This is a genomic window from Mycobacterium aquaticum, assembly GCF_002086485.1.
GTDB lineage: Bacteria > Actinomycetota > Actinomycetes > Mycobacteriales > Mycobacteriaceae > Mycobacterium > Mycobacterium aquaticum.
On sequence record NZ_MVHF01000021.1, the window covers coordinates 1 to 112645 of the forward strand.

At 67.2% G+C, this 112645-nt stretch carries 118 protein-coding genes (1 of these 118 cut by a window edge); 53 read left to right on the forward strand and 65 right to left on the reverse strand.

Translation table 11 applies throughout. The features are described from left to right. Positions 1–145 precede the first annotated feature (145 nt). The 3 genes from BST13_RS19915 to BST13_RS40210 form a co-directional block, all read right to left on the reverse strand. A complete protein-coding gene (locus BST13_RS19915; RefSeq protein ID WP_083165856.1) occupies positions 146–817 on the reverse strand; it encodes an AmiS/UreI family transporter in 672 nt (223 codons plus the stop codon). Beyond that, positions 817–1575 (reverse strand): cysteine hydrolase family protein, encoded by a 759-nt coding sequence (locus tag BST13_RS19920; RefSeq protein WP_083165755.1) that lies wholly within the window; start codon positions 1573–1575, stop codon positions 817–819. Before BST13_RS19920 ends, BST13_RS19915 begins: the two co-directional genes overlap by 1 nt. A 64-nt stretch (positions 1576–1639) precedes the next feature. Continuing rightward, a complete protein-coding gene (locus tag BST13_RS40210) occupies positions 1640–1768 on the reverse strand; it encodes a hypothetical protein (protein WP_281254761.1) in 129 nt (42 codons plus the stop codon). Between the two features lie 293 nt (positions 1769–2061). On the opposite strand from BST13_RS40210, the gene BST13_RS19935 reads away from it, so the two are divergent. From BST13_RS19935 to BST13_RS19955, 5 genes are read left to right on the forward strand one after another with little or no spacing between them, the layout of a single operon-like run. Further along, a complete protein-coding gene (locus BST13_RS19935; protein WP_158087172.1) occupies positions 2062–3363 on the forward strand; it encodes an SWIM zinc finger family protein in 1302 nt (433 codons plus the stop codon). Continuing rightward, on the forward strand, positions 3360–4808 hold the full coding sequence (locus BST13_RS19940) for a DUF5691 domain-containing protein (protein WP_083165757.1): 1449 nt from the start codon (positions 3360–3362) through the stop codon (positions 4806–4808). The genes BST13_RS19935 and BST13_RS19940 overlap by 4 nt, the downstream gene beginning before the upstream one ends. Next, positions 4805–5893 carry an ATP-binding protein gene (locus BST13_RS19945; protein WP_083165758.1) on the forward strand — a complete coding sequence of 363 codons (1089 nt, stop codon included), beginning with the start codon at positions 4805–4807 and terminating at the stop codon, positions 5891–5893. Before BST13_RS19940 ends, BST13_RS19945 begins: the two co-directional genes overlap by 4 nt. Next, positions 5890–8070: a DUF5682 family protein gene (locus tag BST13_RS19950; protein WP_245839749.1), complete on the forward strand. Its 2181-nt coding sequence runs from the start codon at positions 5890–5892 to the stop codon at positions 8068–8070. Before BST13_RS19945 ends, BST13_RS19950 begins: the two co-directional genes overlap by 4 nt. After that, positions 8063–9217 carry a VWA domain-containing protein gene (locus tag BST13_RS19955; RefSeq protein WP_083165759.1) on the forward strand — a complete coding sequence of 385 codons (1155 nt, stop codon included), beginning with the start codon at positions 8063–8065 and terminating at the stop codon, positions 9215–9217. Before BST13_RS19950 ends, BST13_RS19955 begins: the two co-directional genes overlap by 8 nt. A gap of 97 nt (positions 9218–9314) precedes the next feature. Here the strand turns inward: BST13_RS19955 and ipdF are convergent, their stop codons facing one another. Both ipdF and ipdE1 read right to left on the reverse strand, forming a co-directional pair. Continuing rightward, positions 9315–10106: a (5R,7aS)-5-hydroxy-7a-methyl-1-oxo-2,3,5,6,7,7a-hexahydro-1H-indene-carboxyl-CoA reductase gene (gene ipdF / locus BST13_RS19960; RefSeq protein ID WP_083165760.1), complete on the reverse strand. Its 792-nt coding sequence runs from the start codon at positions 10104–10106 to the stop codon at positions 9315–9317. 30 nt (positions 10107–10136) lie between these two features. Beyond that, positions 10137–11285: an acyl-CoA dehydrogenase IpdE1 gene (gene ipdE1, locus BST13_RS19965; RefSeq protein ID WP_083165761.1), complete on the reverse strand. Its 1149-nt coding sequence runs from the start codon at positions 11283–11285 to the stop codon at positions 10137–10139. Positions 11286–11332: 47 nt separating this feature from the next. Here ipdE1 and fadD3 point away from each other — a divergent pair, with 47 nt between their 5' ends. The 4 genes from fadD3 to ipdE2 are packed head-to-tail and all read left to right on the forward strand — an operon-like array spanning position 11333 to position 15883. Then, the gene (gene fadD3 / locus BST13_RS19970; RefSeq protein WP_083165762.1) at positions 11333–12880 is read left to right on the forward strand and encodes a 3-((3aS,4S,7aS)-7a-methyl-1,5-dioxo-octahydro-1H-inden-4-yl)propanoate--CoA ligase FadD3; all 1548 of its coding nucleotides are present in this window, start codon (positions 11333–11335) and stop codon (positions 12878–12880) included. Then, on the forward strand, positions 12871–14001 hold the full coding sequence (locus tag BST13_RS19975) for an acyl-CoA dehydrogenase family protein (RefSeq protein ID WP_083165763.1): 1131 nt from the start codon (positions 12871–12873) through the stop codon (positions 13999–14001). The genes fadD3 and BST13_RS19975 overlap by 10 nt, the downstream gene beginning before the upstream one ends. After that, positions 13998–14951, forward strand: a complete 954-nt coding sequence (locus BST13_RS19980; RefSeq protein WP_083165764.1) for an acyl-CoA dehydrogenase family protein — start codon at positions 13998–14000, stop codon at positions 14949–14951. The genes BST13_RS19975 and BST13_RS19980 overlap by 4 nt, the downstream gene beginning before the upstream one ends. Continuing rightward, positions 14948–15883: an acyl-CoA dehydrogenase IpdE2 gene (gene ipdE2, locus BST13_RS19985; protein ID WP_083165765.1), complete on the forward strand. Its 936-nt coding sequence runs from the start codon at positions 14948–14950 to the stop codon at positions 15881–15883. The genes BST13_RS19980 and ipdE2 overlap by 4 nt, the downstream gene beginning before the upstream one ends. Here the strand turns inward: ipdE2 and BST13_RS19990 are convergent. From BST13_RS19990 to BST13_RS20010, 5 genes are read right to left on the reverse strand one after another with little or no spacing between them, the layout of a single operon-like run. Beyond that, on the reverse strand, positions 15880–16803 hold the full coding sequence (locus BST13_RS19990; protein WP_083165766.1) for an ABC transporter substrate-binding protein: 924 nt from the start codon (positions 16801–16803) through the stop codon (positions 15880–15882). The two genes, ipdE2 and BST13_RS19990, sit on opposite strands and share 4 nt — an antisense overlap. A gap of 1 nt (position 16804) precedes the next feature. Further along, positions 16805–17524 (reverse strand): ABC transporter permease, encoded by a 720-nt coding sequence (locus BST13_RS19995; protein ID WP_245839750.1) that lies wholly within the window; start codon positions 17522–17524, stop codon positions 16805–16807. After that, entirely contained in the window at positions 17521–18165 is a 645-nt protein-coding gene (locus BST13_RS20000; RefSeq protein WP_083165767.1) for an ABC transporter permease, read from the reverse strand. Before BST13_RS20000 ends, BST13_RS19995 begins: the two co-directional genes overlap by 4 nt. Beyond that, positions 18162–19262 carry an ATP-binding cassette domain-containing protein gene (locus BST13_RS20005; protein ID WP_083165768.1) on the reverse strand — a complete coding sequence of 367 codons (1101 nt, stop codon included), beginning with the start codon at positions 19260–19262 and terminating at the stop codon, positions 18162–18164. Before BST13_RS20005 ends, BST13_RS20000 begins: the two co-directional genes overlap by 4 nt. Next, positions 19259–19939: an IclR family transcriptional regulator gene (locus BST13_RS20010; protein WP_083165769.1), complete on the reverse strand. Its 681-nt coding sequence runs from the start codon at positions 19937–19939 to the stop codon at positions 19259–19261. Before BST13_RS20010 ends, BST13_RS20005 begins: the two co-directional genes overlap by 4 nt. Positions 19940–20064: 125 nt before the next feature. On the opposite strand from BST13_RS20010, the gene BST13_RS20015 reads away from it, so the two are divergent. Then, positions 20065–21516 carry an aromatic amino acid lyase gene (locus BST13_RS20015; protein WP_083165770.1) on the forward strand — a complete coding sequence of 484 codons (1452 nt, stop codon included), beginning with the start codon at positions 20065–20067 and terminating at the stop codon, positions 21514–21516. Here BST13_RS20015 and BST13_RS20020 read toward each other — a convergent pair. After that, the gene (locus BST13_RS20020; protein WP_029369435.1) at positions 21513–22166 is read right to left on the reverse strand and encodes a TetR/AcrR family transcriptional regulator C-terminal domain-containing protein; all 654 of its coding nucleotides are present in this window, start codon (positions 22164–22166) and stop codon (positions 21513–21515) included. The two genes, BST13_RS20015 and BST13_RS20020, sit on opposite strands and share 4 nt — an antisense overlap. A 130-nt stretch (positions 22167–22296) precedes the next feature. Here BST13_RS20020 and BST13_RS20025 point away from each other — a divergent pair, with 130 nt between their 5' ends. From BST13_RS20025 to BST13_RS20060, 8 genes are read left to right on the forward strand one after another with little or no spacing between them, the layout of a single operon-like run. Further along, entirely contained in the window at positions 22297–23925 is a 1629-nt protein-coding gene (locus BST13_RS20025; RefSeq protein WP_083165771.1) for an ABC transporter substrate-binding protein, read from the forward strand. A gap of 14 nt (positions 23926–23939) precedes the next feature. Continuing rightward, a complete protein-coding gene (locus tag BST13_RS20030; protein ID WP_211296129.1) occupies positions 23940–24884 on the forward strand; it encodes an ABC transporter permease in 945 nt (314 codons plus the stop codon). Further along, complete coding sequence (locus tag BST13_RS20035) at positions 24881–25735, forward strand: ABC transporter permease (RefSeq protein WP_083165773.1); 855 nt, start codon at positions 24881–24883, stop codon at positions 25733–25735. Before BST13_RS20030 ends, BST13_RS20035 begins: the two co-directional genes overlap by 4 nt. Beyond that, the gene (locus BST13_RS20040) at positions 25728–26720 is read left to right on the forward strand and encodes an ABC transporter ATP-binding protein (RefSeq protein ID WP_083165774.1); all 993 of its coding nucleotides are present in this window, start codon (positions 25728–25730) and stop codon (positions 26718–26720) included. Before BST13_RS20035 ends, BST13_RS20040 begins: the two co-directional genes overlap by 8 nt. Continuing rightward, positions 26710–27519 (forward strand): ABC transporter ATP-binding protein, encoded by an 810-nt coding sequence (locus BST13_RS20045; RefSeq protein ID WP_083165775.1) that lies wholly within the window; start codon positions 26710–26712, stop codon positions 27517–27519. The genes BST13_RS20040 and BST13_RS20045 overlap by 11 nt, the downstream gene beginning before the upstream one ends. Beyond that, the gene (locus BST13_RS20050; protein ID WP_083165776.1) at positions 27516–28862 is read left to right on the forward strand and encodes a serine hydrolase domain-containing protein; all 1347 of its coding nucleotides are present in this window, start codon (positions 27516–27518) and stop codon (positions 28860–28862) included. The genes BST13_RS20045 and BST13_RS20050 overlap by 4 nt, the downstream gene beginning before the upstream one ends. A 6-nt stretch (positions 28863–28868) precedes the next feature. Continuing rightward, positions 28869–30476: an amidohydrolase gene (locus tag BST13_RS20055; RefSeq protein ID WP_083165777.1), complete on the forward strand. Its 1608-nt coding sequence runs from the start codon at positions 28869–28871 to the stop codon at positions 30474–30476. 14 nt (positions 30477–30490) lie between these two features. After that, complete coding sequence (locus tag BST13_RS20060) at positions 30491–31645, forward strand: pyridoxal phosphate-dependent aminotransferase (RefSeq protein ID WP_083165778.1); 1155 nt, start codon at positions 30491–30493, stop codon at positions 31643–31645. 71 nt (positions 31646–31716) lie between these two features. Here BST13_RS20060 and BST13_RS20065 read toward each other — a convergent pair whose 3' ends face one another. Genes BST13_RS20065 through BST13_RS20075 form a run of 3 tightly spaced genes read right to left on the reverse strand, consistent with a single transcriptional unit; the run spans position 31717 to position 35746 of the window. Next, positions 31717–33648, reverse strand: a complete 1932-nt coding sequence (locus BST13_RS20065) for an acetoacetate--CoA ligase (protein WP_083165859.1) — start codon at positions 33646–33648, stop codon at positions 31717–31719. A 26-nt stretch (positions 33649–33674) separates the two neighbouring features. Further along, positions 33675–34421 (reverse strand): 3-hydroxybutyrate dehydrogenase, encoded by a 747-nt coding sequence (locus BST13_RS20070; protein ID WP_083165779.1) that lies wholly within the window; start codon positions 34419–34421, stop codon positions 33675–33677. Next, a complete protein-coding gene (locus BST13_RS20075) occupies positions 34418–35746 on the reverse strand; it encodes an MFS transporter (RefSeq protein ID WP_083165780.1) in 1329 nt (442 codons plus the stop codon). The genes BST13_RS20070 and BST13_RS20075 overlap by 4 nt, the downstream gene beginning before the upstream one ends. Before the next feature lie 144 nt (positions 35747–35890). On the opposite strand from BST13_RS20075, the gene BST13_RS20080 reads away from it, so the two are divergent. Beyond that, positions 35891–36655, forward strand: a complete 765-nt coding sequence (locus tag BST13_RS20080; protein ID WP_083165781.1) for an alpha/beta fold hydrolase — start codon at positions 35891–35893, stop codon at positions 36653–36655. Here BST13_RS20080 and BST13_RS20085 read toward each other — a convergent pair. Continuing rightward, positions 36636–37208, reverse strand: a complete 573-nt coding sequence (locus tag BST13_RS20085) for a TetR/AcrR family transcriptional regulator (RefSeq protein ID WP_083165782.1) — start codon at positions 37206–37208, stop codon at positions 36636–36638. The two genes, BST13_RS20080 and BST13_RS20085, sit on opposite strands and share 20 nt — an antisense overlap. 82 nt (positions 37209–37290) lie before the next feature. Between BST13_RS20085 and BST13_RS20090 the strand changes: the two genes are divergently transcribed. The 3 genes from BST13_RS20090 to BST13_RS20100 are packed head-to-tail and all read left to right on the forward strand — an operon-like array spanning position 37291 to position 39703. Next, a complete protein-coding gene (locus BST13_RS20090) occupies positions 37291–38121 on the forward strand; it encodes a mycofactocin-coupled SDR family oxidoreductase (protein ID WP_083165783.1) in 831 nt (276 codons plus the stop codon). Next, positions 38118–38921 (forward strand): mycofactocin-coupled SDR family oxidoreductase, encoded by an 804-nt coding sequence (locus BST13_RS20095; RefSeq protein ID WP_083165784.1) that lies wholly within the window; start codon positions 38118–38120, stop codon positions 38919–38921. Before BST13_RS20090 ends, BST13_RS20095 begins: the two co-directional genes overlap by 4 nt. After that, positions 38918–39703, forward strand: coding sequence for a carboxymuconolactone decarboxylase family protein (locus BST13_RS20100; protein ID WP_083165785.1), 786 nt, complete (start codon positions 38918–38920; stop codon positions 39701–39703). The genes BST13_RS20095 and BST13_RS20100 overlap by 4 nt, the downstream gene beginning before the upstream one ends. Here BST13_RS20100 and BST13_RS20105 read toward each other — a convergent pair whose 3' ends face one another. Next, positions 39704–40246, reverse strand: coding sequence for a MarR family winged helix-turn-helix transcriptional regulator (locus BST13_RS20105; RefSeq protein ID WP_083165786.1), 543 nt, complete (start codon positions 40244–40246; stop codon positions 39704–39706). A 155-nt stretch (positions 40247–40401) separates the two neighbouring features. Between BST13_RS20105 and BST13_RS20110 the strand changes: the two genes are divergently transcribed. Then, complete coding sequence (locus BST13_RS20110) at positions 40402–41094, forward strand: dienelactone hydrolase family protein (RefSeq protein ID WP_083165787.1); 693 nt, start codon at positions 40402–40404, stop codon at positions 41092–41094. Continuing rightward, positions 41094–42260 carry a helix-turn-helix domain-containing protein gene (locus BST13_RS20115; protein WP_158087173.1) on the forward strand — a complete coding sequence of 389 codons (1167 nt, stop codon included), beginning with the start codon at positions 41094–41096 and terminating at the stop codon, positions 42258–42260. The genes BST13_RS20110 and BST13_RS20115 overlap by 1 nt, the downstream gene beginning before the upstream one ends. Positions 42261–42272: 12 nt before the next feature. On the opposite strand, the gene BST13_RS20120 is transcribed toward BST13_RS20115, so the two are convergent. The 3 genes from BST13_RS20120 to BST13_RS20130 all read right to left on the reverse strand — a co-directional run bounded on the left by BST13_RS20120 (position 42273) and on the right by BST13_RS20130 (position 45402). Then, positions 42273–42671, reverse strand: a complete 399-nt coding sequence (locus BST13_RS20120; RefSeq protein WP_083165789.1) for a tautomerase family protein — start codon at positions 42669–42671, stop codon at positions 42273–42275. Positions 42672–42685: 14 nt separating this feature from the next. Beyond that, positions 42686–44305 (reverse strand): benzoylformate decarboxylase, encoded by a 1620-nt coding sequence (gene mdlC, locus BST13_RS20125; RefSeq protein WP_083165790.1) that lies wholly within the window; start codon positions 44303–44305, stop codon positions 42686–42688. A gap of 122 nt (positions 44306–44427) precedes the next feature. Then, positions 44428–45402 (reverse strand): quinone oxidoreductase family protein, encoded by a 975-nt coding sequence (locus BST13_RS20130; RefSeq protein ID WP_083165791.1) that lies wholly within the window; start codon positions 45400–45402, stop codon positions 44428–44430. A gap of 188 nt (positions 45403–45590) precedes the next feature. Here BST13_RS20130 and BST13_RS20135 point away from each other — a divergent pair, with 188 nt between their 5' ends. The 5 genes from BST13_RS20135 (at position 45591) to BST13_RS20155 (ending at position 51977) form a co-directional block, all read left to right on the forward strand. Then, entirely contained in the window at positions 45591–46367 is a 777-nt protein-coding gene (locus tag BST13_RS20135; protein ID WP_083165792.1) for a DeoR/GlpR family DNA-binding transcription regulator, read from the forward strand. An 84-nt stretch (positions 46368–46451) separates the two neighbouring features. After that, positions 46452–47939 (forward strand): amino acid permease, encoded by a 1488-nt coding sequence (locus BST13_RS20140; RefSeq protein WP_083165793.1) that lies wholly within the window; start codon positions 46452–46454, stop codon positions 47937–47939. Further along, on the forward strand, positions 47939–49363 hold the full coding sequence (locus BST13_RS20145) for an FGGY family carbohydrate kinase (RefSeq protein WP_083165794.1): 1425 nt from the start codon (positions 47939–47941) through the stop codon (positions 49361–49363). Before BST13_RS20140 ends, BST13_RS20145 begins: the two co-directional genes overlap by 1 nt. Then, positions 49360–50745: an NAD(P)/FAD-dependent oxidoreductase gene (locus BST13_RS20150; protein WP_083165795.1), complete on the forward strand. Its 1386-nt coding sequence runs from the start codon at positions 49360–49362 to the stop codon at positions 50743–50745. Before BST13_RS20145 ends, BST13_RS20150 begins: the two co-directional genes overlap by 4 nt. Further along, positions 50742–51977: an NAD(P)/FAD-dependent oxidoreductase gene (locus BST13_RS20155; protein WP_083165796.1), complete on the forward strand. Its 1236-nt coding sequence runs from the start codon at positions 50742–50744 to the stop codon at positions 51975–51977. Before BST13_RS20150 ends, BST13_RS20155 begins: the two co-directional genes overlap by 4 nt. Here BST13_RS20155 and BST13_RS20160 read toward each other — a convergent pair. Further along, complete coding sequence (locus BST13_RS20160; RefSeq protein ID WP_083165797.1) at positions 51961–53241, reverse strand: cytochrome P450; 1281 nt, start codon at positions 53239–53241, stop codon at positions 51961–51963. The two genes, BST13_RS20155 and BST13_RS20160, sit on opposite strands and share 17 nt — an antisense overlap. 1 nt (position 53242) lies before the next feature. After that, on the reverse strand, positions 53243–53470 hold the full coding sequence (locus BST13_RS20165; protein ID WP_425437029.1) for a ferredoxin: 228 nt from the start codon (positions 53468–53470) through the stop codon (positions 53243–53245). Positions 53471–53519: 49 nt separating this feature from the next. Here BST13_RS20165 and BST13_RS20170 point away from each other — a divergent pair, with 49 nt between their 5' ends. After that, positions 53520–54104, forward strand: coding sequence for a TetR/AcrR family transcriptional regulator (locus tag BST13_RS20170; protein WP_083165798.1), 585 nt, complete (start codon positions 53520–53522; stop codon positions 54102–54104). On the opposite strand, the gene BST13_RS20175 is transcribed toward BST13_RS20170, so the two are convergent. Further along, positions 54097–54936: a mycofactocin-coupled SDR family oxidoreductase gene (locus BST13_RS20175; RefSeq protein WP_083165799.1), complete on the reverse strand. Its 840-nt coding sequence runs from the start codon at positions 54934–54936 to the stop codon at positions 54097–54099. The two genes, BST13_RS20170 and BST13_RS20175, sit on opposite strands and share 8 nt — an antisense overlap. Before the next feature lie 294 nt (positions 54937–55230). Between BST13_RS20175 and BST13_RS20180 the strand changes: the two genes are divergently transcribed. Continuing rightward, positions 55231–56619, forward strand: coding sequence for a hypothetical protein (locus tag BST13_RS20180; protein WP_083165800.1), 1389 nt, complete (start codon positions 55231–55233; stop codon positions 56617–56619). 50 nt (positions 56620–56669) lie between these two features. On the opposite strand, the gene hsaB is transcribed toward BST13_RS20180, so the two are convergent. The 4 genes from hsaB to hsaA are packed head-to-tail and all read right to left on the reverse strand — an operon-like array spanning position 56670 to position 60209. Then, the gene (hsaB, locus tag BST13_RS20185; RefSeq protein WP_083165801.1) at positions 56670–57236 is read right to left on the reverse strand and encodes a 3-hydroxy-9,10-secoandrosta-1,3,5(10)-triene-9,17-dione monooxygenase reductase subunit; all 567 of its coding nucleotides are present in this window, start codon (positions 57234–57236) and stop codon (positions 56670–56672) included. Positions 57237–57238: 2 nt separating this feature from the next. Further along, positions 57239–58138 (reverse strand): iron-dependent extradiol dioxygenase HsaC, encoded by a 900-nt coding sequence (gene hsaC, locus BST13_RS20190; protein ID WP_083165802.1) that lies wholly within the window; start codon positions 58136–58138, stop codon positions 57239–57241. A gap of 3 nt (positions 58139–58141) precedes the next feature. Further along, entirely contained in the window at positions 58142–59017 is an 876-nt protein-coding gene (gene hsaD / locus BST13_RS20195; protein WP_083165803.1) for a 4,5:9,10-diseco-3-hydroxy-5,9,17-trioxoandrosta-1(10),2-diene-4-oate hydrolase, read from the reverse strand. 1 nt (position 59018) lies between these two features. Continuing rightward, positions 59019–60209 (reverse strand): 3-hydroxy-9,10-secoandrosta-1,3,5(10)-triene-9,17-dione monooxygenase oxygenase subunit, encoded by a 1191-nt coding sequence (gene hsaA, locus BST13_RS20200; protein WP_083165861.1) that lies wholly within the window; start codon positions 60207–60209, stop codon positions 59019–59021. A 150-nt stretch (positions 60210–60359) separates the two neighbouring features. On the opposite strand from hsaA, the gene BST13_RS20205 reads away from it, so the two are divergent. Next, positions 60360–61418 (forward strand): ferredoxin--NADP reductase, encoded by a 1059-nt coding sequence (locus BST13_RS20205; protein WP_083165862.1) that lies wholly within the window; start codon positions 60360–60362, stop codon positions 61416–61418. Between the two features lie 22 nt (positions 61419–61440). Then, on the forward strand, positions 61441–62016 hold the full coding sequence (locus BST13_RS20210) for a hypothetical protein (protein ID WP_083165804.1): 576 nt from the start codon (positions 61441–61443) through the stop codon (positions 62014–62016). 79 nt (positions 62017–62095) lie between these two features. Here the strand turns inward: BST13_RS20210 and BST13_RS20215 are convergent, their stop codons facing one another. Beyond that, complete coding sequence (locus BST13_RS20215; protein WP_083165805.1) at positions 62096–64198, reverse strand: acyl-CoA dehydrogenase family protein; 2103 nt, start codon at positions 64196–64198, stop codon at positions 62096–62098. Positions 64199–64471: 273 nt separating this feature from the next. Here BST13_RS20215 and kstR point away from each other — a divergent pair, with 273 nt between their 5' ends. Both kstR and otsB read left to right on the forward strand, forming a co-directional pair. Next, entirely contained in the window at positions 64472–65077 is a 606-nt protein-coding gene (kstR, locus tag BST13_RS20220) for a cholesterol catabolism transcriptional regulator KstR (RefSeq protein ID WP_170064307.1), read from the forward strand. A 3-nt stretch (positions 65078–65080) separates the two neighbouring features. Beyond that, the gene (otsB, locus tag BST13_RS20225) at positions 65081–65830 is read left to right on the forward strand and encodes a trehalose-phosphatase (RefSeq protein WP_083165806.1); all 750 of its coding nucleotides are present in this window, start codon (positions 65081–65083) and stop codon (positions 65828–65830) included. Here otsB and BST13_RS20230 read toward each other — a convergent pair. From BST13_RS20230 to BST13_RS20245, 4 genes are read right to left on the reverse strand one after another with little or no spacing between them, the layout of a single operon-like run. Further along, entirely contained in the window at positions 65827–66927 is a 1101-nt protein-coding gene (locus BST13_RS20230; RefSeq protein ID WP_083165807.1) for an Rv3575c family transcriptional regulator, read from the reverse strand. The genes otsB and BST13_RS20230 overlap by 4 nt on opposite strands. An 11-nt stretch (positions 66928–66938) precedes the next feature. Next, complete coding sequence (locus BST13_RS20235; RefSeq protein WP_083165808.1) at positions 66939–67778, reverse strand: metal ABC transporter permease; 840 nt, start codon at positions 67776–67778, stop codon at positions 66939–66941. A 14-nt stretch (positions 67779–67792) separates the two neighbouring features. Further along, positions 67793–68569: a metal ABC transporter ATP-binding protein gene (locus BST13_RS20240; protein WP_083165809.1), complete on the reverse strand. Its 777-nt coding sequence runs from the start codon at positions 68567–68569 to the stop codon at positions 67793–67795. After that, entirely contained in the window at positions 68556–69521 is a 966-nt protein-coding gene (locus tag BST13_RS20245; protein WP_083165810.1) for a metal ABC transporter solute-binding protein, Zn/Mn family, read from the reverse strand. Before BST13_RS20245 ends, BST13_RS20240 begins: the two co-directional genes overlap by 14 nt. 163 nt (positions 69522–69684) lie before the next feature. On the opposite strand from BST13_RS20245, the gene bluB reads away from it, so the two are divergent. Both bluB and BST13_RS20255 read left to right on the forward strand, forming a co-directional pair. Continuing rightward, positions 69685–70332, forward strand: coding sequence for a 5,6-dimethylbenzimidazole synthase (bluB, locus tag BST13_RS20250; protein WP_083165811.1), 648 nt, complete (start codon positions 69685–69687; stop codon positions 70330–70332). Further along, positions 70332–71093 (forward strand): LamB/YcsF family protein, encoded by a 762-nt coding sequence (locus BST13_RS20255; RefSeq protein ID WP_083165812.1) that lies wholly within the window; start codon positions 70332–70334, stop codon positions 71091–71093. Before bluB ends, BST13_RS20255 begins: the two co-directional genes overlap by 1 nt. Here BST13_RS20255 and BST13_RS20260 read toward each other — a convergent pair. Both BST13_RS20260 and BST13_RS20265 read right to left on the reverse strand, forming a co-directional pair. Further along, the gene (locus tag BST13_RS20260; protein ID WP_083165863.1) at positions 71086–73188 is read right to left on the reverse strand and encodes a heavy metal translocating P-type ATPase; all 2103 of its coding nucleotides are present in this window, start codon (positions 73186–73188) and stop codon (positions 71086–71088) included. The two genes, BST13_RS20255 and BST13_RS20260, sit on opposite strands and share 8 nt — an antisense overlap. A gap of 43 nt (positions 73189–73231) precedes the next feature. Continuing rightward, positions 73232–73516 (reverse strand): DUF1490 family protein, encoded by a 285-nt coding sequence (locus BST13_RS20265; RefSeq protein WP_083165864.1) that lies wholly within the window; start codon positions 73514–73516, stop codon positions 73232–73234. Between the two features lie 144 nt (positions 73517–73660). On the opposite strand from BST13_RS20265, the gene BST13_RS20270 reads away from it, so the two are divergent. Next, positions 73661–74608, forward strand: a complete 948-nt coding sequence (locus BST13_RS20270; RefSeq protein WP_083165865.1) for a permease — start codon at positions 73661–73663, stop codon at positions 74606–74608. Beyond that, positions 74605–75309, forward strand: a complete 705-nt coding sequence (locus BST13_RS20275; RefSeq protein ID WP_083165813.1) for a TIGR03943 family putative permease subunit — start codon at positions 74605–74607, stop codon at positions 75307–75309. The genes BST13_RS20270 and BST13_RS20275 overlap by 4 nt, the downstream gene beginning before the upstream one ends. Here BST13_RS20275 and BST13_RS20280 read toward each other — a convergent pair. From BST13_RS20280 to rpmB, 5 genes are read right to left on the reverse strand one after another with little or no spacing between them, the layout of a single operon-like run. Next, positions 75303–75953, reverse strand: a complete 651-nt coding sequence (locus BST13_RS20280; protein ID WP_083165814.1) for a (2Fe-2S)-binding protein — start codon at positions 75951–75953, stop codon at positions 75303–75305. The genes BST13_RS20275 and BST13_RS20280 overlap by 7 nt on opposite strands. A gap of 19 nt (positions 75954–75972) precedes the next feature. Then, a complete protein-coding gene (rpsR, locus tag BST13_RS20285; protein ID WP_083165815.1) occupies positions 75973–76242 on the reverse strand; it encodes a 30S ribosomal protein S18 in 270 nt (89 codons plus the stop codon). Then, on the reverse strand, positions 76242–76547 hold the full coding sequence (gene rpsN, locus BST13_RS20290) for a 30S ribosomal protein S14 (RefSeq protein WP_083165816.1): 306 nt from the start codon (positions 76545–76547) through the stop codon (positions 76242–76244). The genes rpsR and rpsN overlap by 1 nt, the downstream gene beginning before the upstream one ends. Continuing rightward, positions 76547–76711, reverse strand: coding sequence for a 50S ribosomal protein L33 (rpmG, locus tag BST13_RS20295; protein ID WP_018603652.1), 165 nt, complete (start codon positions 76709–76711; stop codon positions 76547–76549). The genes rpsN and rpmG overlap by 1 nt, the downstream gene beginning before the upstream one ends. Next, positions 76711–76947 carry a 50S ribosomal protein L28 gene (gene rpmB / locus BST13_RS20300; protein WP_083165817.1) on the reverse strand — a complete coding sequence of 79 codons (237 nt, stop codon included), beginning with the start codon at positions 76945–76947 and terminating at the stop codon, positions 76711–76713. The genes rpmG and rpmB overlap by 1 nt, the downstream gene beginning before the upstream one ends. A gap of 73 nt (positions 76948–77020) precedes the next feature. Here rpmB and mrf point away from each other — a divergent pair, with 73 nt between their 5' ends. From mrf to BST13_RS20325, 5 genes are read left to right on the forward strand one after another with little or no spacing between them, the layout of a single operon-like run. Beyond that, on the forward strand, positions 77021–78199 hold the full coding sequence (gene mrf / locus BST13_RS20305) for a ribosome hibernation factor-recruiting GTPase MRF (RefSeq protein WP_083165818.1): 1179 nt from the start codon (positions 77021–77023) through the stop codon (positions 78197–78199). After that, positions 78196–78444: a type B 50S ribosomal protein L31 gene (locus BST13_RS20310; RefSeq protein WP_083165819.1), complete on the forward strand. Its 249-nt coding sequence runs from the start codon at positions 78196–78198 to the stop codon at positions 78442–78444. Before mrf ends, BST13_RS20310 begins: the two co-directional genes overlap by 4 nt. Positions 78445–78466: 22 nt before the next feature. Next, on the forward strand, positions 78467–79387 hold the full coding sequence (locus tag BST13_RS20315; RefSeq protein ID WP_083165820.1) for an MBL fold metallo-hydrolase: 921 nt from the start codon (positions 78467–78469) through the stop codon (positions 79385–79387). Continuing rightward, complete coding sequence (locus BST13_RS20320) at positions 79378–80613, forward strand: SLC13 family permease (protein WP_083165821.1); 1236 nt, start codon at positions 79378–79380, stop codon at positions 80611–80613. The genes BST13_RS20315 and BST13_RS20320 overlap by 10 nt, the downstream gene beginning before the upstream one ends. 59 nt (positions 80614–80672) lie before the next feature. Continuing rightward, positions 80673–82205 carry a purple acid phosphatase family protein gene (locus BST13_RS20325; RefSeq protein WP_083165822.1) on the forward strand — a complete coding sequence of 511 codons (1533 nt, stop codon included), beginning with the start codon at positions 80673–80675 and terminating at the stop codon, positions 82203–82205. A 5-nt stretch (positions 82206–82210) separates the two neighbouring features. On the opposite strand, the gene rlmB is transcribed toward BST13_RS20325, so the two are convergent. Genes rlmB through carD form a run of 5 tightly spaced genes read right to left on the reverse strand, consistent with a single transcriptional unit; the run spans position 82211 to position 86249 of the window. After that, a complete protein-coding gene (gene rlmB / locus BST13_RS20330) occupies positions 82211–83152 on the reverse strand; it encodes a 23S rRNA (guanosine(2251)-2'-O)-methyltransferase RlmB (RefSeq protein ID WP_083165823.1) in 942 nt (313 codons plus the stop codon). Between the two features lie 31 nt (positions 83153–83183). After that, positions 83184–84590 (reverse strand): cysteine--tRNA ligase, encoded by a 1407-nt coding sequence (gene cysS / locus BST13_RS20335; RefSeq protein ID WP_083165824.1) that lies wholly within the window; start codon positions 84588–84590, stop codon positions 83184–83186. A gap of 19 nt (positions 84591–84609) precedes the next feature. Continuing rightward, a complete protein-coding gene (gene ispF, locus BST13_RS20340; RefSeq protein ID WP_083165825.1) occupies positions 84610–85086 on the reverse strand; it encodes a 2-C-methyl-D-erythritol 2,4-cyclodiphosphate synthase in 477 nt (158 codons plus the stop codon). After that, positions 85083–85754 (reverse strand): 2-C-methyl-D-erythritol 4-phosphate cytidylyltransferase, encoded by a 672-nt coding sequence (gene ispD, locus BST13_RS20345; RefSeq protein WP_083165826.1) that lies wholly within the window; start codon positions 85752–85754, stop codon positions 85083–85085. The genes ispF and ispD overlap by 4 nt, the downstream gene beginning before the upstream one ends. A gap of 6 nt (positions 85755–85760) precedes the next feature. Then, positions 85761–86249 carry an RNA polymerase-binding transcription factor CarD gene (gene carD / locus BST13_RS20350; protein ID WP_029369378.1) on the reverse strand — a complete coding sequence of 163 codons (489 nt, stop codon included), beginning with the start codon at positions 86247–86249 and terminating at the stop codon, positions 85761–85763. A 239-nt stretch (positions 86250–86488) separates the two neighbouring features. Here carD and BST13_RS20355 point away from each other — a divergent pair, with 239 nt between their 5' ends. The 3 genes from BST13_RS20355 to disA are packed head-to-tail and all read left to right on the forward strand — an operon-like array spanning position 86489 to position 89646. Continuing rightward, positions 86489–87070 carry a copper chaperone PCu(A)C domain-containing protein gene (locus BST13_RS20355; RefSeq protein ID WP_083165827.1) on the forward strand — a complete coding sequence of 194 codons (582 nt, stop codon included), beginning with the start codon at positions 86489–86491 and terminating at the stop codon, positions 87068–87070. A gap of 54 nt (positions 87071–87124) precedes the next feature. Beyond that, a complete protein-coding gene (gene radA, locus BST13_RS20360) occupies positions 87125–88519 on the forward strand; it encodes a DNA repair protein RadA (protein WP_083165828.1) in 1395 nt (464 codons plus the stop codon). Between the two features lie 47 nt (positions 88520–88566). Then, positions 88567–89646: a DNA integrity scanning diadenylate cyclase DisA gene (disA, locus tag BST13_RS20365; protein ID WP_211296135.1), complete on the forward strand. Its 1080-nt coding sequence runs from the start codon at positions 88567–88569 to the stop codon at positions 89644–89646. A 5-nt stretch (positions 89647–89651) separates the two neighbouring features. Here disA and BST13_RS20370 read toward each other — a convergent pair whose 3' ends face one another. Both BST13_RS20370 and BST13_RS20375 read right to left on the reverse strand, forming a co-directional pair. Then, the gene (locus tag BST13_RS20370; protein WP_211296131.1) at positions 89652–90425 is read right to left on the reverse strand and encodes a hypothetical protein; all 774 of its coding nucleotides are present in this window, start codon (positions 90423–90425) and stop codon (positions 89652–89654) included. A gap of 59 nt (positions 90426–90484) precedes the next feature. Further along, positions 90485–91105, reverse strand: coding sequence for a carbonic anhydrase (locus tag BST13_RS20375; protein WP_083165831.1), 621 nt, complete (start codon positions 91103–91105; stop codon positions 90485–90487). 37 nt (positions 91106–91142) lie between these two features. On the opposite strand from BST13_RS20375, the gene BST13_RS20380 reads away from it, so the two are divergent. Both BST13_RS20380 and BST13_RS20385 read left to right on the forward strand, forming a co-directional pair. Then, positions 91143–92018, forward strand: coding sequence for an HhH-GPD family protein (locus BST13_RS20380; RefSeq protein ID WP_083165866.1), 876 nt, complete (start codon positions 91143–91145; stop codon positions 92016–92018). 61 nt (positions 92019–92079) lie between these two features. Next, positions 92080–92373 carry a hypothetical protein gene (locus BST13_RS20385; protein ID WP_083165832.1) on the forward strand — a complete coding sequence of 98 codons (294 nt, stop codon included), beginning with the start codon at positions 92080–92082 and terminating at the stop codon, positions 92371–92373. On the opposite strand, the gene BST13_RS20390 is transcribed toward BST13_RS20385, so the two are convergent. Continuing rightward, positions 92370–93362 (reverse strand): GlxA family transcriptional regulator, encoded by a 993-nt coding sequence (locus BST13_RS20390; RefSeq protein ID WP_083165833.1) that lies wholly within the window; start codon positions 93360–93362, stop codon positions 92370–92372. The genes BST13_RS20385 and BST13_RS20390 overlap by 4 nt on opposite strands. 72 nt (positions 93363–93434) lie before the next feature. On the opposite strand from BST13_RS20390, the gene BST13_RS20395 reads away from it, so the two are divergent. After that, a complete protein-coding gene (locus BST13_RS20395) occupies positions 93435–93683 on the forward strand; it encodes a hypothetical protein (RefSeq protein WP_029369368.1) in 249 nt (82 codons plus the stop codon). Here the strand turns inward: BST13_RS20395 and BST13_RS20400 are convergent. Next, on the reverse strand, positions 93666–94427 hold the full coding sequence (locus tag BST13_RS20400; protein ID WP_083165834.1) for an alpha/beta fold hydrolase: 762 nt from the start codon (positions 94425–94427) through the stop codon (positions 93666–93668). The two genes, BST13_RS20395 and BST13_RS20400, sit on opposite strands and share 18 nt — an antisense overlap. A gap of 39 nt (positions 94428–94466) precedes the next feature. Here BST13_RS20400 and mhuD point away from each other — a divergent pair, with 39 nt between their 5' ends. Beyond that, a complete protein-coding gene (mhuD, locus tag BST13_RS20405; protein WP_083165835.1) occupies positions 94467–94784 on the forward strand; it encodes a mycobilin-forming heme oxygenase MhuD in 318 nt (105 codons plus the stop codon). Beyond that, complete coding sequence (locus BST13_RS20410; RefSeq protein WP_425437030.1) at positions 94759–96123, forward strand: serine hydrolase; 1365 nt, start codon at positions 94759–94761, stop codon at positions 96121–96123. The genes mhuD and BST13_RS20410 overlap by 26 nt, the downstream gene beginning before the upstream one ends. 1 nt (position 96124) lies before the next feature. Here BST13_RS20410 and BST13_RS20415 read toward each other — a convergent pair whose 3' ends face one another. From BST13_RS20415 to BST13_RS20430, 4 genes are all read right to left on the reverse strand, one after another. Continuing rightward, on the reverse strand, positions 96125–96673 hold the full coding sequence (locus BST13_RS20415; RefSeq protein WP_083165837.1) for a histidine phosphatase family protein: 549 nt from the start codon (positions 96671–96673) through the stop codon (positions 96125–96127). Further along, on the reverse strand, positions 96670–97440 hold the full coding sequence (locus BST13_RS20420; RefSeq protein ID WP_083165838.1) for a CbtA family protein: 771 nt from the start codon (positions 97438–97440) through the stop codon (positions 96670–96672). The genes BST13_RS20415 and BST13_RS20420 overlap by 4 nt, the downstream gene beginning before the upstream one ends. 22 nt (positions 97441–97462) lie before the next feature. Next, positions 97463–97678 carry a CbtB domain-containing protein gene (locus BST13_RS20425; RefSeq protein ID WP_029369362.1) on the reverse strand — a complete coding sequence of 72 codons (216 nt, stop codon included), beginning with the start codon at positions 97676–97678 and terminating at the stop codon, positions 97463–97465. A gap of 150 nt (positions 97679–97828) precedes the next feature. Further along, complete coding sequence (locus tag BST13_RS20430; protein ID WP_083165839.1) at positions 97829–98194, reverse strand: YbjQ family protein; 366 nt, start codon at positions 98192–98194, stop codon at positions 97829–97831. A gap of 135 nt (positions 98195–98329) precedes the next feature. Here BST13_RS20430 and BST13_RS20435 point away from each other — a divergent pair, with 135 nt between their 5' ends. After that, complete coding sequence (locus BST13_RS20435; protein WP_142282815.1) at positions 98330–99292, forward strand: alpha/beta hydrolase; 963 nt, start codon at positions 98330–98332, stop codon at positions 99290–99292. A gap of 51 nt (positions 99293–99343) precedes the next feature. Here the strand turns inward: BST13_RS20435 and clpC1 are convergent, their stop codons facing one another. From clpC1 to ftsH, 14 genes are all read right to left on the reverse strand, one after another. Next, a complete protein-coding gene (clpC1, locus tag BST13_RS20440; RefSeq protein WP_083165841.1) occupies positions 99344–101872 on the reverse strand; it encodes an ATP-dependent protease ATP-binding subunit ClpC in 2529 nt (842 codons plus the stop codon). Positions 101873–102125: 253 nt separating this feature from the next. Further along, a complete protein-coding gene (lsr2, locus tag BST13_RS20445; protein WP_029369358.1) occupies positions 102126–102470 on the reverse strand; it encodes a histone-like nucleoid-structuring protein Lsr2 in 345 nt (114 codons plus the stop codon). 116 nt (positions 102471–102586) lie between these two features. Further along, a complete protein-coding gene (gene lysS, locus BST13_RS20450) occupies positions 102587–104110 on the reverse strand; it encodes a lysine--tRNA ligase (protein ID WP_083165842.1) in 1524 nt (507 codons plus the stop codon). 15 nt (positions 104111–104125) lie between these two features. Further along, entirely contained in the window at positions 104126–104941 is an 816-nt protein-coding gene (locus tag BST13_RS20455) for a type III pantothenate kinase (protein WP_083165843.1), read from the reverse strand. Further along, positions 104941–105357, reverse strand: coding sequence for an aspartate 1-decarboxylase (gene panD / locus BST13_RS20460; RefSeq protein ID WP_083165844.1), 417 nt, complete (start codon positions 105355–105357; stop codon positions 104941–104943). Before panD ends, BST13_RS20455 begins: the two co-directional genes overlap by 1 nt. After that, positions 105357–106295, reverse strand: coding sequence for a pantoate--beta-alanine ligase (gene panC / locus BST13_RS20465; RefSeq protein WP_083165845.1), 939 nt, complete (start codon positions 106293–106295; stop codon positions 105357–105359). Before panC ends, panD begins: the two co-directional genes overlap by 1 nt. Further along, on the reverse strand, positions 106292–107215 hold the full coding sequence (locus BST13_RS20470) for a Rossmann-like and DUF2520 domain-containing protein (protein ID WP_083165846.1): 924 nt from the start codon (positions 107213–107215) through the stop codon (positions 106292–106294). The genes panC and BST13_RS20470 overlap by 4 nt, the downstream gene beginning before the upstream one ends. A gap of 81 nt (positions 107216–107296) precedes the next feature. After that, a complete protein-coding gene (locus BST13_RS20475; RefSeq protein WP_211296132.1) occupies positions 107297–108643 on the reverse strand; it encodes a DUF6779 domain-containing protein in 1347 nt (448 codons plus the stop codon). Between the two features lie 77 nt (positions 108644–108720). Further along, positions 108721–109197, reverse strand: coding sequence for a DUF3180 domain-containing protein (locus BST13_RS20480; protein ID WP_083165848.1), 477 nt, complete (start codon positions 109195–109197; stop codon positions 108721–108723). Positions 109198–109200: 3 nt separating this feature from the next. Continuing rightward, positions 109201–109737 carry a 2-amino-4-hydroxy-6-hydroxymethyldihydropteridine diphosphokinase gene (gene folK / locus BST13_RS20485; protein ID WP_083165849.1) on the reverse strand — a complete coding sequence of 179 codons (537 nt, stop codon included), beginning with the start codon at positions 109735–109737 and terminating at the stop codon, positions 109201–109203. Between the two features lie 48 nt (positions 109738–109785). Beyond that, entirely contained in the window at positions 109786–110166 is a 381-nt protein-coding gene (gene folB, locus BST13_RS20490; RefSeq protein ID WP_083165850.1) for a dihydroneopterin aldolase, read from the reverse strand. Beyond that, positions 110159–110992, reverse strand: coding sequence for a dihydropteroate synthase (gene folP / locus BST13_RS20495; RefSeq protein ID WP_211296133.1), 834 nt, complete (start codon positions 110990–110992; stop codon positions 110159–110161). The genes folB and folP overlap by 8 nt, the downstream gene beginning before the upstream one ends. Further along, positions 110989–111603, reverse strand: coding sequence for a GTP cyclohydrolase I FolE (gene folE / locus BST13_RS20500; protein ID WP_029369347.1), 615 nt, complete (start codon positions 111601–111603; stop codon positions 110989–110991). The genes folP and folE overlap by 4 nt, the downstream gene beginning before the upstream one ends. Before the next feature lie 22 nt (positions 111604–111625). After that, a protein-coding gene (gene ftsH / locus BST13_RS20505; protein WP_083165851.1) for an ATP-dependent zinc metalloprotease FtsH crosses the window boundary here: on the reverse strand, positions 111626–112645 show its final stretch. Its footprint extends 1278 nt past the window's final position; only the last 1020 of its 2298 coding nucleotides appear in the window; its start codon lies off the right edge, out of view; the stop codon is at positions 111626–111628.

A 112645-nucleotide genomic window follows, 5' to 3' on the forward strand; every position in this document is an offset into this window, starting at 1 on the left:
CCGACCTCGGGCCCGGCCACCCGCCACCACTGACGAGATCCGTTGCACTGACCCCCACACGATTCCGCAACAGCCCGCAAACCCGTCAAATCCGTGCACAACTGGCCACTCGGCGACAAGGAGCCCGCGGTCACATCTCAAAGGGTCAGACTCGCTGTGGCACGCCTTCACTCACCGGTGCGTCGACGGACGCAACCGTGACCGCATCCTCGTCACGTGGCGCAGTGCGGCGCGACAGCGTCACGGAGAGCACGGTGGCCACCAGCAGGGTCGCCAACGCTGCCGAACCGGCCGCCGCCGAGGTGGGCCACAGCCCGTTGAGCAACAGGATCGCAGGCACGGTGCAGGTCGGGACGCCGAGCAGCACGAGGAACCATCCCGTGAAGTGGCCCAGATCGATCCGGCCGGCCTTGGCGACCCCGAGCCCCAGCAGCACGAAGAACAACGACCACATGATGGCCCACGTCGCCCAGATGACCGCGAACACCGGATCGGTGCCGACGCTCTTGATCGCGTAGTACACCGCGACGGCCGCGACGAACGAGCTGTACCAACCGAATCCGCGCGGGTCGATGTCGAAGATCTGGATGAACCCGAACCACAGGTAGGTAAACCCGAACAGATAGCTCGGCCAGGTCGCGTTCACGATGCCGGGGTCACCTTCGGACTGGAAGAGCACGAGCGTCGGCAGCACGACCTGAGCGGCCCCCACGAACAGGTTCAGCGGCGCGGCCCCACGGGCGTCGACAACCCCGACCGACACCAGCCCGTTGACGAACAGCGCCACGCCGACGAGTAACAGTCCGACGTTTCCCATCAGCGCGCCACCCATTCCACAAATTGCTCAGAGGTGATGACGGGCGCGAAGAAGTTGTTGATCCTTTCGAACGCCGCTCGCTCCTGATCCGGGTGGGCGGCGCCCGTCGCGTCACCGATGACGATGGGCAGCAGGCCGTGATCGCGGGCCGCGCGAGCATTGCCTTCGACGCACCAGTCGAGGTGTATCCCGGTGAGCACCAACACCTCTACCCGCTGCCGGCTCAGCGCCAGCGGCAGATCGGTGCCGACGAACGCCGTCTGTAGTGCCTTTTCATAGAGCTCGTTGTCGCCGGGCCGGACCAGCTCGCGCAGTTCGCCGACAAGTTCGTTGTCCCAGGCGATCTGCTCGGCGGTGGCGTCGATGTGGCCGGTCCATCCGTCGTACTGCGCCTTGTCGAAATCCGTCTGCGGATAGTCGCCGCGGAACACCGAGAACCCGATCCAGTTGAACGACACGAAGTTCGGCGCCGAGCGTGCCGCCTTGGCCACCTTTACGGTCGCCTCCAGGCTGCCGCGGAACGCATGCCCTTCGGCGTACTGCACCCCGCCCGGTTTGTACAGGGAGTTTGACTGGCTGATCGACAGGAAAGCGGCAGGCCGCGAAAGGATCTCGCGGAAGTCGAGCTGCTCCCACTGTTTGGCCAGCGGTGGGATGGCGGCTCGATTGTCGGCCGGATATCCCAGTGCCTCGGGGTCCAGCGCAACCGGAGGGAGCGGGGTGGTTTGAGATGAGCCGTTGACGGCGAGTGCGGTCACACCCCCACCTTCGGTCGCGGTAGGACAGGTTCACAGTCTTTGAATCGACGCGATTCTGGCCGGCTTACCGGTAGTCGTACGACCAGTACGGCGAGCAGTAGTCCGGCAGGTCGGTCACCACCGGGTCGTCGGCGAGCGACCGCGACAGGTTGAACAGGTACCGCGGGTCGGAATGCGGCCCGTGAGAGCGCACACAGCCGCGGATGTCCGCGGGCAAGCGGTGCAGGGCCGGATTGCTGTCGCGGTTGCTACCGCCGACGGTCCGTCGACGGCTGTCTCGACCTCGAACGCCTCGGCGCGCAGCCTGGTGGCCACCGCGGACAAGATGGTCGGCTCGTCGTCGACCACCAGGATTCGCTTCACGGATCTGACTCTAGGTGCAGGTTGTGGTGGCCACGGGCAGCGATTGTGAAGATCCTGTGGAGACCATGTCGGCCGTTCTGGTTACGCTGGCCTGGGTCAGGACGTGTCAGGAGGGACATCGGGGTGGACCAGAACACGGCATGGTCCACCGACGAGGTGCGGCAGTTTGCCGGGAAGGCCTATGCCGCGGGCCAGAAGCTGGCAGGGGCTGCCGGCTGGTCCAACACGGGCGCCACCCAGACCTTGTTGTGGGGCGACTTCCAGGGCAGCGGGCGCACGCCCTATCGCGTGCAGGTCAACCTGGTAGGGCCTACGTACAAATGCTCGTGCCCGTCGCGGCAGTTCCCCTGCAAACACGTGGTCGGTCTGGTGCTGCGCTGGTGCGGCGGCAGCGTCGACGCTGCATCGGAATCGCCGGCAAGCACGCTGACGACGCCGGCCGCCCCGAAGGCGCCGCGGGAAATCAGCGAGAAAGCCATCGCAGCGCGGCAGCGCAGCGTCGCCGAGGGGTTGGAGCAGCTCGACCGGTGGATCCATGATCAGATCCGCAACGGCATCGCCGGGATCAGCACCGACCCGTACGCGGGGTGGAGCGAGCCGATCGCCAAGCGCATGGTCGACGCCAAGGCACCCGGCCTGGCGGGCTGGTTACGCAACCTCCCCGGCTATCTCACACACGACGAGTGGCCGCAGATGATCATCGAGGATCTCGGGTTGATGCAGCTGCTCATCGACGCTTACCGCAGCATCGACACCTTGTCCGAGGAGACCGCTGCGGCGGCGCGCCGCCACATCGGGTTCACGGTGGCGCGGGCCGAGGTGCTGGCGACGGATCCGGTGACCGACACCTGGCAGGTGCTCGGCTACGCGGAGACCTTGGAGGACCGCTACACCACCCGGCGAATGTGGTTGAGCGGCAATACCACCGGGTTGCTCGTCAACGTGCAGTCCACCGCGCCGAGCGGCGCCAGCTTCGACAACCGGCTCACCCCCGGCCGCGAATTCACCGGCGGGGTGTATCTGTATCCCGGCGGGCCGTCGAGCTTCCGTGTCGCGATCCCCGACGGCGATGTGCCGACGACGCCCATCGAGCAGCTCGCCGTCACCGGCACCGGGATCGACACAGCGCTGGCCGGACGGGCCCGCGCTCTGGCCACCGACCCGTGGCTGCTGCGCTACCCCGCGATCGTCATCGCCCGGCCCGTTCAACACGGCAAGCCCAAGCGCCGCCATCTCGTCGACGCCGATGGCAATGCGCTACCGGCGATCTGCGACGACGACCGCTGGGCACGGCTGCAGGCGGCAACCGGCGGCCGGCTGCACCCGATCCTGGCCGAGATCACCACGGACGGCATCGATCCGCTGTCGATGCTCAGCGATGCGCAACCGTCGCGCTTGTCCGGACCGGCGGTGACGGCACTATGAGCGACTACCAGCGGATGATCTCCGCCGCGACGGTGGGATTCGGCGCGAAACCCTTTCCGGCAGGCACATTCGATCCTCCCGTCGACGGCCGCGTCGCCGCGGTGTGCGACGCAGACGATTCCGTCGGATCGGTGCTGCGGGTGGCGGGCCTGTACGCCATCGCCCGTCGAGCGGGCCAACTTCCCGAACGCGTCGAGCCGGCCACCCCGCCCGCGCCGGCTGAAACCCGGCGGCTGATCACCGCTGCACATGCGTTCCTGATCGAACGGGCGCTCACCGTCAGGCCCATCCTCGACGGCGTACTCGAAGACATCGCCGCGGCCGGCCTGCGCTTGCCACCGCGGCTCATCCCTGAGCTGTTGCGGCTGCAGCAGAGCGGTGTTGTGACGCAGGCACTCTGGGACGCGATCGGCAATGCCGGCCGGTGGTATGCCGTCGAGCGCTACGGCCGCGGCCACCGCGCGCTGCGCACCGTGCTGCGGGCGGACACCACGGACTGGCCCAAGGAAACCGACTACACCCACGGCGACATCACCAAACGCCTCGAGTGGCTCGCCGTCGCGCGCAGGCTCGACCCGGACCGGGCCCGCGACGTCGTGGCGTCGCACTGGGCTTCCGAGGATGCCGAGTCGCGGGCCACGCTCTTGGCGGCGTTCGCGCACCCCGAGCACGACGCCGACGAGCCGTTCCTGGAAGCCGCGCTCGATGATCGCGCCGTCACCGTCCGCGCTGCCGCTGTCGCCGTGCTCGACCGGCGGTCGCAGAGCGGCTACCTCGATCGCATGAAAGCGCGTGCCGCTCAGATCTTCTCGGTGAAGAAGTCGATGCTCGGGGTGAAGATCACCGTCCATCCCCTGCCCGGAGCCGACGCTGCCGCCGTTCGCGACGGGCTGAGCACCACCAAACCGGAGGCCGTCATCGCGCGCACCCCCATCGCCTTCTGGAGCGAGGTCTTCGGTGGGGCGGCACCCGAGAAGGTGGCCCGCGCGCTGCCAGACACCGTGCTCGCGGCGCTGACGCTCAGCGCGCTACGCGGCAACGACCCGAGATGGGCGGTTCCGCTGTTACGGCATTGTCTGCCAACCGATTACGGCACCTCCTACAATGCGGTCACCGCTCACCCGGCGATCTCCGCGGAGATGATCCGCGCGCTCACCAACACCGCGGAGTCAGCGCCCCTGGTACGTCTCGCGGCGGGGCTGCCGCGCCCGTTCTCCCGGGAGGTGGCCGAGGCGCTGTTCGGGTCGTTGGCCGGAGCCGGCTGGGGCACAGCGCGCCAGCGTCGAGAGGCCGCCGCCCATCTGGCTGCCGGGTATCCCCTGGACTGGCTGCCGCGCTTCGCCGCATTGGTCGACCGCACGACCGACGAAGAATTGCACAAGTTCTACGCCACCGTGTTCGAACTGCTCACCCTGCGCTCCGACATCACAAAGGAACTGCCATGAATCCGACCCTGCTGCGCCCGCACGCCGAGCAGTTGTTCGCCGGAGAACTCGCCGCACTGCGCGCCGCGGACACGTTGCCGGTACCGCCGAGCTGGTCGATGTCGCCGAATGCCGTCGTCCGGTATCTGCTCGGCGGAGAAACCGTTGAGGGCGTGGAGATCACGCCGAAGTACATCGGCCCGCGCCGCCTCATGGAGGTAGCGGTGGCGACACTGGCCACCGACCGGGCGCTGCTGCTGCTCGGAGTTCCCGGCACCGCCAAGACCTGGGTTTCGGAGCATCTGGCCGCGGCCGTCACCGGGGATTCGACACTGTTGGTGCAGGGCACCGCGGGCACCGTCGAGGAAGCCGTGCGGTATGGCTGGAACTATGCCCGGCTGATCGCCGAAGGGCCGTCCGAGCAGGCCCTGGTCCCGTCACCGATCATGACCGCGATGCGCGACGGCAAGATCGCCCGCCTCGAGGAGCTCACGCGCATCCCGTCGGAGGTGCAGGACGCGCTCATCACGGTGCTCTCCGAAAAGACCCTGCCGATACCAGAACTCGGCACGGAGGTGCAGGCCACGCAGGGCTTCAACGTGATCGCGACCGCCAACGACCGCGACCGCGGCGTCAACGACCTGTCATCGGCACTGCGGCGCCGGTTCAACACCGTCGTGCTGCCGCTGCCCGCGAGTCTCGATGACGAGGTCGAGATCGTGACGCGGCGGGTCGCCGACATCAGCGGATCGCTGCAACTACCCGAGGTGCCGACCTCGGCCGACGAGATCCGCCGCGTCGTCACGGTTTTCCGCGAGCTGCGCTCCGGGTTGACCGCCGACGGCCGCAACAAGCTCAAGCAGCCGTCGGGCACGCTGTCCACCGCAGAGGCGATCTCCGTTGTGACGCAAGGGATCGCGATGTCAGCGCACTTCGGTGACGGTGTGCTGCGACCTGCTGACACCGCGGCGGGCATTGTCGGTGCGGTCGTGAAGGATCCGGTCAACGACGGCGTGGTGTGGCTGGAGTACCTCGAGGCCGTGGTGCGGGAACGGGACGGCTGGGCCGACTTCTACCGGGCATCGCGGGACGTGCTGAACTCGTGACCACCCACGTCCTGGGTATTCGGCACCACGGTCCCGGTTCAGCGCGGGCCGTGGTGTCCGAGCTGGACCGCATCCAGCCGGACATCGTGGTGATCGAAGGGCCGGCCGATGCCGACCGGCTCGCCACCGACGTCGACCACATCGACATGGTGCCTCCCGTCGCGATCATGGCGTATGCGGTCGACGATCCCGCGGTGTCGGCGTTCTGGCCGTTCGGCGGCTTCTCCCCGGAATGGCAGGCGCTGCTGTGGGCCGCGCACCACCGGGTGCCGGTGCGGTTCTGCGATCTGCCCGCGGCCACCGTGCTGGCGCAGCGTGACCAGCGGCACGAGAATGCATCGTTCGTGCGCGTCGATCCGATCGGGGCGCTCGCCGAGGCTGCGGGCTACGACGACCCGGAACGCTGGTGGGATGACGTTGTCGAATCGCGAACCGACGGAACCGGATTCGACGCGATCACCGAGGCCATGCGGACCGTGCGGGAGCTCGAGCCCGCCGAGGACGATCCGATCGAGCATCAGCGTGAAGCACACATGCGTCAGGTGATCCGGAAGGCAACCAGGGAATTCGCGACCGTGGTTGTGGTGTGCGGTGCCTGGCACGCGCCGGCCTTGGCCGGAAAACTCCCCGCCGCGAGCGCTGATTCGGCGCTGCTGCGCGGCCTGCCCAAGATCAAGTGCGCGACGGTCTGGGTGCCGTGGACACATTCACGACTGGCCGCGGCGTCGGGTTACGGTGCGGGCATCCGCTCACCGGGCTGGTACCAACACGCGTACCTCGAACGGGACCGCCCGGTGGAAACCTGGCTCACCCTGGCGGCCAGGGCGTTACGCGAGCACGACGTCTTCGTCTCCTCGGCACACGTGATCGAAGGGGTCCGGCTGGCGAACGCGCTCGCGGCGATGCGCGGCCGAGCCCATCCCGGTTTGAGTGAGGTCAACGAGGCCACCGAAGCCGTGCTGTGCGAGGGTTCCGACACCCGGTTCGGGCTGATCGTGCGCGAACTGGTGATCGGTGAACGGCTGGGCAGCATTCCCGAACACCTTCCCATGGTGCCGCTGCTCGCCGACATCACCAAGCAGCAGAAATCGCTGCGGCTCAAACCTGACCCGACCGCCAAGCAGGTCATCCTCGACCTGCGCAAGCCCAACGACCTTGCCAAATCTCATCTGTTGCATCGGCTCGCCGTTCTCGGCATTCCGTGGGGCGAGCCCGAGATGACCAGCGGGCAGGGCACATTCAAAGAAGCCTGGACGCTGCAGTGGCTGCCGGAGTTCGCTGTGAAAGTCGTGGTGTCGTCGGTGTGGGGCAACACCGTGTACCGCGCGTGCAAGGCCAAGCTGGCCGACGCCGCCGAGAACGCGACACATCTGGGTGAGGTGACCGCCGCGATCGAGGCTGCCCTGCTCGGCGGTGTCGACGAAGCCGTCGCACCACTGCTGACCATCCTGGAGAACAAGGCCGCGGTCGACCGCGACCTGACCGAACTCATGGCGGCCCTGCCTGCGCTGGCCCGGTCGCTGCGTTACGGCGATGTGCGCCGCACCGACGCAGGCGCGCTCGGCGAGGTCACCACGTCATTGCTGCGCCGGGTCAACGTCGGGCTGCCCGCGACGCTCACCGGACTGGGTCCCGACGCAGCCGCCGAGATGCTCGTGCACGTCAACGCCGTCACCGAGACCGTAGATCTGCTGGATGCCGAGGTTCGCGGCGAATGGCTGACCACCATCGCGCGACTGGCCGACCGCGACGATCTGCACGGCAGCCTGGTCGGCCGCTTCGTGCGAATCGGTGTCGACGGCGCGGTGTTCACCACCACCGAAGCGGCCCGACGCATGCGCCGTGCCCTGAGCATCGGTGCGCCTGCCGACGAGAAGTCCGCCTGGATCGAGGGCTTCCTGTCCGGCAGCGGACTGCTGCTCGTGCACGACACCGAGCTGCTCTCCGTGATCGACGAATGGCTGATCGGTTTGACGGCAGCCGAATTCACCGATGTCCTGCCGCTCGTGCGGCGTACCTTCAGCACGTTCGATGCCGGCATCAAACGCAATATCGGACACGCGGTCGCCACGGCAGGCGCCGCCGTCCACGCCGAATTCGCCATCGACGCCGACCGCGCCCGCCCCGCGGTGATCGCGGCGGCGGCCATCTTCGCACGAGGTATCGCCCATGCCTGACGAGGTTCTGCCCGACGAACGCGACCGCCGCTGGCGACTGGTGCTGGGCTCTGACGCGGAGTCCCTGCCGAGCCTGCAGGGCGGTGACGTCGAGATGGACAAAGCGCTCTCGGCGCTCTACGACCGCAAGGGCGGGCTCGGCGGATCGGCCCCCAGGGTGGCGCGCTGGTTGGGCGACATCCGAAAGTACTTCCCCAGCACAGTGGTTCAGGTGATGCAGCAGGACGCCATCGAGCGACTGAATCTGCGTATGCTGCTGCTCGAACCGGAGATGATGGAGAGCGTCGTCCCGGACCTGTCGTTGGCCACCACGTTGATCACCCTCGGCGAGGCCATTCCCGACGAGTCGAAGGCCTCGGCCCGAGCCCTGGTGCGCAAGGTGGTCGAGGACATCGAGCGTCGCATCGCCGATGGCACCCGGGCCACGCTGCGCGGTGCCCTGTCGCGCAGCGCGCGGACCAACCGACCGTTGGCCTCCGACATCGACTGGAACCGCACCATCGCGCGGAACCTGAAAACCTTTCAGCCTGAGCTGAACACGATCATCCCCGAACGGCTCGTCGGGTTCCGCCGCGCCGGACGCTCGGTCACCAAGGACATCGTGCTGGCCATCGACCAGTCCGGCTCGATGGCCGAATCGATCGTGTACTCAGCGGTTTTCGGAGCGGTGATCGCGTCGATGCGCTCGCTGCGCACGTCACTCGTGGTGTTCGACACCGAAGTCGTCGACCTCACCGATCTGCTCGACGATCCTGTCGACGTGTTGTTCGGCACCCAACTCGGCGGCGGCACCGACATCAACCGGGCCATCGCGTATTGCCAGACGCTGATCACTCGACCGGCCGACAGCATCTTCGTGTTGATCTCCGACCTCTACGAGGGCGGCGTGCGCGACGAGATGCTGGCCCGGGTCAAACAACTCGTCGACGCGGGCGTCCAGGTCGTGGTGCTGCTTGCCCTGTCCGATTCGGGCGCACCATCATTCGACCGCGAGATCGCCGCCGACCTGGCCGCGATGGAGATCCCCGCATTCGCCTGCACGCCCGACGCGTTTCCCGAACTGCTGGCGCTGGCCATCACCAAGGGCGACATCCGCGGCTGGGCCGACCGGACCGGCCTGGCGCAGCGCGGGATGGAGCAGGCCTAGTCGCACGCAACCGATTTTGACATCAGGGCTGTTGTGATCAACGAAGCGCAGCCCTGATGTCGAAATCCGCAATTCGCATGCCGCGGGGCAACGTATCTCAGGCCCGCTGGCTCGACACCGAGATGACCTCGCCGGTCAGGTAACTGGAGTAGTCGCTGGCCAGGAAGGCGATGGTCGACGCGACTTCCCACGGCTCGGCGGCTCTGCCGAACGCCTCGTCGGAGGAGAGCCGATCCAGCAGGTCGGCAGACGCTGACTTCTCCAGGAACTTGTGCCGTGCGATGCTCGGTGAGACCGCGTTGATCCGCACTCCGAATTCGACGGCTTCGATTGCGCTGCAACGGGTCAGCGCCATGACGCCGGCCTTGGCCGCGGCGTAGTGCGACTGGGAGTGCTGCGCGCGCCAGCCGAGAACGCTGGCGTTGTTGACGATGACGCCGCCGTGTTCGACCCCGCGGAAGTAACGCAGGGCGGCGCGAGTCGCCCGCATCACCGAGTTCAGCGTGACGTTCAGAACACGGTCCCACTCGTCGTCGGTCATGTCGACCAGCGGTGTCTCACCGCCGAGGCCGGCGTTGTTGACCAAAACATCCAAGCGGCCCATCTTTTCGACCGTCGAGGCAATCAAAGCGTCGACAGCTTCGGTGGAGGTGACGTCGCACACCACATCCTCGACCCGGCCCAAGCCCAGTGAGGCCAACTGCTCGCGGGTCTCCTTCAAGCGCCGTTCGTGGTAGTCGGACACCACGACGTCGGCACCCTCCAGCAGCGCGCGCCGCGCAGTGGACGAGCCGATGCCGGTGCCTGCGGCAGCGGTCACCAGGACCACCTTGCCTTTCAGCAGGCCGTGACCCTCAACCTCTTTGGGGGCTACTGAGAGATTACTCATGCTTCTTCCTTCTGGGCTTCGCGCAAGCGCTCAGCCCTTTGCCTCTCGGGGTAGGCCGAGCACCCGCTCGGCGATGATGTTGCGCTGAATCTCGTTGGATCCGCCGTAGATGGTGTCCGAACGTGAAAACAGGTAGAGCCGCTGCCACTCGTCGAATTCGCCGTCGGGCAGGGTCAGCCCGGCCATGCCCTGCACGTCCATGGCGATCTCGCCGAGTTCACGGTGCCAGTTGGCCCACAACAGCTTCGACACTGAGTCTTGCCCGGGCTGCTCCACATCCATCGTCGCCAACGCGTAGGACCGCATGGCCTGCAGCCCGGTCCAGGAGCGGGTCAGCCGTTCCCGGATCAGCGGATCGTCAGCCGCACCGGTGCGCTTGGCCAGCTCGACCAGGTTGGAATGCTCACGGGCATAACGGATCTGCTGCCCCAGGGTCGACACCCCACGCTCGAAGGTCAGGGTGCCCATCGCCACGCGCCAGCCGTCGCCGGGTGCTCCGACGACCAGTGACGCGTCGGTGCGGGCGTCGTCGAAGAACACCTCGTTGAACTCGGAGTCGCCGGTGAGCTGGATGATCGGGCGGATCTCGACGCCAGGCTGGTCCAGCGGCACCAACAGATAGGACAGCCCGGCATGCCGCTTGGAGCCCTTCTCTGTGCGCGCCACGACGAAGCACCACTGGGCCCAGTGGGCGAGCGAGGTCCACACCTTCTGCCCGTTGATCACCCATTCGTCGCCGACCAGCTCGGCCGTCGTCGCCACGTTGGCGAGGTCGCTGCCCGCGTTGGGCTCGGAGTAGCCCTGGCTCCACAGCTCGGTGACATTGCGGATGCTGGGCAGGAACCGTTGCTGTTGTTCGGGGGTGCCGTACTCGATGAGCGTCGGTCCGAGCAGTTCCTCGCCCAGGTGGTTGACCTTGTCGGGCGCATTGGCGCGGGCGTACTCCTCGTAGAACGCGACCCGGTGCGCAACCGAGAGCCCGCGTCCACCGTGCTCGACGGGCCACCCCAGGCAGGTCAGCCCGGCAGCGGCGAGGTGTTGATTCCACGCTCGCCGCTCTTCGAATGCTTCGTGCTCACGACCCGGTCCGCCCAGGCCCTTGAGCGCGGCATATTCACCGACCAGATTGTCTGCGAGCCACTGCCGGACCTCGGCCCGGAACTCCTGGACCTCTATCACCCCTGTAGGCTAACCTACCAAGCACTTGCTTTGTTAGAGGAGCATCAATGACCACCGACCCGAGGACCGTCCCGGGGGTCCTGGACCGGATTGCCGTGCAGTTTTCCGACCATGAGGCCCTGGTCACGCCCGATAAGAGGCTGACGTACTCGGAGCTGCGCGACGAGGTACGCCAGGCCGCGGCTGCGATGATCGACCTCGGTGTCCAGGCCGGAGACCGCGTTGCCATCTGGTCGCCGAACACCTGGCACTGGGTGGTCGCGTGCCTGGCCACCCATTACGCCGGCGCCGTCATGGTGCCGCTGAACACGCGCTACACCGCCAGTGAGGCCACCGACATCCTGGCGCGCACCGATGCGCCGCTACTGATCGCCGCGGGCCGGTTCCTCGGGTCTGATCGGGCCTCGGAACTGGACCGCGATACCCTGCCGGCGCTGCGCCACATCGTGCGGGTGCCCATCGAGACCGACGACGGAACCTGGGATGAGTTCGTGACCAGAGGCACGGACCTCGACGCTGTCGACGCTCGCGCCGCCGCGGTACAACCCGACGACGTCTCCGACATCCTGTTCACCTCCGGGACGACGGGACGCAGCAAGGGCGTGCTGTGCGCACACCGGCAGTCTCTGGACGGATCTGCAGCATGGGCTGCGTGCGGTGAGGTCACCAGCGCCGACCGCTACCTGTGCATCAACCCGTTCTTCCACAACTTCGGCTACAAAGCCGGCATCCTGGCCTGCCTGCAGACCGGCGCGACGCTCGTTCCGCTGTTGACGTTCAATCCCGAGCAGGCCATGAAAACAGTTGCCGAGCAGCGCATCACAGTGCTTCCCGGCCCGCCGACCATCTATCAGACCCTTCTGGACCACCCGAAGCGCGACGACTACGACCTGAGCTCGCTGCGATTTGCCGTCACCGGTGCCGCCACTGTTCCGGTCGTACTCATCGAACGCATGCAGAACGAGCTGGACATCGACATCGTGCTCACCGCATACGGGCTCACCGAGGGCGCCGGGTTCGGCACCATGTGCCGCCCGACCGACGATGCCGTCACGGTCGCCACCACTTGCGGCCGGCCCATCGCCGATTTCGAACTGCGCATCGACGAGCCCACCGGCGAGGTGCTGCTGCGCGGCCCCAACGTCATGCTCGGCTATCTCGACGATCCCGAGGCCACCGCGGCGGCCATCGACGCCGACGGCTGGCTGCACACCGGCGATATCGGAAAGCTCGACGCCGCAGGAAATCTGACCATCACCGACCGGCTCAAGGACATGTACATCAGCGGCGGGTTCAACGTGTACCCGGCCGAGGTCGAACAGGTGCTCGCCCGGCTCGACGGCGTGGCCGAGTCCGCGGTGATCGGTGTTCCCGACGAACGCCTCGGCGAGGTCGGCAAGGCGTATGTGGTGCGCAAGCCGAGCGCTTCGCTCGACGAGGCCACGGTGATCGCCTACGCGCGTGAGCATCTGGCGAACTTCAAGGTGCCGCGGTCAGTGGAGTTTCTCGACGTGTTGCCGCGAAATCCGGGCGGCAAGGTGATCAAACCCGTGCTACGCAGCAGAGGGACCCGAGAAGGGGTGCAATGGACCTGAATTTCGACGACGAGACCGAGGCCTTTCGGGCCGAGGTGCGCGAGTTCCTCGCGGCCAACCGCGATTCGTTCCCGACGAAGTCCTACGACACGCTCGAAGGTTTCGAACAGCACCGCCGCTGGGACAAGGTGCTCTTCGACGCCGGGTTGTCGGTGATCGCCTGGCCCAAGAAGTACGGCGGTCGCGACGCCACGCTGCTGCAGTGGGTGGTGTTCGAAGAGGAGTACTTCCGGGCCGGTGCGCCGGGGCGGGCCAGCGCCAACGGCACCTCGATGCTGGCGCCGACGCTGTTCGCGCACGGTACCGAGGAGCAGTTGGACCGCGTCCTGCCGAAAATGGCCAGTGGCGAGGAAATCTGGGCTCAAGCGTGGTCCGAGCCCGAGTCGGGCAGCGACCTCGCCTCGCTGCGCTCGACGGCGACGCGCACCGACGGCGGCTGGAAACTCAACGGACAGAAGATCTGGAGCTCGCGGGCGCCGTTCGGTGAGCGCGGGTTCGGATTGTTCCGCTCCGATCCGGAAGCCCAGCGGCACAAGGGCCTGACGTACTTCATGTTCGACCTCAAGGCACCCGGCATCACCGTGCGGCCCATCGCCCAGCTCGGCGGTGACACCGGTTTCGGCGAGATCTTCCTCGACGACGTGTTCGTGCCGGATCACGACGTCATCGGTGGCGTGAACGACGGCTGGCGCGCGGCGATGAGCACGTCGAGCAACGAGCGCGGCATGTCACTGCGCAGCCCGGCCCGTTTCCTGGCTCCGGCGGAACGGCTTGTCCAGCAGTGGAAATCCCACCCTGACCCGGCGTTCACCGACCGCGTGGCCGATGCATGGATCAAGGCCCAGGCCTACCGGCTACACACGTTCGGGACCGTGACTCGGCTCGCCAATGGTGGCGAGTTGGGCGCCGAGTCGTCCGTGACCAAGGTGTTCTGGTCGGATCTCGACGTCGCATTGCACCAAACCGCGCTGGACTTGCAGGGGGCGGACGCCGAGCTCGTTGACTCCTGGACAGAAGGCCTGCTGTTCGCATTGGGTGGTCCGATCTACGCCGGTACCAACGAGATTCAACGCAACATCATTGCCGAGCGCCTTCTTGGCCTGCCCCGGGAGCCGAAGTGAATTTCGAGATTGACGAACAGCAGCGGGACTTCGCGGCCAGCATCGATGCGGCGCTGAGCGCCGCCGATGTCCCGGCTGCGGTACGAGCCTGGGCTGCCGGTGACACCGCACCCGGCCGCAAAGTGTGGACACAGCTCGCCGACCTCGGCGTGACGGCGCTGCTGGTACCCGAGAAGTTCGACGGTATCGACGCGCATCCGGTGGATCTCATCGTCGCGCTGGAGCGCTTGGGCTACTGGGCGGTGCCGGGCCCGATCACCGAATCCCTCGCCGTCGCACCGGTATTGCTGGCGAGCGACGAGCGCTCGGGCGCGCTGGCCTCCGGCGAACTCGTCGCCACTGTCGCGATGCCGCCGCAGGTGCCGCGCGCCGTCAACGCCGACGTCGCCGGACTCGTCCTGGTGGCTGCCGACGGCCACGTGGCAGACGCCACCGCAGGCACGGCGCATGATTCCGTCGATCCGGTGCGGAAACTGTTCGATGTCGACGTAACCGGTGCTCCCCAGAAGGCCGACACCGCGCGGGCCTACGAGTTCGGTGTGCTGGCCACCGCCGCACAACTGGTCGGCGCCGGGCAGGCCATGCTGGACCATTCGGTGGCATACGCCAAGCAGCGCACCCAATTCGGCCGGGTGATCGGCTCCTACCAGGCCATCAAGCACAAGCTGGCCGATGTGCACATCGCTGTCGAACTGGCGCGTCCACTGGTCTACGGGGCGGCACTGTCACTCGCAGACGGATCTGCCGACACAGCACGCGATGTCAGTGCCGCCAAGGTGGCCGCCGCCGACGCGGCTCTGCTGGCCGCGCGCTCGTCACTGCAAACCCACGGTGCCATCGGCTTCACGCAGGAGCACGATCTGTCCCTGCTGTTGCTACGGGTGCAGGCCTTGCGCTCGGCCTGGGGCGATCCCACGCTGCACCGTCGTCGGCTCCTGGAGGCCTTGTGAGTGAAGAGCGCGAGCTGCTGCGCGAAACCGTTGCAGCCCTGGTCGACAAGCACGCCTCGCCGGAAGCTGTACGCGCGGCGATGCAATCAGAACGCGGCTACGACGAAAAGCTGTGGAGCCTGCTGTGCGAGCAGGTCGGCGCCGCGGCTCTGGTGGTGCCAGAGGAACTCGGTGGTGCCGGCGGCGAACTTGGCGATGCTGCAGTAGTTCTCGAAGAGCTGGGCAAGGCCCTCGTGCCCACACCCCTGCTGGGTACAACACTCGCGGAGCTTGCCCTGCTCGCCGGAGGTGACCACGAGCCGCTTGAGGCACTGGCCGAGGGTTCATCCATCGGCACCGTGGTGTTCGATCCCGAGTACGTCATCAACGGCGACGTCGCCGACGTCGTCATCGCCGCCGACGGTGAGAACCTCACCCGCTGGACCACTTTCACCGCAGCGGCCAAGACCACCATGGATCTGACCCGACGCCTGGCGGCTGTCACGCCCGGTGAGACGTCGGTGCTCGGCGCCGATCCGGGCATCGCCGCCACCGCAGCTCTGCTGATGGCGGCCGAGCAGGTCGGTGCGGCGGCGCGCTGCCTCGACCTCACTGTCGCCTACACGAAGGACCGGGTGCAGTTCGGCAGGCCCATCGGCAGCTTTCAAGCGCTCAAGCATCGGATGGCCGATCTGTACGTCAAGGTGTCCTCGACACGTGCCGTGGTCAACCATGCCATCGCCGCTCCGACACCGACCTCGGCGGCACTCGCCCGATTCATGGCCAGCGAGACGCTGTCCGCGGTGACCGCCGAAGCCATCCAACTGCACGGTGGCATCGCGATCACCTGGGAGAGCGACATCCAGCTGTATTTCAAACGCGCGCACGGCAGTGCACAGCTGCTCGGGCCACCGCGCGAGCAGCTGCGCCGGCTCGAAGCCGAAGTGTTCTAGCGGCTGATCAAACCCGAATCCGCGAGCCACTTCTTGGCGATGTCGGAGAGGTTGGTGCCCTTGGCGGCTTCGGCATTCATGTCGATGAGGTCGTTGGTGGTCAGCTTCGCAGACACGTCATTGAGGGCCTTGGTGAGCGCCTCGGTCTGTTTGGCCGATTTGACCAGCGGGATGACGTTCTCGGCGGCGAACAGGTTCTTGTCATCCTCAAGGGCGACAAGGTTGTTGGCCTTGAGTCCGGGATCGGTGCTGAACAGGTCGCCGGCCTGAATCTGGCCGTTGGTCAGCGCCGTCATCGTCAAGGTGCCGCCGGCGTCGAGGCTGACGAAGTCCTTGAAGTTGAGCCCGTACACGTCGTGCAGGCCGACGACGCCCTGCACCCGGGTCTTCCACTCCGGCGGCCCGCCGAGCACCATCTCGCCTGCGACCGGCGCGAGGTCGGAGATCTTGTGCAGCTTGTACTTGTCGGCGGTGGCCTGCGTGACGGCGACGACGTCCTTGTCCTGGGCGGGTGACGGGGCAAGCAACGTGATGCCGGCGGGCATCCTGCTGACCAGGCCGGTGACGACTGCTTCGGTGGTCGATGCGGTCGATTCCGGGTTGAGATAGCTGAGCAGGGCGCCGGAGTACTCGGGGACCAGGTCTATGGAGCCGTCCTTCAACGCCGCCATGTACACCTCGCGGCTGCCGATGTTGAACTGCTCCTTGACCGGTATTCCTTTGGCCTGCAAGGCCTGCGAATAGATGCTGGCGATCAGCTGGCTCTCGGTGAAGTCGGCGGACCCGATGATGACCTGCGATCCTGCCGAGCCGCCGGCATTGTCGGAGGCCAGCGGGTCACTGTTGAGGCCGCAGGCCGACAGTGTCAACGTCGCGGCTGCGGCGGTGGCCAAGGCGGACAGGAATTTTCGTCTGATCATTTCAGACCTCCATCGGTACGGCGGTGTCAAGAGGGGAGGTTTTGGCGGCGACCCGGCGCAGACCGGGAGATACCACCACTCGGCCCAACCAGGCGAAGCCGAGTTCCAAGGCGATGGCGACGAGGGCGACAAGGATTGCACCGCCGGCCATTTCGCTGTAGTTCGCTTGCGCTCGGCCGTCCAGGATGAACCGGCCCAAGCCCTGCAGGCCCAGATAGGCGGCGATGGTCGCGGTCGAGACGATCTGCAGTGTCGAGCTGCGGATGCCCGATATCAGCAGCGGTAGCGCACAGGGCAGCTGAACGTGCAGCAAGATCTGTCGTTTGGTGAACCCGATGCCGCGGGCGGCGCCCACCGCGTCGGGATCGGCGTTCTGGATCCCGGCGTACGTGCCGGTGAGGATCGGCGGCACCGCCAACAGGACAAGCACCACGATGGTCGGCAGCACGTAGACCAGCTTGCCTGCGACGACGGGCGCGAAAAGCAGGAACAGCAGCACGAGCAGGCCCAGGCTCGGCAGCGCACGCAGTGCATTGGCGAGCCCGGCGACCAGGGTCTCGCCGCGGCCCGTGTAGCCGATCAGGATTCCGAGCGGCACGCCGATGGCCAAGGCGACCAGCAGCGCGATGGCCGAATACAGCAGGTGATAGCCCACTTGCATGGGGATGCTGCCCGATCCGCTCCAATGCGCCGGATCGGTGAACCAGCCGATGATGTTCATGAGGTGACCGTCCGTTGCCGCCATGGGGTGAGTAGTTTGTTCGCCACGATGATCAGTCCGTCGAGGATCACCGCGAGTACGACGCACATCACCACGCCGGTGACGAGCGGTACGAACAGCCGCAGCTGAAAGCCCTGGGTGAAGAGTGATCCGAGCTGCGGAATGCCCAGGAGCGCAGCCATTGTCACGATGCTGACGTTGGACACCACCGCCACCCGCAGGCCGGCGGCGATCACCGGTACCGCGACCGGCAGTTCCACCAGCAGCAGTCGCTGCCAGCCGCGGTAGCCCATGGCCTCCGCGGCGGCAACGGTGTCGTGCGGCACCGAGCTCAGCCCGTCGGCGACGACGCGCACCAGCAGCGCCAAGGTGTAACAGGTAAGCGCCACAATGATGTTGATCGGATCCAAGATCTTGGTCCCGAGCAACACCGGCAGCAGGATGAACAGGGCCAGCGACGGGATGGTGTAGAGCAGGCCGGCCACACCGACGATGGCCGCGTAGCCCCGCTTCGACCGGTGCGCCCACCACCCCAGCGGCAGCGCCAGCAGCAGACCGAGCAGCGTGGGAATCACGGTCAGCCAGGTGTGGCTGATGGTGAGGCTCAGGACGCGGTCAAGGTTCGACGAGATCCAGTTCACGATCGGGAGTCCTTCGCGCGTCGGATGGCCTCCACGATGTCGTGATCGGTGACGGTGCCGAGCAACTTTCCAGCGTCGTCGGTGACCACGCACCGTCCGCTCGGGCTGGACAGCGCGGAGTTGAGCAGCTCCCGCAGCGGGTCCGAGCGTCGGGCGGTGGTGCCGCACAGGTTCACGTCGCGGTCGGTGACCGTGGCGCCGGACAGGTTCGCGGTGTCTACCCAGCCGACCGGCGCATGGTTGGCATCGACCGCCAGGATCCACTTGCCCTCGACCACCGGAATGTCCGAAACCGGTTGCCCTACCGTCACTGTCGGCTCATCGTTCAGACGCAGCCGGTCGTCGGCGGTGTGGAATCCGAGCGCCTGGTAGCCGCGGGCGGAGCCGACGAAGTCGGCGACGAAGGAGTCGTTCGGGGCGGCCAGCAGTTCGGCGGGAGTCGCGGCCTGCGCCAGGGTTCCGCCCTCGCGCAGCACCACGACTTGATCGCCCAGCTTGAGGGCCTCGTCGATGTCATGGGTGACCATGACGATGGTCTTGGAGATGTCGGCCTGCAATCGCAGGAAGCCGTCCTGCAACTGACTGCGCACGATCGGGTCGACCGCACTGAATGGCTCGTCCATCAACAGGAAAGGCGGATCGGTCGCCAGCGCGCGGGCCACCCCTACTCGCTGTTGCTGACCGCCGGAGAGCTGCCAGGGGTAACGGCGGGCGAACTTGGCGTCGAGTCCGACGCGTTCCAGCAGTTCCATTGCCTTGGAACGGGTTTCCTTCTTGCCGCCGCCGAGCAACCGCGGCAGCGCGGCCACGTTGTCGACGACCGTGCGATGAGGGAACAGGCCCGCGTTCTGGATGACGTAGCCGATTCGGCGTCGCAGCGACACCCGGTCCAGCGACTGGGTATCGACTCCGTCGAGTTCGATTGTGCCCGAGCTGGGTTCGATGAGCCGGTTGATCATCCGCATCGAGGTCGTCTTGCCGCACCCTGACGGGCCGACCAGCGTGGTGATCTTTCCGTTGGGTGCGGTCAACGTCAGGCTGTCCACGGCGACCGTGCCGTCCGGGTACACCTTGGAGACGTTGTCGAATGTGATCATGACTGTCTTTCTTCGGAGTCTGGCTTGGGGGAACGGCTCAGTTGGGCGGACAACTCCGCCGCAGCCGAGACCAGCAGCTCGCCGCACCGGGACGCCTCGGATTCGGTGACCCGGTAACTCGGGATCACGAAACTCAGCGCTGCGACGATGCGTGCTTCGGAGTACACCGGGCACGCGATCGCGGTCACGTCGGGTTCGACACCGCGTTCGACAACGACGTACCCGTCGCTGTTGACGTCACCGCGAAGGGCATGCCCCGCGGCGGAGATGTCCAGTGGAATGGTCCGGCCCACCCAACTGGTGTGGCGCACAGAGTGTGTGCCCTGCATGATGCCGATGTAGATGGCGACGTCGCTGTGCCATTCGACCGACAGATAGACGGACTCACCGGTCTGTGCGACGAGTTTCTCCATGACCGGCTTGGCCAGGTCGGTCAATGACTCGCTGCTGAGCGCAGCGGCGCCCAGTTGGATCATCCGCCCGCCCGGACGGTAGATGCCTGCCTCGTCTTTCGCGACGAAACCCGTGGCCTCCAACGTTCGCAACAGCCGCAGCGCGGTACTCGGCGCCAGATCACAATCCCTGGCGCTGTCAGCAAGATTCACGCTGCCTCGCTCGCAGATCGTGGCAAGCAGGGCGAGGGCCCGTTCCACGGTCCTGGTGGATGCCTCAGCCAACTCGCTATTCCTCTCACTCGCGCCATTTCTAGTGGCTGGAATTCGATTGCCATCTAGCGGAATTTTTAGGTTGGAGCGATGATAGGTCGTGTCACGCGCCAGCGGTAGAGATTGAGGAGAATTACATGGTTGTGCTGAACGGGACGGCCACGATTGCAGACGTCGTGACGCTCGCCGACCGCCGTGAACAGGTGTCGATCTCCGCGGAAGTCCTCGCCGGCGTCGAGCAGGCGTACCACCGAGCAGCCGATCTGAGCACACGCTTTCCCACCTACGGGCGCACCACCGGAGTCGGCGCGAATCGGACCACCCAGGTTCTCGCCGATGACAAGGACTACGGGATGCGCCTGCTCCGCAGTCACGCTGTCGATGCCGGCGACCCGCTCGCCGACAGAACCGTCCGGGCGATGCTCGCCGTTCGATTGATTCAGTTGTGCGCACCCGGGGCCGGGCTCGATCCGAAGATCCTGTCCGCACTGGCGCGGATGCTCAACGACGACGCGCTGCCCGAACTCCTCCAGTACGCGTCGATCGGCACCGGAGACCTCGCCGCACTGGCAGGCACCGCCCTGACGCTGATCGGCGAACGGCCCGCGAAAACGCCCCTGCCGCCGATGCCACCGTGGGGTGCCGACAGCGCCCTGCCGTTCATGAGCAGCAGCGCCCTCACGGTCGGACGCACGTGCCTCGCCCTGGACGAGCTGCAGCGGCTGGAGCGGGCGTCCAGCGTCATCTACATGCTCAGTTTCCTTGCCCTGGACGGTAACCCGTCCACCTTCTCGGTCCCCGCCGCCCGCGCCGCGGCGGCCCCGCACGTCGACACGGTCGCCGCACGGCTGCGGTGGCTCTCGACCGGCGACGGTCGAGACGATCACGAGCCGCGCCGCATCCAGGATCCGTACGGTCTGCGGGTCTACCCGGTCGCGCACGCCAGCGTCGTCGCATCGCTGGATTCGCTTGGGCGGCAACTAGAGCGGACCCTCAATGCCGCCCAGGAGAACCCCCTGTTCGACATCGAGGGCGGCATGGTCGTCCACCATGGCGCGTTCTATCAGGCGTCGTTGTCGCTCGAGCTCGACGGAGCCACTCTGGCGTTGGCGCTCACCGCACCCATCACGCATTCCCGCATCCGGATGCTCAACGATCCGGAAACCAACGGCCGCAACGCGTTCCTCGCCACCAGTGAAGACGGGTCGTCGGGTCTGATGATGGTCGAATACGTCGCCGCGGGTGCGATCGCCGAGATCCGGGCAGCGGCGCAACCCGCATCGGTCGGCACTCTCGTACTGTCCCGCGGCGCCGAGGAGGACGCCACGTTCGCGTCTCAGGGCACGCAGCAACTCGAACGGTCGGTCGCCGCGTACCGGGTGCTGCTGGGCTGCGAGTTGGTCGGCGCGCTACGACTGCTCCGTCAGCGTGGGCTGCACGAACGGTTCACCGGAGTGCTCGGCGAGGCGCTCGACCTCGCATCGGAGCTGCCGTGGAACGACCAGGATCGCGACCTGCGCGGCGACCTGGCAGCGGCCGAAGAGCTGCTGGACCACCTGGGTCGGCTGGTTTCGGATTCCGGTGACTAGCCTGCTTTCAAGCCGGCCAGGGTGAGCCGCAGGCCCGCGATGAGCGCCTCGAGCCCGACCTCGAAGGCAGCGTCGGCCATGACCGTCGCGCTGTCCCGTGAGGCCGCCAGCGCGGCGGCGAAAGCGGGCACACGCTCCTCGTCGCCGACGGGATCAAGGTTGCCGGGCGCAGCGAGTACGTCGAGTGATGAACCGATGATGAAGGATTCGAGCGCAACGATCACCGGCACTATCGACGCTTCGGGCCAGCCACCCCGCAGCATGCACCGCGTGATGGTCTCGTACCCCTGAATCGAGGCTTCCGTCCCGTCGATCGGAACCACCGCGAGTTGAGCGATCAGTTGCGGGCTCGTGGCGAACGCCGTGCGATATGACCGTGCCCACGGCACGATCGCCGCGTCCCACTCGTGGTCGGCGAACGAGCTGGTGTCGATGCGCGCGGCAACCTCGGTACGAACGAGATTGACCAGTGCCCGCCGGTCCCGCACGTGGTTGTACAGGGCCGGCGGGCGCACACCTAGCTTCTCGGCCAACTGGGCCATGGTGAAGTCCTCGCCGTCCGAGAACAACTCGAAGGCCGCGGCCGTGATCTTCTCACGGTCAAGCAGTTTGGTTCGTGGCCTACCAGCCGGGCGCTTCGCCTCTCGCATGCCGGACCTGCGCCTCCAACCCAAGTTTGATCCTTGACAGAGTCTACTGACTCTCCTAAAAATTACTGTCATTAATTTTAGCGCGGTTGTCGCAGACCGCACGCCTCAACTACCCACCTGGGATGGACAGATGCACAAGCGAATTCTCACCACGCTCGCCGGTGTCACCACCGTGGCGCTGTTGGCCGGTTGTTCGAGTGGCCAGCGCCCCCAGGCAGGTGCAGGGCAGATCGATTACACGACGACAAGTCCGGCGGCGACCGGCCACCTCGACAAGGTCACCTGGAATCTGCAATACGAGCCGTCCAGTCTCGACCCGGTGCACTCCGGCAACTACGCCGAAAATCAAGTCATCGCCAACTTGTGCGACACCTTGCTTCGGGTGCCTCCGACCGACGCGTCGAAGATCGACCCGGCGTTGGCCACCAAGGCAAGCAACCCGACGCCGACAGAATGGGTTTACGACCTCAATCCCGCGGCGAAGTTTTGGGACGGTACGGCGGTGACGCCCGAAGACGTGATCTTCAGCCTCATGCGGAACAAGGACACATCGCTCAACTCGTACTACGCGGAGGCCTTCACGCAGGTGAAGTCCATCGACAAGACCGGCGATCACCAGATCACGGTGCACCTGAACACCCCCAACGCAGAATTCAATCGTGCGATGGCCAGTCCCGCGGGCACAGTCGTGAAGCAGGCCTATGTCCAGGCGCAGGGTGACAAGTACGGCAGCCCCACGGGCGGCGCAATGTGTTCGGGACCGTTCAGGTTCGGCAGTTGGACGCCCGGCAAGGACTTGACGATCCAACGCAATCCGAACTACTGGGACAACTCGTTGGCACCCAAGGTCGACAATGTCACGTTTACTTTCATCGGCGACGGGGCCACGCTGGCCAATGCCCTGCTCAGCGGTCAGGTGGACGGCAGCTACCAGTTGCCGTGGGACGGCTTGGGCCGGCTCTCCAGCTCGTCGGTAGGGTCTGTCTACTACGCGCGCAGCCCGATCGTGTTCTCGCTGATCATCTCGGCCGAGTCCGGGCCTCTCAAGGACCCGAAAATCCGTCGCGCATTGGCACTTTCGCTCGATCGGGACGGGATCATCTCCAACGCGTTCGCGGGCGCGGCCCTACCGGTCAAGGCATTGGCAACACCTCAGACCTGGACCTACGCCAAAGACGTCTATTCGAAGGCATACGACGATCTGCCGGCCTTGACGCAGAACCTCGATGAGGCCAAGAAGCTGGTCAGCGAGGCCGGCTCCCCGAAAGACGAGATCGTGCTTGCGTACGCGGGAGGCGCATCGCAGTATGTCGCAACGATCTTCGACTCCATTCAGCAGACCGGCAAGCAGATCGGGCTCAATATCACCCTCAAGCCCATCCCGGTGAAGACGTACAACTCGATCTTCGGGGATGCCAGTCTGCAGAAGGGCGTCGATGCGTTCGAGACCGACTGGTACCCCGACCTGAACGATCCGCTTTCCTGGTACGGAATGTTCGTCAAGGGTGCGAGCAGCCTGACCTTCGGGTACGACAACCCGACCGTGAACTCGTCGCTCACCGAGGCCAGGGCCACCTCCGATGACACCGCCCGCGCGCAACTCGTCACAAAGGGACAGCAGCAGATCATGGCGGATCTGCCGTGGATACCGGTTGCCGAGGAAGCCAACACTCTCTTCATGAACAAGCGGGTGACCGGTGCGCCTGTATCTTTCGTGCAGCTGTCCTACCCGTGGGCAGCCTTGTTGGGCGCGCGCTGAATCCGATGAGATACGTGGGGTTCGTCCTAAAGCGCCTCGCGTTCGCGGCGGTGACAGCAGCGGTGGCGAGTTTCCTGGTGTATGCGGCGATGTACTTTTCGCCGACGAGCTCGCTGTCGCTGCTGCTCGGCGGACGCAACGTCTCACCCGAGCAGATCGCTCGCGTGCGCCAGCAGTACCACCTCGACGAGGGACTGCTGGGACAGTACTGGCACTGGCTGAGCAGCTCCCTGCGTGGCGATTTCGGCACCTCCTTTCTCTACCGCGACAGTGTCAGCAGCTTGTTGGGCAATCACCTGACCACGACGGCATTCCTCGTCGTGTATGCGGGGATCCTCATTCTGACAATCGGGGTCAGCACTGGCGCGCTCGCGGCGCTGCGGTCCGGATGGCTGGACGGAGTACTCAGGTTCTGCTATTCGGCAGGGATCGCGATCCCGGCCTTCGTCGCTGCAACGGTGTTGATCTCGACCTTCGCCGTGCAGTTCCCGATCTTCCCCGCGTACGGCTCTGGCAGTGACTTCGGCTCGCGGCTGTACTCTCTGACACTGCCCGCGATCGCATTGGCGTTGTCGAATGTCGCCTACATCGGGAAGGTCACCAGAGCTTCGATCAATCAGACCAAGTCACTCGATTTCGTCTGGGCTGCCAGCGCCCGGGGCATCCGGCGCCGAACCGTGACGATGCGGCACACGATTCGCAATGGGCTGTTGCCGGTCGTCACCGTCGGCGGGCTGAGTATCGCAGGCCTCATCGCCGGAACGGTTGTCGTGGAGACCGCATTCGGCCTCGATGGGATCGGATCACTTCTGGTGCAGGCGATCTCACAGAACGACTTCGCTCTGGCCCAGGCCATCGTGCTGATCCTGATCGTCGTGTTCATTCTGCTCAGTACGGTCATCGACATCATCTACGGCCTGCTCGATCCTCGGATAACCGAAGGACTGGTCGCATCATGACTGCCGCCGTGACCGCGGGACGTTACAGCTTCTTGCGTAACACTGCCGCACGATTCTCGTCGCCCTGGACCGTCCGCCTGGCATCCGGTTTTCTCCTGCTGGTCGTGCTGATGGCCGTGGCGGCCCCGGTGATCGCACCGCACGACCCCGATGCAGGCTCGTTGGGCGGAGCTTATCTCGGGTCCAGTCTCGACCACCTGCTCGGCACCGACGCCTCCGGCAGAGACATCTTCTCGCGGCTCGTGTTCGGCGCCCGCACAACGATGTTCGGTGCAGCGCTGATCGTCGGGCTCGCAGCGGTCATCGGCGTCGCGCTGGCGCTGACGGGCGCGTGGCAGCGACGCGCGGACGGCATCGTCTCGCGCGTTTTCGACACGATCCTGGTGCTGCCTGCGCTGCTGCTCGCGCTCGCCGCGACCGCGCTGTTCGGAGCTGGGCTCACCGCGGCGGCAATCGCCCTGGCCATCGCGTATGTTCCCTACGTCGGGCGCATCACACGCTCGGCGGCGCTACAGCAAGTTGCGCAACCCTATATCTCCGCGTTACGCCTGCAGGGTTTCCGGTCTTCCCGCGTGATCGGTCTGCATCTGCTGCCGAATCTCGCCGGTCTGATCACGGCGCAGGTCACGGTGCTGTTCGGGTACGCCATCATCGACATGGCCGCCGTGTCCTATCTCGGGCTCGGCGTGCAACCGCCGCAATCAGACTGGGGCACAATGATTTCTGCCGGACAATCGAGCATCGTCCGCGGCTTCCCGCAGGAGTCGCTGTACGCGGGGCTGGCGATCTTCCTCACGGTCTTCGCCTTCAACATCATCGGCGACCATCTCGGAAAGCGCTTCCATGTCTGAATCACTCCTGACCGTCGACGGCCTCACGGTCCACCTGCCGTCGGCGGCACGTCCCGTCATCGCTGACGTGTCGTTCGCGCTCGCCCCCGGTGAGTGTCTGGGCGTGGTCGGCGAGTCCGGCAGCGGCAAGTCCGTCACGGCGAGATCCATCCTCGGCATACCACCCGCCGGCATGTCCGCCAGCGGCACGATCCAATTCGGTTCCCACACTTATGACGTCACCGATGCCGAGACCATGCGGCGCTGGCGATCCAAGCACGTCGGAGTGATCTTCCAGGACCCTGCCTCGGTCATGGATCCGACCCGCACCGTCGGCGACTACCTCACCGAGGTGCTGGTATATGAGCGCCGGATGCGTCGCACCGAAGCGTTGCTGAAGGCCGCGGAGATGCTCACCTCGATGGGCCTGAGCGATCCGCGTGCATTGCTCGACCGGTACCCGCACGAGTTCTCCGGCGGACAACTTCAGCGCATCTGTATCGCTGCCGCGCTGTTGCCCGACCCGGACCTGCTGATCGCCGATGAGCCGACCACCGCGCTCGACAACACCACCCAGGCACTGGTGATCGACCTCCTGGACCGGGCACGTCGAGAGCGGCAGGTGTCGACGGTGTTCATCACCCATAACCTCGAACTGGCACTTGCCTTTTGCGACCGCATCGCCGTAGCCTACGCGGGCCGCATCGTCGAGATCGGCGATACCCGCACCGTGGCGCGCGGCGGTCACCATCCATACACCGACGCGTTGCTACGGTGCCAGCCCGATGTTTCACGGCGTCACGAAACCCTACCGGTGATCGCAGGACAGCCACCCACCCTCGCCCAGCCGCTCACCGGATGCGTATTCCGCGAGCGCTGCCCACGCGCCACCGACGCATGTGTCGAGTTGCCCGCGTGGACAGCCGAAGATGAACGACTCGGGTACGCCTGCGTCCATCCGATGACCCCGGGGACGACGCCGAGCGGAGTTCACGATGCGGCATAGCGTATCGCTGGAGGTCCGGGAGTTGACCAAGACGTTCCGTGCCCGCCGCGGCGCGGCATCGGTACAGGCATTGCGCGGCGTGTCGCTCGACGTCCACACCGGCGACGCCGTAGCACTCGTCGGTGAATCCGGCTCGGGCAAATCGACTCTTGCCCGCATCGTGATGGGACTCGAAACTGCCACGAGTGGTTCCGTGCTGCTCGACGGCCAGCCGGTCCGTAAAGGCCGCAGCCACGTTGCGCGACGCGCCCGCCGGATACAGATGGTGTTCCAGAATCCATATTCATCGCTGGATCCCATGCAGACGGTCGGATCTGCGCTGCACGAGGTCATCCGTTTCCACCTCGGCCTGCCCGAGAAAGAACGTAAGGACCGAATCGCCGACCTGTTGACCTCAGTGGGGCTGCAAACCAATATGTCCGAACGCAAACCAGGTTCACTGTCGGGCGGCCAGCGGCAGCGGGTCGCGATCGCGCGCGCACTCGCCGCCGACCCCGATTTGCTCGTGCTCGACGAGGCCGTGTCCGCGCTGGACGTATCAGTGCAGGCACAGATCCTCAACCTGCTCAACACGATTCGCGCCGAGCGTGGACTGGCATTTCTGTTCATCACTCACGATTTGGGCGTCGTCCGGCAGGTGTGCGATCACGTGCATGTGATGAGCCGCGGCGAAGTCGTCGAGAGTGGTTCAGTCGACGACGTTCTGACGTGCCCGACACATCCGTATACCCAAGTACTGCTCGCCTCGGTACCGCGCCCCGGATGGCGACCTGAAGCGGTCGCTGCGCTCAACCGATGACCAGCAACCGACCTGTCACGCTGTCGCAGCTGCGTGACGTCATAGCGGATGTCGTCGCGGGAGACGCAGGCCGTGCAGTGCCGGGTATCGCCGTGGGTATCAGCCTGCGCGGGGACAGCACGTTCCTCGGATACGGGGTGACGAGCCTGGAGGATCCCCTACCGGTCACCGAGCACACGGTCTTTCAGATCGGTTCCATTTCAAAGACTTTCGTGGCACTGCTCATCGCTCGGCTGGTCGACGCCAGGCGATTGACACTCGACCGGCCCGTCACCGATGTCCTCGATGCGGTCACCGTCGACCCGAGAATCACCGTCAGACATCTGCTCACTCATTCTTCGGGCGTGTCCGGGGACCCGATGATCGCGAACGCTCCGCGGTTGCTCGCCGGCAATGCCGACGATACTCTCGCCGTCGCGCTGTGCGAGCTCAGCGAGCGTCCCCTCGACTTCGCCCCGGGTACGACGTGGTCGTACAGCAACGCGGGAATCATGCTGGCAGCAGCCATAATCGAACGGCTCGAAGGCCGCGCCTACCCGGATCTGCTGGCCGAGCGAATCCTGCACCCCTTGGGCATGTACCACTCGTTCACAACCGCGGATGAAGCCATCACCCACCGCGTGGCCGCCCCGCACGCCGACGCTCGGGTGTTACGCGATGCGGGGTGGCAACGACACTGGCAGCTGCCCGGCTGGGATGTGCCCGGTGGTGGAATCGTAAGTACCGCAAGCGACATGGTCACCTACGGTGACTACCTGCTGTCCGGTAAGGAACCCGCAATCCTGCTGAGTCCCCAGTTCAACCGGGGCAACCCAGGACAGCACTTTGCGCTCGCGTGGTATCTGGATGACATTGGCGGACAACGTATCGCATGGCATGACGGCCTCACCACCGGCTACTGCGCGCGCATGACGATGCTCCTCGACGAGCGGTTGTGCATGGTGGTGCTGACCAACTCTGCCGATGGGGAACGCCTGCACCGAGCACTGGACCGTGCTGTCGTACAGGCGGTGACCGGTGTTGACCCCTGGCCACAACCAACGCGTCTGCCAATCGACCCAGCCGATTTCGAAGGTGATTACGACGGGGGAATCTACGGCACCATCCGGGTGACCAGGGCCGCCGACGACGAACTTCAGATCGAGGCGCACATGCGTCCCATCGAGAACGGCCAGTACCGGCTCGCCCCGCTCACGGCTCAACGGGTGGTGAGGATCTCGGACAACGCACTGATGGTCGTGGCTCCGGAGGCCGAAGCTGGTGGCGTCATCGAATATCGGCGCGGACCCACGGGCCGCGTCACGCATCTGCGCATTGCCGACCGGCTGGCCACGAAGGGATGACAACTGATGTCGAAAACTGAGCGGACGCTGTTCGTCGACGCCGAACTGCCTCTCACCGGCGCCACGGACCGCTGGGGCATTCTGGTCGAGGACCACCACATTTCCGCGGTCGTACCGATGGCCGACGTGCCGTCGACTCTCGGCGTACACGTCATCGATGTCGCTGGTGCCGCCGTCCTGCCTGGGATGACCGACGCGCACGTGCATGCCGTCGAATCCGGGGTCGAGCTGATGCGATGCGATCTGTCCGACACAGTCAGCCGTGATGACGCTCTGGCGACCATCGCCCGGTACGTCACCGACAACCCGGACGCGGACTGGATCGTGGGTCGTGGCTGGTCGCTGAGCCACTTCCGGCACACGGGCACGATGCTCGAGAGCCTCGACAGCATCACAGGAGCGCGGCCGGCGTACCTCTCCAACCGCGACGGTCACAGCGCCTGGGTCAATTCGGCGGCGCTGCGACTCGCCGGCATCACAGCCGACATGGCCGACCCGCCCGGCGGCCGCATCGAACGGCTCCCCGACGGTTCACCGGCCGGGCTGCTGCATGAATCCGCCATGCAATTGGTCTCCGACCTTCTGCCGCAACTGGATGACCGGGCCCGGATGGCAGGGCTTCTCGCCGCGCAGAGTCGGCTGCTGTCCCTCGGGGTGACCGGATGGCAGGAGGCGATCGTCGGCGACTTCGTGCCGACCACCGATGTGCTCAGTGTGTATCGCCGTGCGGCCGACACCGGTGAACTGCTGACCCGGGTGACCGGGAACCTCTGGGTGCCACGTACCGAATTCTCCGGCTGCGTCGAGACTTTCGTCGGACTGCGGGCCGAGGTTCCCGCGACATCGCGGTTTCAGCTCACTGGTGCCAAGATCATGTACGACGGCGTGTGCGAGACATTCACCGCCGCAGTCAGCGTGCCGTATCGCACCGGCACCGAGTATCCGACCGGTCTGACGTTCTTCGACAAGTCCGAACTGCAGCCCATCGTCATCGCGCTCGACCGCGCGGGGTTCGACCTGCACTTCCACGCCATCGGTGATCGCGCCGTCGCCGATACCGTCGAAATGCTCGAGGCGACCGACGGCACCGGGCGCCGCCACCAGATCGCACACCTTCAGTTGACGAATCCCGGCCTCATACAGCGGATGGCCGCCAAAGGCATCATCGCCAACATTCAGCCTTTCTGGGCTCAGAACGACGACCAGATGACCGACATGGCGCTCCCGTACCTGCCGGCGGAACTCTTTGAGCACCAGTACGAATTCGCGACCATGGCACATTGCGGCGTGCAGTTGGCCAACGGGAGCGATTGGCCGGTTTCGAGCCCGAACCCGTTCGACCAGATCCACGTCGCGGTGAATCGCAGCTATCCCGGCTCGGGTGACACGTTCTTTCCCGCGGAACGGTTGACAAGGCGGGACGCCCTGGTCGCCGGCACAGCCGGCAGCGCCTACGCATCACGTCAGGAGTCCGTACGCGGGTCTCTCTCGCCTGGGCTCGAAGCCGACCTCGTCGTGCTGGAACGGCCGCTCAGCAACGTCGCTGACGACGATCTGCACACAGTGCGGGTCGCACAGACCTACGTCAACGGTCAACTCGCCTTCGAGAGGTGACTAGCCTGGCTGAGATGGACGTCTCGTTGCGCGCAGGTATCCCACCGTTCCACGTCATGGATGTGTGGCTGGCCGCCGCTGAACGTCAGCGCACCCACGGTGACCTGGTGAATCTGTCGGCGGGCCAGCCCAGCGCCGGGCCGCCGACCGCGGTGCGCGAGGCCGCCGTCGCGGCGATCCACGGCAACCAACTCGGCTACACCGTCGCACTGGGCATCCCGGAGCTGCGCGCGCAGATCGCGGCGTCGTACCGCAAGTACGACATCGAGGTCGGCGTCGACGACGTCGTGCTCACCACCGGATCGTCCGGCGGATTCCTGCTGACCTTCCTGGCCTGTTTCGACGTCGGCGACCGGGTGGCGATCGCCAGCCCCGGCTACCCGTGTTATCGCAACATCCTCACGGCGTTGGGCTGCGAGGTCGTGGAGATCCCATGCGGCCCGCAGACCCGGTTCCAACCCACGCTCAGCATGCTCGAAGAGCTGGATCCGCCGGTGGCCGGCGTGATCGTGGCCAGCCCGGCGAACCCGACCGGGACCGTCATCGCGCCCGACGAGCTCGCCGCGATCGCCTCGTGGTGTGAGGCGTCGGGCGTGCGCCTCGTCAGCGACGAGGTGTACCACGGCCTGGTCTACGAGGGTGCGCCCGCGACCAGCTGCGCGTGGGAGACCTCGCGGGATGCCGTGGTGGTCAACAGTTTTTCGAAATACTTCGCGATGACGGGCTGGCGGCTCGGCTGGCTGCTGGTGCCGGAGGAACTGCGCCGCGCGGTGGACTGCCTCACCGGCAACTTCACGATATGCCCGCCCGCGCTCGCGCAGCATGCCGCGGTGGCCGCGTTCACCCCGGAATCGTTGGCCGAGGCCGACGGGTTGCTGGCCCACTACGCGGACAATCGCAGGCTGCTGCTCGACGGGTTGAGCGATATCGGGATCGACCGGCTCGCTCCGACCGACGGCGCGTTCTACGTGTACGCCGATGTCAGCGACCAGACCGACGACTCACTGTCCTTCTGCTCGAAGTTGTTGGCCGACACCGGTGTTGCCATAGCGCCCGGGATCGACTTCGACACGGTCCGGGGCGGTTCATACGTCCGGCTGTCGTTCGCGGGGCCGACGAGCGACATCGAGGAGGCGCTGCGCCGGATCGGACCGTGGCTGCACGGCTGAGCCTGCGCCGAAACTACGCTTTTTGACGGGAAATCAGCGATTTCGCGGCAAAACCCGTAGTCTCGGCGGGTCTATCGCTTGATACCCGCATACCAATCCAGCAGATCCGGGTTGTCCACGGCGCTGCGCTCGACCACCTTGGCCGGGTCGGCGCCCTGGAAGAGCTTCTTGATCGGCACCTCGAGCTTCTTGCCGGTCCGGGTGTGTGGAACCCCCGGCGCGACGATGATCTCGTCGGGAACGTGGCGCGGGGACACCTCGGTGCGGATGGTCTGCTTGATGCGCTCACGTAGGTCGTCGGTGAGCTCGACACCGTCAGCCAGCACGATGAACAAGGGCATCCAGTAGCCGCCGTCGGGCTGCTCGGCCCCGATCACGAGGGACTCGACGATCTCCGGCAGCCGCTCCACCGACTGGTAGATGTCGGCGCTGCCCATGCGGATGCCGTGCCGGTTCAGGGTCGAGTCGGAGCGGCCGTGCACGACGACGCTGCCGTGGTCGGTGATGGTGATCCAGTCGCCGTGCCGCCACACCCCGGGAAACATCTCGAAATAGGCGTCCCGATAACGTGTTCCGTCGGCGTCGTTCCAGAAGTAGATCGGCATCGATGGCATCGGTTTGGTGATCACCAATTCGCCCACCTCGCCGCGCACGGGATTGCCTGCCTCGTCCCAGGCATCGAGTGCCACTCCGAGGAACGGCGCGGAGAGCTCACCCGGCCACACCGGCACGGTCGGGACGCCGCCGATGAACGCCGAAACCACATCGGTGCCGCCGCTGATCGAGTTCACCTGCACCCGCTCGCCGACGTTGTCCCGCAACCACAGTGCCGAGGACGGCGGCAAGGATGATCCCGTGATCCCGACGCTGCGCAGCGCGGACAGGTCATGCTGCTTACGCGGTACCGCACCGGCTTTCGCGCAGGCCAGCACGTAGCCGGGGCTGGTGCCGAGCACGGTGGCACCGACCGTGGCCGCGATGCTCCACAGCGCGTCGGCGTGCGGGTAGGTGGGGCTGCCGTCGTAGCAGACGATGGTGGCGCCGACCAGCAGCCCGGCCACCTGGAAGTTCCACATCATCCAGCTGGGGCTGGTGTACCAGAAGAACGTATCGTCGCGACCGATATCGCTCTGCAGGGCAACGGCTTTGAGGTGTTCGACGAGTACCCCGCCATGACCGTGCACGATACCCTTGGGCAGTCCGGTGGTCCCGGACGAGTACAGGATCCACAGCGGGTGGTCGAAATCGACTGCGGTGGTGGTCAGTTCAGCATCGCCGGGTGCGCTCGCCGACTCCCAATCGACCCAGTCGCTGCGCGCGGAACCCAGGCGCGACACCAGCACAGCCGCCTTGAGCGTCGGCAACCCGGCACGCAGCGTGGCGATGTCCTCGCTCTTGTCGTGGTCCTTCCCGGCGAACCGGTAGCCGTCCGCAGTCACCAGCACCGTCGGCTCCAGTTGACCGAGCCGGTCCAGCGCGGCCTTCGCGGAGTAGTCCTGCCCACAGGCGCTCCAGATCGCCCCGATGCTCGCGGTGGCGAGGAACGCGATGACGGCCTCGGCGATGTTCGGCAGGTAGCCGACCACCCGGTCCCCCGGCTGCACCCCCAGTGAGCGCAGGGTTTCCGCGAAAGTCGCAGTGCGCGCCAGTAACTCGGACCAGGCCACCTCGGTGACGGCGCCACCCTCGGCAACCGTCAGGATCGCCGGACGGTCGGTGCGGGCGTTGCGCAGAATCCGGTCGACGTAGTTGAGCCGGGCCCCGGGAAACCAGCGCGCCCCCGGCATCGACTCGTCTGCGAGGACCTCGGCGGGCCGCTCACCGAGTTCGAAATAGTCCCAGAGGGCAGCCCAGAACTCGGCGGGATCGTCGACCGACCACTGCCACAGGTCGTGGTAGTCGGCCAGTTCACGGCGGGCCCGCGCCGCCACGAACCGGGCGAAGTCCGTGACCTGCGCGTTGTCGATGTCGGCCTGCGTCGGCTCCCACTGAGCAGACGGCATCATTTCGTGCTCCTCGCGTGCGCGCCTCATCGCGCGGTCCATCCACCATCCATCGTGTACGACGCGCCGGTCACCATCCTGGCGTCCGGCGACGCGAGCCAACCTACCAGCGAGCCAACCTCTTCGGGCTCCACCAGTTCCTTGATGGCACTCTCCTTCAGCAGAACCTTGGCCACCACGTCGTCCTCGGGAATGCCGTGGATGCGCGCCTGGTCGGCGATCTGCTTGGCCACCAGCGGCGTCCGCACATAGCCGGGGTTGACGCAGTTGCTGGTAACGCCGTGTGGACCGCCTTCGAGCGCGGTCACCTTCGACAGGCCCTCCAAGGCGTGCTTGGCGGTGACGTAGCCGGCCTTGAACTCCGATGCACGCAGCCCGTGCACCGAGGAGATGTTGATGATCCGGCCGAATCCGCCTGCGTACATGTGCGGCAACGCGGCACGGATGAGCAGAAACGGCGCCTCGACCATCAGGGCCAGCAGCATCCGGAACTTCTCCGGCGGAAACGCGTCGATCGGGTTGATGCTCTGCACCCCGGCGTTGTTGACCAGAATGTCGCAGTCCAACCGCAGGCCTTCGAGCGTCCGAACGTTGAGAAGATCTATCGCCCAGGACTTCCCGCCGACCTTGGCCGCCACGGCGGAGGCTCCCGCGGCGTCGATGTCGGCGACCGTCACGGTCGCACCGCGCGCGGCCAGCGCGCGCACGCACGCAGCGCCGATCCCGCTAGCGGCTCCGGTGACCAGCGCCGTGCGCCCCCGCAGATCGCTCATGTCATCGCCCTTTCCGCGTCGGCTGCGTCGATGTCGACCAGGTCGATTCCCTTGGTCTCCCGAGCGAACACCACCGAGACCAGGGTGACGAGCGCGGCCCCCGCCAGGTACCCGGCGATCGGTACCCAGGAGTCGTATTGCCGCAGCAGCCACACCGCGATGATGGGCGCCAACGACCCGGCCACGATGGCGGTCACCTGATAGCCAAGGGACACACCGGAATACCTCATCCGGGTCGGGAACATCTCGGCCATGATCGCCGGCTGAGGCGCGTACATGAAGGCGTGGATCACCAACCCGAGCGTCACCGCAGCGACGATCGGCAGGTACTTGCCGGTGTCCATCATGGGGTAGGCGACGAAGCCCCAGCACACCGCCGCGGCAGCCCCCACGAAGTACACGGGCCGCCGCCCGTACCGATCGGAGAGCCGACCGACCGTCGGGATCGCCACCAGATGGGCCGTGTGGGCGATGAGCAGCCACCACAGGATGTCGCTGGTGTCGGAGTGCACCTGTTCCTTGAGATACGTGATGGAGAAGGTGACCACCAGGTAGTACATGATGTTCTCGCCGAAGCGCAGTCCCATCGCGGTCAGCACCCCGCGCGGGTACCGCTTGAGTACTTCGACGGCACTGAACGAGCTCTCCTTGATCTGCTCGGCTTCCTGTTGCGCCGCAAGGAAGATCGGGGCGTCGGAAACCTTGGTGCGGATGTAGTAACCGATCAGCACCACGACCGCGGAGAGCCAGAACGCGACGCGCCAACCCCACGACAGGAAGTCGGCGTGGGAGAGCCCGCCGTAGAGCACCAGCAGCACGACGGTGGCCAGGATGTTGCCGACCGGCACGCCGGCCTGCGGCCAGCTGGCCCAGAATCCGCGGGTGCGGTTGGGACTGTGCTCGGCGACCAGCAGCACCGCGCCGCCCCATTCCCCGCCGACCGCGAAGCCCTGCAGGAACCGCAGGATCACCAGCAGGGTCGGGGCGAGATAGCCGATCTGGCCGAACGTGGGCAGGCAGCCCATCAGGAAGGTGGACACACCCACGAGCAGCAGGCTGAACTGCAGTAGCTTCTTGCGGCCGTATTTGTCGCCGTAGTGACCGAACACGACGCCGCCCAGCGGGCGGGCGATGAAGCCGACGGCATAGGTGACGAACGCGGCCAGGATGGCGTCGAGATCATTGCCGCCCTGAGCGAAGAACACCTTGTTGAAGACGAGCGTGGCCGCAGTCCCGTAGAGGAAGAACTCGTACCACTCCACCACCGTGCCTGCCATCGATGCGACGACGACGCGTCGCAGTCCAGCGGGAATGGGCGCGCTCATCGGCGACTCCTCATGACGTGGTTCGTTACCTGTACCCAGTGTGACGGGTCTTACAGCTCCCGGTGTACTGCTCGGCGGCAATGCTTACCCGGCAGGCTGATTCGAACGCTTGCGGCAGGCGGTAGATGTTGATGCAGTAGTGGCATGCCTTTCATCGAGCATGGTCGCGGACGCGCCTACTACCGTCACTGGGCCGCGGCCGACCCGCGCGCGGCCGTCATCTTCCTGCACGGCTTCGGGGAGCACACCGCGCTGTATCACCGGTACGGCTTCGCGCTGAACGCCGCGGGGATCGACCTGTGGGCGGTCGATCAGTTCGGCCACGGCCTGACGCCGGGTACGCGCGGCGATTTCGGATCGGTCGACGAGAGTTCGGCACTGGCCGAGTCGCTCACCGAGCTCGCCGAAGCCGCGCACCCCGGCTTGCCGCTTGTGGCGCAAGGGCATTCGTTCGGCTCTGTGGTCACGTTGTTCCGCTTGCTCGGCCAGCCCGACCGCTACCGGGCGGGCATCGTCTCCGGGGCTCCGCTGACCCCGATCCCGGAGTTGGGCTCCGACAGCGCATTCGAGCTCGACCCCAGCTGGCTCTCGTCTGACCCGTTCTATCTCGACTCGCTGGAGAACGATCCGCTGGCCTTCGTCGACGCCGACGGGGCACCCCTGGCGCGCGAACTCGACAAGGCGTGGGACCGGTTCGGCAGCGAACTGCCCCGGCTTGCCGTGCCGACGCTGGCCCTGCACGGTTCGGCGGATCCGATCGCTCCGGTCGCCGGCGTGCGCTCCTATGCCGATCAGCTAGAACACCTGCAGCTCAAAGAGTTTCCCGATGCCCGCCACGATCTGCTCAACGAGTCGGTGCACCGAGAGGTGGCGAGCGCGGTGGTGAGCTTCATCGCTGCGGCGCTGTGATGCGCGACGCCTCATAGCCCGCGGTCAGCCACCGCACCGTGCGATCGAGGCTCGGCACGATGTCGGTGATGGCGATCTCGCCGGCCGCGAACCGTCCGGTCAGGCCGAAGACCAGGCTGGACAGGATGCTGTCGAGGTCGGCGATGAACGCCTCGTCGACACCGGCGAGGATCTCCATCCCGGCGGGCACGACGGCATCGAGTCCGCGGCGCACGAGGCGCTCGCCGCCCGGGGCCGACCGGGCCCGCGAATACGCCATGAGCATGGCCGGATGCTTCTCCCACGGCTCGAAGATGGTGCGCAGCATGCGCATCAGCCCGTCGTAGAGGGATTCGCCTGCGTCGGGGGTCTGGTTGGCCAGCGGGGAGTACCGGTTCTCCGTCATCCAGGCATCGAGCGCGGCCAGGATCAACTCGTCGCGGTTGGCGTAGTGCTTGTAGATGGTGGCCAGCGACGTCCGTGCGCGCCTGGCGACCTCCCGCAGTTGCACCGCGTCGTAGCCGTCGGTTTCGAGCAGCTCGACGACGATGTCGAGGACCCGGTCGGTAGCCATGTGCACCCCCTTGCCGTCCGCCTGTAACCCGGTTACCGTACCCGGTGTAACAAGGTTACTCACCGCGACGAAGCGAGGACGAATGGGTTCTTTGGACGGAAAGGTCGCGTTCATCACCGGCGTGGCCCGCGGCCAGGGGCGCAGCCACGCGCTGCGACTTGCCGCCGACGGCGCCGCCATCATCGGCGTGGACATCTGTGCCGACATCGCGTCCAACGGATACCCGATGGCAGGCCGCGACGAGCTCGACGAGACCGTCGCCCTCGTCGAGGCCATCGGCGGCAAGATGATCGGCGCGGTCGCCGACGTCCGTGATTTCGCCGCGCTCAAGGCGGCACTCGATGCGGGAGTCGACCACTTCGGCCGGCTCGACATCGTATGCGCCAACGCGGGTATCGCCGCCATGGCGTTTCGCGAGCTGAGCATCGAGGAAGACCTGCAGATGTGGACCGACGTCCTCGACGTGAATCTGGTCGGGTCGTTCCACACCGCCAAGGCCGCCATCGGCCACCTCATCGCCGGCGGACGCGGCGGATCGATCGTGTTCACCAGCTCGACGGCCGGACTTCGCGGCTTCGGCGGACTGCAGGGCGGTGGCCTCGGCTACGCCGCATCCAAGCACGGCATCGTCGGTCTCATGCGCACCCTGGCCAATGCGCTTGCACCACACAGCATCCGGGTCAACACCGTGCATCCCACCGCGGTCAACACCATGATGGCGGTCAACCCCGCGATGACGGCGTTCCTGGAGAACTATCCCGACGGTGGTCCCCATCTCCAGAACCCGATGCCCGTCTCGCTGCTGGAACCCGAGGACATCAGCGCGGCCATCGCATACCTGGTCTCCGACGCCGCCCGCTACGTCACCGGGGTCACCTTCCCCGTCGACGCCGGATTCACCAACAAATTATGAGCGGACGCGTCGCAGGCAAGCGGGTACTGATCACCGGGGCGGCCCGCGGTATGGGCCGCAGCCACGCGGTGCGCCTCGCCGAAGAGGGCGCCGACCTGATCCTCGTCGACATCTGCGCATCGCTCCCCGACGTCGAGTATCCGCTCGCCACACCGGAGGATCTGGACGAAACCGCGCGACTGGTGGACGAATTCGGCAGCAAGGCCGTCACCGCGGTGGTGGACGTGCGCGACGCCGCAGCGCTCGCGGCGGCAGTCGACGACGGCGTGGCACAACTCGGCGGGCTCGACGCCGCGGTCGCCAACGCCGGGGTAATCACCGCCGGAACCTGGGACACCACCACGGCCGAGCAGTGGCGCACGGTGGTCGACGTCAACCTGATCGGGACATGGAACACCTGTGCGGCGGCGCTGCCCCATCTCGTCGAGCGCGGCGGCAGTCTGGTCAACATCAGTTCCGCCGCAGGCATCAAAGGCACACCGCTGCACACCCCATACACCGCGTCCAAGCACGGCGTCGTCGGCATGAGCAGGGCACTGGCCAACGAGCTTGCGGCACACCATGTCCGGGTCAACACCGTGCACCCCACCGGCGTCGAGACCGGGATGCGGCCCGACTCCCTGCACAGCCTGCTCATCGAGCAACGGCCCGATCTGTCCCCGCTGTTCGGCAACGCCCTGCCGATCGTGATGGCCGAGGCCATCGACATCAGCAATGCGGTGTTGTTCCTGGTGTCCGACGAATCCCGCTACGTCACCGGCCTCGAATTCAAGGTCGATGCGGGCGTGACCATCCGATGAACCGCACCGAACGCGGCCGCCGCGAGTTCACGGAGGTGATGACGTTCGCGCCGCCGCCGGACAGCACCGCTGCCGCATCCGCATTGATCGACTTCGTCTTCGGCGAGGTGTGGCCGCGGCCTGCGTTGAGCCGTCGCGACCGCCGATTCGTCACGCTGCCGTGCGTTGCCGCCGCGGATGCCGAAGGCCCGCTGCGGGACCACGTCTACGCGGCATTGAACAGCGGTGACCTCACCATCACCGAAATGCGGGAAACCGTCTTGCATTTCGCGGTGTACGGCGGCTGGCCGAAGGCGTCGCGGTTCAACATCACCGTCGACGAGCAGTGGGACCGCATCCACCGCGAGCGGGGTCAACAGCCGCCGCCACCCGAACCGCTGCTGCCATTGCCGACCGCGAGCGATCCGGAACGTCGGCTCGCCGGTGGGGAGCAGTCCTTCAAGGACATCAATTGCATGCCGCACGCGCCGATCCGCGACAACCCGTATTCCGGCGCAGGCATTCTCAACTTCGTCTTCGGCGAGATGTGGTTGCGCCCCGGGCTCGGCATGAAGGAACGGCGGCTGGTCACGGTGGCGTGCGTGGCCTTCCAGGACGCGCCGGTGCCCATTCTCAGCCACGTCTACGCCGCGTTGAAGAGCCGTGATGTGTCGTTCGACGAAATGGACGAGGTTGCACTGCATTTCGCGGCGTACTACGGCTGGCCCAAGGCGTCGCATCTGAATCAGGTCATCGGCGAGCAGAAGCAGCGGGTGCTCGACGAGTGGCGAGCCGAAGCATGATCATCGGCGGCGACCGGCGCGTACCGGCCGGTTGTTGCGCATCAGAATTCTCTCCGGATCGACAGGCTCTTCGGCAGTCGGGTTGGCGTGTTCGGCCAGTTGGCGTCGGAATGAGTCAGTCAGTGTATGGGTGATGGCGAGTAGCCGTACCTGATCGTCATCGGAGAGGCCGGCGAATGCGACCGAGATCGTGCGTTGGTGCTGTTGCCACACCCGGCGCAGATGCGCCAGGCCGGTTTCGGTGATCTCGATGATGGTGCTGCGGCCGTCGGTGGGATGTGCGTACCGCGCCACCAGTCCGTCCTCGGCCAGTGCGTCCACAAGCACGGTGACCCGCCGTCCCGTCACCCCCAGCGCCGCGGCTATCCCCGACATGGGCAGTCCGTCCGGGCTGGCTTCCAGCGCCGCGAGCACTCGCAGTCGCGCGTAGCTCACCGCGTCATCAGGAACGCTGGCATGCACCCAGCGGATCCACGCCTGCCCCATTGCAGTGAAGCCCTCGGCCAGTGCAATCTGCCGGGCGTTCCGCTCAGCTCTTGACATGCGATACTCCGCCGCTAGATCATGTACAAGTACAGTAATTGATGTACAGATCTAGTTTACAGCGAGAGGCCGCGTGACGACAGCCTCTCTTCGACAGACGCCGAAGCAGACTGCCTCACTTTGGGATTCGACACCAAGGCTCGAAAGTGGGAACGATGCCCGAATTCAGTATCGAGACTCCCCGCGGGAGCATCGACGCGGTGCTCGAAATTCCCGACGGGGCGGGCCCATGGCCCGGTGTCGTCGTTCTGCATGACGCATTCGGCCTGCGCAAGCCGCACCGTGAGATCACCCGCCAGATCGCCGATCACGGGTTCTTGGCAGTGGCCCCCAACCTGTTCGCCCGTGGCGGGATGCTGCGTTGCATGCCACGACTTTTCAAGGATCTCATGGCCTACGAGGGCGAGACTTTCGACGACATCGCGGCGGCCCGCGAACTGTTGTCGAGCCGCCCCGATTGCACCGGTGCGGTCGGTATCGCGGGCTTCTGTATCAGCGGCGGCTTCGCGCTGGTGGCCTCGACAAAAGGCTTCCGCGCATCCGCACCGTTCTATCCACCACCGTTGCACAGCAGGTACGCCGAGATCGTCGACGGTGGCTGTCCCGTCGTCGCCAGCTTCGGCCAGCGCGATCTGATCAACCGGGGCAGCGGGAGAATCTTAGAAGAAGTGTTGGCCCAGAAGGAGATCCCCCACGACGTCAAGACGTACCCGCATGCGGGGCACAGTTTCGCCGACCGCGCACCCCTGCAGCCATTGATGCGTATCACCGGTTTCGGTGAGAACAAGGAAGCCGCCGCCGACGCATGGCAACGGGTCTACACCTTTTTCGACCAACACCTCCGCTGATGACCCTGGCACGTGATCCCGGCAAACAGCAGGTTGCGATGGTGGCTTCCAGCTTGGCCGAACGGGCGAACGACGTAACGCTCAGCTTGGGCGATACGTCTGGCGGATTCCACACGCGGCTCGCCGAATTGTGCACCGCGAGCGTCCGATCCGTTCTGCAGTCGCTGACGGTGGACGATGAGTTCGACCCCACTCCAGCCGCCGCTGTCGGCGCCGCACGTGCGCAGGCCGGGCAGCCGTTGGCCGCGGCGATCGGCATCGACCGGGTGGGCTTCCGCCGGCTGTGGGATCTGATCGTCACCGAAGGCCAGTTCACCACAGAGACCGGTCGAGATGCGTTGAGCAGCCTGACGGTGCAATTGCACGGCATAGAGGACCTCTACACCCGCGCAATGGTCTCCGGCTACCGCGAGGAGCAGACCCGCAAACTGCTCAGCGAACCGGCACATCGCGCCGTGCTCCTGGATGAACTGCTGGGTGGGCTGGTGCACGACCGATGGGCGGTGCGTACGACCGCGAATCAACTTCGACTACCGGTGACGGGACCCTACATCGTGGTGGCGGCAGAGACTCTCGACGTCGGCTTCGTCGGCCTGGCTGAGGTCGAAAGCAAACTGCGCAGCCTCGACGTGTACTCGGCGTGGCAGGAATTGCCCGACTTGCAGATCGGCATCGTGCACGTACCGTCCGACCTTCTGCTCCGGCGGGTGCTGGCTTTGATATCGCGCCTGGCGGCCGGCCAGGTGCGGGTGGGGGTCAGCGATCGATTCGACGATCTGCGCCATTGTGCACACGCCCTGCACGTCGCCAAGATCACCATGCAGGGCCGGTCGCAGCCCTCGGCTCCGGTCGCGGTGTTCGACGGCTCGTTGCTGGCGACCGCCGCCGTGAACGAGCCGGACGTGATGGTCAGATCAGTGCGGCCCGTCATCGACCGGTTCAGTGATCTTTCCGACGACGAGCGGGACACCTTGTTCCGCACGTTTCAGGTTTGGCAGCAGACCGAGGCCTCGGTACGCGAGACTGCCGAGCTGCTCGCGTGTCACCCGAATACCGTGCGTCAGAGGCTGCGTCGGATCGAACGCCGTACCGAGCGGTCACTGTCCCGTCCGCGCGACATCGCCGAACTGTGCTTGGTGTTCGAGGTGTATCACCGCCTGATGTGACCGGTCGAAGGACTATCCGCTCGCGTCCATCCACGCCTGCTCCTGGCCGGGCTCCGGTAGCACGCGGCCACCTTCCACGGCACCACTGGCCGGGCTGCTCTGCATGACCACGAGCACCCGCGATGATGGGACACCAGTGATCCGGCTGACCGCAGTGGCGATTTCGGTGGCGAGGCGCGTGGTGTCCGCGGCGGAGTGGCCCTCGCGCACCCAGCCGTTGACCAGCACCGGGCTGGCCGGCCGCCCATCCGTATACAGCGAATCGGGCGCCAGCTCGTGGAAGACGACGTTCACATAGGTGCTGGGCACGTGGTTGATCTCGGCGTGGATGCGGGCGATCTCGGTGGCGAGTGCGGCCTTCGTATCCGTCGCCAGGGTGGATTGCGTTGTGGTGCAGGTATAGACCGGCATGTCGACGGGATCTCTCAGCCCAGACGGGCGATCTCGGGGCGGGTGGGCACCACGATGACCGTCGGTCCGTCGGCACCCAAAGCCGCGGTGAACTCTGTGGCGAGCTTCTCCGTGCTGTCGACATCGACTGTGCGGCAACCGAAACCGGTTGCCAGTGAGCCGATATCAAGCCCCGGCAGATCCAGGCCAGGGACACCCGGCGTCTTCTCCAGCAGCGCGAACGATTTCAGGATCGAATACTCTCCGTTGCGCATGACCACGAAGACGATCGGCAGTCGATGCTGCACCGCCGTCCACAGTGCCTGCACCGAATACTGGAACGAACCGTCCCCGATCGTGGCGAGCACGGTGCGCCTGACGCCGCGGGCGCGGTCACCCAACGCCACGCCCACCGCCGCGGGCAGCCCCCAACCGATCCCACCGCTGGCCGTCGCGAAGAACGATCCGGGACGGGTGGTGGGGAGCCATCGAAGTTGCTGTGCCATGGTCGATGTGGACTCGGTGACCAGGACCGCATCAGCGGGTTTGACGGCATTGAGTGCGGCATACACCGCGTCGGGAGCCAATGGAGCCGATGCCGTGGTCTCTGTGGCGGGCTGTTGCCTGGCGGGCAATGGTGGCACGGTCCGGTCGCTGCGTTCGCCGATCAACGAAAGCAATTGCTGAAGAACCAATTTGGCGTCGCCAAGGAGGCTGTTGCCGGTCGGCGCCGCGCCCGCCAGCCAGGGGTCCGAGGTGATCTGCAGGAGATCGGTGCCCTCCGGGAGATACTCGCCGGCCACGTACGGGTAGTAGCGGAACGCCTGGCCGCCGACCACCACGGCGAGATCGTGTTCGCGCAGGACTTCGGTGACACCGGCGATGGTCATGGCGAGCTGTCCCCGGAACAGCCGGTGATCCTCCGGGAACGATGCGCGGTCCGGTAACGGACTGCCGTAGACCGCGGCCCCGACCTTGTCGGCAAAGGCAACTCCGTCGTCCCACGCCCCTGCCCGGTCCACCTCCGGCCCGAACACCAGCACGGGGTTGCTCGCGGCATTGATTCGTTCGGCGAACTCCCGCAGCCGATCCGGATCCGGCGCCAAGCGCTCACTCACCGTCCGCACGACCGCGGGTCCCAGTGCCGGTTTCTCCCAGTCATCGAGCGGGATCGACAGGAAGACCGGCCCGGCCGGCGGTTGCAGCGCCATCGCGTAGGCCCGCATGAACGCGGCGGGCACATCTTCTGCGCGCGCGGGTTGATACGCCCACTTGACCCACGGCAACGGCAGCAAAGTCTCATCGCGATTGGCCAGATAGGGGTCGCACAGCACCATTTCGCGGGTCTGCTGGCCGGCTGTCACGATCAACGGGGTATTGGCCTTATACGCGGCGACCAGGCTGCCCATGCCGTTGCCGGTGCCTGCGCCGGTATGCAGATTCACCAGTGCGGGCCGCCTCGTCGACTGGGCGAATCCGTCGGCGATGGCCACCACCGAGGCTTCCTGCAGCGCCAGGACATAGGTGAAATCATCGGGAAAGTTCGCCAAGAACGTCTGTTCCGTCGATCCAGGATTGCCGAACACGGTGGTCAGCCCGAGCGAGCGGAGCAGGTCGTACGTCACGTCGTGCACCGTTGGTGCTCCGGTTGTCATGGCAGTCCTCCCGTCAATGGCTGCGCGTCGAGCGACGCCTTATCACCCTCGCGCTGTCCCGGGCCGGAGTCGATGTCGCTCACCACACCGTCGGAGCCGAAATCGTGTTCCCGGGTACAGCGTCACGGGGTCAGCACCACCGAGCCCACCGTCCTGCGGGCCTCCAGATCCATGTGGGCCTGGGCTGCGTCAGCCAGACGGTACCGGGCGCTCACGGTGATCGATATCGCCCCCGACGCCACCAACTCGAACAATTGCCCTATCCGCCAAACGAATTCGTCGTGCGTGCGCATGAAGTCAGGCCGCGACGGTCTGGTGAGGTACACCGAGCCGGCAGCGTTGAGACGCTGGGGATCTACTGGCGGCACCGGTCCGCTCGCCGCACCGAACAGTGCCAGCGTCCCGCGTACGGCCAGACTGGCCAGGCTGCTGTCGAAGGTGGTCCGGCCGACCCCGTCGTAGACCGCGGCTACTCCGCGCCCGCCCGTGAGCTCACGGACCTTGGCTCCGAACGCGGCCGCGTCATCCGCATAGTCGAGCACGGCCACCGCACCCGCCTGCCGTGACATCTCGGCCTTGCGGGGCGTCGACGTCGTGGAGATGACGCGACCGCCGATGCTGGTGACCCATTGCGTCATGATCAGTCCGAAGCCGCCTGCGCCGGCATGGATCAGCACGGTGTCCTCGGGTTGCACGGGATAAACCGACTTGATCAACAGGTGAGCGGTCATCCCCTTGAGCAGTGCGGCCGCCGCGACGTCGGCAGCCACGCCGGCGGGGACGGGCGCCACGATGCCAGCCGCTGCCAGGCAATACTCGGCGTACGCGCCGACCGCGTCGGCGGTGGCGACGCGCTGCCCGACGCTGAAGCCCGTCACGCCGGCGCCGATATCCGCAACCGTGCCGCAGACTTCGGCGCCGAGGACGAACGGCAATTGATGTGGGTACTGACCCGACCGGAAGTAGGTGTCTACGAAGTTCACCCCGATCGCCTCGGCCTTGATCAACAGCTGACCGGCACCGGGTGCCGGACGCGGCATCTCGATGTACTTCAGGACTTCGGGGCCACCGTTCTCGGCGATGTCGATGGCGTACATACCTTCGTATTCGACCGTCCCGGTGACGCGGTGTCGATGTCGCGGCGTCCACTGATGCGCGCAGGATCGTGTGCACGGACACAACCACGGTCCCGTTGCTCACCTCGTGGCGACAGGGTTGACGTGAGCCACACAACACTCCACAATTGTCGTCATGAACGGTCAGAAACCCACAGAAGTGGTCGGCCGTGCTTCCTGTTGAGCGGCACGAGGCGATCATCGACGCGGTGGGCAACGCCCAGGCCGTAAGCACCGACGAGCTGGTCCGCCGGCTGGGCGTGTCCGCCGAGACCATCCGCCGTGACCTGGCCTATCTGGAGGAACGCGGGGCCGTGCGCCGCGTGCACGGCGGGGCCGCCGCCGTCACCGAGCGCCGCGGCATCGAACCGTCGTTCACCGAGCGGTCGATCATCCGGCACGAGGCCAAGGCGCAACTGGCACGCACTGCCGTCGGGCTGCTCAAGAACGGGCAGACCGTCATCCTCGACATCGGCACCACCGCTGTCGCCGTCGCCCACGCCATCCCCCGCGGTTTCACCGGAACCGTGATCACCCCGTCGCTGCCGGTCGCCGTCGAACTGGCCGACCGGCCCGGAATCGAGGTACTGCTGGCCGGCGGTCGGGTCCGCGCAGGTGATCTGGCCTGCTCGAATGCCCACACCAAGGCCTTCTTCGCCGACGTCTATGCCGACATCGCACTGCTCGGTTCCGGAGGGGTCGACGCGACGGCCGGGCTGACCGACTTCCATCTCGACGAAATCGATGTCCGCCGGACCATCATCGCCAACAGCGCGTCGAGCTACATCCTCGCCGACTCGTCCAAGCTCGGGCTGGTCGCGCCGTACCGGGTGTGCGAGCTCGCCGCCGTCGACGGCCTCATCACCGACCAGAACACCGCACCGGCTGTTGCAGCAGCCATCGAGGAGACGGGGGGTGTCGTACTCACCGCAGGCCCCAGCGCCTGAAACGGGTGCGGGCGGCGTTGCAGCGCCGCCCGCGGACCGAACCCCTGCCCCGAAACAGTCATTCCAGTCAGAAAGCCCGATCCGATGACAGATTCTTCCACATCACCCGGCGACGGCCGGGTCTCCGAATTCGGTTACACCGAGTCGCTCGAACGGTCGACGGGACGCTTCGCATCCTTCGCCGTGGCGTTCGCCTTCGTCTCGATCGCGACCGGCATCTTCACCACCTACGGCAGCGTTCTCACCAGCTCCGGGCCCATGGGGATCTGGACCTGGCCCATCGTGATCGTCGGCCAGCTGGCCGTCGCGCTGCTGATCGGCTCACTGGCCGCGCGCATCCCCGTCACCGGCTACGCCTACCAGTGGGTATCCCGGCTGGCCAACCCGGTACTGGGCTGGATCACCGGTTGGATCTCGTTCACCTTCCTGGCCATCGTCGTGGTGGCCGTCGACTACACCGTGGCGGCCACCGTGGTGCCCGCCCTGTTCGATTTCACCGGCACACCCGCAACCGCGTTCCTGATCACCGCGGGGATCCTCGTGTTGCAGGGTCTGCTGGTGGGCCTGTCGACGAAATGGACCGAGCGGGTCAACAACTTCGCCGTCACCGCCGAGCTCATCGGCATGGTGGCGCTCGTGGTGCTGCTGTTCATCGTCGGCGTCATCGCCCACAAGCTCTCCGTCGGAAACCTCTTCTCCCACAGTGATATTCCGGATGCCGGCTACTGGAGCTTCGGCACCGCGACCTCTGCCGGGCCGTGGATGCTCGGCTTCCTGCTCGGCGCGTTCACCATCGTCGGCTTCGAATCCGCTGCCAATCTCGCCGAGGAGACCAAGAAGCCCGAAATCGTCGTGCCCCGGGCCATGTGGCAAGCGGTGCTGGCGTCGGGCGTGCTGGGGTTCCTGTTCCTGCTCGTGGTCACCGCAGCGGTCAACGATCCGAAAGCGCTGGCCCAGTCCGGCACCCCCATCGCCGACATCATCCGCGACATCCTCGGATCGTTCGTGGGCACCGCGCTGCTGGTGCTGGTGGCCATCGCGATCTTCGCGTGCGGCCTGGTCATCCTGATGAGCGGAGTCCGGCTGGTGTGGGCGATGTCGCGGGATCAGCGGTTCCCGGGTTGGCAGGCGCTGCACAAGATCTCGCCGCGGTTCAAGACGCCGCTCAACGCCACCGTCACGATGACGGTGATCTCGGCGGTCATCCTCGGCCTGTTCTCCACCAGCACCGACGCCCTGTTCAAGCTGTTCTCGGCGGCCACCCTGCTGCCCGCGATCATCTACGCCATCACGGTGACGCTCTACATCGCGACCCGGCGCAAGCTGCCGCCGAGCAAGGGGTTCACGCTGGGCCGCTGGGAGACGCCGGTGCTGGTGGTCGCGGTGCTGTGGCTGGTTTTCGTGCTTTCCCTCTTCCGTGATGCCTCGTTCCGGGATCCTTGGCTGTATGCGGTGGTCATGGTGGCGCTCGGCGCGGTCTACCTGTGCTACCTGCTGGTCACCCGTGGCCGACACGGTCTGAAGATGCCCGAGATGTCCTCGATCGACGCCGAATTCGAGGATGCGGCGTAATGACCGTCCTGGCAATCGACCAAGGCACGTCGGGCACCAAGGCGATCGTCGTGGACCCGGTCGATGGAGTCGTCGGACTGGCCGAGGTTGCGGTGCACCCGCGCTACCTCGACGGGGGCGGCGTCGAGCAGGACCCGGGCGAGCTCCTCGAATCCGTCCTGACTGCCGGCCGCGCCGCGACCGCGCAGGCAGGACGGCCCATCGAGGCGGTGTCGCTGGCCAACCAGGGCGAAACCGTCCTGGCGTGGGACCCTGACACCGGGCGCCCGCTCACCGCAGCGATCGTGTGGCAGGACCGCCGCGCCGAGCCGCTGTGCTCGGCGTTGGGCGAGCACCGCGAGTTGTTCGCGGCGCGTACCGGTTTGGTGCTCGACTCCTACTTCTCGGCACCGAAGATGGCGTGGCTGCGCCGCAACGTCGAAACCGGCGGCGTGGTCACCACATCGGACACCTGGCTGCTACATCAGCTCACCGGCGCCTTCGTCACCGACGCCACCACCGCCAGCCGGTCGCTGGCCGTCGAACTCGGCGCGCAGGATTGGAGCGACGAGCTGCTCGCACTGTTCGGCCTCGACGGCGAACGCCTGCCTGCCATAGTCGGCAACGACGAGATCATCGGGACCACAACGGCATTCGGAGCCGACATGCCGGTGGGCGGCATCGTCGTCGACCAGCAGGCGGCCCTGCTCGCCGAAGGCTGCCTCGACCCGGGAATGGCCAAGTGCACCTTCGGAACCGGCGCCTTCCTGCTCGCCAACACCGGCGACACCCCGGTGCGCTCGACGGCCGGACTGACCTCGTCGGTGGCCTGGCGCACCGGCGGCAAGGACACCTTCTGCGTCGACGGGCAGGTCTACACCGCAGCGTCGGCCGTCAAATGGCTGTCCTCGCTTGGCATCATCAGCGGTGCCGCGGAGATGGATTCGATCGCCGCCGCCGACGCCAGAGGGGTGCTGTGTGTCCCGGCCCTGGCCGGCCTGGCCGCACCATGGTGGAAATCCCAAGCCACCGCCACGATCTCGGGGATGTCGCTGTCCACCGGCCGGGGCCACATCGTGCTGGCGGTGCTGCAGGGCATCGCCGCACAGGTCGCCGAACTCGCCACGGCGATCGACACCGACGCCACCGGTCTGACCCGGCTGCGCGCCGACGGCGGGCTGACCCAGTCCAAGGTGCTGATGCAGGCGGTCGCCGACATCCTGCAGGTGCCCGTCGACGTGTACCCGTCGGCCCATGCCACCGCGCTGGGCGCCGCGGCACTGGCGACGCTGAGCCTGCAGCCCGGCCGGTCGGTGCGTGACGTCGTCGCGCAGTGGACCCCTTCGGCGACCTACGAGCCCAGCTGGCAGCCCGCCCGTGCCGACGAATTCCGTTCCGCGTGGCGTGCATTGGCGGCCACCACCTATTCCCAGGAGACTTCATGAACACCGACTACGACATCGTGGTCATCGGCGGCGGCATCGTCGGAGCGGCGATCGCCCGGGAGCTGTCCGGATACCGGTTGTCGGTCGCCCTGCTCGAAGCCCGCGACGACGTCGGTGACGGCACCAGCAAGGCCAACACCGCGATCCTGCACACCGGTTTCGACGCCAAACCCGGCACGCTGGAATCGGCGATGGTCAGCCGGGGCTACCAGTTGCTCTCCGAATACGCCAAGCACACCGGCATCCCCGTCGAGCACACCGGCGCCATCCTGGTGGCCTGGGATTCCGAGCAACTCGACGCGCTCCCCGGCCTGCGCGACAAGGCCGTCGCCAACGGTTACGACCGGTGCGAAATCGTCGATGCGGCAGCAGTATACGCAGCAGTTCCCAACCTGGGACCGGGTGCGTTGGGCGGTCTGACAGTGCCCGACGAATCCATCATCTGCACCTGGACCGTCAACCTCGCACTGGCGACCGACGCCGTCAACCGGGGTACCGCCCTGCTGCGCGGCCATCGCGTGGAACGTGTGGACGTCACGCCCGACGGCACCACCCTGCACACCACCGCCGGGCCGGTCAGCGCCCGCTGGGTGATCAACGCCGCCGGGCTCGGTGCCGACGTGATCGACGGCCTCTTCGGCCATGAGCGCTTCACCGTCACGCCGCGGCGCGGCGAACTGATCGTCTACGACAAGCTGGCCCGCCCGCTCGTCGACAAGATCGTGCTGCCGGTCCCCACGGCCCGCGGCAAGGGTGTTCTGGTCAGCCCCACCATCTACGGCAACGTCATGCTCGGCCCCACCTCGGAGGACCTGCAGGACCGCACCGCGACCGGAACCTCCGAGGGCGGTTTCGAATTCCTGCTCGAAAAGGGCCGTGCCCTGATGCCCCGCCTGCTCGACGAGGAGGTCACCGCGACCTACGCCGGACTGCGCGCAGCCATCGACCACGGCGACTACCTCATCGAGACCGACCCGCAGCAGCACTACCTGCTGGTCGGCGGCATCCGCTCCACCGGCCTGACCGCGGGCATGGCCATCGCCGAACATGTTCGCGACCAACTGATCTCGGCCGGGCTCGAGCTGACCCCGCGGAGCCCGCTGCCGGATCCTCCGGAAATGCCCAACCTGGGTGAGGCCTTCCCCCGCCCCTATCAGCAGACCGAGAGAATCGCGGCCGACCCGGCATACGGCCGGATCGTGTGCTTCTGCGAACGCGTCACCGAGGGCGAACTGCGCGACGCCTGCCACGCGGTCGTCCCGCCCGCAGGCCTGGACGGACTGCGCCGCCGCACCCGCGCCATGAACGGACGCTGCCAGGCGTTCTTCTGCGGCGCCGAAGTGAAGACCATTTTCGAGCAGCAACTGGAGCAGAACTCATGAGCAGCACCGACGTCGCGATCATCGGCGGGGGCCCCGCCGGACTGACCGCGGCCGCCGCCCTGGCCGGCGATTCATCGCTCAATGTCGTGGTGTTGGAACGGGAATCGGCCGCAGGCGGCATACCGCGGCACAGCGACCATCCCGGCTACGGCATGCGCGACATGAAGACATTCATCAGCGGGCCGGCCTACGCGCGTCGACTGGTGGCCAACGCCACCGCCGCGGGAGCCACCATCCGCACCAACACCATGGTGACCGGCTGGGCCGGTGACCGGTCGCTGGACCTCACGTCCCCGTCCGGCCGGGAACGCCTCGACGCGGGAGCGGTCATCCTGGCCACCGGAGCCCGGGAACGCCCGCGGCCCGCGCGGATGATCCCGGGCGACCGGCCTGCCGGCGTGTACACCACCGGTCACCTGCAGAACGTCGTCCACCTCAAGCACGGCAAGGTCGGACGCCGCGCAGTGGTGGTCGGCGCCGAACTGGTCAGCTACTCCGCGGTGCTCACCCTCAAACACGCCGGATGCCAGACCGTGCTGATGACCACCGAATACCCCACCCCCGAGTCGTATGCGGTGTTCAACCTCGCAGGCCGCACTCCCCTGCTCGGTGTCGACATCGCCACCCGCACACGAGTCACCCGCATCATCGGCAAGCCCGTGCTCGAAGGCGTCGAGATCGAGAACATCGACACCGGCGAACGTCGGGTGATCGATTGCGACACCGTGGTTTTCACCGGGGACTGGATCCCCGATCACGAGCTCGCGCGATCCGGTGGCCTGGACATCGACCCGGGCACGCTGGGTCCCGTCGTCGACACCGCGCTGCGCACCAGCCGCGACGGTGTCTTCGCGATCGGCAACCTGCTGCATCCGGTCGACACCGCCGACATCGCTGCCCTCGACGGGCGCCACGTGGCCGCCCAGGTGCCCCGCTACCTCAACGGTCACCGGCCGGCGCAGGACGGCATCCGCATCGAGGCCGACGCCCCGCTGCGGTGGGTGGCCCCCACCGTGCTTCGCCCCGGGGATCCGGCACCGGCGCGTGGCCGGCTACTGCTGTGGACCGACGCACTGGTCCGCGTCCCCAAAGTGGTTGCCCGCCAGAATGGCCGGGTGATCGGGCAGAAGACGCTGCCGTGGCCGGCGTCCCCGGGGCGCGTATTCCGGGTCCCGTCGAGCATTCTGCGGGCCGCCGATCCTCACGGCGGCACGGTCACCCTGTCGTTGTGAACTCGATGCGCAGTTCGGTGAGGCCGCGCAGCAGGAACGTCGGTTCGTAGCGGTAGATCCGGTTGCCTGCCGGGCCGTGCGCGGCTTCACTGATGGCGATGTCGCGCATGCGGTCCAGCAGACGACGGACGGTGATCTGGCCCTCCACCCGGGCCAGCGGCGCGCCCGCACAGGTATGGATCCCCCGGCCGAAGGCGATGTGCTCGCGGACATTCGGCCGGTCGATGCGGAACTGGTCGGGGTCGGAGAACTTTCGCGGATCCCGGTTTGCCGCGCCGAGGCACAGCATCAGCACCGTGCCTGCCTTGATCGGAACCCCGCCGAGCGTGGTGGTCTTGCGGGCCAGCCGGAAGTCGATCTTGGTGGGACTCTGGATACGCAGCGCCTCTTCGATGAAAGCCGGGATCTCGGCGGGGTTTTCGCGCAGCCGCTGCTGAAACTCGGGGCGGTCGCCCAGCGTCTGCACCGCAGCGCTGAGCAGCTTGGTCACGGTCTCCTGGCCTGCCGCGAACAGGAACGTCGCCGGGCGCACCACCTCGAGCAGTTCCGGCACCGAACCGTCCGGATACGTCGCAGATGCCATGCCGCCCAACACGTCTGCGCGAGGCTGCCGACGCCGTTCGGCGATGTAACCGCTGAACTTGTCGTCGAGGTACTGCAACGGGTTGAGCCCCACGGGCTCACCGTCGAGGGCGCCGACGCGGCTGCCCGGCTGCTTGCCCGCGCCCAGCGCGAGCCGGAACTCGGCGCGGTCCTCCTCGGGGACGCCGAGCAGGTCGGTGATGGCCAGTGTCGCGAAGGGCTTGGCGTATTCACCGAGGAATTCGCAACGCCCGTTGGCGATGAACTCGTCGAGCTGGTGGTCGGCCAGCTGCCACATGTAGTCCTCGTTCTCCTTGAGCCGCCGCGGGGTCAGCAGCTTGGAGAGCAGTGAGCGGGCTCGCTCGTGCTGCGGCGGGTCCATCACCACCATGTGCTCGAAGATCGGGAATTCGTGCCGGTGCGCCTCGATCTGCTCGGTGATGTCGTCGCCCTCCGGCTCGAACGGCAGCGGCGGAAACGGGCCACCGATCGCGTTGACCGCCGAGAACGCGTCGGTGTCCTTGAACGCCGCCATCACCTCCTGATATCCGGTGACGGCCACGACCCCGTGGTGCGGCTCGGTGAACACCGGGCCCCGGCTGCGCAGGTACTCGTAGTACTCGTAAGGATCCTGTGCGACAACCGGATCCGAGAAGTAGTCGACGGCGGCGAGGTCGGTCATGTCAATGGCCTTTCGTGGGAAGGGGTTCGAGCGAGATGGCCTGCCGGGGGCATGCGTCGACGGCGGCTTTCACCTTGTCCTGCAACGTGTCCGGAATGGTCGCCGCACAGGTGGCGACGTCGTCGTCGCCGAGGGCGAACACCTCGGCCGCCAGCTCGATGCACAGCGCATGCCCTTCGCAGAGGTCCGGGTCGACCCGCACCCTGATACTTCTCGATTCCTCCGACATCGGATCAACTCCATAATTTAATCGACCGATCAAACTGCTAGGGTGGCTCATGCCTCGTGAGGCCAGAGACTCCGATGCCGGTACTCGTCAGCGTTTGATCGAGGCGACCGCCCAGATCATGCGCGACGACGGGTATGCCGCGGCGACATCCCGGCACGTGGCCGCCAAGGTCGGCGTGAAGTCCGCGCTGGTGTACTACTACTTCGCCACCATGGACGACCTGTATCTCGCGGTGCTGCGCAGCGGGGCCGACGCCGCACTGGCCCGCATGCGCGAGGCGCTCACCGACACCGACCCGCTGCGGGCACTGTGGTTGATCAACACCGACTCCCGGCTGACCGGGCTCAATCTGGAGTTCATGGCGCTTGCCAACCACCGCAAGGTGATCGGCGCCGAGCTCAAGACCTTCTCCGAACGGGTCCGCGACATCGAAACCGCCGCCATGGCCATGGTTTTGCGCGCGCACGGCATCGACATGCAGGAGTATCCGCCCGTGGTGATGTCGATGCTGCTGACCCAGACCGCGCGCGGCATCTGCTACGAGGACGCGGTCGGGGTGACGCAGGGGCACGACGAGTTCCGGGCTTTCGTCGAACGGATGCTGCACCGGTTCGGCTCGGCCGCAACTACTTGAGCATGCTGCCGGCATCGACGGTCACCGGTAGGCCTGTGACGTAACGCGACTCGTCGGAGGCCAGGAAGAGCACGGCATTGCTGATGTCGACGGGTTCCACCCAGCCGACCGGCAGCACGTGCATCAGCTTGGCGACCACGGCCATGTCGTCGGGGCCCGGGTTCTCCAGGTCCGGGCGGAACAGCTTCATGGTCCCGTCGTTCATGAACATCGGGGTGTTGACGTTGGTGGGATGCACCGAGTTGACCCGAATAGAGTGCTCCCCCAGTTCGATTGCGAAGGTTCGCATCAAGCCGACCACGCCGTGCTTTGCCGCGATGTAGTGGCCGGTGTGCGGATAGGCCTTGAGCCCGCCGACCGAGCTGGTCAGAATGATCGACCCACCGCGCCCTCCCGAAATCAGATGCGGTACGGCGGCTTTCACTGTCTTCCAGACTCCGGACAGGTTGACCCCGATCATGTCGTCCCAGTCCTGCTCGCTGGTCTTGTCCAGCGTCTCACCGCCGTTGCCGATACCCGCGTTGGCCACGATGATGTCGAGGCCGCCAAGCTGCTCGACCCCGTGATCCACCGCAGCCTTGAGGGCGTCGAAGTCTCGTACGTCGACCTCGGCGGTGACGATCCGACGGTCGAGGCCCTTCACCAGGTCCGCCGTTTGCGCCAGGTCGTCGGGCGTCGACGCCGGGATCACGCTGTTGCTGCTGACCGGCCGACACACGTCGACAGCGATGATGTCAGCGCCCTCCTGCGCCAGGCGCACCGCGTGGCTGCGGCCCTGGCCCCGTGCCGCGCCCGTGATGAAGGCGACCTTGCCCTCGACCCGTCCCGCCATCGTCAGCCTTTCGTCGATTTGATCACTCGATCAGACCTTTACATCTGTGAGATGCACTGTCAAGAGCTGTTTTGATCGACCGATCAGGGACTAGCAGGCCTCGCGGACGCCCGCCATACCACGGCACGGCGTGAAACGGGGGGCTACCTAGAACACCTAAGTTAGGTTAGACATACCTATTGTCTCTCAGGTAAATCTCAGCTAGCGTCCGTCATCGCCGCCGATGAGCGGCATGACAACCAACAAGGAGCTCCTGTGCAACTCGCAGTTCATCCGGCACCATCGGCTGGCCGCATGAAGAACAAATTCCTGATGGGCAGCGTCGCGGTACTGGGTGCCGGTGCCATCGCGGTGAATCCGGTGGCGACGAGCCCGACATTGCTCGAGGCTCAGCACCGGGCGGTGCAGCTCGTGGCCGACGTCACGGGGTCACCGGCCGAGGTGTACCAGGGCATCCTCACCGACACGGTCTCGAATCTCACTGCGCTGGGCGAGAACTGGATGGCAAACCCGTTCCCGCTGCTGAGCCAGATCGCCGCAAACCAGACCGGCTACGCCCAGCAGATCGGCGCCGCCATCCAGTCCATCCCCACCGTGCTGCAGAACTGGTACGAGAACGGCAAGGGCGAGTCGAAGCCCGGCGCCGAATACCTGGCCAACGCTGCGGCCGCGATCGAAGCCGGTGATTTCAACACCGCCTACGACAACATCAACCGGTTCATGCTGTTCGGCCTGCAGAACCTGGCGGCACCGCTCACGGGCCTCTTCCTGTCCTCGACCGACAGGACGACCGGCGAATACAAGCCCGGGATCCCCGAGCAGATGGCCCAGAACTTCGCCGACGCGGTGGCTGTGGTGTTCAGCTCGAGCACCATGCTGACGGGTGTTTTCCAGTCCGTCTTCGCTCCGCTCAGCGGCGCAGCGTGGGAAGCGTCGCGGGCCGGCGAAGCGATCTCGACCGCGCTGGCCTCGGGTGACGCGCAAGGCGCCGTCACCGCCCTGGTGAACACGCCTGGCGTCATCCTGAACGCGATCGTCAACGGATTCGACTACCAGGACGGCGACACCACCGCGCCCTGGGCGGGCCTGCTTACCGGCTGCATCGGCAAGACCGGCCGGTGCGGTTCGGGTGCTCTCGAACAGCTGCTGATCACCATCCCGACCAAGATCGCCACGGCCATCGCCAATCCCAGCACGACGGGCAGCCTGACGACCGCAAACCTGCTCTCGACGACCAGCCTGGCTACCGCCGCCGACACGATCGACACGGCTGCCACCACCGAGGCCACCGAGGTCGAGACGCCCGCCCTGGCGGCCGCGCCGAGCACCGCCGCTACGGCCGGCACCGCCAAGGCCGCGGTGGCAGCCACCACCACGACCGACGCGAGCACCGACGCCGAAAGCGATGCCACCACCACGAAGCCGGCCACGGGCACCAAGTCCAAGCTGACCGGCAAGACCGCCAGTGACCGGCTGAACGCGACCGTCAAGAACCTGACCGACAAGGTCAAGGGCGCGACGAGCAAGGCCACCAAGTCCGACACCGGCGCCGCCGCATCGTCGAGCACCTCGTCCACTGCGTCATCGACCGCTGCGGACAAGACGACCAAGAGCGACAGCTCGACAGGCAAACACGCCAAGAAGGAGTCGAAGAAGGACTCGGGCGGCAAGTCCGATTCCTGAGTCGCACAACACCAATCGGGCCCCGACATGTCGGGGCCCGATTACGTTGGCTAAAGCCAGGTGTCGTTGGTCGTGGCGGTGAGGAACGCCTCCAGATCGTTACGCCACGTGGCCGGAGTGTTCTTGTCCGGCTCTATCCCGGTGTATTCACCGCGGTAGAACAGCAGCGGCCGAGGCTTGCGTTTGGGCACCTCCGACATGCCGTGCACCGCACCGAACACCACGAAATGGTCGCCGCCGTCATGCACCGACGCCACCGAGCAGTCGATGTGGGCCAGCGAGCCCTCGATGATGGGAGAGCCGAGTTCCGAAGGCCGCCACTCGATTCCGGCGAACTTGTCGGGCTCCTTGGAACCGAAGCGCGCCGAGACGTGCTGCTGATCCTCGTGCAGCATGTTGACACAGAACCGGCCGCTGGCCTCGATGGACTGCCACGACCGGGACACCTTGGTCGGGCAGAACAGCACCAGCGGCGGGTCCAACGACAACGCCGCGAACGACTGGCAGGCGAACCCGATCGGGACGTCCTCGTGCACGGTGGTGATGATGGTGATGCCTGTGCAGAACTGCCCGAGCACATTGCGGAATGTGCGGGGATCGATCGCAGGAGCGCTCATCGCTACTTGAAGCCGACGGAAAAGTCGTGCCCCCACAGGCTGACCGCCGTCGATTCCCGGGCCACCCAGTCGTTGTCGTCGACTTCGAGCCCCTCACAACCGAACTCGATGTCGAAACCGCCTGGTGTCTTCATGTAGAAGGACAGCATCTTGTCGTTCACGTGGCGGCCCAGGGTCGCCGACATCTTCACCTTGCGGCGCAGTGCACGGTCCAGGCACAGGCCCACGTCGTCGGCCTCGCCCACCTCGACCATCAGATGCACGATGCCGCTGGGGGTCTGGCCAGGCATGAAGGCCAGGCTGTGGTGGCGCGGGTTGACCCCGAGGAAGCGCAGCCAGGCCGGCTCCCCGTCGGCGGGGCGCCCCACCAACTGCGGCGGCAGCCGCATCGAGTCCCGCAGGTGGAAGCCCAGCACGTCGCGGTAGAACCGCAGGGTTTCGGCGTCGTCCTTGGTGGTCAGCACCACGTGGCCGAGCCCCTGCTCCTCGGTGACGAACTTGTGCCCGTACGGGCTGACCACGCGGCGGTGCTCGAGCGCGACACCGTGGAACACCTCAAGGCTGTTACCGGAGGGGTCGTCGAACACGATCATCTCGTCGACGCGGCGATCGGCCAGTTCGGTGGCGGTGGCCTCCTTGTAGGGGACGCCATTGGCCTCCAGCCGATTGCGGATGTCCTGCAGCTCAGCGGCATTCGCGGTTTCCCAGCCGGACTCAAGCAGCCGGTCATGGTTCCCGGGGACGATGATCAGCCGGGCGGGAAATTCGTCCATCCGTAAGTAGAGCGCGCCCTCGGTCTGACCCTTGCCCTCGACCATGCCGAGCACCTTGAGGCCGTACTCCCGCCAGGCCGCGATGTCGGTGGCCTCGATGCGCAGGTACCCCAGCGATTTGATGCTCATGGGCTAGCCTCCCAGGAAATCGATGGTGAGCTTGTTGAACTCGTCGAACTTCTCCACCTGTGCCCAGTGTCCACACTGCCCGAAAACGTGCAATTGCACTCGCGGAATCTGCTTGACCGCGACGAGTGCACCGTCGAGCGGGTTGACCCGGTCTTCGCGACCCCAGATGAGCAGCACCGGCTGGCGCAGCTTGTAGACCTCGCGCCACATCATGCCGAGCTCGAAATCCGGCCCGGCGAACGACTTCCCCATCGCGCGAGCCGCGGCCAGCGACTCGGGTTGGCTCGCGATCGCGAACCGCTCGTCGATCAGTTCAGGCGTGACGAGCTTCTGGTCGAAGACCATGATGCGCAGGAAGCGCTCCATGTTCTCGCGCGTCGGGTCGGCCGTGAACTTGCCGAGCAGCTTGACGCCCTCGGTGGGATCGGGCGCGAACAGGTTGACCGAAAGGCCACCGGGGCCCATCAGCACGAGCTTGCCCGCTCGGTCCGGGTAGTCGAGTGCGAACCGCACCGCGGTGCCGCCGCCGAGAGAGTTGCCCAGCAGCGGAATCCGGCCCTGCAGACCGAGGTGGTCGAACAGCCCGAGCAGCGCCTTGGCGCTGTAGCGGTTGTACTGCTCGTGCTCGGTGAGCTTGTCCGAGTGTCCGTAGCCGGGCTGATCGACCGCGAGCACGTGGAAGTGCTCGGCGAGCACCGCGATGTTGCGGCCGAAGTTCGACCAACTCGACGCGCCGGGCCCACCACCGTGCAACAGCACGATGGTCTGAGCCGACGGATCACCGGCCTCGTGGTAGTGCAGCCGCAGGTCCAGATCACCGGCCTTGACCTGGGCGTAGCGCGACGTCGATTCGAAGGTGAGCTCTTGTGTGGCAGTCATGTCAGACCATCGTGTCCGCGGGCGGAAGGCCGAACTCGTTGTTGCCGAAGATCATGTACGCGCGCTCCGGATCGTTGGCGGCGTGCACCCGGCCCGCGTGCGCATCACGCCAGAAGCGTTGCAGCGGAGCGGTGTTGGCCAGGGCGGTGGCGCCCGCCGATTCGAAGAGCCGGTCGATCGATGCGATGGCCCGGCCAGTGGCCCGCACCTGATCGCGGCGGGCGCGGGTCCGCAGCTCGAACGGGATCTCCTTGCCTGCCTGCAGCAGGGCGTACTCGTCGCCCACGTTGCCGATCAACTGGCGCCACGCGGCGTCGATGTCGCTGGCGGCCTCGGCGATACGAACCTTCGCGAACGGGTCGTCCTTGCCCTTCTCGCCGGCGAACGCCGCGCGTACGCGCTTGCCCTGGTGCTCGACGTGGGCGGCGTACGCGCCGTAGGCCATCCCGACGATCGGAGCCGAGATGGTGGTGGGATGCACTGTGCCCCAAGGCATCTTGTACACCGCTGCGGTGTTGGTCCGATACCCGCCCGCGGTGCCGTCGTTCATCGCCTTGTAGGACAGGAACCGGTGCTTGGGCACGAACACGTCCTTGACGACGATCGTGTTGCTGCCGGTGCCGCGCAGACCGACCACGTGCCAGACGTCGTCGATCCGGTAGTCACTGATCGGGATGAGGAAGCTGCCGAAGTCGACGGGACGGCCGTCCTTGATCACCGGGCCACCCAGGAAGGCCCAGGTGGCGTGGTCACAGCCCGACGACCAGTTCCACGAACCGTTGACCAAATAGCCGTCGCCGGCCTCGGTCACCACGCCCGCACCCATCGGCGCGTACGAGGAGGACACCCGGACCGACGTGTCCTCGCCCCACACTTCTTCCTGGGCCCGCTGGTCGAACAGGGCCAGGTGCCAGTTGTGCACGCCGATGATCGAGCTGACCCAGCCGGTGGATCCGCAGGCGCTGGCCAGGCGGCGTACCGCCTCGTAGAACACCGTCGGATCGCACTGCAGGCCACCCCATTGCTCAGGCTGGAGCAGCTTGAAGAACCCGATCTCTTCGAGCGCGTCGATCGACTCCTGCGGGATCTTCCGCAGGTCCTCTGTGGCCTGCGCCCGCTCCCGCAGCGCGGGCAGCAGGTCATCGATGCCGGCGAGGACCGCCTGCACGTCGCGCTGTTCAATGGACGTCACTGAATTGCCTCCTGGATCGAGATCCACAACTAGACAGAGATTAGAACACGTTTTAATTTGTGTCGAGCAGCGCCGAGCTGCAGACGCTGGACCAGGGCACCGATATTTTTGTAACCTGTTCTAGTTATGAACGAAGGAAGAGAGACACCGGTGACGGATGAGCCACTGGGCAGCCATGTGCTCGAATTGCAGGTGGCCGCCGTCATCGAGGAGACCGCCGACGCGCGCTCCCTGGTGTTCGCGGTGCCTCCCGGGTCCGACGTGGCCGCCGACCGGCTGCAGTACTCTCCCGGCCAGTTCCTGACACTGCGTGTCCCCAGCGATCGCACCGGTTCGGTGGCCCGGTGCTACTCGCTGTCCAGCTCGCCGACCACCGACGATCAGCTGACGGTCACCGTCAAGCGCACCGTCGACGGGTACGCCTCGAACTGGCTCTGTGACAACGCCCATGCCGGCATGCGGATGCACGTGCTGGCGCCGTCGGGCACCTTCGTCCCGAAAGATCTGGGCGCCGATCTGCTGTTGCTCGCGGCAGGCAGCGGCATCACCCCGATGATGGCGATCTGCAAGTCGGCGCTGGCCGAGGGCACCGGCAAGGTGGTGCTGATCTATGCCAACCGGGACGAGAACTCGGTCATCTTCGCCGCCACCTTGCGGGAGCTGGCCGCCAAGTACCCGGACCGGCTGACGGTCGTGCACTGGCTGGAATCCGTGCAGGGCCTGCCGAGCGCGGCCGCGATTGCCGGGCTGGCAGCCCCATTCACCGCAAGCGACGCCTTCATCTGCGGGCCGGGACCGTTCATGTCCGCCGCCGAGGAGGCCCTGCGCCAGGCCGGAACCCCCGACGAGCGCATCCACATCGAGGTGTTCAAATCGCTGGACTCCGATCCGTTCGCGCGCGTGGTGATCGCCGAGGACGACAGCGACCAGGGTCCGGCCACCGCGATCGTGACCCTTGACGGCACGACACACGAAATCCGTTGGCCGCGTTCGGCAAAACTGCTCGACGTGCTGCTGGACAAGGGCCTCGACGCGCCGTTCTCCTGTCGTGAGGGGCACTGCGGTGCGTGCGCGGTGCTCAAGAAGTCCGGCGATGTCGAGATGGCGGTCAACGATGTGCTGGAGCCATCCGACCTCGAAGAGGGCCTGATCCTCGGATGCCAGGCCACGCCGGCGTCCGATTCGGTCGAAGTCACATACGACGAGTAGCGAACGGATACCTTTCTTGACGATGACCACGAACAGGCTCACCGCAGCGAGTGCGGCCGCCGTGCTGACCGCGGCGGCCCTGGCATTTCCGGCATCGGCCACGGCGGCGTCGAACTCGGCCGTCACCTCCATCCCCAGTCCACAGGGCGACATCGAGATGCACGTCACCGCCAACTGCGCGGGCACGGTGTGCACGTTCAGCACGCAGGCCAACCTGCTGACGCCGGACGGGCCCATCGGCTTCCCCGGCGACGCGTGGGCACGCCAGACCATCACGCTGCGCAGCACGGACCGCAACGTCTGGCAGGAGGCGTCGTACAGCGCACCGGCCGGCGCACCGCGAGTGGTCAAGGGCGCCAACAACGACAACGTGCTGTCCAAGCAGCTCAAGTCGATCAACAACGCCGAGATCTCGGTGACCACCTTCGGCGGCGGCCCGATCGAGCGCTTCCAGGTCGACGGCGAGTCGACACCGACCGACTGGGCCACCGGCCAGCCGAACACCAAGGCGTCCTTCATCGCGTGCTCGGACATCCAGGTGGTGTTCGGCGGCGTCAACCTCTCGACCCCGACCGCCTGCGCGCAGACCGGGTTCTGACCTCTCTGCGCGAGCAGACCGTCAGGTACCGGACGAGCGGCGTGTCGCGGACCTTGACGTCTGCTCGCGCGAAGAAGTCCTAGCGCGGCAGACCCAGCAGCCGCTCACCGGCCAGGGTCAGCAGGATCTGTTCGGTACCACCGGCAATGGTCAGGCAGCGGGTGTTGAGGAAGTCGTGCACCTCGCGGTTGACCACCGCGCCGCCGCCGTCGGACAGTTCCATCCGGAACTCGGCCAGCGCCTGCCGGTAGCGCACCCCGATGAGCTTGCGGGCACTGGCCTGCGGGCCCGGGTCCTGCCCGCCGACGGCCAGCACGGCGATGCGCTGATCCAGCAGGGAACCCACCTGGGCCGCCACGATCAGCCCGCCGAGGCGGTCCTCGTCGGCCGGGTCGACGTCCACGCTGTCGAGTGCCCGCAGCAGCTCCTCCATCGGATTGCCCAGCGCCGTACCGCCTGCCATGGCGACACGCTCGTTGGCCAGCGTCGTACGGGCCAGCCGCCAGCCGTCGTTGACGGTCCCGACCACCATCTCGTCGGGTACGAACACGTCGTCGAAGAACACCTCGTTGAACAGTTCGTCGCCGGTGATCTCCCGCAGCGGCCGGATCACGATGCCGGGCGAGCGCATGTCGACCAGGAAGTAGGTGATGCCTTTGTGTTTCGGAGCGTCGGCGTCCGTTCTGGCCAGGCAGACACCCCAGTGCGCCTTCTGCGCGGCCGAGGTCCACACCTTCTGCCCGGTCAGCTTCCAGCCACCTTCTGCGCGAACGGCTTTGGTGCGCAGTGCCGCCAGATCCGAACCGGCGCCCGGCTCGGAGAACAACTGGCACCACGTCAGCTCCCCGCGCAGCGTCGGCGGAACGAACTGCTCGATCTGCGCGGGACTGCCGTGCTCGAGGATCGTGGGCACGGCCCACCACCCGATCACCAGGTCGGGGCGGTCCACCGACGCCGCCGCCAGCTCCTGGTCGATCAGCAGCTGCTCGGCCGGAGATGCGCTGCGGCCGTATGGACGTGGCCAATGCGGCGCGAGCAGCCCGGAGTCGGCCAGCGCAGCCTGCCGCTGTTCGACGGGCAGCGCCGCCACCTCGGCGACAGCGGCCGCGATCTCCGGACGCAGACCGGCCACCGATTCCAGATCGATGCGCAGCTCACGCCGAACCCCCTGCCGCGTCAGCGCGCCGACCCGACGCAGCCACCGGCGGTAGCCGCCCAGAGCGTGCGATATGCCGTAGGCGCGCCGCAGATACAGGTGCGCGTCGTGTTCCCAGGTGATGCCGATGCCGCCCAGCACCTGGATGCAGTCCTTGGCGTTGGCCACCGCGGCGTCGATGCCCGCGGTCGCGGCGACGGCGGCCGCGATCGACAGCTGCCCCTCATCGCTCTCGGCGGCTGCCGTGGCGGCGTCGGCGGCAGCCACGGCCGCTTGCTCGGAGCGCAACAGCATCTCGGCGCACATGTGCTTGATGGCCTGGAAGCTGCCGATCGGCTTTCCGAACTGCTCACGCACCTTGGCGTATTCGGTCGCGGTCTGCAGCGCCCAGCGGGCCAACCCGGCCGCCTCCGCGGCCAGCACGGTCGCGGCGAGGTCCTCGAACCGCTGCCGCGTCACCGCCAGCACCTCGGCGGGCGCGGAGTCCAGCACCACGCGCGCCAGCGGGATCGAGAAGTCGGTGGCCGGCACCGGTTCGACCGTCACACCCGCGGCGGCGGCATCGATGAGCACCACCTGCTCGCCCGAGGACAGCACCAGCAGCCCGGCGTTGTCGGCGCCCAGCACATAGTCGGCCGTACCGGACACGTGATCCCCGTCGACACGTACGTCGGCCGTCAGTGCGACGCCCGCGGTGCGCTCACCGGACATCAGGGCCTCAAGGACCGACTCGTCGGCGACGAGCAGGGTTACCAGCGCCGTGGTTGCTACGGGCCCGGGCACGAGCGCCGCGGCGGCCTCGTCGAGCATCGCGCACAGGTCCTCGACGCTGCCGCCGGCGCCGCCGTACTCTTCTCCGACGGCGACGCCGAAGATCCCTAGTTCGGCGAACCTCCGATACGGCGCACGCCACGCGCTCGGATCGTGTTCGCCGTCACGTACAGCGGCGATCGAGCCGGACGCCGCGGCCCAGCTTCGAACCAGGTCGCGGGCGGCAAACTGCTCGTCGGTGACAGTGGCTGACACGGTCGGCTCCTACCGGTAGTGCGAGAAGTCCACGCTTCTCACTAGAACGTGTTCTAATAGTGACAGTGTTCGACCGTCAAGTCGACCGGCATTGCAGCAGGACACGTCGATGTCCAACCGACAAAGACGTGAGAAAAAGGAGACCGGCGTGCGTATCGTTTCCGATGGAGTACGCGGTACGAAGGAGTCGCCAACAACATGTCCGGCTTATCTCAGCCAGCACGCAACGAGCAGTCCGCCGGGGCGGACTCGCGCCCGCGTGAGGTCATGACCGTGGCGGTCCTCGCCGAGTCCGAACTTGGCTCCGAAGCTCAAAGGGAGCGTCGCAAGCGCATCCTCGACGCCACGCTGGCCATCGCGTCCAAGGGTGGGTACGAGGCCGTCCAGATGCGGGCGGTCGCCGAACGCGCAGACGTCGCGGTCGGCACGCTGTACCGCTACTTCCCGTCGAAGGTCCACCTGCTCGTCTCCGCGCTGGGTCGCGAGTTCGAGCGCATCGACGCCAAGACCGACCGCGCCGCGCTTTCGGGCGGCACTCCATATCAGCGGCTGAACTTCATGGTCGGCAAGCTGAACCGGGCCATGCAGCGCAATCCACTGCTCACCGAGGCCATGACCAGGGCATTCGTCTTCGCCGACGCATCGGCCGCAGGCGAGGTGGACCACGTGGGCAAGCTCATGGACTCGATGTTCGCGCGCGCGATGAGCGACGGCGAACCGACCGAGGACCAGTACCACATCGCCCGGGTGATCTCCGATGTGTGGCTGTCCAACTTGCTGGCCTGGCTGACCCGGCGGGCCTCGGCAACCGACGTCGGCAAGCGACTGGACCTCGCGGTGCGACTGCTGATCGGTGACGGGGACCAACCTAAGATCTGACGGGTGAGCGCGTTACCGGCCGACCTGGAGCAAGCACTCGCGGCCGCGGCTCGCGCCGACCGGCTGCTCGTCACATCCGATTTCGACGGCACGCTCTCACCCATCGTCAACAACCCGGCCGACGCGCGCCCACTGCCCGACGCCGCGGGCACGCTCGTCGCGCTCGCCGAACTGCCCGGCACCGCTGCGGCACTGATCTCCGGCAGGGCGCTGAGTGTGCTGCGCGAGCTGTCGGGGCTGCCCGCGACGGTGCACATGATCGGCAGCCACGGCGCCGAATTCGACACCGGATTCGCCCACAGGATCGACACGGCCCTGCTGGCCACCATCACCGCCGAGCTGGAAGCCATCGCGGCCGACCGGCCCGGGGTCGCCGTGGAGACCAAGCCCGCAAGCGTCGCCCTGCACGTCCGCAACGCCGGGCCCGCCGACGCCGAAGCCGCGCTGGCCCAGGCTCGTACGGCGGCGAAGGCGTGGGCGGCCGAGCTGACCGAAGGCAAGGCGGTGCTCGAATTCGCGGTGATCTCGACGGACAAGGGCGAGGCGATCGACATCCTGCGCAAGGAGTTCGACGCGTCAGCGGTGGTGTACTTCGGCGACGACGTCACCGACGAGAAGGCGTTCCGCCGCCTCGGCACCGGCGACATCGGGGTCAAGGTGGGCCCCGGCGACACCCTGGCCGGCTACCGCGTGCAGAAGCCGGAAGACGTTGCCGCAGCGCTGAAATATCTGCTCGACGCGCGTCGCGCCTAGGCAGGCGGCCCCGAGGTACGGCCCCGCACCACCTCGGTGTCGAGCACCTCGATCACCGGAAGCCCCGAGCGCGGCGGGGTGTGCAGCAACTGGCCGGCGCGACGCCCCTTCTCCACGCTGGACTGCACGACCGTCGTCAGGCCGCGACGTACCGCGTCGGGAATCCCGTCGAACCCGGTGACCGTCATCTGCCCCGGCACGTAAATGCCATGCGAGCGTAGGTAATCCATCGCCGACAGGGCGAGCACGTCGGCCGTGCACATCAGCGCGGTGATCAACGGATTGGCAGCAAGGGCAACCTCCGCCGCCAAGCCCCCCGAGGTCGGCAGATGCTCATAGCTCTCCACGACCGTCAACGATTCTGGGTTCAGCCCGGCCGCGCTCATCGCGTCGTACACGCCGTGGATACGCTCGCGCTGCACATGAAAATGCGGGCTCTGCACCCGATCCGGCTGCGCCACCGCCGGTTTGCCACTCGGGTGCGGCCAGTCGCGCCCCAACCGCATGGTGAGCAGACCGATGTCGCGATGCCCGAGCTCGAGGACCTGCTCGGCCAGCAGCCGCATGGAACCACGATCGTCGATGCCGACGCGGGACACTCCGGGCACATCCTTGGGCTGGTCTACCACCACCATCGGCAGGTGCCGCTGTTCCACCACGGGCAGATACGGGTCGTCGTCGGAGGCGGAGTACACCACGAAGCCGTCGACACCCGCGGAAAGCACCGCGGCCGAACCCTCTTCGAAGCTGCGATTCGGCCCCACCGCGACCAACAACAGGCCCTGGCCGACCGCCTCACACGACTCGGCCAGTCCTGCAACGAAATCGAGCGCAGCCGGATCTCTGAACGAGTAATTGAGCGGTTCGGTGATCACCAGGCCCACCGCCCCGGCCTTGCGGGTGCGCAGCGACCGGGCCACAGGGTCGGGCCCGGCGTAACCGAGCCGCTTGGCCGCATCGAAGATGCGCTCCCGCAGATCCGCCGACAACTGGTCGGGCCGGTTGTAGGCGTTGGAGATCGTGGTGCGAGAGACGTTGAGCTCCGCGGCCAGTGAGGCCAGGGTCGCCCGCCGCGGCGGATGGGGGCTCCTTGGCATGCTTTCTGAGGCTAGCCGATCAATGCGCCAGTCTCGCGTGCGGCACGCGCCGCCAGCCATACCGCCAGCCAGAAGACGCATGCGATGGTGACGATCAGGAAGCTCGGCGGCATGTTGAACACCGCCGACACCGCCAATCCGACCCACACCGACACCAAGCTGATGCCGGTCGAGATCGCCATGGCCAGTAGCGGCCTCGCAGTGAGCATGATGGCCGTTGCCGCCGGGGTGACGACGAGCGCGAACAACAGCAAGGTACCGACGGCTTGCACCGCCATGGTGACCGCGACACCCAGCAGCGCCATGAACACGATCGACAACGCTTTCACCGGAACCCCTTTGGCCTCGGCGACCGGCGCGTTGACCGACGCGAACAGCAGCGGCCGGTAGATGAACCCCATCGTGGCGGCCAGCACCGCGAGCAACGCGGTGAAGGTCGAGAGCTGATCACCGGTGATCGCCAGCAGATTGCCGAACAGCACATTGGTCATTGTCGACGAGTTCTTGGTGGCCAGTGAGTTGAAGAAGAGCCCGAAACCGGTCGCCAGGGCCAGCACTGTGCCGGTCGCGACCTCTCGGTCGCCCGCGCGTTTCCCGAGCGCGCCGATGACCAGCGCCCCGCCGACACAGAACACCCCTAGCCCGAAGCCGACCGGCAGCCCCAGCAGGAACGCCCCGGTGGCTCCGGGCAACCCGATGTGGGCCAGTGCGTGCGCGGCGAACGCGGTGTTGCGCACGATGATGAAGTAGCCGATCAGCCCGGCGGCCAACGCCACCAGGGTGCCGCCGATCAGGGCATTGCGCATGAACGCCGACGTGAGGATCTGCCACCAGTTCTGCTGGTAGCCCATCGCGACAATGGTCACTACCCGCTCCTCATGTACATCTTGCCCTGCAGCGTGTTGGCCACCTGAACCTTCGTGCCGTAGAGGTGGGTCAGCAGATCGGCGTCGACCACCTCGTCGATCGCAGCGTAGTGAGCATGCCCGTCGAGCAGGTAGATGGCACTGCTGAGAACCTCCAACAGCGGGTTGAGGTCATGGGCGACGACGAGAATCGTGACACCGAGCTCGGCGTTCAACCGGGCCAGCAGGCGCACGATCTCATGCTGGTTGCGCAGGTCGAGCGCGGCCAGCGGTTCGTCGAGAATCAGCATCTTCGGATGGCCCACGAGGGCGTTGGCCAGCGCGATGCGCTGGCGCTGCCCACCGGAGAGCTGCGACAAGCGCCGGTCGCCGAACTCGGTCGCCTCGACCCAGTCGAGCGCCTCGTCGACCCGGGCTCTGTCGGCCCGGGTGGTACGACGCAGTCCCCAGCGCCGACCGGCGAGTCCCAGCGTCACCGCATCGCGGGCACGGACCGCCTGACCTGCCCCGGCGACGTAGTCCTGCGGCACGTACCCGATCAGATCGTTGTTCTGCCCGGGTCTGCCGCCAAGGACCCGCACCGATCCGGATGCCGTCGGCAGCAGGCCCAGCACGACCTGCAGCATGGTCGACTTGCCGGAGCCGTTGGATCCGATCAGCGCGACGATGCCGCCGGCCGGGATCGTGAAGGTGCCTTCCGACCAGATCAGCCGTCCGCCGCGCACCACGCTGACATCGTCGAAGACCAGTGCGGGTTCATCGTTATGACTGGACACCAAGTGCCTTGGCCAGTGCGGTGAGTTGGTCCACCTGCCAAGCCTCGAACGTCTTCGCTCCCGGCGCCACCGTTTCGGTGACTTCGACCACCGGAACCCCGGCTTTCTCCGCGGCGGCACGGATCTGCTCCGGGACCGAACCCTCGGTCTGGGTGTTGTAGATGAGCACATCCACACCCTTACCACCGAGCAGCCGCAGGAACGCGTCCAGATCGGCCGGCGAGGGGTCACTCTCGTTCGACGTCGCCGCCTGGTAGCCCGCGGGAGTGCGGTCGCTCAAGCCCACCGCGGCCGCCATGTCGTCGAAGACGGTTTCGGTGGCCGCGTAGGTCTTGCCCGCAGCCTTGGCCTTGATGGTGTCGATGAGCTGGTTGTATGGCTTCATCTCGTCGGTGAACGCCGCGCGCCTGCCTGCGAAGTAGTCCTTGGCCTGCGGCGCGAGATCACCGAGCTTGGCGGTGACGGCGTCTGCCAGGGCGGTCACCGTGGCCGGCCGGTACCAGGCGTGCGGGTTGGCGCCGCCGCCCTGGGCTTTGTCGAGATCCAGCGCGTTGATGACGGGCGCGCCAGATGCCGAGTTCGCGGCGAGCTTGGCCGCCCACTCGTCGTAGTGGCCGCCGTTGATGACCACCAGTTGGGCGCCTGCGAACTTGGCCGCGTCCGACGGGGACGGCTCGTAGTCGTGCGGGTCGACCGACGAGCTGGCCAGCACCGTGGTGACCTTCGCGCATGCCCCACCCAGGTCGGAGACGATGTCGCCCCACTGGTCGACGCTGACCACGACGTTGATCGGCGTGGCCGGGCAGTCCCCCGCGGCGTGGTCGTTCGGAGCGGCCTTCTCCGAGCCGCACGCGGCGAGGGCGAAGGGGACGGCGAGCACCAGGCCGACGGCGAGGGTGCGGAGCTTGAGGTTCACGGACCGAGTCACGGCGATAACGATAACCGTTTGCATTAAACGATGCACACTCGGGATGATAGTTATTGAAAATCATTTCCAATAAGGAGTCCGATGCCCGACGACGAGCTGGCCTCCGGAGAACAGGCATGGCTGCGGTACCCCCGATCCGCTGCCGGAGTGGAGCGTCACGCACATGCATGCCCCTTAGGCTCGATGCGTGCCAGACCACGCGTTCAGCCCGCCCGAACGGAACGCGGTCTACCGCGCCATCGCCGAGCGGCGCGACATGCGCCGGTTCACGCCGGACAGCGCGGTGACCGACGACGTCCTCGCCAGGCTGCTGCAGGCCGCACACGCCGCACCCAGCGTCGGCCTCATGCAGCCGTGGCGGTTCATCCGGATCACCGAGAACGCGTTGCGGCACAAGATCCACGCGCTGGTCGACGAGGAACGCGTACGGACCGCCGACGCGCTCGGGCCCCGCGCCGCGGAGTTCCTCGCGCTCAAGGTCGAAGGCATCCTGGACTGCGCCGAACTGTTCGTGATCGCCCTGGCCGACGACCGCGAGCGGCACGTCTTCGGACGGCGCACCATGCCGCACATGGACCTGGCCTCGGTGTCATGCGCCATCCAGAACATGTGGCTGGCCGCACGCGCCGAAGGGCTCGGCATGGGCTGGGTGTCGATCTTCGAACCGACACCGCTGGCGCGATTGCTCGGCATGCCCGACGGCGCCGAACCCATCGCGATCCTGTGCCTCGGACCGGTGCCGGACTTCCCGGACCGGCCGATGCTGGAGATCGAGCACTGGACGACGGGCCGCCCGCTACCGGAATTCGTCTCGGAGAACGGCTGGCCGCTCTGATGCCGCCGACCGTCGACCTCAACGCCGATCTCGGCGAGGGCTTTGCGGTGTGGCAGCTCGGCGACGACGACGCCATGCTGCAGGTCGTCACGAGCGCCAACCTGGCCTGCGGCTTCCACGCCGGGGATCCGGCGCTGCTGCTGCGCACCTGCCGCGCGGCCGCCGCCGCAGGCGTGCGGGTCGGAGCGCAGGTCAGCTACCGCGACCTGGCCGGATTCGGCAGACGGTTCATCGACGTCACCGCCGAGGACCTGACGGCCGACGTGATCTATCAGATCGGTGCGCTACAGGCCATCGCGCACGCCGCGGGTACCACGGTGAGCTACGTCAAACCCCATGGCGCGCTGTACAACACGATCGTGCACCACACCGATCAGGCGGCGGCCGTCGCGGCAGCCGTGCACGCCGTCGACCCCACGCTGCCGGTGCTCGGCCTGTCAGGATCGGAGTTCTTCGCGGCGTCGACGCGTCTCGGCCTGCGGACCGTCCCCGAGGCGTTCGCCGACCGGGCGTATCAGCCTGACGGCACGCTGGTGTCACGTCGCGAGCCCGGCGCGGTGCTGCACGACCCCGCGGAGATCGCCGAGCGCGTGCTCACGATGGTCAGCGCCGGTGAGGTGCGGGCCGTGGACGGGGCGACCATCCCCGTCACCGTGGAATCTGTTTGCGTCCATGGTGATTCGCCGGGTGCCGTGCAGATCGCCCATGCCGTGCGGGACCGACTGGCGACCGCGGGCGTGGGACTCCGCGCGTTCAGCTAGTCAACTCGTAGCGGATCAGCCGGGCGCTGTTGGCCACCACCGCCACCGACGATGCGTTGTGCAGCACCGCGGCGAGCACCGGGGAGAGCGCGCCGCCTGCCCCGATCAACAGACCGATCGCGTTGACCGCGATGGACATCGCGTAGTTCTGCTGGATCACGTCCACCGCACGGCCGCCAAGCGCCCGCACATCGAGCAACCGGCGTAGGTCATCACTTGCCAACGCGACATCGGCCGTTTCGACGGCGACATCGGTGCCGCCGAGCCCCATCGCGATCCCGATGTCGGCGGCCGCCAGCGCAGGCGCGTCGTTCACCCCGTCGCCGACCATCGCGACGGTGTGCCCGCACTCGCGCAGCTCCCGGACCAGATTGAGCTTGTCCTCCGGCATGACCTCCGCCCGCCATTCGGTGATGCCGAGTTCAGCGGCGACCGCCGCTGCGGCAGCCGGGTGATCGCCGGTGATCATCACCACGCGACGCACACCGGCGGCCCGCAGCGCGTCGAGTACCGCCGTGGCCTCAGGGCGAACCTCGTCGCGCAGGCCGATCAGCCCGACGAGCTCGCCATCGACCGCGAGCAACAGCGGCGTCTCGGCACGAGCGCGCAGCTCATCGACCCACTCCGAAGCCCGTTTGGTGATCCGCACCTTGTCCTGGCGCAACAGCGACGGACTGCCCAGCAGGATGGTCCGCCCGTCGGCGCGGGTGCGCATGCCCAGACCGACGAGCACCTCGCACTGCTCGTGTGGCGGGATCTCGATCCGTCGTTCCCTGGTCGACCGGATCACAGCCTCGGCCAGCGGATGACGCGCGTGAATCTCTGAACTGGCCGCGTAGGCGAGCACCCGTTCGGGTTCCCAGTCCTTGGCGAAGGCGACGACGTTGGTGACGATCGGTCGTCCCACCGTCAAGGTTCCGGTCTTGTCGAACACCACGGCGTCGACCCGGCCCGCCAGCTCGAGGTGAGAACCGCCCTTGATCAGGATTCCGCGGCGGGCCCCGTTGCCGATCGCGGCGCTGATCGCGGTCGGTGTCGCCAGCCCCACCGCGCACGGGCACGCGACGAGCAGCATCGTCATCGCCCGGCGCACATCCCGGGTCACCACGAGCGTGGCAGCCGAGAGAAGGAACGACGCCGGGACGAACCGCCGGGAGAAGTTCTCCCCGACCGTCTGGATGGGCGCACGGTCGTGCTGCGCCTCTTCGACCCTGGCCACGATCCGGCCGATCGTGGTGTGCGCCCCCACAGCCTCCGCGGTGATGACCAGCCTGCCGCGGACGACGACCGATCCGGCGTAGACGCGGGTGCCGGGCCTGACCGCGACCGGCAGGTTCTCCCCCGTGATGGCGGACTGGTCGACGATTGCCTCACCGTCCTTGACTGTTCCGTCGACGGCGATGGCGACCTGCTCGTGGACGATCACGGCGTCGCCGACCTGCAGATGCTCGACGCCCACTTCCACTTCGGAGCCGTCGGGCAGCAGAACCCACGCGGTGTCGGCCGTGCCCTGCAGCAGGTTCGTGATGGCGCGGCGCGTCCGGCGCAGGGTCAGATCCTGGAGATACTCGCCGATGTTGAGCAGCCACAGCACCGTGAGGGCCACCACGTTCTCACGCAGCGCGAGGCTGGCGATCGTGGCCGCGGACACCAGCACATCAGTGCCCGCGGATCGACTGCCCGTCAGCGTCCTCAGCGCGCCGCGCAGAAACGGGTAGCCGGTCACGATCGTCACGCCGGTCGCAAGCGTCCGGCCGGTCGGGCCCAGCAGCGGCGGACGGCCCACCGCATATCGACGAATACCCAACAGCGCCAAGGCTATTGCACCGATCGCCATCCGGATGATGTCCGCGTTGTGAATGTCCGCAGATCGGGGTGCCCGGGCCCGCACCAGCTCGCGCGCGGTGCCCGCAGCCACCGTGATCGCGGTCATCACGGCTTGCCGATCGCACCGCTTGGTCGAATACCAGACCACCACCGAGGCCGTCCTGGGATAGGCGTGAACCGCGCGGACGCCCGGCACCTGGTCGACGGAGTCCTCGACCGCGACAGCGCGCACCGCATCCGATCGCAACCACGGTGCGTGCACCCGCATCCGCCCGCCGGCGTCGGACAAAACGGTCAGAGCGACCACAGCGTCAGTGTTCGTGCTGATGCTCGGCGTCGGCGACGGCCGGGGGTGGCACCTCTTCGCCGATACGCTCGCGGGCTTCGGCCATCACGTCGGCAGCCTTCAGGCGCACCGCCTCGGCGCCTTCCTCGGCCTTGCGCGCCCCGCGCAAGGCCCACGCCGTCGTCGTGACGGCAGTTTCTCGAATGGGCGCCTTCGCGACGGCCTTGCGCACCACCTCGTACGCGGCGACACCCACCGCCCCGGTGATCACCGCACTCGACGCCTTGATCAGCAAGCCATGCAGAACCATTCGGCGAGCGTAGCTCCGACCGATCGGCATTGGGAGTTAAGAGGTTTCACATGCATCAATTCGCACAAGTGACTTCACAGCCAGGGCTGGCATGATGGCGCCGTGGCGGTGAAGTCGGAGGCGACGCGAAAGCGCTTGGGGTCCATGCCCATCCTCGTCATCGGCATCATCGCCCTGGCCCTGCTCGGCAGTCCGGCGCGGGATTTCGTCGAACGCACCCCGAAGGTCGCGACGGCCGCCACGGTGTTCTGCGGCGTGTTCGTCCAGGCGTTGCCCTTTCTGGCGCTCGGTGTCGTGATCAGCGGGCTCATCGCGGTTTTCGTCACACCCGACCGGTTGGCCCGGTGGCTGCCCCGGCGCACCAGTGTGGCGATCCTGGCCGCCGGAGTGGGCGGCGCAGCGCTGCCCGGTTGCGAGTGCGGATCGGTCCCGGTGGCGCGCAGACTGTTCAGCGACGGCGCCGTCGGAGCTGCGGCGTTGACGTTCATGTTGGCCGCTCCGGCCATCAACCCGGTGGTGCTGGTCGCGACGGCCGTCGCGTTCCCCGGCCACCCTGACATGGTGGTGGCCCGCTGCGCGGCGTCGTTGCTGACGGCGCTCGTCATGGGGGCGGCCTGGTCGCGGTTCGGCAAGCCGGAATGGATCACCAAGCGCCTGCCGAGGACTCACGATGGCAGCGGCTCGAAGTGGGCGGCGTTCGTCGAGGCCGCGCGCCACGACTTCCTCACCGCGTGTGCCTACCTCGTCATCGGCGCGGCCGCCGCGGGCGCGCTGCACGTGCTGGTCCCCGCCTGGGTGTACCAGCACCTGGCCGGGCAACTGGTGCTCGGGGTCATCACCATGGCGTTGCTGGCCGTGGTGCTGGCGTTGTGCTCGGAGGCGGACGCCTTCGTCGCGGCCAGCCTGACCATGTTGCCGTTGCTGCCCCGGCTGGTGTTCCTGGTCGTCGGGCCCGCGGTGGACCTCAAGTTGTTCGCCATGCAGGCCGGAATGTTCGGCCGTCCGTTCGCCGTCCGGTTCTCCCCGGCCACATTCGTGGTGGCCACCCTGGTCGCCACCGGTGTGGGACTGTTCGTGCTGGGGCCGCAATGAGCCGCGAAACCGAGAACGCCCTGTTGCTGCTCGTCGGGGTCAGCACGGCCATCATCGTCGCCACCGGCACCTTCACCCGCTACGTCAAACCCACCCTGCTGCCATACCTGATCGCCACGGCCGTACTGCTCATCGTGCTGGCGCTGGCAGCGATCGTGCACGACATCCGGCACGGCCCCACCGACGAGACCGACCATCAACACGCCCACTCCAGCGGAACGGCCTGGCTGCTGCTCATCCCGATCGCCCTGCTGGCCTTCGTGGTACCGCCCGCGATCCGGCCGGACGCGGCGTCGGTCACCCCGGTGTCCACCGATGTGCTCCGCAGAGCTTTCCCGGCGCTGCCCGCAGGAACCCCGGAGCTCTCGCTGCCGGATGTGCTGATCCGCATCGCCCAGGACACCGCGGGCACGCTCGACAACCGCACCATCAAGGTCACCGGCTTCACCATGCGCGACGGCGAGCACACCTACCTGGCCCGCATCGTCATCATCTGCTGTGCGGCGGATGCGCAATTGGCCCGCATCGGTCTCACCGGACCTGCCGCGGCCGACCTGGCCGGCTACCCGGAGAACACCTGGGTCACCGTCGAAGGCAGCGTGCCTGCGGGACAGAATGATTCGAGCCGGCGCACCATCCCGAGCCTCACCGCGCTCACCGCGGCGCGCACCGATCCGCCGCAACACCAGTACGCCTACTGACCGAGAGCGCAGTCACCGCAGTAGGAACCGCCCGGCACGCGGTAGAACAGACAGCAGCTTCGTCGCCGCGGGCGCGGCCCCGTCATCGTGCCGGCGAGCCCGCCGATGTTCAGCAGCGCGCGGGTGAGCGCCGACACCGGCTGCCGCAAATCGGGACGGACGCCGACCAGCGCACGTGCCGCCCCTACCAGGGCCGCGGCGGCGTTGCCGTAGAGCAGGCCCGGCGCGATCTTGACCCGAAGGCCCGCGGCGAGCCGGTCCAGATGCTCCTCGACCACCATGCCGTAGAGCAGCTCGGCCAGTGCCTCGCCGTCGCCGACGGATCGCCCGTTCGCGACGGGCAGTCGCAGCGCCGTGCCGGAGTGAAACCGTTGCAGCCCAGCCAGATCCGGCGCGACGGCGGCGCCCGCCACACACGCCAGCACGGGCGACCAGAGCCGTGAGGCATGGCTGAACTGGATCATCGACGCCGCGATCCGCAGCTCCGTCGTTCCATATCCCGCCGCGGTCTTTTCGATCAGGTCAACGGATCCGTCGTCGTAGCACTGTCGGGCCGGGAGCCAGCCGTCGGCATCGCCACCCACGGTGATCGCGAAAAATCCACCGTACGATTGCGTTTCGGCCAACTCCGCGGATATGTCCATCGGCCTCGATGGTGTCACATCAGCGTGGGCCCGCTGCGGGCAACAGCGCCATCTCGCGCGCGTTCTTGATCGCGGCGGCCATCTGTCGCTGCTGCTGCGGTGTCAGACCCGTCACGCGGCGCGACCGGATCTTGCCACGTTCACTGATGAAGGTGCGCAGGAGCTGGACATCTTTGTAGTCGATGCGCGTGACGCCGAGCGCCTGCAACTGGTTACGCGCGGGCTTTCTGAGATCCGTTGCGGCCGGGCGCTTCTTGGTGTTCTTCCTGGCGTTCGTCTTGGCGGCCATCACCAGCTCGACTTCCGTACGCCGGGCAACTCGCCGCGGTGCGCCAGTTCTCTGACCCGCACCCGGGACAGGCCGAACTTGCGCAGATGCCCGCGCGGCCTGCCGTCGACCGCGTCGCGGTTGCGCAGCCGGACCGGGCTGGAATCGCGCGGCAGGCGTTGCAGAGCGGAGACCGCGGCGGCCCGCTCCTCACGCGAGCTGGCCGGATTGCGGATGATCCCCTTGAGCTCGGCCCGGCGTTCGGCATGGCGCTCCACGAGCTTTCGGCGCTGCTCGTTCTTGACGATCTTGGATGCCTTGGCCATCAGCGCTCCTCCCGGAAGTCGACGTGCCTGCGGATCACCGGGTCGTACTTGCGCAGCACGATGCGGTCCGGGTCGTTGCGGCGGTTCTTGCGGGTGACGTATGTGTATCCGGTTCCCGCGGTGGATCTCAGCTTTACGATCGGCCGAATATCGGTGCGCGCCATCAGATTTTCTCTCCCCGGCTGCGGATTTGGGCCACCACGGCTTCGATGCCGTCGCGGTCGATCACCTTGATGCCCTTGGCGCTGACCCGCAGCCGGATCCGGCGGCCCTCGGAAGGCAGGTAATAGGTCTTGTTCTGGATGTTCGGGTTCCACCGCCTGCGACTGCGGCGGTGCGAGTGCGACACGGTGTTACCGAAGCCGGGCGAGCGCCCGGTGACTTGGCAGTGGGCCGACATGAGCCTCCTTGATCGTGGGGTAACCTGACTTAAGCATAATGACAATCGTTTTCAATAGCGAATCAGGAGCTCCATGCGAACCCCCGTGGTACTCGTCGCCGGTCAGGGCGGCACCGATGACGTCGTCGCGGAACTGAGCCGCAGACCCGGCACCGTGGTGGTCCGGCACACCTTCGACGGACAGGTGGTGCTACGCCAGGTCAGCACCCAAACCGGAGCATCGGACTGGGCACTGGAACTCTCGCACGGCTGTGTGACCTGCACGGTGCGCGACGATCTGCTGGTACTGCTGCGCCGTCTGCACCGGCGCGGCGACGTCCGGCGCATCGTCGTGCAGTTGATGGCCTGGCTCGAACCCGAACCGGTGTGCTGGGCGATCGAGAACATCCGCGTGCACGTCGGCCCCGGCTACATCGACGGACCCGCGGCCCGCGACGTCTACGTCGACGGCGTCGTCGGATGCCTCGACACCGCCGTCTGGCTGCAGCAGGCCGTCGGCGAGGTGGAACTCGACGACGGGCGCACGGCCGCGCAGGTCGTCGTCGGCCAGGCCGAATTCGCCGACGTGCTGGTGCTCACCGAACCCGAGGCGACGACACTGGCGGTGCTGCGCAGGCTCACGCCCCGGGCCCGCATCACCGTCGGCCCCGACCGCATCGAACTGGCGCTGGCGCATCTGGAGCCGGACAGCCGGCGCGGCCGGGCCATCGCCCCGCACGACCCGCTGCTCGCCGGCGAACCGCCGCTGGACCGCGACGGCGAAGTCGGCATCGTCGAATTCACCGCGCGACGGCCGTTCCACCCGGTGCGCCTGCACGCCGCGCTGGATCTGTTGCTCGACGGTGTGGTGCGCACGCGCGGCCGCGCCTGGCTCGCCAACCGGCCGGGCGAGGTCATGTACATCGAATCCGCCGGCGGCGGGCTGCGGTTCAGCAACGCCGGAAAATGGCTCGCAGCAATGGATTCCAGCGAACGCTGCTACGTCGACCCGCAGCGACGAGCACTGGCGGCAGTCCTGTGGGACCAGCTGTTCGGCGACCGGCACATCTCGCTGGCGGTGCTGGTGTGCGGCGCGGCGCCCGAAGACATCCTCGACGCCCTGCGCGGCGCCCTGCTCACCGACGCCGAACTCACCCAGCCCGAGGACTGGGCCGACTATCCAGACCCGTTCGGCGACTGGCACGAAGAGCCGTGCCAGCCACCCATCGAGGAAACCGTCCGACCCGGACACGACGAAGGAGAAGCACGATGAAAGCCGGTATCCACCCCGACTACCACCCGGTGGTCTTTCAAGACGCCGCGACCGGCACGCGGTTCTTGACCCGGTCCACCGCCACCAGCGAGCGGACCGTCGAGTGGACCACGTCGGAGGGCACCCGGACCTACCCGCTGATTGTGGTCGACGTCAGCTCGGACTCGCATCCGTTCTGGACCGGCTCGCAGCGCCACATCGATTCGGCAGGCCAGCTGGAGAAGTTCCGCCGCCGCTACGGATAGCGATCCCCCATAGGCTGGGGCCATGCGGCTCAAGCCCGGCAGACCCGACCTGACCGATTACGCACGGTATTTCGACACCCCACCGGCCACGCCGCAGTCCGGCCTGCGGATCACCTGGGCCGGGGTGACCACACTGCTGGTCCACGACGGTTCGTCGGCCGTGCTGACCGACGGGTTCTTCTCCCGGCCACCACTGTTGACCGTCGGCCTGCGCCGGCTCGAACCATCCCTGCCACGCATCGACGGCTGCCTGGCCCGGCTCGGCGTCAAGCGACTCGACGCCGTGCTGCCCGTGCACACCCATTTCGACCACGCCATGGATTCCGCGGTGGTGGCCGACCGCACCGGGGCCACACTGGTCGGCGGATCCTCGGCGGCGCAGATCGGCCACGGGCATGGCCTCGCTCCGGACCGGGTCGTCACCGCGACCCCGGGCCGGGCACTGCCGCTCGGCGCATTCGACGTCACGCTCTTCGAATCGGAGCACTGCCCGCCCGACCGGTTCCCCGGCACCATCACCGAGCCCGTCGTGCCACCGGTGAAAGCGTCGGCCTACAAGTGTGGCGAGGCCTGGTCGATCCTGCTGCACCACCGCGCCACCGATCGCCGGATGCTGATCGTCGGCAGCGCCGGCGCCATTACCGGGGCGCTTGCCGGGCAACGCGCCGAGGTCGTGTATCTCGGTATCGGACAGCTCGGGCTGCAACCCGAGCGGTACCTGCTCGACTATTGGGCCGAGACCGTGCGGGCCGTCGGGGCCCGTCGGGTCGTGCTGATCCACTGGGACGACTTCTTCCGGCCATTGCACAAACCGTTGCGGGCGTTGCCGTATGCCGGTGACGATCTGGACGTCTCGATGCGGGTGCTGGCCCGCCTGGCCGCCGAGGACGGCGTCAGCCTGCACCTTCCGACCCTGTGGGAGCCTGCAGACCCGTGGGCCTAGCACTGTTTCTGCTGGCCGTCGTGCTGGTGTTCGCGCTCGCAAAGCCAGAAGGCTGGCCCGAGGCTGTCGTGGCGGTTCCGGCCGCCGGGCTGCTGATCGCGGTCGGCGTCATCTCGCCGCACGACGCCATGGCCGAGGTGAACCGGCTGCTACCGGTGGTCGGCTTTCTTGCCGCCGTGCTGGTGCTGGCGCATCTGTGCGACGACGAAGGCCTGTTCCACGCGGCAGGCACCCTCATGGCCCGGGCGAGCACAGGTGATCCGCGCCGCCTGCTGACCCGCGTGTTTCTCATCGGCGCCATCACCACGGCCGTGCTGAGCCTCGACGCGACCGTCGTGTTGCTCACCCCGGTGGTGCTGACCACGGCCCGCACGCTGGACATCACGCCGCGGCCGCACGCGTACGCCACGGCACACCTGGCCAACACCGCGTCGTTGGTGTTTCCCGTGTCCAACCTGACCAACCTGCTGGCCTTCGCGGTGGCCGGGCTGTCCTTCACTCAGTTCAGCGCGGTCATGGTGGCACCATGGCTGGCCGGTATCGCGGTCGAGTTCGTGGTATTGCGTTGGCTTTTCCGGCGTGAGCTGAGCCGCCCGGCCGCCGAGGTGACACCCCCGCCACCGGAAGTTCCGGTGTTCGTGCTCGCGGTGCTGGGTTTGACGCTGGCGGGTTTCGTGGTCACCTCGTTGTTCGACCTGTCGCCGGCGTGGGCCGCGCTGGCGGGCGCGCTCGTGCTCGGCGTCCGCAGCCTGCTGCAGCGGCGCAGCACGGTCGGCAGTATCGCCCGTGCCGTCAACGTTCCGTTCCTCGCGTTCGTGCTGTGCCTCGGCGTGGTGGTCGACGCCGTCGTCCACAACGGTCTCGGCGACGTCATGCGCGGGCTGCTGCCTGTCGGCGACTCACTTCCGGCGCTTCTGGGCTTCGCGGCGGTGGCGGCGGTACTGGCGAATCTGGTCAACAATCTGCCCGCCGTGCTGGTGCTGCTGCCACTGGTGGCGGCATCGGGGCCCGCTGCGGTGCTGGCCGTGCTGATCGGTGTCAACGTCGGGCCCAACCTCACCTACGTCGGATCACTGTCGAACCTGCTGTGGCGCAATGTTGTCAATCAACACGGGCTGACCGCTCGGTTCGCTGAATTCAGCCGGGTCGGCTTGTGGACGGTGCCGCTGACACTGGTGGCCGCTGTGCTCGCACTGTGGGCCGGGCTGCGCCTCGTCGGCCTCTGAGCGACACCGTTCACCTGCGCGTATGGCGCTGTTCGCGTTGACCCGGTAGCACGGCAGGGGTGAGCGACAACGTCGGCGTCAGCCGCCGCAAACTTCTGCTGGTGGGTGGCACCACCGCGCTGCTCGGCGCCGGGGCCGGCGGCGCAGCCACCGAACTGCTGCGGCCGAAGGCCACCGGCCCGGATTTGTGGCCGCGCATCGACCGCAGCGGTGCACCCCCGGTTTCCGGGGTACACCTGCAGTTCGGCGCCGACGCCGCCACCGAGGTGGCGGTGTCATGGCACACGACCGCCGCGGTGAACAATCCCCGGGTCACGTTCGGCACACCTGCGGGCGGACTCGGAGACACCGTCCCCGCCGACACCGTCACCTACCGAGATGCGCAGTCCGGCACCGAAGTCCGGGTACACCATGCCCGGATGACGGGGTTGCTGCCCGACACCGACTACGTGTACGCCGCCGTTCACGACGGCGCCAGCCCCGAACTGGGCAGCGTGCACACCGCGCCACGAGGGCGAGCGGCGTTGCGTTTCACGAGCTTCGGTGATCAGTCCACGCCGACGCTCGACGCGATGGTGGCCAACGCGTTCGGCAGCGACAACCGTGGTTCGCCTGCCGCGGGCGACATCACCGCGGCCGTCGAACAGACCGCGCCGTTGTTCAATCTCGTCAACGGCGATCTGTGCTACGCCAACCTGTCCGGCAACCGGATCCGCACCTGGTCCGACTGGTTCGACAACAACTCCCGCTCAGCGCGGCACCGGCCGTGGATGCCCGCGGCGGGCAACCACGAGAACGAGCTGGGCAACGGCCCGATCGGATTCGGCGCCTACCAAACCTATTTCGCGCTGCCCGATTCCGGATCTGACGCCGAGCTGCGCGGCCTGTGGTACGCATTCACCGCGGGCGCGGTTCGGGTGATCAGCCTCAACAACGACGACGTGTGTTATCAGGACGGCGGCAACTCCTATGTGCACGGCTACTCCGGCGGTGCCCAGAGGCGTTGGCTCGAAGGCGAATTGGAGCGCACCAGCACCGATCCCGCGATCGACTGGGTGGTGGTGTGCATGCACCAGACGGCCGTGTCGACCGGCCACAAGACCAACGGCGCCGATCTGGGCATCAGGCAGAACTGGCTGCCGCTGTTCGACCGCTACGGCGTGGACCTGGTGGTGTGCGGGCACGAACACCACTACGAACGGACACATCCCATCCGCGGCACCCTACCGACCGACACCCTGACGCCAGCCGTAACCGACCACGGCACAGTGCATCTGGTGATCGGCGGGGGCGGCACGTCGATACCGTCCAACCGGATGCTCTTCGACGAACCCCGCTGTCAGGTGCTCATGGGCGTCGACGGCGTCGACCCCGCGCTCAAGAAACGGACACCACGCTATGTCGAGGAACCGGCGGCGTGGTCGGCCTTCCGGGACCGCGACAACCCGTACGGGTTCGTCATGTTCGACGTCGACCCCGGCCAGCCTGGCGGCGAAACATCAATCGAGGCAACCTATTTCGCGATAACAGGACCGCTGGGCACGATGACGCCGGTGGACCGGTTCAGCCTGAGCAAGCCGCGCCGGGCCTGAGGCGATCAGCCGCGGCGCTGCCGGGCGATCTCGGCCAGCACCACGCCGGCGGCCACCGAGGCGTTCAGCGACTCCGTCGGCCCCGCCATCGGTATCGACACCACCGCATCGCAGGTCTCCCGCACCAACCGGGACAGGCCCTTACCCTCGGAGCCCACCACCACGACCATCGGCCCGGTACCGTCCAGCTGGTCCAGCGTGGTGTCGCCACCGGCGTCCAGACCCACCACCTGCAGGCCGGCGCCGGCCCAACTCGTCAGGGTGCGAGTGAGATTCGTGGCCCGCGCCACCTTGAGCCGGGCCGCCGCACCGGCGCTGGTCCGCCAGGCCACCGCCGTCACCGACGCCGAGCGCCGCTGCGGGATGACCACACCGTGCCCGCCGAACGCGGACACCGACCGCACGATCGCGCCGAGGTTGCGGGGGTCGGAGATGTTGTCGAGCGCCACCAGCAGTGCGGGCGAGCCCTCGTCCCTCGCCGTCGCCAACAGATCGTCGGGATGGGCATAGCGGTACGGCGGGACCTGCAGGGCCAAACCCTGATGCAGCCCATTGGAACTCATGCGGTCCAGGTCGGTGCGGGGCACCTCAAGGATCGAGATACCGCGGTCGGCGGCGATCTGCACCGACTCGGTCAGCCGCTCGTCGGCCTCGGTGCCCAGCGCGATGAACAGCGCGGTGGCCGGGACTTTCGCGCGCAGGCATTCCACGACCGGGTTGCGGCCGAGCACCAGCTCGGTGTCATCGGTCTTCTTGTGCCTGCCCTGCTGCTGACGGGCCGCCTTCGCGGCTTTCTTGGCGGCGGGATGGTTGGGCCGCATATGGGCGGGCGGCGTCGCCCCGCGACCCTCGAGGCCGCGCCTGCGCACTCCGCCGGAGCCGACGGTCGGGCCCTTCTTCGTGCCTGCCTTGCGGATGGCCCCGCGCCGCTGTGAATTGCCGGCCATTATCTATCCCGTCGCTTCGCTCGCCCCGGCACTACTTCGTCCCGTTCAACAAGGACCACTGGGGTCCGTCGGCGGTATCGGTGACCTCGATACCGGCCTCCTTCAACCGATCCCGGATCGCGTCGGCGGCCGCCCAGTCCCGCCGTTCACGCGCCTCGGCCCGGCTCGTCAAGGCCCACTGCACCAGAACGTCGACGGCAGCCAGCGCGGCCGACGTCTCGTCGCGCGACTCCCAGCGCTCATCGAGCGGATCGCAGCCCAGGATGCCCGTCATCGCCCGGATGGACCGAGCCTGCGCCATCGCACCGTCGTGGTCGCCCGTGTCCAGCGCCCGGTTGCCCTCGGCGCGTGCGGCGTGCACCTCGGCGAGCGCGATCGGCACCGAAAGATCGTCGTCGAGCGCGGCGGCGAATTTCGGCGTCCACTCGCCGACGGTGACCTCGCCGACCCGGTTGTGCACGCGGTGCAGGAAATCCTCGATGCCGCTGTAGGCCTTGACCGCGTCCTGCAGGGCGGTCTCGGAGAATTCGAGCATGGACCGGTAGTGCGCGCTGCCCAGGTAGTAGCGCAGCTCGGCGGCCCGAACCCGTTGCAGCACAGCGGGAATCGACAGAACGTTGCCGAGCGACTTGCTCATCTTCTCGCCACCCATGGTGACCCAGCCGTTGTGCAGCCAGTACCGCGCGAAACCGTCACCGGCGGCGTTGGCCTGCGCGATCTCGTTCTCGTGGTGCGGGAACACCAGATCCATGCCGCCGGCGTGGATGTCGAACTCGGCGCCGAGATAGGCCTCGCACATCGCGACGCACTCGGTGTGCCAGCCGGGCCTGCCCCGACCGAACGGTGTCGGCCAGGACGGCTCACCGGGTTTGGCGCCCTTCCACAACGTGAAGTCACGCTGATCACGCTTGCCGGTGGCGGCGCCCTCACCCTGATGGACGTCGTCGATGCGGTGGCCGGACAGCTTGCCGTAGTCCGGCAGGCTCAACACGTCGAAGTACACGTCGCCGTCGGCGGCATAGGCATGACCCTTGTCGACCAGCCGCTCGATGAGCTCGACCATCTGCGTGATGTGTCCGGTGGCCCGCGGCTCGGCCGACGGTGGCAGCACGCCCAGCGCGTCGTAGGCAGCGGAGAACGCCCGCTCGAACGTCGCGGCCCACTCCCACCATGGCCGGCCCGCGTCGGCGGCCTTGTTGAGGATCTTGTCGTCGATGTCGGTGACGTTGCGGATGAACGCGACGTCGTAGCCCTTGGCGGTCAGCCAGCGACGCAGCACGTCGAAGGCGACGCCGCTGCGGACGTGCCCGATGTGGGGCAGGCCCTGCACCGTGGCACCGCACAGGTAGATGGAGGCGTGCCCGGGGCGCAACGGCACGAAATCACGTACGGCACCAGCCATGGTGTCGTACAGCCGCAGTCCGGCACGATCGGTCACGACCGGCCAGCTTACCGGCCTAATCGCCCTCAACCACCAACGCGGTGGCAATGGCCGCCAATCCCTCTCCGCGGCCGGTCAGGCCGAGACCGTCTGTGGTGGTCGCCGAAACCGACACGGGCGCTCCCACCAGCTCGCTCAGCAGGCGCTGGGCCTCGTCGCGGCGGGGCCCGATCTTGGGTCGGTTGCCGATGACCTGCACGGCCGCATTGCCCACCGTGAACCCGGCCTCGGCCAGCAAACCGCGAACGTGCCGAAGCATGTCGGCGCCGCTGACGCCGCGCCACTGTGGCTGGTCGGTGCCGAAGACACCGCCGATGTCGCCGAGACCGGCGGCGCTGAGCAGCGCGTCGCACAACGCGTGGGCCGCGACGTCGCCGTCGGAATGCCCGGCGCAGCCGTCGGCGCCGTCGAATAGCAGCCCCAGCAGCCAGCAGGGCCGCCCGGACTCGACGGGATGGACGTCGGTGCCGAGACCGATCCGTGGAATCGTCACGACGCGCCGCTGCGTGCCAGCAGGGCCTCGGCCAGCAGCAGGTCCATGGGAGTGGTGATCTTGAATGCCATCGGGTCGCCGTCGACGACCTGTACCGGCGTGCCGCTCTGCTCGACGAGCGAGGCGTCGTCGGTGACCACCCCGGACCCTGCACGCTGATACGCACGCCGCAGCACGTCGGTGTGAAAGCCCTGAGGTGTCTGGACGGCACGCAGACCGGCCCGTTCCGGTGTCCCGAGCACCGCACCGTTGGCGTCGACGGCCTTGATGGTGTCGGACAGCGGCAGGCCCGGGACGACGGCGCTGTGCCCGGCCTCGAGAGCCCGCACGACACGGACGATCAGCGCGGCCGGGGTCAGAGCCCTGGCCGCGTCGTGGACCAATACGAATTCGGCGTCGCCCGTGGCCTGCAGGGCCAGCCGGACCGACTCGGTACGGTCGGCACCGCCCGCAACGATGTCGGTTGCGCCACCGAAGATCAGCTTGGCCTCATCGGTCAGTGCGGGCGGCACCGCGACGACGACGGCGTCGATGACGCCCGACGCACGCAAACCGTCGAGAGCGTGTTCCAGCAACGGCCTACCGGCCAATTTGACGAAGGCCTTCGGCCTACCCGCGCGCAGCCGCTCACCCGAGCCGGCGGCCGGGACGACGGCTACCGTTGTCACTACGCGTCAGGACGCGGCGGCCAGAACCTCGTCGAGCATGGTCTCGGCCTTGGCGTCATCGGTGTTCTCCGCCAACGCGAGTTCGCCGACCAGGATCTGCCGGGCCTTGGCCAGCATCCGCTTCTCGCCCGCGGACAGGCCGCGTTCCTGATCCCGGCGCCACAGGTCGCGGACGACCTCGGCGACCTTGTTGACATCCCCCGAAGCAAGCTTCTCCAGATTGGCCTTGTAGCGGCGCGACCAGTTGGTCGGCTCCTCGGTGTGCGGCGCACGCAGCACCTGGAACACCTTGTCAAGGCCTTCCTGCCCGACTACGTCACGCACGCCGACGTATTCGGCATTTTCTGCAGGTACTCGAACGGTCAGGTCCCCCTGGGCGACCTTCAGGACGAGATATTCTTTCTGCTCGCCTTTGATGGTTCGGGTTTCGATCGCCTCGATCAACGCAGCACCGTGGTGTGGATAGACAACGGTGTCTCCGACCTTAAAAATCATCTGATTCGAGCCCCTTTCGCCCCCCTATCCTAACACGGGCCTTGATCACACGCCGATCAACAGTGCAGGTCAGGGGCACCGCAGGTGAAGAGTAGGGGTTGACAGGGTGACGAAATCGTGCAACCAAACAGCCGCTGCCACACCCGATTCGGCCGATCTCAACCCTCGCCGTTCCGCGCGCAACCCCGACCTACTACTCTGCATAGTCGAAGTAGGGCGACCCAATTCAGGAGGCTTGAGTGAACCGCTTCACATTGCGCGCCTCGGTCGGCATGGCCGCATGCGGCCTGGCCGCCGCAGTCGCACTCACCGGATGTGGCGCCGGGCAGGTCTCCCAGACGTCCACCCAGGAGCCCGCGGTCAACGGCGTCAACGCCCAGGCCGGACCGGTCTCGCTGCGCAACGTCCACCTGCGGGCCCCGCAGGAGACCGACTATGTGCAGCCGGGATCTCCCGCCGAGTTGCTGTTCGTCGCCGCCAACACCTCGGCCGACAACAACAACAAGCTGAAGTCGATCACCTCCGACATCGGTGACGTGGCACTGACCGGTGACACCACGGTGCCCGCCAACGGCGTGCTGGTGGTCGGTGAGCCCGACGGGCAGATCGCGCCGCTGGAGAAGGTCGAGGCTGCCGACGCCGTCACCGCCAAGGTGACGCTGAACAAGCAGATCACCAACGGCCTGCTGTACAACTTCACGTTCAACTTCGAGAACGGCCAGACCACCGTGGCGGTCCCGATCTCGGCAGGCGACGCACAGCGCCGCGACAAGACCGGGGACTCGGACCAGGCCGCGAGCGAATCAGGCGAACACCACTAGGTTTTCGCCGCGGCGGACCCGATGGATGTCGGTGCCGGCCGCTAGGGTCACTGCGTGGCCGGTTCGAAAGCACGTTCGCAATACCGGTGCTCGGAATGCGCGCATGTCACCCCGAAATGGGTGGGACGCTGCGCCAACTGCGGCACTTGGGGCACCGTCGACGAGGTGGCCACGCTGTCCGCGATCGGTGGTGCGGCCCGTCGGTCGGTAGCCCCGGCGTCCCCCGCCGTTCCGATCACGGCGATCGACCCTGGCGCGACACGGCACTGCCCCACCGGGGTGAGCGAGCTCGACCGGGTACTCGGCGGCGGCCTCGTCGCGGGGTCGGTGACACTGCTCGCCGGTGACCCTGGGGTCGGGAAATCCACGCTTCTGCTCGAGGTCGCCAACCGCTGGGCCCACGAGGGCCGCCGGGTGCTCTACGTGTCCGGCGAGGAATCCGCAGGCCAGATCCGGCTGCGCGCCGAGCGCACCGGCTGCACCCACGACGAGATGTTCCTGGCATCCGAGTCCGATCTGCAGATCGCGCTGGGCCACATCGACCAGGTACGCCCCAGCCTCGTGATCGTCGACTCGGTGCAGACCATGTCCACCACCGAGGCGGACGGCGTGACGGGTGGCGTGACACAGGTGCGGGCGGTGACCACGGCGCTGACGGGCTACGCGAAATCCACCGCCCAGGGCCATTCGGTGGCGCTCATCCTGGTCGGCCACGTCACCAAGGACGGTGCCATCGCGGGGCCGCGGTCACTGGAGCATCTGGTCGACGTCGTGCTGCACTTCGAGGGTGACCGTGCGTCGGCACTGCGGATGGTGCGCGGGGTCAAGAACCGGTTCGGCGCCGCCGACGAGGTCGGGTGTTTCCTGATGCACGACAACGGAATCGAATGCGTCAGCGATCCGTCCGGGCTGTTCCTCGACCAACGCACAGCACCCGTTGCGGGCACCGCCGTGACCGTCACGCTCGACGGCAAGCGCCCGATGATCGGCGAGGTGCAGGCGCTGTGGAACCCGACGGACGCGCCGGCACGACGAACGGTCAGCGGTATCGATTCGGCGCGCGCCGCGATGATCAGCGCCGTGCTGGAACGGCACAGCGGCCTGCCGCTGGCGCGCAGCGACCTGTACGTGGCGACTGTCGGGGGTATGCGACTCACCGATCCATCGGCGGATCTGGCGGTCGCGATGGCCATCATGTCGTCCTGCTACCAGTTGCCGTTGCCGATGGACCTCGTCGCCATCGGCGAGGTGGGGCTGGCAGGTGATCTGCGCCGGGTCAGCGGGCTGGAACGCAGGCTGGCAGAGGCCGCCCGGCTGGGCTTCAACACCGCGGTGGTGCCACCCGGGATCACGGACACGCCAGCCGGGATGCGGGTGATCGCGTCGGACAACATCGCAACCGCATTGCGGGCGGTCAGGGAGATCGCGGAGAATAACGGCCGATCCTAGGAGGACCGATGGCCGTTAAGACCGGTGGCAGAGCCGGCCGCAACGTGGTGCACCTGGCCCGACCGACCCTGCGCGAGACCTTGGGCCGGTTGGCGCCAGGGACCCCGCTTCGCGACGGGCTGGAACGCATCCTGCGCGGCAAGACGGGCGCGCTGATCGTGCTGGGTTACGACGAGAGCGTCGAGGCCATCTGTGACGGCGGTTTCGAGCTCGACATCCGCTACGCGCCGACCCGGCTGCGTGAGCTGTCGAAGATGGACGGCGCGGTGGTGCTGTCCAGCGACGCGAGCCACATCCTGCGGGCCAACGTGCAGTTGGTGCCCGATCCGTCGATCCCGACCGACGAGTCCGGCACGCGGCACCGCTCGGCCGAACGCACCGCGATCCAGACCGGCTATCCGGTGGTGTCGGTGAGCCACTCGATGAGCATCGTGACGGTCTACGTGGCCGGGGAACGGCACGTCGTCCCCGACTCGGCGACCATCCTGTCGCGGGCCAACCAGACCGTCGCCACCCTGGAGCGCTACAAGGGCAGGCTCGACGAGGTGAGCAAGCAGCTCTCGACTGCCGAGATCGAGGACTTCGTGACATTGCGCGACGTCATGACGGTCGTGCAGCGCCTGGAGATGGTGCGCCGCATCAGCCTGGAGATCGACGCCGACGTCGTCGAACTCGGTACCGACGGCCGCCAGCTCAAACTGCAGCTCGACGAGCTCGTCGGCGACAACGAAACGGCCCGCGAACTGATCGTGCGGGACTACCACGCCAACCCAGAGCCTCCGACGGCCGCACAGGTCAGCGCGACCCTGGAAGATCTGGACGCCCTCACCGACAACGAGCTGCTCGACTTCACCACGCTGGCACGGGTCTTCGGCTATCCGACCACTGCCGAGGCGCAGGACTCGGCGATGAGCTCGCGGGGATACCGGGCCATGGCCGGCATCCCGCGCTTGCAGTTCGCCCACGTCGACCTACTGGTCCGCTCGTTCGGCTCGCTACAGGGGCTGCTGGCCGCCAGCGCCGACGACCTGCAGTCGGTCGAGGGCATCGGGTCCATGTGGGCCCGGCACATCCGGGAAGGGCTCTCCCTGCTGGCCGAGTCGACGATCGCCGACCGGCTGGCCTGACGGGCTCAGTTGCCCGGTGCGGGTGCTGGAGCGGCCGGGGCGCCCTCGGCAGGCGGCGGTGCGGGCTGCTGCGCAGGCGCGAGGATGAACGGCACGGGCGCCGATCTGAGGTTGCCCAGTTGCACCATCAGGTTGTAGGTGCCGGGACCGATCGGCTGCCGAGGCAGCGGGCACTGGGGCGCCGAGCTCATCCCGGTCCAGGTCACCTCGGTGGTCACCTGCTCGCCCGGGTTGAAGGTCTTGACCAGCGTTTCGTTCGACGGCGCGCAGTCCAGGTTGGACCACAGCCGAGTGTTGTCCAGCGAGTACACATAGGCGGCCAGCACGGCGGCACCGACGTCACGCTTGCAGGCCACCAGGCCGATGTTGGTGACGACCATGGTGAACTTCGGCTGATCGCCGACGACGTACTGCGGTTGGCTGGTGATGCCCTTGACGGCCAGCGTCGAATCCGGGCAGTCGTCACCCTCCTTGAGCACCGGCGGCGGCGTCACCGCCGCGGTGGGGGTTGGCGTCGGCGGCGGAGCGTGCTGCGCCGGGGGCACCACCGGGGTCTTGACCTCGGGGTTCTCGCCCGGCAGCGGAGTCGGCGCGGCAGCGGTCGGCGTTGGTGTCGACTGTTGGGCGGACTTGGATTCGGCGCCTGAGCTGTTGCTCACCACGACCGCGATGATCGCGACGACCACCGCAACGACGACCACCCCGATCCCGATCGCCAGCACTCGGCGCCGCCGGTAAATCTCCGCGGGCAGGGGGCCCCGTGGTTCCAGATCCAACACGACCTTCACGGTAAGCCCAGGTCATCCCCAGTTGCCCGAGGCGGCCCGGCGTGTCGCGGTCAGGCGTGACCGATATCGCCCACGTGATGGCGCAACTCGACCCGGCCGTCGGACAGGTGGTAGGTCGCGCCGACGATGGCCTGGGTGCCCGCCGCGATGCCCTGGGCGATGGCCGCTGAGCGCATCTGCAGCTGGTTGACCGTTTCCTTGACGTGATGGGCCTCGAACTCGTCGACCCGCTCGAGCCCGGCGTGGCGACCCATGAGGATCGACGGCGTCACCCGCTCGACGATGTCGCGCACGTAACCGCCCGGCACCTGTCCGTCGTCAAGCGCGTTGATGGCGGCCTGGACCGCACCGCAGCTGTCGTGCCCCAGCACCACGATCAGCGGCACGCCCAGGATCGAGACGGCGTACTCGATCGAGCCGAGCACCGCGTTGTCGATCACGTGGCCCGCCGTGCGCACGACGAACATATCGCCCAGACCCTGGTCGAACAGCAACTCGGCGGCGACACGGCTGTCGCCACACCCGAACACCACCGCGGTGGGTTTCTGACCTTGGGTCAGTCTGGCGCGCCGCGCGATGTCCTGGCTCGGATGCTGCGGCTCGCCGGCAACGAAGCGCGCGTTACCGTCCTTGAGTGCCTTCCACGCCGACACCGGATTCGAATTGGGCATGGCGATCAGCCTATCGCCCTGGACGCCTGATGCCCTGATGAGCATTGATTCCGACGAGCTGACCAGCTGGTACCGGGAATTCCAGCGCGATCTCCCGTGGCGTAGGCCCGGCGTCACCGCCTGGCAGATCCTGGTCAGCGAGTTCATGTTGCAGCAGACGCCGGTGTCGCGGGTCGAGCCGATCTGGCTGGACTGGGTCGCGCGGTGGCCCACGCCGTCGGCGACAGCGGCGGCCGGGGTCGGCGAGGTCCTGCGGGCGTGGGGCAAGCTCGGATACCCGCGCCGGGCCAAGCGTCTGCACGAGTGCGCCGTCACGATCGCCGCCGAGCACGGTGACGTCGTGCCCGCCGACGTCGAGACCCTGCTGACCCTGCCGGGTGTCGGGGCATACACCGCACGGGCCGTCGCGTGTTTCGCGTACGCGGCCAGGGTGCCTGTGGTGGACACCAACGTGCGCCGGGTGGTGGCGCGCGCGGTGCACGGCCGGGCCGATTCGCCGGCCAGCGTGCGCGACCTCGACGACGTGGCGGCGCTGCTGCCGGCCTCCGATGCGGCGCCGGTGTTCTCGGCCGCGCTGATGGAACTGGGTGCGACGGTGTGCACCTCACGGACCCCGCGGTGCGGCATCTGCCCGCTGAGTTCGTGTCTGTGGCGCACAGCGGGCTACCCGGCGCCAACCGGCCCGGCCCGCAAGGTGCAGCGCTACGCGGGAACCGACCGCCAGGTCCGCGGCAGGCTACTGGATGTCCTGCGCACCAACAGTTTTCCCGTCGCCAGGGCGCAGCTCGACGTGGCCTGGCTCAGCGACACCGCTCAGCGTGACCGGGCGCTGGACTCGCTGCTGGTCGACGGGCTGGTGGAACAGACCCCCGACGGCCGGTTCGCGCTGGCCGGCGAGGGCGAAAATACATGAGGATGGCCTGAATACCCGCCGCACGGCCCTATGACGCCGCTTCGGCACATACAACGGAGTCATGACGAAGCTGACGTTACTGCTCTGTACCACAACGGCTCTCGCGTTGGGTGTGGCAGCCCCCGCGGCGGCCGCGCCCAGCGGCACCGGATCGGCAGCGGACACCGTGCGCGAGTTACAGGGACGCGGTTACCACGTCCAGGTCAATTCCAATGCCAACACCAGCCTTTCGCTGTGCAAGGTGACGGGTGTGCACGGCCTGGCCGACTCCAACATCGACGACTCCGGACACCGCATCGACCCGTCGCAGCACACCACCGTGTACGTGAACGTGTCGTGCCAGCCCGACGGTTAGGCCGTGGCCACGGCTTCGCCGTCGTCGCAGACGGATTGCCCTGTGCCGCAAGCGAACCTGCGACGGTAGTCCGATGGCGTCACCCCGATGACGCGGCGGAAGTGGTGCCGTAGCAACGTCGCGGTGCCGAACCCGGCCTGCCCTGCGATCCAGTCGATGTCGAGGTCGGTCTCCTCGAGCAGCCTGCGTGCGTAGAGCACCCGCTGATCGGTGATCCACTGCATCGGAGTGGTGCCGGTCTCCTCGACGAAGCGTCGCGCGAAGGTCCGCGTCGACATCGCCGCCCGCTTGGCCAGGGTGCCGACGGTGTGCGGCTTGTCCAGGTTGCCGATGATCCAATCCAGGTGTGGGGCAAAGCCATCCGAACATCGCACCGGGATGGGCTGGTCGATGAACTGCCGCTGCCCGCCGTCACGCTGCGGCGGGACCACCATCCGGCGGGCGATCTTGTTGGTGACCTCGCTGCCGAGCTCGCGGCGCACCAGGTGCAGGCACGCGTCGATACCCGCGGCGGTGCCCGCGCTGGTGATCAGGTTGCCGTCGTCCACGAACAGCACGTTGCGGTCGACGCGCGCAGTCGGATACATCCGGGCCAGCTCGTCGGCGTGCATCCAGTGCGTGGTGCAGGGCCGTCCGTCGAGCAATCCAGCCGCGCCTGCCAGGAAGGCTCCGGAGCACACGGTCAGGATGATCGACCCGGCGTCTGCGGCGGCGCGCACTGCGGCCAGCGCTTCGGGCAGGTAATCGGTGCCGGTGATCGCAGGGATGGCCACCAGGTCCGCACCGATCAGGGCATCGAGACCGTGGTCGGGCGTAAGCGTGGCACCGATGGAGGTCCGCACCGGCTTACCCGGCTCGGGGCCGCACACCTTGAAGTCGAAGTTGGGCACCCCGTCGGCCGAACGGTCGATCCCGAAAACCTCACAGATCACCCCGAACTCGAAAACCGCGAGGCCGTCGAGCACCAGCGCGGAAACGCTTCTGATCATGGCAGTATCTTACCGAAAGGTGTCAGTGCAGCCACTTGTTGGCGGGATATTGACCTAACGAGAATTACTGCCATGACCTACGCACTCGCCCTTCTGATCATGGCCTCGCCGTTCCTGGTTGCTGCAGCCCTGAGCTGGGCAGCGCACCGCAGCGGCATCCTGCGGATCCACCTGGACCAGTTCCGGACCTATGCACCGCTGGCAGGTTGGCTGGCCGATTACGACGCGAATCGGGCCGAGCACGATCTCGACGCCGTCCGTACCCGGTTTGAGCAGAACCCGGCGTGGCCGACCGCAGGCGCCCTAGGCGAGCGACGCTAGAAACTTCTCCACGGCGTCGCGGTAGACCTGCGGCTGCTCGTCATGTATCAGGTGGCCCGCCTCGGGAACATGCAGATACGTTGTCCGGTAACCGATCTCGGCCATCGTCCGCATCTGCCCCGGCGGGGCCACCGAAGTCCCCGCCTCCAGCAGCAGCGTCGGCACCCGCACCGCGCGCCACTGCTGCCAGTAATCCCTCGTCCCCCACTCGGCGGCGATGTCCAGCCACCACTGCGGCCTGCCGTGCAATCGCCAGCCGGTGGCGGTGCGGTCGAACGCCTCCAGGAAGTAACGGCCGGCGACCGGACCGAACTCCTGGTAAACCTCCTGCGCCGAACCGTATTCGACCGGCAACGCATGCACCCACGGCTCCCACGGCCCGGTGGTGCGCCCGAGAAAATCCGGCGCCATGTCCTCGACCACAACCGCCGTCACCAACTCCGGCCGGGCCGCGGCCAGGCACCACGAATGCAGCCCGCCCATCGAATGACCGATCAGTCGCGCCGGCTCATCCAGTTCCGCGACCGCGTCAGCCAGGTCCTCGACGAACCGCTCGGTGCTGATGGGGAACGGGTCGGGCACATCGCGGCCGCGGTGCCACGGCGCGTCGTAGGTGTACACCGCACCCAATTCGGTCAGCCACGGGAGTTGACGGGTCCACGTGCTGCCGCGGCCCATCAGTCCGTGCACCAGCACGATGGGCGCACCGTGACCACCGTGGTGGGCGAGGAGTTCTGTGACCATGCCGTTATCTTGCCGCGCGGTCGCGGTAGCCTGATTCCCATGCCCGTCGTGAAGATCAACGCCATCGAGGTCCCGCCCAACGCAGGCCCGGAGCTGGAGAAGCGGTTCGCGCACCGTGCACATGCCGTCGACAACCAGCCGGGGTTCCTGGGGTTTCAGCTGCTGCGTCCGGTCAAGGGTGAGAGCCGCTACTTCGTCGTGACGCAGTGGGAAACCGAAGAGGCGTTCCAGGCGTGGGCACAGGGCCCGGCCGTCGAGGCCCACAAGGGTGAACACAAGAACCCCGTGGCAACCGGGGCGTCGCTGCTGGAGTTCGAGGTTGTGTTGGACGTTGCGGGGCCCGGCGCTCAGGCATAGCCGGAGCGGGGTGGCACGGCGGACGATAAGCCTGACGGCTGTCGTCGCGCTCGCCGCTGCCCTGGCTTCCGGTTGTTCGCAGGGTGCCGCACCGGCGGCAGAGATCTCCTACGGCGCCCACATCGACACCAACACCCCTCCCGGGCTGCGCGCCAAGCAGACCATGGACATGCTGAACTCCGACTGGCCCATCGGCCCGGTCGGAGTGCGCACCCTCGCCAGCCCCGAGAAGGTCGACGACGTCGGCACCAAGATGGACCGGATCTGGTGGGACCGCCCATTCCGGGTGTCCTCGGTGGACATCGGCGCGGGCCAGGCCACGCTGCACGTGTTGACGTCCTACAACGTCGCACAGGACATCGAGCTGCGCACCAACGACGCCGGGCTGGTCGACCGGTTCGACGTCAACCTCGTCCCGCCGGTGATCAATTCCTGGTCGGACATCGACACCGAGCTGACCAAGTCGGGCGCGCGGTACTCCTACCAGGTCGCCAAGGTCACCAACGGCAAGTGCGAAAAAGTCGCCGGGACCAACACCGACTTGTCGTTGCCGCTGGCCTCGATCTTCAAACTCTATGTGCTGCTTGCCGTCTCCGATGCGATCAAGGCCGGGACGGTGCACTGGGACGATCTGCTGACCATCACCAAAGAGGGCAAGAAACTCGGTTCGGCAGGGCTGGACAAGATGCCACCGGGCGCCCAGATCACCGTGCGGACCGCCGCCCAGCAGATGATCTCGGCGAGCGACAACATGGCCACCGACCTGTTGATCGGGCGGGTGGGCACCGGCGCGGTGGAACGCGCACTGGTCACCGGCGGCCACCACGACCCTGCCAGCATGACGCCGTTCCCGACCATGCACGAAGTGTTCTCGGTCGGCTGGGGTGAGCCGAACCTGCGCGAGCAGTGGAAGCAGGCGTCCCCCAAGGACCGCGTCCAACTGCTGCAGCAGACCAATTCCCGCCCCTACGAACCGGATCCGATGCGCACGCACACGCCGGCGTCCAACGACGGCCTGGAATGGTTCGCCAGCGCAGAGGACATCTGCCGCGTGCACGCCGCGTTGCAGGCCTCGGCCGTCGGCGAGGCAGCCCCCGTCAAGCAGATCCTTTCGGCACTGCCCGGCATCGACCTCGACCCGGCGAAATGGACCTATGTCGGCGCCAAGGGCGGCAACCTGCCCGGTGACCTGACCTACAGCTGGTACGCCGTGGACCACACCGGGCAACCCTGGGTGGTGAGCTTCCAGTTGAACTGGCAGCAGTTCCGCAGCCCCACGGCCGCGGGCTGGCTGTGGTCGATCGCCAAACGGGCCTTCGCGATGGCGCCCATCGGCTGACTCAGTTGCTGCGCAGCGTCCAAGCATGGCCGCGGAAGTGCAGCACCGTGCGGCTCACCGGCGCAATGTCGATGCGCCAGAACGATTTCGGTGGGGCATCCAAAGCAACCAGGACGGCCGCGCGGACGACCGCCGGGTGCGTGACCGCCACGAGCCTGCCGCGCTCGGCGGTCACCGTGTCCATCCACCGCCGCACGCGTGCGATCAGCTCCACGACGGTTTCCCCGCCGTGCGGCGCCTTTCCCGGATCGGTGAGCCAGATGGCCAGGTCGGCCGGGCGCACCCCGGAAAGCACGTCGCCGCGCCAGAGTCCGCAGTCCAGATCGGCCAGCAGCGGCTCGACCGTGGCGCGCAGGCCGAGCAGCTCGGCGGTCTGGCGGGTCCGCTTCTCCGGGCCGCAGTAGGCCCGGTCCACCGGGCCGAGCTCTATCGACGCATCCACCTGACGGTGCCCGAGGGAATTGAGTGGTTCGTCGATGGGGAACCGTCCGGCTGCCACGGCATCGGTCATGGCATGCGACACCAGCGACAGCCGGACGACTTCACTCACGCGGTCAGATGGCCCTGCTGCACGCGCCTGCCCTCGACGAGCCGGGTCGCGAGTACACCGAACACCAATCCGATCGTCGCCCAGATGACCACCTGCGTGCCGAGCGAATACAGCCGGAACGCGTAGAGGTCTTCGGGTGGGAAGCCGGACGGCGTCTCGTGGATGGCAGGCAGCACCAGCATCACGAGGCCAACCGCGACGATGTAGGCCGCGGCCCCGGCCAGCGCCGCGTTCCAGGCACCGAGCTTGGGCGCCAGCTGACTACCGAGGTAGACCGCCGCGACCATCAACAGCGCCGACAAGGCGACCATGAGCAGGTAGAGCAGCCCGCGCTGGGTGATGGTTTCCTCCAAGCTGGTCGCCGGAGGATTGGGCGCGTATTTGAGGGCAGGCACCACCCACAGGGCGATCAACATCGCGCCCGCGATCAACGCCGACAACGCGCGCACAGACAGGCCGTTGACGCGGTTGTACGCCACGCAGAACACCACAGCGAACAGTGCGCCCATGGCGACCGCGAAGGCCAGCACGCCGAACCCCATGCCGATGTTGGACTGCACGCCGCGGGTGAACAGCTCGACGCTTTCACCGTGGCTGTGGCCGTGGCCGGTCGCGGCTTCCATCGCCTCATGTGCGGCCGACTGACGTTCCTCGAACTCGATGGCGCGGCCGATGATCGGTTCGAGGAAGACCTTGGCCCAGACGAAGGCGAGCACCCCGGCGAGGGCGCCGGCGAGAACGCCGCGCCCGATGATGTGTTTTTCCATGTTTGCTTGCGCCGCCGGCGAATCAGTGGCAGGGGAAGCCAAGCAGGTGCCGGGCGTCGTGGACGAACTCGTGGATGTACATGTTGTCGCCGAAGACCGAGGTGGCCCCCTGGTCGACGCCTACGAAGTAGAGCACGACGAGCGCCAGGAATGCCGTGAGGCTGAGCCACAGCACAGCCTTGGTTGCCGAGAGGTCGAGTGCGGGCGCGTGGCTCTTACGTGCCTCGGGAGAAGTCATCAGGGGGTCCTTTCTGGGAGTTCGCGTCCCAGTGGCAGCTGTGACGGGCTCAGGGTCTGACTGTGTACAGTGGCGCGACCGTTCTGGATTCTCACCAGATTCCTTCGTCCGTCGTTTACAGGTGCATCGTAAACCTGTGAATCTCCCGTGTCAGCCGCCGTACCCGAGTTGCTGTGCGGTGTACTTGGCGGCGTCGGTGACCGGCACGGCCTGCACGGCAGTGCCGTAGGCGCAGATCTCGGTCCAGGTGTCGCCGATCTCGGTGGTGTCGAAGCGCATCGCGACGATCGCGTTGCCGCCCCGGGCGCGGGCCTCGTTCATCAGCCGGCCCATCGCCTCGTTGCGGCTTTCGGCGAGGTTCTTGGTCATTCCCTGCAGCTCGCCGCCGAACATGCTCTTGAACCCGGCGCCCATCTGCGAGAAGGCGTTTCGGGACCGCACTGTCAGCCCGAAGACCTCGCCGCAGACCCGCTGAATTTCCCAGCCCGGAATGTCGTTGGTGGTGACGATCAGCATGGTAGAGCCCTTCCTTGGTGGGTGAAGATGTGTGACAACGCAAATACCGGTCGGTGAATCCCGTTGCTATGCACTGCCTGTGACATACCTGGACCACATAATCACGCCGTGAATCAACTCTTTCGCCGTGTTCGCGTGTTTGCAGCAGCCCTGACTGTAGTGATGCCGTTCCTGTCGATGCCGACGGCAACGGCCGACCCGCCGCAAGGCGGCGCGCACATCACCGGCATCGAGCACGTCAACGATCGCTGGGACAAGGTTTCGGTGTACTCACCCGCCATGAACCAGGTGATCGTCAACGACGTGTTCAAGGCCCCACGCTCGGGTGCGCCGACGTTCTACCTTCTGCCCGGTATCGACGGTGGCGACAACCTCGACCCGGGCGGCAACTTCGCACCCGGTGCCAAGAGTTGGTTCGGAATGACCGACATCCAAGGTTTCTTCGCCAACAAGAACGTCAACGTCGTGTCCCCGCTCGGTGGGCAGTTCAGCTGGTGGACCGACTGGGTCAACGACGGCAGCAAGCAGTACCAGACCTACATGACCCGTGAACTGCCGCCGGTGATCAACGCGCAGTACAACACGAACGGGCGCAACGCGGTCGGCGGACTGTCGAGCACCGGCGGCACCGCCGTCGACTACGCCGTCCAGGCCCCCGGGCTGTTCCGGGCGGTCGGCTCCTACAGCGGTCTGCTCAACCCCTCCGATAACGCCCAGCAAGTCTCACTGACCTTGATGGGTGGCGGGCTCAGCGCGGACAACATGTGGGGCCCGGCCGGTGGTCCGCTGTGGGTCGCGCACGATCCCACCAAGAACGTCGGGAAGCTGAAAGGCACCGCCGTCTACGCGGCAGCCTCGACCAGTGGTGGCGAAGGCGCCGTCGACCGGCTGCCAGAGGGCTTCGGACCCAATGTCACCGGCGGGCTGATCGAGCGCATCGTCTCCGACAGCACCCGGGCATTTGCCGACGCCGCGGCGGCCGCCGGGGTTCCGGTGCACTACGTCGCCCGCCCGGAGGGCTCGCACACGTGGGGCCTTTTCGAGTCGGAGATGCAGGAGTCCTGGAACACCACCATCGGGCCCGCCCTGGGCAGTTAGCCCACAACAACAAAAATGCCCCCACCGAGGTGGGGGCATTTTTGTTGGCGCTTATTCCGCAGTGACTGCGGCCTTGGCCAAGTCGGGACCATCCTGGCTGGCGCTCTTCGGCTTGCCCACGAAGGTGAACTTCGCGTCCTCGCCGGCACCTTCGCCGTCCCAGCCCTCGACGTCGACCGTGACGAGCTGCCCGGGACCGACCTCGTCGAACAGGATCTTCTCCGAGAGCTGGTCCTCGATCTCGCGCTGGATGGTGCGGCGCAGCGGCCGAGCACCCAGCACCGGATCGAAGCCACGCTTGGCCAGCAGGGCCTTGGCCTTCGGCGTCAGCTCCATGGCCATGTCCTTGGTCTTGAGCTGGTTGCCGACCCGGCTGATCATCAGGTCGACCATCTTGATGATCTCGTCCTGCGTCAGCTGGTGGAACACGATGATGTCGTCGATACGGTTGAGGAACTCAGGCCGGAAGTGCTTCTTGAGCTCGTCGTTGACCTTCTGCTTCATCCGCTCGTAGTTGTTCTCACCGCCGCCCTGCGTGAAGCCCAGGCCGACCGCCTTGCTGATGTCCGACGTGCCGAGGTTCGACGTGAAGATCAGCACGGTGTTCTTGAAGTCGACCGTGCGACCCTGACCGTCGGTGAGGCGGCCGTCCTCAAGGACCTGCAACAGGCTGTTGTAGATCTCCTGGTGGGCCTTCTCGATCTCGTCGAACAGCACGACGCTGAACGGCTTGCGGCGCACCTTCTCGGTGAGCTGGCCGCCCTCTTCGTAGCCGACGTATCCGGGGGGAGCGCCGAACAGCCGCGACGCGGTGAAGCGGTCGTGGAACTCGCCCATGTCGATCTGGATGAGCGCGTCGTCCTCGCCGAACAGGAAGTTGGCCAGCGCCTTGGACAGCTCGGTCTTACCGACACCGGACGGGCCGGCGAAGATGAACGAGCCGGACGGACGCTTCGGGTCCTTCAGGCCGGCACGGGTGCGGCGGATGGCCTTGGAGACGGCCTTGACGGCGTCCTCCTGGCCGATGATCCGCTTGTGCAGCTCGTCCTCCATGCGCAGCAGCCGAGTGGTCTCCTCCTCGGTCAGCTTGAACACGGGGATACCGGTCCAGTTGCCGAGCACCTCGGCGATCTGCTCGTCGTCGACCTCCGCGACGACGTCGAGATCACCCGAGCGCCACTGCTTTTCCCGCTCGGCACGCTGGGCCACCAGCTGCTTCTCGGAATCGCGCAGCCGCGCGGCCTTCTCGAAGTCCTGCGCGTCGATCGCCGATTCCTTCTCCCGGCGGGCGTCGGCGATCTTCTCGTCGAACTCGCGCAGGTCTGGCGGAGCGGTCATCCGGCGGATGCGCATCCGGGCGCCTGCCTCGTCGATCAGGTCGATGGCCTTGTCCGGCAGGAACCGGTCGTTGATGTACCGGTCGGCCAGGGTCGCGGCAGCCACCATCGCGCTGTCGGTGATGGAGACGCGGTGGTGCGCCTCGTAGCGGTCGCGCAGCCCCTTGAGGATCTCGATGGTGTGCTCGACCGTCGGCTCGCCGACCTGCACGGGCTGGAAGCGGCGCTCCAGCGCGGCGTCCTTCTCGATGTACTTGCGGTACTCGTCGAGGGTGGTCGCACCGATGGTCTGCAGCTCACCACGGGCCAGCTTCGGCTTCAGGATCGAAGCGGCGTCGATGGCGCCCTCGGCGGCACCCGCACCGACCAGCGTGTGCAGCTCATCGATGAACAGGATGATGTCGCCGCGGGTGTTGATCTCCTTGAGCACCTTCTTGAGGCGTTCCTCGAAGTCACCGCGGTAGCGGCTGCCCGCGACCAGCGAACCCAGGTCGAGGGTGTAGAGCTGCTTGTCCTTGAGCGTCTCGGGGACCTCGCCGTGCACGATGGCCTGGGCCAGGCCCTCGACGACGGCGGTCTTGCCGACGCCGGGCTCGCCGATCAGCACCGGGTTGTTCTTGGTGCGACGGCTCAGCACCTGCATGACCCGCTCGATTTCCTTCTCGCGGCCGATGACCGGATCGAGCTTGCCTTCCATGGCGGCGGCGGTCAGGTTGCGGCCGAACTGGTCGAGCACCAGCGACGTCGAGGGGTTGCCCGACTCGCCTCCGCGACCACCGGTGCCCGCCTCGGCGGCCTCCTTGCCCTGGTACCCGCTGAGCAGCTGGATGACCTGCTGGCGCACCCGGGTCAGTTCCGCACCGAGCTTCACCAGCACCTGGGCCGCGACGCCCTCACCCTCACGGATCAGGCCGAGCAGGATGTGCTCGGTGCCGATGTAGTTGTGGCCGAGCTGCAGCGCCTCGCGCAGGCTCAGCTCAAGCACCTTCTTGGCGCGTGGGGTGAACGGGATGTGGCCGGACGGCGCCTGCTGCCCCTGGCCGATGATCTCCTCGACCTGGCTGCGAACACCTTCCAGCGAGATACCCAGCGATTCCAGCGACTTGGCGGCGACGCCTTCGCCTTCGTGAATGAGGCCCAAGAGGATGTGCTCGGTGCCGATGTAGTTGTGGTTGAGCATCCGGGCTTCTTCTTGCGCCAGGACGACGACCCTGCGGGCACGGTCGGTGAATCTCTCAAACATCGGTGGTTACCTGCTCTCCGTCGCATAGCGGTACTGACGCGCAGCACTCCGCACGTAGTACATGCCGTCCACTCTAGTGGGCGGCAGCTTCGGGTGCGGAGCTTGGTTGCGCGTTTACCCCGTGTACCCGATGCTGCAGACGATCAACGCCGCTGGTGCACGAAACGTTTCCGCAAATGGGCACCGAAAGGTTCGCCGCTAGCGAAAACACGGACCGGCGGTGACCGCCGATCCGTGTACTGGCAATTCTCTTTTACGTTGCCGCATGGAATGCGTCGATCACGTCGGCGGGAATCCGGCCCCGGGTCGACACATTGTGCCCGTTGCGGCGGGCCCATTCGCGGATGGCTGCGCTCTGTTCACGGTCGATGGCCCCGCGGCCCCGGCCCGCCGGGCTCGCCGCGCGTCCGCGCCTGCGGCCACCGACACGACGTCCGGCCTCGACCCATTGTTTGAGATCGTTACGAAGCTTGGTCGCATTCTTGGACGAAAGATCGATCTCATAGGTGACGCCGTCGAGACCGAATTCGACCGTCTCGTCGGCGGTGGCTGCACCATCGAAATCGTCAACCAACGTGACGGTCACTTTCTTTGCCATTACCCCGCACCGAACCCTTCTGCCTACGCATTGATGAGTAGTTGCCAGTATCCCGCCTCGTTGACCAATGTGCCACACCGACGCGCGCGAATACAACAGATCAGGTTCGAAGTCACTCAGTTGCCGAGACGCCGGACAATCGGGAACAAAACCGTCTCCCGAATTGAAAGGCCCGTCAATGCCATCAACAACCGGTCGATACCCATTCCGGTACCAGTCGTCGGTGGCATCGCATACTCCAATGCGGCAAGGAAATCCTCGTCGAGAACCATTGCCTCGTCATCTCCGGCAGCTGCGGCGCGGGCCTGGGCCGCGAAACGTTCGCGTTGGATTACCGGATCGATCAACTCGGAGTAACCGGTCGCGAGTTCGAAGTTACGGATGTACAGATCCCATTTTTCTGTCACTCCGACAATACTTCGGTGCGCGCGCACCAGCGGCGTGGTCTCGACCGGGAAGTCCCGTACGAACGTGGGCGCCCACAACTTGTCGCCCACGGTGTGTTCCCAGAGTTCTTCCACCAATTTCCCGTGCCCGTAGCCGCGATCGCGGGGAATCTCGGCACCGAGTTGATCGGCGATCTGCCACAACCGCTCCACCGATGTCTGCGGCGTGATCTCTTCACCGAGTGCTTGCGACAGAGACGGATACATTTCGACGGAGTCCCATTGGCCGTCGAGATCGTAGACCGTGCCGTCGGGCAATGGCACTTGTCTGGTACCCAGCGCTTCGTCGGCGACCTCCTGAATAACTTCCCGGGTGACCGTCGCCGAGTCGTTGTAGTCACCGTAGGCCTGATATGTCTCCAGCATCGCGAATTCCGGCGAGTGCGTGGAATCGACACCTTCGTTGCGAAAGTTCCGATTTAACTCGAACACCTTCTCAAAACCACCGACCGCACACCGTTTCAGGAACAGTTCCGGCGCGATGCGCAGGTAGAGATCGACGTCGAGCGCATTGGAGTGGGTAATGAACGGACGTGCGGCCGCGCCGCCCGCCTGGGTCTGCAGCATCGGCGTCTCGACTTCGAGGAATCCGCGCCGTTCCAGAGCGTTGCGCACCGCACGGACGACGGCGACGCGCTGTCGCGCGATGGTGCGCGCCTCCGGTCGGACAATCAGATCGACATAGCGCTGCCGCACCCGCATTTCTTCACTCATTTCTTTATGAGCAACGGGAAGCGGTCGCAGCGCCTTGGCAGCCATCTGCCAGGAATCGGCCAACACCGACAATTCGCCGCGTTTGGAGCTGATCACCTCGCCGTGGACGAAAACGATGTCACCGAGGTCGACATCGCTCTTCCAGCTGTCCAGCGATTCCTGACCCACCTGCGCCAGGCTGATCATCACCTGCAGCTGGGTCCCGTCCCCTTCCTGCAGGGTCGCGAAACAAAGCTTGCCGGAGTTGCGGGCGAACACCACCCGGCCTGCGACGCCGACCACCTGACCGGTCTGGGTGTCGGCTTCCAGGTCGGGGTAGGCGCTGCGCAGCTCGGCCAGCGTGTGGGTGCGCGGCACGACGACCGGATACGGTTCACGGCCCTCGGCCAGCAACCGTTCCCGCTTGGCCTGACGGATCCGGAACTGCTCGGGGATGTCGGCCTGGGACTCGGACGCTACGTGGCTATCGGCTTGGGTCACGAAATGCCAGCTTAGTCAGCGGGCAGGCTTGAGCCGTCCGCGCTGTGAGTCCCGGTTGCGTTCAAAGATCAGCCGCAGCCCGTCGAGGGTCAGATGCCGGTCGTAGTGCTCGACAGTGCGCAGATCCGGCAGCACCAGCGGCGCGGTGTATCCGGTGGCCACGACGGCGACATTGCTGCCGGAGAATCCGTCGACGTCCTCGCGGACGCGGCTGACCAGACCGTCGACCAGACCGGCGAATCCGAAGACCGCGCCGGCCTGCATGCACTCGACGGTGTTCTTGCCGATCACCGAGCGCGGCCGGGTCAGCTCGACGCGGCGCAGCGCTGCCGAGCGTGCCGCCGCGGCATCGGACGAGACCTGCACACCGGGCGCGATCGCCCCCCCGAGAAACTCGCCCTTCGCCGAAACCACGTCGACGCAGATGGACGAGCCGAAATCCACCACGATCGCGGCCGTTCCGTATTTGTGGTATGCGGCAAGGCAATTCACGATGCGGTCGGCACCGACCTCTTTGGGGTTGTCCACCAGCAGCGGGATCCCGGTGCGCACGCCGGGCTCGATCAGCACGTGCGGCACCGCAGGCCAGTACTGCTCGAGCATCAGCCGGACCTCGTGCAGCACCGACGGCACGGTGGACAGGCCGGCCGCCCCGGTCAACTGGTCGGCGTCATCGCCGATCAGGCCGTCGATGGTCAGCGCCAGCTCGTCGGCCGTCACCTCGGACTCGGTACGAATCCGCCACTGCTGCACCACCTTCGCGTGATCCCTTGAACCGGAGATCAGTCCGACGATGGTGTGGGTGTTGCGGACGTCTATCGCGAGGAGCATCAGCGTGGCGACATCAGGCCGGAAACGTCCTCGGGGACGTAGGCCGGATCGTAGCTGTGCTCACCCAGGTCGATCTGCTTGTTGTCGCCGTCGACGAAGACGATTCGCGGGCGGTAGGCACGCGCCTCGGCATCTTCCATCACGCCGTAGGCGATCAGGATCACCAGATCCCCGGGGTGGATGAGATGTGCTGCGGCACCGTTGATCCCGATGACGCCGGTGCCCCGCTCGCCGGTGATCGCGTAGGTGACCAGCCGGGCGCCGTTGTCGATGTCGACGATGGTCACCTGCTCGCCTTCGAGCAGATCTGCCGCATCCATCAGGTCGGCGTCGATGGTGACCGAACCGACGTAGTGCAGATCGGCCTGCGTCACCGTGGCCCGGTGGATCTTCGATTTGAGCATCGTGCGTTGCATCAGTTCCTCCAGGGCAGTTCGTGGTTGTCGTCGACGCGGGGGTGTCCGTCGATACCCGCGGACGCGCCGATGTCGACTGCGATGTTGTCGAGCAGCCGGGTCCGGCCCAGCCGCGCGGCGACCAGCAACCGCGCCTGCCCCTCCTCCGGCGCGGGGCCCAAGCGGGGGTCGCGGACCTGCAGGTAGTCCACGTTGATCGCGGGCACTTCGTCGAGCACGGCCCTGGCGGCATCGATCGCCGCGCTTGCGCCCCCTGCCGCGGCGTACTTGCCCGCCAGCAGCGCCGCCGACAGTGCAGTGGCCTGCTCGCGCTCGTCGGCGTCGAGGTAGCGGTTGCGCGACGACAGCGCCAATCCGTCGGACTCGCGCACGGTGGGTACACCCACGATCTGGGCGTCGACGTTGAGATCGGCGACCATCTGCCGGATCAGCGCCAGCTGCTGGTAGTCCTTTTCCCCGAAGTAGGCCTTGTCGGGATGAACGATGTTCAGCAGTTTCAGCACAACTGTCAGCACACCCGCGAAATGCCCTGGGCGCGAAGCGCCTTCGAGCTCCTCACCGAGCGGGCCGGGATGTACCTCGGTGCGTGGCCCGTCGGGGTAGATCTCGGCGACGGTCGGGGTGAACGCGATGTCGACCCCTTCAGCGCGCAGCGCCGCCAGATCGTCGTCGAGGGTGCGCGGGTAGGCGTCGAGGTCTTCCCCCGCGCCGAACTGCAGCGGGTTGACGAAGATCGACACCACCACCACGGATCCCGGCACGCGCTTGGCGGCCTTGACCAGGGTCAGGTGCCCTTCGTGCAGCGCACCCATGGTGGGTACCAGCGCCACCCGTCGCCCGGTGCCCCGCAGCGCGCGGGTCACCGCGGAGACGTCGGCGGGGTCCCGGTAGACGTTCAGTTCACCCGCGGTGAATTTCGGTGGGGTGTCGAGGCTCATCGTTGGCTCGTTTCCGCCAGCACCTCGAAGACGTCTCCGGGTGCATGGGCACGCTGGGCAGTACGCAGTGAGTTGGCCCGATATGCCTGGGCCAGTTGAGGATCCAGTTCTTCCAGAGCGTTCAGATGCGCGGCGACAGCGGCAGCGTCGCCGCGCGCCACCGGCCCGGTCAGCGCGGCCTGCCCGCGCTGCAGAGCGTTTTCGAGTGCTGCCCGCGCCAGCGGGGCCACCACCCGTTCGGCCAGACCGCCCGGTTCGTCGCCGACGAGTTCCTGGCCGAGCAACTCCTGGCCGCGCAGCGATGCCCGCAAGACATCCACGGCGTCGAGCACCAGGGTCACCAGATGGTTGCTGGCATGCGCCAGGGCGGCGTGGTACTGCGTTCTGGCGTCTTCACGCACCCGGAACGGCTCGCCGCCGATCTCCAGTACGAGCGACTGGCCGATCGCGTAGCCCACCTCGTCGGCGGCGGTGACGCCGAAGCAGGTGTCGGGCAGCCGGGCGATGTCCTCGTCGGAGCCGGTGAAGGTCATCGCGGGGTGGATGGCCAGCGGGATGCAGCCCTGCGCGGTCAACGGTGCCAGGATGCCGACGCCGTTGGCACCGGAAGTGTGCACCACGATGGTGCCCGGCCGCACCGCACCGGTGGCGGCCAGCCCGGCCACCAGTGCGGCCAGCTCCGCGTCCGGAACCGTGAGCAGCAACAATTCGGCGCGCCCGGCGACCTCGTGGACCGGCAGGATCGCCGTATCAGGCAGCCTGCGCTGGGCCCGCAGCCGCGAAGGCTCCGAGATGGCGCTGCACGCCACCACGACATGCTCGGCCCGCTCCAGGGCGTAGCCGAGCGCAGTCCCGACGCGACCGGCCGAGATGATCCCGACCGAGAGGCGCGCCGGACGCAGCCCGTCGAACTGCTCCATCGCAGACGACCTCACAAGTTGAAGTAGTTGTCATCGTTCCAGTCCCGCGCTGCGGGTACCGGACGGTTGCCACAGACTAGCTCACTCGTCTCGGCGTCTGCGACCGCCGCCTTGCGCGGGGGCCGACTGGAAGCGGGCCAGCAACTCGCTGACCGACTGGCCACCGACATGCTGACCATTGGCTTCTTCGGATTCCGGCTCGGGCTGCGACTCCGGTGGCGGCGGGGGCTGCGAGGACTCCGCGGCCAGTATGGGACGGCCGGGATCGCCGGTATCGGACGAAGCGGAGTGACGGCCACGCGGCGGTTCGGGCGCCTGGGTGGACATCACCGGCTCGGCGGGGGCCTGCTCGGGCGCCCGGCGGCGGCCGACGTACTCGTTGGATGCCCCGTTCTCCGGCACGGGAGGCGCGACCCAGTTGCTGCCCGGCGCGCCTGCCGGAATGAACTGACCTTCGGCGGGAGCAGGTTGCCACCCGGTCGGGGGCTGCTCGGGCAACCGGTGCGGCGGGGCGTCCGGCGGGGACCACGGGCTGCTCGGCGGTGCCGGGCGCTGGGCGGGCGGCACATCGAGGGTCGGAGACGGTTCCATCGGCGGCATGGTCGGCGCAGGCGGTGGCGGTGCCCACGTCGACGGCGGCTGTTGCTGTGGGGGAACAGGCTGGTAGGGCGCCTGCTGGGGAGCCGCCGGACGAGGCGGTTCCTGCTGGGGTGGCCGTGCCTGCTGGTCCTCGGGCACACGGCGCCTGCGGCGCGGCTGCTCGGGGCCCTGGGTGGACAGCCGGTGCGCGCCGCCGGCGGCCGCTGCCGCCGCGGCGGCGGCCCAGTCGTTCTCGGACGGCTGCGGTTCGGCCGGGACGTCGATGATGGGACTTTCCTCGGTCCGGACGCTGCGGATGTCGGTGTCCTCGACGGGCGATACGTCCAGTCTGCTGGCCGTGACGCGGCCCGCGGCCCGCACGGTGCCCTTGTCGTTCTCGATGGCAGGCCGGTGCGACAGGTCGGCGTCGAACAGGATCTCAAGGTTCGTCCGCAACGCGGCCAGCTCGGCGCGCAGCGCAGCGACCTCGTCGGCGGCCTGGGCCCGCAGCTCTGAAGCCAGTTCGCGGCGCAGCTGGCTCTCGACGGTCAGCTCGTACTCGCGCCGCGCGGAGATCTCACGATCGAGCTGCAGGTCGTACACCAGTTTCAGGTCGCGTGCCTTGGCCTGGTCGAGATCACTCTGGCGGCGGTAGATGACGGAGACGAACGCCGCCACCACGGCGGCCCACAACGCCAGGATGACGGCTAACTTCAGCAACTCCACGCGGTCGGTGAACACCAGTGCCGAGCTCGCCAGAATCGCGAGCACCAGCAACACTGTTAAGAGCAGCCAGCCTGGCCTTCGGCCGCCGCGCCGTGGCCGAGCACCGCGGGGCAGAACGGTCATGGGCCGACTGTACCTGTCACAGGTCACCTAGCGTGTCGACCGCGACGGCGATTCGGCTTCCGAGCTTCGGCAGCCGTTCACTCGGGCGCCGCGTCACCGCCGTCCGGAGGTTCTTCCGGGGACCTGCAGCAATGCTGTAACCACAGGGCGGCAACCACCAATGCCAGCGCGCTGACGACGGCAACCACGACGCCCTTGGTGTCTTCGGCGGCCACCCGCAACTCGCCTCTGCGCGGCAGCAAGTAGACCAGCACACCGATCCACCAGCCCGCCACGATGGCCCCGACCCAGGCCGAGGCTTTGGCGATGATCACACCGCGGGCCACCGACAGCGGATGCAGCCGCCCGCCGCCGACCCCGATCTGCCCGGCGTTGATCTTGGAGCGCACGTAGAACGCCCAACCGGCCTCGGCGATCGCCGCCGCCAGCAGGGACACCCCGGTCCAGACGGTGATCGGCGGAAACCACCGATACAGCACGACGACCAGCAGGTAGCTTGCGACGGCCACGGCGGCGATGGTGCCTGCGAGGTCACGCTTGCGGGTCGGGCCCATCGCTCAGTCCTGCGTGGATTCGGCTCGCAGGGTCAAGGTCAGGTCCGTCGGCCGCACGCCGTCGCGTTCGGCCTGGTCGATCTCGGTGAGCAGGCGCTGCACCGGTCGGGATTCGCCTGCGACGGTCAGCGTGGCCTCCGGATCCACCGCCAGCCACGGGATCAGCACGAAGGCCCGCAGATGCGCCAGCGGGTGCGGCAGCGTCAGGCCATCGGTGCGCGAGCTCAGCTCGACGTCGCCGTCGTAGCAGGCGATCAGGTCGACATCGAGGGTGCGCGGGCCCCAACGCTGACCGCGAACCCGGCCTGCGGCCTGTTCCAGCTCCTGTCCGCGCCGAAGCCAGCCCTGCCCGTCGAGCGCCGGGTCGTCGGCGATGAGCACCGCGTTGAGGAACGGGCCCTGTTCCACACCGCCCCAGGCGTCCGTCTCGTACACCGGGGACACAGCACGCACAGCGGGGCCCAAGCCGTCGAGTACCGATTGCAGCCGCGCCATCCGGTCACCGAGATTGGACCCGATCGAAAGCACTACTGAACTCATTCATGCTCCTCACGTCCGCGACTCATTCATGCTCCTCACGTCCGCGACTCATTCATGCTCCTCACGTCCGCGGCGACTGCGCCTGGCGACCACCGCGACGTCATCGAACGTCAACGGGATGGGCGCGCTCGGCTTGTGCACCGCCACCTCGACGGCGTGCAAGCGCTCGTCGGCCATGACGGCGTCGGCGATCTCGGCCGAAACCGTCTCGATCAGATTTCGCGGCGGCCCGGCGATTATGTCCGCGGCGCGCTGGGCCAGCGCGCCGTAATCCAGCGTGTCAGCGAGCTCGTCACTGGACGCCGCGGCCCGCAGGTCGAGCCAGGCCGTGATGTCGACGACGAATTCCTGGCCGTCGCGCCGCTCATGCTCGAACACCCCGTGATTGCCGCGAACTCTCAAGCCGCGCAATTCGATTCGATCAGCCATCGAGTCCTCCCGACTCCCACGCGTCGAGCACCCGCAAGGCGTCGACCGAAGCGGTCACGTCGTGCACCCGCACTCCCCACGCGCCGTGCGCCCCGGCCAGTGCGGAGATCACCGCGGTCGCGGTCTCCCGACCGTCCGGCGGGCGCGGTTCGCCGTCCGGGCCGGCCAGCAACGTCCCGAGGAAGCGCTTGCGCGACGCTCCGACGAGCACCGGGATCCCGGTGCCCACCAGCTCGGGCAGCGCGTGCAGCAGCGCCCAATTGTGTTGGCCTGTCTTGGCGAATCCCAAACCGGGGTCGATGATCAACCGGTCGGGATCGACCCCGGCGGCCACCGCGGCATCGACCCGGGCGAGCAGTTCCCCCCGCACGTCGGCGACCACATCGCGGTATTCGGGTATGTGGTGCGGACGGTCTGCCCGCACCGAACGCCAGTGCATCAGCACCCAAACGCATTTCGCGTCCGCCACCACACCGGCCATGTTGGGGTCGGCCAGCCCACCGGACACATCGTTGACGATCGTGGCTCCGCAGGCAAGCGCCGCGCTCGCCACATCGGCGTGCATCGTGTCGATGCTGACGGTGATGCCATGCGCGGCAAGGTTTTCGATCACCGGGGACACCCGTGCGGCCTCGACGCGGGGGTCCACCCGGGTGGCCCCGGGGCGGGTGGATTCACCGCCGACATCCACGATGGCCGCACCCGCCGCAGCCAACGCCAACCCGTGCGCCACGGCCCGGTCGCGATCGATGAACTTTCCGCCGTCGGAGAAGGAATCGTCGGTGACGTTGACGACGCCCATCACCTGCACACGGGTGGACTTCACTTACGGAGGATGAGTTCCAGCGCCTCGGCCCGAGATGCCTTGTCGGTCTTGAACTGTCCGCGTACCGCCGAAGTCGTGGTGATGGCGCCCGGCTTGCGGACCCCGCGCATGGCCATGCACAGGTGCTCGGCCTCGATCACCACGATCGTCCCGCGCGGTGAGAGCTTGCGCATCAGCGCGTCGGCGATCTGCGCGGTCAGCCGTTCCTGTACCTGCGGGCGCTTGGAGTACAGGTCGACCAGCCGGGCGATCTTCGACAGACCGGTCACGCGACCATCCTCGCCGGGGATGTAGCCGACGTGGGCCACTCCGTGGAACGAGACCAGGTGATGCTCGCACGTGGAGTACATCGGGATCTCTTTGACCAGCACAAGCTCGTCGTGCTGTTCGTCGAAGGTGGTGTTGAGCACCGCGTCCGGATCCGTGTACAGCCCGGCCATCAGTTCCTTGTAGGCCCGCGCCACCCGAGCCGGGGTGTCGACCAGCCCCTGGCGGTCCGGATCCTCGCCGATGGCGATGAGCAGTTCGCGTACCGCTGCTTCGGCGCGCGGTTGATCGAACACCCGATGGTTGTTGTTGGTGCTCGGCGACCGCGTCGCGGGCTTCGTCATTCGAAGTCCTCCCGTTCTCGGATCAGCGATCCTTGTCCTGGCCTGAATCCTCATTCGAGTTCGGCGGCGCGGGCCGGTCCGGCGCGGCGGCCTGCTGGCCAGGGTGCGGATAGGGCTGATACGGGTACGGCTGGGGCTGTTGCCATCCCGACGGGTGTGGCGGCGGGTACCAGTAACCCTGCTGCGGGTGGTACCCGGCGGGTTGCTGCTGGTTCTGCTGCTGCGGCGACGGCGGCCAGCCCGGGGCGTGCCAGCCGGCGGGAGCGCCGTAATCGGGCTGGGTGGGCCCGTTCGGTGCGCCGTTGCCTGCGACTCCGGCGCCGTTCTGCCGCTCGGCTTCCCGGCTGGCGGCGGCGATGGCGGCCTTGAAGGCGGGCTCGGGCACCGGCGGCGGCCACGGCTCGCCGCGCTCGATGGCGATCTCGCCCGGGGTCTTGATCGGCGGCTTGTCCGACGGCACCCGGCCGCCGAAGTCGTCGAACATGGTCAGCCGGGGACGCTTCTTGACCTCACCGAAGATCGCCTCCAGTTCGGCGCGGTGCAGGGTTTCCTTCTCCAGCAGCTCGCCGGCCAGCGTGTCGAGCACGTCGCGGTATTCGGTGAGGATCTCCCACGCCTCGGTGTGCGCGGCCTCGATGAGCTTGCGTACCTCGTCGTCGATGTCGCGGGCGACCTCGTGACCGAAGTCGGCCTGGGTACCCATGGTGCGGCCCAGGAACGGGTCGCCGTGCTCGGTGCCGTAGCGGACGGCGCCAAGCTTGCTGCTCATGCCGTACTCGGTGACCATCGCCCTGGCGATCTTGGTGGCCTGCTCGATGTCGGACACCGCACCGGTGGTGGGCTCACGGAACACGAGTTCTTCGGCGGCGCGGCCGCCCATGGCGAACACCAGCCGGGCGATCATCTCCGAGCGGGTCATCAAGCCCTTGTCGTCCTCGGGGACGGCGACGGCGTGGCCGCCGGTGCGGCCGCGGGCCAGGATGGTGACCTTGTAGATCGGCTCGATGTCAGGCATCGCCCACGCGGCCAGGGTGTGTCCGCC

Coding starts and splice junctions, on each gene's coding strand:
- rpsR (WP_083165815.1), bottom strand. CDS start 76,242: ATGGCCGCCAAGACGAACGCCAGGAAGAACACCAAGAAGCGCCCGGCC.
- BST13_RS20245 (WP_083165810.1), bottom strand. CDS start 69,521: ATGCAAACGGTTATCGTTATCGCCGTGACTCGGTCCGTGAACCTCAAG.
- BST13_RS19955 (WP_083165759.1), top strand. CDS start 8,063: ATGCCTGACGAGGTTCTGCCCGACGAACGCGACCGCCGCTGGCGACTG.
- BST13_RS20380 (WP_083165866.1), top strand. CDS start 91,143: ATGAGCATTGATTCCGACGAGCTGACCAGCTGGTACCGGGAATTCCAG.
- BST13_RS20095 (WP_083165784.1), top strand. CDS start 38,118: ATGAGCGGACGCGTCGCAGGCAAGCGGGTACTGATCACCGGGGCGGCC.
- BST13_RS20090 (WP_083165783.1), top strand. CDS start 37,291: ATGGGTTCTTTGGACGGAAAGGTCGCGTTCATCACCGGCGTGGCCCGC.
- fadD3 (WP_083165762.1), top strand. CDS start 11,333: ATGACCACCGACCCGAGGACCGTCCCGGGGGTCCTGGACCGGATTGCC.
- BST13_RS20140 (WP_083165793.1), top strand. CDS start 46,452: ATGACAGATTCTTCCACATCACCCGGCGACGGCCGGGTCTCCGAATTC.
- BST13_RS20120 (WP_083165789.1), bottom strand. CDS start 42,671: ATGCCGGTCTATACCTGCACCACAACGCAATCCACCCTGGCGACGGAT.
- BST13_RS20040 (WP_083165774.1), top strand. CDS start 25,728: ATGTCTGAATCACTCCTGACCGTCGACGGCCTCACGGTCCACCTGCCG.
- rpsN (WP_083165816.1), bottom strand. CDS start 76,547: ATGGCCAAGGCATCCAAGATCGTCAAGAACGAGCAGCGCCGAAAGCTC.
- BST13_RS20230 (WP_083165807.1), bottom strand. CDS start 66,927: ATGCCAAGGAGCCCCCATCCGCCGCGGCGGGCGACCCTGGCCTCACTG.
- BST13_RS20065 (WP_083165859.1), bottom strand. CDS start 33,648: ATGCCGTCTGCTCAGTGGGAGCCGACGCAGGCCGACATCGACAACGCG.
- rpmB (WP_083165817.1), bottom strand. CDS start 76,947: ATGTCGGCCCACTGCCAAGTCACCGGGCGCTCGCCCGGCTTCGGTAAC.
- BST13_RS19995 (WP_245839750.1), bottom strand. CDS start 17,524: ATGAACATCATCGGCTGGTTCACCGATCCGGCGCATTGGAGCGGATCG.
- BST13_RS20170 (WP_083165798.1), top strand. CDS start 53,520: ATGCCTCGTGAGGCCAGAGACTCCGATGCCGGTACTCGTCAGCGTTTG.
- BST13_RS20020 (WP_029369435.1), bottom strand. CDS start 22,166: ATGCGAGAGGCGAAGCGCCCGGCTGGTAGGCCACGAACCAAACTGCTT.
- mdlC (WP_083165790.1), bottom strand. CDS start 44,305: ATGACAACCGGAGCACCAACGGTGCACGACGTGACGTACGACCTGCTC.
- BST13_RS20390 (WP_083165833.1), bottom strand. CDS start 93,362: ATGATCAGAAGCGTTTCCGCGCTGGTGCTCGACGGCCTCGCGGTTTTC.
- BST13_RS20050 (WP_083165776.1), top strand. CDS start 27,516: ATGACCAGCAACCGACCTGTCACGCTGTCGCAGCTGCGTGACGTCATA.
- BST13_RS20070 (WP_083165779.1), bottom strand. CDS start 34,421: ATGAGCGATCTGCGGGGGCGCACGGCGCTGGTCACCGGAGCCGCTAGC.
- rlmB (WP_083165823.1), bottom strand. CDS start 83,152: ATGGCCGGCAATTCACAGCGGCGCGGGGCCATCCGCAAGGCAGGCACG.
- BST13_RS20425 (WP_029369362.1), bottom strand. CDS start 97,678: ATGACTTCTCCCGAGGCACGTAAGAGCCACGCGCCCGCACTCGACCTC.
- BST13_RS20270 (WP_083165865.1), top strand. CDS start 73,661: ATGCCCATCCTCGTCATCGGCATCATCGCCCTGGCCCTGCTCGGCAGT.
- BST13_RS20265 (WP_083165864.1), bottom strand. CDS start 73,516: ATGGTTCTGCATGGCTTGCTGATCAAGGCGTCGAGTGCGGTGATCACC.
- BST13_RS20085 (WP_083165782.1), bottom strand. CDS start 37,208: ATGGCTACCGACCGGGTCCTCGACATCGTCGTCGAGCTGCTCGAAACC.
- panC (WP_083165845.1), bottom strand. CDS start 106,295: ATGAGCCTCGACACCCCACCGAAATTCACCGCGGGTGAACTGAACGTC.
- BST13_RS20035 (WP_083165773.1), top strand. CDS start 24,881: ATGACTGCCGCCGTGACCGCGGGACGTTACAGCTTCTTGCGTAACACT.
- BST13_RS20375 (WP_083165831.1), bottom strand. CDS start 91,105: ATGCCCAATTCGAATCCGGTGTCGGCGTGGAAGGCACTCAAGGACGGT.
- hsaD (WP_083165803.1), bottom strand. CDS start 59,017: ATGACTGCCACACAAGAGCTCACCTTCGAATCGACGTCGCGCTACGCC.
- BST13_RS20280 (WP_083165814.1), bottom strand. CDS start 75,953: ATGGACATATCCGCGGAGTTGGCCGAAACGCAATCGTACGGTGGATTT.
- BST13_RS20385 (WP_083165832.1), top strand. CDS start 92,080: ATGACGAAGCTGACGTTACTGCTCTGTACCACAACGGCTCTCGCGTTG.
- hsaB (WP_083165801.1), bottom strand. CDS start 57,236: ATGAGCGCTCCTGCGATCGATCCCCGCACATTCCGCAATGTGCTCGGG.
- BST13_RS20105 (WP_083165786.1), bottom strand. CDS start 40,246: ATGTCAAGAGCTGAGCGGAACGCCCGGCAGATTGCACTGGCCGAGGGC.
- panD (WP_083165844.1), bottom strand. CDS start 105,357: ATGCAACGCACGATGCTCAAATCGAAGATCCACCGGGCCACGGTGACG.
- BST13_RS19990 (WP_083165766.1), bottom strand. CDS start 16,803: ATGATCAGACGAAAATTCCTGTCCGCCTTGGCCACCGCCGCAGCCGCG.
- BST13_RS20130 (WP_083165791.1), bottom strand. CDS start 45,402: ATGTACGCCATCGACATCGCCGAGAACGGTGGCCCCGAAGTCCTGAAG.
- BST13_RS20080 (WP_083165781.1), top strand. CDS start 35,891: ATGCCTTTCATCGAGCATGGTCGCGGACGCGCCTACTACCGTCACTGG.
- BST13_RS20420 (WP_083165838.1), bottom strand. CDS start 97,440: ATGGAAAAACACATCATCGGGCGCGGCGTTCTCGCCGGCGCCCTCGCC.
- BST13_RS20255 (WP_083165812.1), top strand. CDS start 70,332: ATGCCGCCGACCGTCGACCTCAACGCCGATCTCGGCGAGGGCTTTGCG.
- BST13_RS20025 (WP_083165771.1), top strand. CDS start 22,297: ATGCACAAGCGAATTCTCACCACGCTCGCCGGTGTCACCACCGTGGCG.
- BST13_RS20060 (WP_083165778.1), top strand. CDS start 30,491: ATGGACGTCTCGTTGCGCGCAGGTATCCCACCGTTCCACGTCATGGAT.
- BST13_RS20175 (WP_083165799.1), bottom strand. CDS start 54,936: ATGGCGGGACGGGTCGAGGGCAAGGTCGCCTTCATCACGGGCGCGGCA.
- BST13_RS20110 (WP_083165787.1), top strand. CDS start 40,402: ATGCCCGAATTCAGTATCGAGACTCCCCGCGGGAGCATCGACGCGGTG.
- BST13_RS20395 (WP_029369368.1), top strand. CDS start 93,435: ATGACCTACGCACTCGCCCTTCTGATCATGGCCTCGCCGTTCCTGGTT.
- rpmG (WP_018603652.1), bottom strand. CDS start 76,711: ATGGCGCGCACCGATATTCGGCCGATCGTAAAGCTGAGATCCACCGCG.
- BST13_RS20075 (WP_083165780.1), bottom strand. CDS start 35,746: ATGAGCGCGCCCATTCCCGCTGGACTGCGACGCGTCGTCGTCGCATCG.
- carD (WP_029369378.1), bottom strand. CDS start 86,249: ATGATTTTTAAGGTCGGAGACACCGTTGTCTATCCACACCACGGTGCT.
- BST13_RS20430 (WP_083165839.1), bottom strand. CDS start 98,194: ATGCTGATCGTCACCACCAACGACATTCCGGGCTGGGAAATTCAGCGG.
- BST13_RS20275 (WP_083165813.1), top strand. CDS start 74,605: ATGAGCCGCGAAACCGAGAACGCCCTGTTGCTGCTCGTCGGGGTCAGC.
- BST13_RS20165 (WP_425437029.1), bottom strand. CDS start 53,470: ATGTCGGAGGAATCGAGAAGTATCAGGGTGCGGGTCGACCCGGACCTC.
- BST13_RS20155 (WP_083165796.1), top strand. CDS start 50,742: ATGAGCAGCACCGACGTCGCGATCATCGGCGGGGGCCCCGCCGGACTG.
- clpC1 (WP_083165841.1), bottom strand. CDS start 101,872: ATGTTTGAGAGATTCACCGACCGTGCCCGCAGGGTCGTCGTCCTGGCG.
- BST13_RS20455 (WP_083165843.1), bottom strand. CDS start 104,941: ATGCTCCTCGCGATAGACGTCCGCAACACCCACACCATCGTCGGACTG.
- BST13_RS20260 (WP_083165863.1), bottom strand. CDS start 73,188: ATGCGGGTGCACGCACCGTGGTTGCGATCGGATGCGGTGCGCGCTGTC.
- BST13_RS20310 (WP_083165819.1), top strand. CDS start 78,196: ATGAAAGCCGGTATCCACCCCGACTACCACCCGGTGGTCTTTCAAGAC.
- lsr2 (WP_029369358.1), bottom strand. CDS start 102,470: ATGGCAAAGAAAGTGACCGTCACGTTGGTTGACGATTTCGATGGTGCA.
- BST13_RS20235 (WP_083165808.1), bottom strand. CDS start 67,778: ATGGGCTACCAGCAGAACTGGTGGCAGATCCTCACGTCGGCGTTCATG.
- BST13_RS20045 (WP_083165775.1), top strand. CDS start 26,710: ATGCGGCATAGCGTATCGCTGGAGGTCCGGGAGTTGACCAAGACGTTC.
- mhuD (WP_083165835.1), top strand. CDS start 94,467: ATGCCCGTCGTGAAGATCAACGCCATCGAGGTCCCGCCCAACGCAGGC.
- folK (WP_083165849.1), bottom strand. CDS start 109,737: ATGAGTTCAGTAGTGCTTTCGATCGGGTCCAATCTCGGTGACCGGATG.
- BST13_RS19940 (WP_083165757.1), top strand. CDS start 3,360: ATGAGCGACTACCAGCGGATGATCTCCGCCGCGACGGTGGGATTCGGC.
- BST13_RS20180 (WP_083165800.1), top strand. CDS start 55,231: ATGAAGAACAAATTCCTGATGGGCAGCGTCGCGGTACTGGGTGCCGGT.
- BST13_RS20160 (WP_083165797.1), bottom strand. CDS start 53,241: ATGACCGACCTCGCCGCCGTCGACTACTTCTCGGATCCGGTTGTCGCA.
- BST13_RS20470 (WP_083165846.1), bottom strand. CDS start 107,215: ATGGAGCAGTTCGACGGGCTGCGTCCGGCGCGCCTCTCGGTCGGGATC.
- BST13_RS20100 (WP_083165785.1), top strand. CDS start 38,918: ATGAACCGCACCGAACGCGGCCGCCGCGAGTTCACGGAGGTGATGACG.
- BST13_RS20480 (WP_083165848.1), bottom strand. CDS start 109,197: ATGGGCCCGACCCGCAAGCGTGACCTCGCAGGCACCATCGCCGCCGTG.
- folB (WP_083165850.1), bottom strand. CDS start 110,166: ATGGCTGATCGAATCGAATTGCGCGGCTTGAGAGTTCGCGGCAATCAC.
- BST13_RS20005 (WP_083165768.1), bottom strand. CDS start 19,262: ATGATCACATTCGACAACGTCTCCAAGGTGTACCCGGACGGCACGGTC.
- BST13_RS20400 (WP_083165834.1), bottom strand. CDS start 94,427: ATGGTCACAGAACTCCTCGCCCACCACGGTGGTCACGGTGCGCCCATC.
- BST13_RS20475 (WP_211296132.1), bottom strand. CDS start 108,643: ATGACCGTTCTGCCCCGCGGTGCTCGGCCACGGCGCGGCGGCCGAAGG.
- BST13_RS20315 (WP_083165820.1), top strand. CDS start 78,467: ATGCGGCTCAAGCCCGGCAGACCCGACCTGACCGATTACGCACGGTAT.
- ipdF (WP_083165760.1), bottom strand. CDS start 10,106: ATGAGTAATCTCTCAGTAGCCCCCAAAGAGGTTGAGGGTCACGGCCTG.
- folE (WP_029369347.1), bottom strand. CDS start 111,603: ATGACGAAGCCCGCGACGCGGTCGCCGAGCACCAACAACAACCATCGG.
- BST13_RS19975 (WP_083165763.1), top strand. CDS start 12,871: ATGGACCTGAATTTCGACGACGAGACCGAGGCCTTTCGGGCCGAGGTG.
- BST13_RS20150 (WP_083165795.1), top strand. CDS start 49,360: ATGAACACCGACTACGACATCGTGGTCATCGGCGGCGGCATCGTCGGA.
- BST13_RS20015 (WP_083165770.1), top strand. CDS start 20,065: ATGGTTGTGCTGAACGGGACGGCCACGATTGCAGACGTCGTGACGCTC.
- BST13_RS20055 (WP_083165777.1), top strand. CDS start 28,869: ATGTCGAAAACTGAGCGGACGCTGTTCGTCGACGCCGAACTGCCTCTC.
- BST13_RS19945 (WP_083165758.1), top strand. CDS start 4,805: ATGAATCCGACCCTGCTGCGCCCGCACGCCGAGCAGTTGTTCGCCGGA.
- hsaC (WP_083165802.1), bottom strand. CDS start 58,138: ATGAGCATCAAATCGCTGGGGTACCTGCGCATCGAGGCCACCGACATC.
- BST13_RS20145 (WP_083165794.1), top strand. CDS start 47,939: ATGACCGTCCTGGCAATCGACCAAGGCACGTCGGGCACCAAGGCGATC.
- BST13_RS19915 (WP_083165856.1), bottom strand. CDS start 817: ATGGGAAACGTCGGACTGTTACTCGTCGGCGTGGCGCTGTTCGTCAAC.
- BST13_RS20115 (WP_158087173.1), top strand. CDS start 41,094: ATGACCCTGGCACGTGATCCCGGCAAACAGCAGGTTGCGATGGTGGCT.
- BST13_RS20210 (WP_083165804.1), top strand. CDS start 61,441: ATGACCACGAACAGGCTCACCGCAGCGAGTGCGGCCGCCGTGCTGACC.
- mrf (WP_083165818.1), top strand. CDS start 77,021: ATGCGAACCCCCGTGGTACTCGTCGCCGGTCAGGGCGGCACCGATGAC.